104 protein-coding genes and 2 tRNA genes (2 of these 106 only partly in view) are annotated in these 113,456 nt (G+C 73.0%); 45 read left to right on the forward strand and 61 right to left on the reverse strand.

The annotated features are described in order from the left end of the window. From BJY28_RS04855 to BJY28_RS04875, 5 genes are all read left to right on the forward strand, one after another. On the forward strand, nt 1-86 hold the final stretch of the coding sequence (locus tag BJY28_RS04855) for a glutathione S-transferase C-terminal domain-containing protein (protein WP_179462005.1). 952 nt of this gene lie to the left of the window's left edge; only the last 86 of its 1,038 coding nucleotides appear in the window; the start codon falls outside the window, past its left edge; the stop codon is at nt 84-86. A gap of 172 nt (nt 87-258) precedes the next feature. Next, nucleotides 259-459: a hypothetical protein gene (locus BJY28_RS04860; RefSeq protein ID WP_179462006.1), complete on the forward strand. Its 201-nt coding sequence runs from the start codon at nt 259-261 to the stop codon at nt 457-459. Continuing rightward, the gene (locus tag BJY28_RS04865; RefSeq protein ID WP_218875198.1) at nt 443-1,786 is read left to right on the forward strand and encodes an FAD-dependent oxidoreductase; all 1,344 of its coding nucleotides are present in this window, start codon (nt 443-445) and stop codon (nt 1,784-1,786) included. The genes BJY28_RS04860 and BJY28_RS04865 overlap by 17 nt, the downstream gene beginning before the upstream one ends. A 200-nt stretch (nt 1,787-1,986) precedes the next feature. Further along, on the forward strand, nt 1,987-2,796 hold the full coding sequence (locus tag BJY28_RS04870) for an alpha/beta hydrolase (RefSeq protein WP_179462007.1): 810 nt from the start codon (nt 1,987-1,989) through the stop codon (nt 2,794-2,796). Between the two features lie 333 nt (nt 2,797-3,129). Beyond that, on the forward strand, nt 3,130-3,531 hold the full coding sequence (locus BJY28_RS04875) for a Rossmann-fold NAD(P)-binding domain-containing protein (protein WP_179462008.1): 402 nt from the start codon (nt 3,130-3,132) through the stop codon (nt 3,529-3,531). A gap of 180 nt (nt 3,532-3,711) precedes the next feature. Here BJY28_RS04875 and BJY28_RS04880 read toward each other — a convergent pair whose 3' ends face one another. The 9 genes from BJY28_RS04880 to BJY28_RS04920 form a co-directional block, all read right to left on the reverse strand. Continuing rightward, nucleotides 3,712-4,644 (reverse strand): ATP-binding cassette domain-containing protein, encoded by a 933-nt coding sequence (locus tag BJY28_RS04880; RefSeq protein WP_179462009.1) that lies wholly within the window; start codon nt 4,642-4,644, stop codon nt 3,712-3,714. Continuing rightward, nucleotides 4,641-5,735, reverse strand: a complete 1,095-nt coding sequence (locus BJY28_RS04885; RefSeq protein WP_179462010.1) for an ABC transporter permease — start codon at nt 5,733-5,735, stop codon at nt 4,641-4,643. Before BJY28_RS04885 ends, BJY28_RS04880 begins: the two co-directional genes overlap by 4 nt. A 5-nt stretch (nt 5,736-5,740) precedes the next feature. After that, the gene (locus BJY28_RS04890; RefSeq protein ID WP_179462011.1) at nt 5,741-6,712 is read right to left on the reverse strand and encodes a substrate-binding domain-containing protein; all 972 of its coding nucleotides are present in this window, start codon (nt 6,710-6,712) and stop codon (nt 5,741-5,743) included. 132 nt (nt 6,713-6,844) lie between these two features. After that, nucleotides 6,845-7,609, reverse strand: a complete 765-nt coding sequence (locus tag BJY28_RS04895; protein ID WP_179462012.1) for a hypothetical protein — start codon at nt 7,607-7,609, stop codon at nt 6,845-6,847. Continuing rightward, nucleotides 7,606-8,580, reverse strand: a complete 975-nt coding sequence (locus tag BJY28_RS04900; RefSeq protein ID WP_179462013.1) for a vWA domain-containing protein — start codon at nt 8,578-8,580, stop codon at nt 7,606-7,608. Before BJY28_RS04900 ends, BJY28_RS04895 begins: the two co-directional genes overlap by 4 nt. Beyond that, nucleotides 8,577-9,575, reverse strand: a complete 999-nt coding sequence (locus BJY28_RS04905) for a vWA domain-containing protein (protein WP_179462014.1) — start codon at nt 9,573-9,575, stop codon at nt 8,577-8,579. The genes BJY28_RS04900 and BJY28_RS04905 overlap by 4 nt, the downstream gene beginning before the upstream one ends. Before the next feature lie 4 nt (nt 9,576-9,579). After that, nucleotides 9,580-10,047, reverse strand: a complete 468-nt coding sequence (locus BJY28_RS04910; RefSeq protein ID WP_179462015.1) for a hypothetical protein — start codon at nt 10,045-10,047, stop codon at nt 9,580-9,582. After that, nucleotides 10,037-10,918, reverse strand: coding sequence for a DUF58 domain-containing protein (locus BJY28_RS04915; RefSeq protein WP_179462016.1), 882 nt, complete (start codon nt 10,916-10,918; stop codon nt 10,037-10,039). Before BJY28_RS04915 ends, BJY28_RS04910 begins: the two co-directional genes overlap by 11 nt. A gap of 94 nt (nt 10,919-11,012) precedes the next feature. Continuing rightward, complete coding sequence (locus BJY28_RS04920; RefSeq protein WP_343036963.1) at nt 11,013-12,023, reverse strand: AAA family ATPase; 1,011 nt, start codon at nt 12,021-12,023, stop codon at nt 11,013-11,015. A 533-nt stretch (nt 12,024-12,556) separates the two neighbouring features. Between BJY28_RS04920 and BJY28_RS04925 the strand changes: the two genes are divergently transcribed. Next, nucleotides 12,557-13,768 carry an RsbRD N-terminal domain-containing protein gene (locus BJY28_RS04925; protein ID WP_179462017.1) on the forward strand — a complete coding sequence of 404 codons (1,212 nt, stop codon included), beginning with the start codon at nt 12,557-12,559 and terminating at the stop codon, nt 13,766-13,768. Continuing rightward, the gene (locus BJY28_RS04930; protein WP_343036964.1) at nt 13,765-15,150 is read left to right on the forward strand and encodes an MATE family efflux transporter; all 1,386 of its coding nucleotides are present in this window, start codon (nt 13,765-13,767) and stop codon (nt 15,148-15,150) included. Before BJY28_RS04925 ends, BJY28_RS04930 begins: the two co-directional genes overlap by 4 nt. A gap of 64 nt (nt 15,151-15,214) precedes the next feature. On the opposite strand, the gene BJY28_RS16100 is transcribed toward BJY28_RS04930, so the two are convergent. The 3 genes from BJY28_RS16100 to BJY28_RS04940 all read right to left on the reverse strand — a co-directional run bounded on the left by BJY28_RS16100 (nt 15,215) and on the right by BJY28_RS04940 (nt 17,071). After that, the gene (locus tag BJY28_RS16100) at nt 15,215-15,547 is read right to left on the reverse strand and encodes an alpha/beta fold hydrolase (protein WP_246313347.1); all 333 of its coding nucleotides are present in this window, start codon (nt 15,545-15,547) and stop codon (nt 15,215-15,217) included. Further along, nucleotides 15,460-16,092 (reverse strand): alpha/beta fold hydrolase, encoded by a 633-nt coding sequence (locus BJY28_RS16105; RefSeq protein ID WP_343036965.1) that lies wholly within the window; start codon nt 16,090-16,092, stop codon nt 15,460-15,462. The genes BJY28_RS16100 and BJY28_RS16105 overlap by 88 nt, the downstream gene beginning before the upstream one ends. Nucleotides 16,093-16,159: 67 nt before the next feature. Next, nucleotides 16,160-17,071: an alpha/beta fold hydrolase gene (locus BJY28_RS04940; RefSeq protein WP_179462018.1), complete on the reverse strand. Its 912-nt coding sequence runs from the start codon at nt 17,069-17,071 to the stop codon at nt 16,160-16,162. 203 nt (nt 17,072-17,274) lie between these two features. On the opposite strand from BJY28_RS04940, the gene BJY28_RS04945 reads away from it, so the two are divergent. After that, a complete protein-coding gene (locus tag BJY28_RS04945) occupies nt 17,275-18,897 on the forward strand; it encodes an alanine/glycine:cation symporter family protein (RefSeq protein ID WP_179462019.1) in 1,623 nt (540 codons plus the stop codon). Between the two features lie 84 nt (nt 18,898-18,981). Here the strand turns inward: BJY28_RS04945 and BJY28_RS04950 are convergent, their stop codons facing one another. From BJY28_RS04950 to BJY28_RS04995, 10 genes are all read right to left on the reverse strand, one after another. Beyond that, the gene (locus BJY28_RS04950; RefSeq protein ID WP_179462020.1) at nt 18,982-19,617 is read right to left on the reverse strand and encodes a hypothetical protein; all 636 of its coding nucleotides are present in this window, start codon (nt 19,615-19,617) and stop codon (nt 18,982-18,984) included. 90 nt (nt 19,618-19,707) lie between these two features. Beyond that, nucleotides 19,708-21,333, reverse strand: coding sequence for a DUF3352 domain-containing protein (locus BJY28_RS04955; protein WP_179462021.1), 1,626 nt, complete (start codon nt 21,331-21,333; stop codon nt 19,708-19,710). A 149-nt stretch (nt 21,334-21,482) separates the two neighbouring features. Beyond that, nucleotides 21,483-21,929: a 50S ribosomal protein L9 gene (gene rplI, locus BJY28_RS04960; protein WP_179462022.1), complete on the reverse strand. Its 447-nt coding sequence runs from the start codon at nt 21,927-21,929 to the stop codon at nt 21,483-21,485. Nucleotides 21,930-21,965: 36 nt separating this feature from the next. Then, the gene (gene rpsR, locus BJY28_RS04965) at nt 21,966-22,202 is read right to left on the reverse strand and encodes a 30S ribosomal protein S18 (RefSeq protein ID WP_179462023.1); all 237 of its coding nucleotides are present in this window, start codon (nt 22,200-22,202) and stop codon (nt 21,966-21,968) included. Between the two features lie 84 nt (nt 22,203-22,286). Next, nucleotides 22,287-22,901 (reverse strand): single-stranded DNA-binding protein, encoded by a 615-nt coding sequence (locus BJY28_RS04970; RefSeq protein WP_179462024.1) that lies wholly within the window; start codon nt 22,899-22,901, stop codon nt 22,287-22,289. Between the two features lie 91 nt (nt 22,902-22,992). Further along, entirely contained in the window at nt 22,993-23,280 is a 288-nt protein-coding gene (rpsF, locus tag BJY28_RS04975) for a 30S ribosomal protein S6 (RefSeq protein ID WP_179462025.1), read from the reverse strand. 219 nt (nt 23,281-23,499) lie between these two features. Further along, nucleotides 23,500-24,837: a hypothetical protein gene (locus BJY28_RS04980; protein WP_179462026.1), complete on the reverse strand. Its 1,338-nt coding sequence runs from the start codon at nt 24,835-24,837 to the stop codon at nt 23,500-23,502. After that, nucleotides 24,837-27,239 (reverse strand): transglycosylase domain-containing protein, encoded by a 2,403-nt coding sequence (locus BJY28_RS04985; protein ID WP_179462027.1) that lies wholly within the window; start codon nt 27,237-27,239, stop codon nt 24,837-24,839. Before BJY28_RS04985 ends, BJY28_RS04980 begins: the two co-directional genes overlap by 1 nt. 80 nt (nt 27,240-27,319) lie before the next feature. Then, nucleotides 27,320-28,513, reverse strand: a complete 1,194-nt coding sequence (locus BJY28_RS04990; protein WP_179462028.1) for a hypothetical protein — start codon at nt 28,511-28,513, stop codon at nt 27,320-27,322. Then, a complete protein-coding gene (locus BJY28_RS04995; RefSeq protein ID WP_179462029.1) occupies nt 28,510-29,076 on the reverse strand; it encodes a SigE family RNA polymerase sigma factor in 567 nt (188 codons plus the stop codon). Before BJY28_RS04995 ends, BJY28_RS04990 begins: the two co-directional genes overlap by 4 nt. Before the next feature lie 426 nt (nt 29,077-29,502). Here BJY28_RS04995 and BJY28_RS05000 point away from each other — a divergent pair, with 426 nt between their 5' ends. The 3 genes from BJY28_RS05000 (at nt 29,503) to BJY28_RS05010 (ending at nt 31,632) form a co-directional block, all read left to right on the forward strand. Further along, nucleotides 29,503-30,141, forward strand: a complete 639-nt coding sequence (locus tag BJY28_RS05000) for a PadR family transcriptional regulator (RefSeq protein ID WP_343036966.1) — start codon at nt 29,503-29,505, stop codon at nt 30,139-30,141. Then, entirely contained in the window at nt 30,138-31,229 is a 1,092-nt protein-coding gene (locus BJY28_RS05005) for an inositol-3-phosphate synthase (RefSeq protein ID WP_179462030.1), read from the forward strand. Before BJY28_RS05000 ends, BJY28_RS05005 begins: the two co-directional genes overlap by 4 nt. A gap of 187 nt (nt 31,230-31,416) precedes the next feature. After that, nucleotides 31,417-31,632, forward strand: a complete 216-nt coding sequence (locus tag BJY28_RS05010; RefSeq protein WP_179462031.1) for a biotin/lipoyl-binding carrier protein — start codon at nt 31,417-31,419, stop codon at nt 31,630-31,632. Nucleotides 31,633-31,750: 118 nt separating this feature from the next. Here the strand turns inward: BJY28_RS05010 and BJY28_RS05015 are convergent, their stop codons facing one another. The 17 genes from BJY28_RS05015 to BJY28_RS16115 form a co-directional block, all read right to left on the reverse strand. Continuing rightward, nucleotides 31,751-32,023, reverse strand: coding sequence for a WXG100 family type VII secretion target (locus BJY28_RS05015; RefSeq protein ID WP_179462032.1), 273 nt, complete (start codon nt 32,021-32,023; stop codon nt 31,751-31,753). Between the two features lie 53 nt (nt 32,024-32,076). After that, nucleotides 32,077-32,349, reverse strand: coding sequence for a WXG100 family type VII secretion target (locus BJY28_RS05020; protein ID WP_179462033.1), 273 nt, complete (start codon nt 32,347-32,349; stop codon nt 32,077-32,079). A 208-nt stretch (nt 32,350-32,557) separates the two neighbouring features. Next, on the reverse strand, nt 32,558-36,958 hold the full coding sequence (locus BJY28_RS05025) for a type VII secretion EssC family protein (protein WP_179462034.1): 4,401 nt from the start codon (nt 36,956-36,958) through the stop codon (nt 32,558-32,560). Next, nucleotides 36,955-39,363 (reverse strand): transglutaminase-like domain-containing protein, encoded by a 2,409-nt coding sequence (locus BJY28_RS05030; RefSeq protein WP_179462035.1) that lies wholly within the window; start codon nt 39,361-39,363, stop codon nt 36,955-36,957. Before BJY28_RS05030 ends, BJY28_RS05025 begins: the two co-directional genes overlap by 4 nt. Beyond that, complete coding sequence (locus tag BJY28_RS05035) at nt 39,360-40,799, reverse strand: DUF58 domain-containing protein (protein WP_179462036.1); 1,440 nt, start codon at nt 40,797-40,799, stop codon at nt 39,360-39,362. Before BJY28_RS05035 ends, BJY28_RS05030 begins: the two co-directional genes overlap by 4 nt. A gap of 25 nt (nt 40,800-40,824) precedes the next feature. Further along, nucleotides 40,825-41,793, reverse strand: coding sequence for an AAA family ATPase (locus BJY28_RS05040; RefSeq protein ID WP_179462037.1), 969 nt, complete (start codon nt 41,791-41,793; stop codon nt 40,825-40,827). Between the two features lie 97 nt (nt 41,794-41,890). After that, nucleotides 41,891-43,225, reverse strand: a complete 1,335-nt coding sequence (locus tag BJY28_RS05045; protein ID WP_179462038.1) for a hypothetical protein — start codon at nt 43,223-43,225, stop codon at nt 41,891-41,893. 22 nt (nt 43,226-43,247) lie between these two features. Continuing rightward, the gene (locus BJY28_RS05050; protein ID WP_179462039.1) at nt 43,248-43,952 is read right to left on the reverse strand and encodes a hypothetical protein; all 705 of its coding nucleotides are present in this window, start codon (nt 43,950-43,952) and stop codon (nt 43,248-43,250) included. Continuing rightward, nucleotides 43,949-45,739 carry a serine/threonine-protein kinase gene (locus BJY28_RS16110; RefSeq protein WP_343036969.1) on the reverse strand — a complete coding sequence of 597 codons (1,791 nt, stop codon included), beginning with the start codon at nt 45,737-45,739 and terminating at the stop codon, nt 43,949-43,951. Before BJY28_RS16110 ends, BJY28_RS05050 begins: the two co-directional genes overlap by 4 nt. 7 nt (nt 45,740-45,746) lie before the next feature. Next, nucleotides 45,747-47,777, reverse strand: coding sequence for an FHA domain-containing protein (locus tag BJY28_RS05060; RefSeq protein ID WP_179462040.1), 2,031 nt, complete (start codon nt 47,775-47,777; stop codon nt 45,747-45,749). Nucleotides 47,778-47,779: 2 nt separating this feature from the next. After that, the gene (locus tag BJY28_RS05065) at nt 47,780-48,616 is read right to left on the reverse strand and encodes a PP2C family protein-serine/threonine phosphatase (RefSeq protein WP_343036970.1); all 837 of its coding nucleotides are present in this window, start codon (nt 48,614-48,616) and stop codon (nt 47,780-47,782) included. An 11-nt stretch (nt 48,617-48,627) separates the two neighbouring features. Continuing rightward, nucleotides 48,628-49,101, reverse strand: coding sequence for a hypothetical protein (locus BJY28_RS05070; protein ID WP_179462041.1), 474 nt, complete (start codon nt 49,099-49,101; stop codon nt 48,628-48,630). A gap of 145 nt (nt 49,102-49,246) precedes the next feature. Beyond that, nucleotides 49,247-49,717: a hypothetical protein gene (locus BJY28_RS05075; RefSeq protein WP_179462042.1), complete on the reverse strand. Its 471-nt coding sequence runs from the start codon at nt 49,715-49,717 to the stop codon at nt 49,247-49,249. 123 nt (nt 49,718-49,840) lie between these two features. Continuing rightward, complete coding sequence (locus tag BJY28_RS05080) at nt 49,841-51,115, reverse strand: WXG100 family type VII secretion target (RefSeq protein ID WP_179462043.1); 1,275 nt, start codon at nt 51,113-51,115, stop codon at nt 49,841-49,843. Nucleotides 51,116-51,195: 80 nt separating this feature from the next. Next, nucleotides 51,196-51,675, reverse strand: coding sequence for a hypothetical protein (locus BJY28_RS05085; RefSeq protein WP_179462044.1), 480 nt, complete (start codon nt 51,673-51,675; stop codon nt 51,196-51,198). 10 nt (nt 51,676-51,685) lie between these two features. Then, the gene (locus BJY28_RS05090) at nt 51,686-53,152 is read right to left on the reverse strand and encodes a CCA tRNA nucleotidyltransferase (protein WP_343036971.1); all 1,467 of its coding nucleotides are present in this window, start codon (nt 53,150-53,152) and stop codon (nt 51,686-51,688) included. Between the two features lie 65 nt (nt 53,153-53,217). Next, nucleotides 53,218-54,972 carry a serine/threonine-protein kinase gene (locus BJY28_RS16115; RefSeq protein WP_246313348.1) on the reverse strand — a complete coding sequence of 585 codons (1,755 nt, stop codon included), beginning with the start codon at nt 54,970-54,972 and terminating at the stop codon, nt 53,218-53,220. A gap of 98 nt (nt 54,973-55,070) precedes the next feature. On the opposite strand from BJY28_RS16115, the gene BJY28_RS05100 reads away from it, so the two are divergent. The 8 genes from BJY28_RS05100 to trxA all read left to right on the forward strand — a co-directional run bounded on the left by BJY28_RS05100 (nt 55,071) and on the right by trxA (nt 64,583). Continuing rightward, nucleotides 55,071-55,553, forward strand: a complete 483-nt coding sequence (locus BJY28_RS05100; protein WP_179462045.1) for an NUDIX hydrolase — start codon at nt 55,071-55,073, stop codon at nt 55,551-55,553. Then, nucleotides 55,526-57,577: a DUF6049 family protein gene (locus BJY28_RS05105; protein ID WP_179462046.1), complete on the forward strand. Its 2,052-nt coding sequence runs from the start codon at nt 55,526-55,528 to the stop codon at nt 57,575-57,577. The genes BJY28_RS05100 and BJY28_RS05105 overlap by 28 nt, the downstream gene beginning before the upstream one ends. Then, complete coding sequence (gene murJ / locus BJY28_RS05110; RefSeq protein ID WP_179462047.1) at nt 57,574-59,199, forward strand: murein biosynthesis integral membrane protein MurJ; 1,626 nt, start codon at nt 57,574-57,576, stop codon at nt 59,197-59,199. The genes BJY28_RS05105 and murJ overlap by 4 nt, the downstream gene beginning before the upstream one ends. Nucleotides 59,200-59,305: 106 nt before the next feature. After that, a complete protein-coding gene (locus BJY28_RS05115) occupies nt 59,306-61,462 on the forward strand; it encodes a galactose-binding domain-containing protein (protein WP_179462048.1) in 2,157 nt (718 codons plus the stop codon). 11 nt (nt 61,463-61,473) lie between these two features. Continuing rightward, entirely contained in the window at nt 61,474-62,124 is a 651-nt protein-coding gene (sigM, locus tag BJY28_RS05120) for an RNA polymerase sigma factor SigM (protein WP_179462049.1), read from the forward strand. Beyond that, on the forward strand, nt 62,121-63,053 hold the full coding sequence (locus tag BJY28_RS05125) for a hypothetical protein (protein WP_179462050.1): 933 nt from the start codon (nt 62,121-62,123) through the stop codon (nt 63,051-63,053). Before sigM ends, BJY28_RS05125 begins: the two co-directional genes overlap by 4 nt. Before the next feature lie 106 nt (nt 63,054-63,159). After that, the gene (gene trxB / locus BJY28_RS05130; protein WP_179462051.1) at nt 63,160-64,200 is read left to right on the forward strand and encodes a thioredoxin-disulfide reductase; all 1,041 of its coding nucleotides are present in this window, start codon (nt 63,160-63,162) and stop codon (nt 64,198-64,200) included. Nucleotides 64,201-64,259: 59 nt separating this feature from the next. After that, entirely contained in the window at nt 64,260-64,583 is a 324-nt protein-coding gene (gene trxA / locus BJY28_RS05135) for a thioredoxin (protein ID WP_179462052.1), read from the forward strand. Nucleotides 64,584-65,320: 737 nt separating this feature from the next. On the opposite strand, the gene BJY28_RS05140 is transcribed toward trxA, so the two are convergent. The 8 genes from BJY28_RS05140 to rpmH all read right to left on the reverse strand — a co-directional run bounded on the left by BJY28_RS05140 (nt 65,321) and on the right by rpmH (nt 71,365). Then, entirely contained in the window at nt 65,321-66,481 is a 1,161-nt protein-coding gene (locus tag BJY28_RS05140) for a ParB/RepB/Spo0J family partition protein (RefSeq protein ID WP_179462053.1), read from the reverse strand. Continuing rightward, nucleotides 66,478-67,761 (reverse strand): ParA family protein, encoded by a 1,284-nt coding sequence (locus BJY28_RS05145; protein ID WP_281366905.1) that lies wholly within the window; start codon nt 67,759-67,761, stop codon nt 66,478-66,480. Before BJY28_RS05145 ends, BJY28_RS05140 begins: the two co-directional genes overlap by 4 nt. A gap of 354 nt (nt 67,762-68,115) precedes the next feature. Further along, nucleotides 68,116-68,760 carry a 16S rRNA (guanine(527)-N(7))-methyltransferase RsmG gene (rsmG, locus tag BJY28_RS05150; protein ID WP_179462054.1) on the reverse strand — a complete coding sequence of 215 codons (645 nt, stop codon included), beginning with the start codon at nt 68,758-68,760 and terminating at the stop codon, nt 68,116-68,118. Between the two features lie 25 nt (nt 68,761-68,785). Continuing rightward, nucleotides 68,786-69,397 carry a Jag family protein gene (locus BJY28_RS05155; RefSeq protein WP_179462055.1) on the reverse strand — a complete coding sequence of 204 codons (612 nt, stop codon included), beginning with the start codon at nt 69,395-69,397 and terminating at the stop codon, nt 68,786-68,788. A 79-nt stretch (nt 69,398-69,476) separates the two neighbouring features. Further along, nucleotides 69,477-70,493 carry a membrane protein insertase YidC gene (yidC, locus tag BJY28_RS05160; protein ID WP_343036972.1) on the reverse strand — a complete coding sequence of 339 codons (1,017 nt, stop codon included), beginning with the start codon at nt 70,491-70,493 and terminating at the stop codon, nt 69,477-69,479. Beyond that, a complete protein-coding gene (gene yidD / locus BJY28_RS05165) occupies nt 70,490-70,834 on the reverse strand; it encodes a membrane protein insertion efficiency factor YidD (protein ID WP_179462056.1) in 345 nt (114 codons plus the stop codon). Before yidD ends, yidC begins: the two co-directional genes overlap by 4 nt. Then, nucleotides 70,831-71,202 carry a ribonuclease P protein component gene (rnpA, locus tag BJY28_RS05170; protein WP_179462057.1) on the reverse strand — a complete coding sequence of 124 codons (372 nt, stop codon included), beginning with the start codon at nt 71,200-71,202 and terminating at the stop codon, nt 70,831-70,833. The genes yidD and rnpA overlap by 4 nt, the downstream gene beginning before the upstream one ends. Nucleotides 71,203-71,227: 25 nt before the next feature. Beyond that, the gene (gene rpmH / locus BJY28_RS05175) at nt 71,228-71,365 is read right to left on the reverse strand and encodes a 50S ribosomal protein L34 (protein ID WP_179462058.1); all 138 of its coding nucleotides are present in this window, start codon (nt 71,363-71,365) and stop codon (nt 71,228-71,230) included. A 457-nt stretch (nt 71,366-71,822) separates the two neighbouring features. Between rpmH and dnaA the strand changes: the two genes are divergently transcribed. The 7 genes from dnaA to BJY28_RS05210 all read left to right on the forward strand — a co-directional run bounded on the left by dnaA (nt 71,823) and on the right by BJY28_RS05210 (nt 80,263). Further along, nucleotides 71,823-73,334, forward strand: coding sequence for a chromosomal replication initiator protein DnaA (gene dnaA, locus BJY28_RS05180; RefSeq protein WP_179462059.1), 1,512 nt, complete (start codon nt 71,823-71,825; stop codon nt 73,332-73,334). Nucleotides 73,335-74,039: 705 nt separating this feature from the next. Further along, on the forward strand, nt 74,040-75,173 hold the full coding sequence (dnaN, locus tag BJY28_RS05185; protein ID WP_179462060.1) for a DNA polymerase III subunit beta: 1,134 nt from the start codon (nt 74,040-74,042) through the stop codon (nt 75,171-75,173). A 52-nt stretch (nt 75,174-75,225) separates the two neighbouring features. Then, nucleotides 75,226-76,317: a phosphogluconate dehydrogenase (NAD(+)-dependent, decarboxylating) gene (gene gnd, locus BJY28_RS05190; protein ID WP_179462061.1), complete on the forward strand. Its 1,092-nt coding sequence runs from the start codon at nt 75,226-75,228 to the stop codon at nt 76,315-76,317. A gap of 18 nt (nt 76,318-76,335) precedes the next feature. After that, complete coding sequence (gene recF, locus BJY28_RS05195) at nt 76,336-77,532, forward strand: DNA replication/repair protein RecF (protein WP_179462062.1); 1,197 nt, start codon at nt 76,336-76,338, stop codon at nt 77,530-77,532. Continuing rightward, nucleotides 77,529-78,128 (forward strand): DciA family protein, encoded by a 600-nt coding sequence (locus tag BJY28_RS05200; protein WP_343036973.1) that lies wholly within the window; start codon nt 77,529-77,531, stop codon nt 78,126-78,128. The genes recF and BJY28_RS05200 overlap by 4 nt, the downstream gene beginning before the upstream one ends. 96 nt (nt 78,129-78,224) lie before the next feature. After that, the gene (locus tag BJY28_RS05205; protein WP_179462063.1) at nt 78,225-79,385 is read left to right on the forward strand and encodes a hypothetical protein; all 1,161 of its coding nucleotides are present in this window, start codon (nt 78,225-78,227) and stop codon (nt 79,383-79,385) included. Nucleotides 79,386-79,492: 107 nt separating this feature from the next. After that, nucleotides 79,493-80,263, forward strand: coding sequence for a serine hydrolase (locus BJY28_RS05210; protein WP_179462064.1), 771 nt, complete (start codon nt 79,493-79,495; stop codon nt 80,261-80,263). A 78-nt stretch (nt 80,264-80,341) separates the two neighbouring features. Here the strand turns inward: BJY28_RS05210 and BJY28_RS05215 are convergent, their stop codons facing one another. Beyond that, nucleotides 80,342-81,091: a hypothetical protein gene (locus BJY28_RS05215; protein WP_179462065.1), complete on the reverse strand. Its 750-nt coding sequence runs from the start codon at nt 81,089-81,091 to the stop codon at nt 80,342-80,344. 413 nt (nt 81,092-81,504) lie between these two features. Between BJY28_RS05215 and gyrB the strand changes: the two genes are divergently transcribed. The 6 genes from gyrB (at nt 81,505) to BJY28_RS05245 (ending at nt 87,199) form a co-directional block, all read left to right on the forward strand. Beyond that, on the forward strand, nt 81,505-83,550 hold the full coding sequence (gyrB, locus tag BJY28_RS05220) for a DNA topoisomerase (ATP-hydrolyzing) subunit B (RefSeq protein ID WP_179463959.1): 2,046 nt from the start codon (nt 81,505-81,507) through the stop codon (nt 83,548-83,550). 77 nt (nt 83,551-83,627) lie between these two features. Continuing rightward, nucleotides 83,628-86,201 carry a DNA gyrase subunit A gene (gene gyrA / locus BJY28_RS05225; RefSeq protein ID WP_179462066.1) on the forward strand — a complete coding sequence of 858 codons (2,574 nt, stop codon included), beginning with the start codon at nt 83,628-83,630 and terminating at the stop codon, nt 86,199-86,201. Nucleotides 86,202-86,221: 20 nt separating this feature from the next. Beyond that, nucleotides 86,222-86,683 (forward strand): DUF3566 domain-containing protein, encoded by a 462-nt coding sequence (locus BJY28_RS05230; RefSeq protein WP_343036974.1) that lies wholly within the window; start codon nt 86,222-86,224, stop codon nt 86,681-86,683. Between the two features lie 58 nt (nt 86,684-86,741). Then, nucleotides 86,742-86,815: transfer RNA gene (locus tag BJY28_RS05235), tRNA-Ile, on the forward strand. A gap of 24 nt (nt 86,816-86,839) precedes the next feature. Beyond that, on the forward strand, nt 86,840-87,010 hold the full coding sequence (locus BJY28_RS05240; RefSeq protein ID WP_179462067.1) for a hypothetical protein: 171 nt from the start codon (nt 86,840-86,842) through the stop codon (nt 87,008-87,010). A 116-nt stretch (nt 87,011-87,126) separates the two neighbouring features. Then, a tRNA-Ala gene (locus BJY28_RS05245) sits at nt 87,127-87,199 on the forward strand. Nucleotides 87,200-87,389: 190 nt separating this feature from the next. Here BJY28_RS05245 and BJY28_RS05250 read toward each other — a convergent pair. From BJY28_RS05250 to BJY28_RS05260, 3 genes are all read right to left on the reverse strand, one after another. After that, a complete protein-coding gene (locus BJY28_RS05250; RefSeq protein ID WP_179462068.1) occupies nt 87,390-87,785 on the reverse strand; it encodes a PIN domain-containing protein in 396 nt (131 codons plus the stop codon). Nucleotides 87,786-87,787: 2 nt separating this feature from the next. Beyond that, nucleotides 87,788-88,066, reverse strand: a complete 279-nt coding sequence (locus tag BJY28_RS05255) for a type II toxin-antitoxin system Phd/YefM family antitoxin (RefSeq protein WP_179462069.1) — start codon at nt 88,064-88,066, stop codon at nt 87,788-87,790. Between the two features lie 181 nt (nt 88,067-88,247). Then, the gene (locus tag BJY28_RS05260) at nt 88,248-89,261 is read right to left on the reverse strand and encodes a hypothetical protein (protein ID WP_179462070.1); all 1,014 of its coding nucleotides are present in this window, start codon (nt 89,259-89,261) and stop codon (nt 88,248-88,250) included. Between the two features lie 187 nt (nt 89,262-89,448). Here BJY28_RS05260 and BJY28_RS05265 point away from each other — a divergent pair, with 187 nt between their 5' ends. Both BJY28_RS05265 and BJY28_RS05270 read left to right on the forward strand, forming a co-directional pair. Then, on the forward strand, nt 89,449-89,970 hold the full coding sequence (locus tag BJY28_RS05265) for a peptidylprolyl isomerase (protein ID WP_179462071.1): 522 nt from the start codon (nt 89,449-89,451) through the stop codon (nt 89,968-89,970). A gap of 4 nt (nt 89,971-89,974) precedes the next feature. Then, nucleotides 89,975-90,877: a rhomboid family intramembrane serine protease gene (locus tag BJY28_RS05270; RefSeq protein ID WP_179462072.1), complete on the forward strand. Its 903-nt coding sequence runs from the start codon at nt 89,975-89,977 to the stop codon at nt 90,875-90,877. A 248-nt stretch (nt 90,878-91,125) separates the two neighbouring features. Here the strand turns inward: BJY28_RS05270 and BJY28_RS16765 are convergent, their stop codons facing one another. Then, complete coding sequence (locus tag BJY28_RS16765; protein WP_179462073.1) at nt 91,126-91,596, reverse strand: cell division protein CrgA; 471 nt, start codon at nt 91,594-91,596, stop codon at nt 91,126-91,128. A 77-nt stretch (nt 91,597-91,673) separates the two neighbouring features. Between BJY28_RS16765 and BJY28_RS05280 the strand changes: the two genes are divergently transcribed. From BJY28_RS05280 to BJY28_RS05290, 3 genes are read left to right on the forward strand one after another with little or no spacing between them, the layout of a single operon-like run. Next, nucleotides 91,674-92,486 (forward strand): DUF881 domain-containing protein, encoded by an 813-nt coding sequence (locus BJY28_RS05280; protein ID WP_343036975.1) that lies wholly within the window; start codon nt 91,674-91,676, stop codon nt 92,484-92,486. Nucleotides 92,487-92,520: 34 nt separating this feature from the next. Continuing rightward, nucleotides 92,521-93,177 carry an aminodeoxychorismate/anthranilate synthase component II gene (locus tag BJY28_RS05285; protein WP_179462074.1) on the forward strand — a complete coding sequence of 219 codons (657 nt, stop codon included), beginning with the start codon at nt 92,521-92,523 and terminating at the stop codon, nt 93,175-93,177. Nucleotides 93,178-93,182: 5 nt separating this feature from the next. After that, the gene (locus BJY28_RS05290) at nt 93,183-94,262 is read left to right on the forward strand and encodes a YihY/virulence factor BrkB family protein (protein ID WP_343036976.1); all 1,080 of its coding nucleotides are present in this window, start codon (nt 93,183-93,185) and stop codon (nt 94,260-94,262) included. A 48-nt stretch (nt 94,263-94,310) separates the two neighbouring features. Here the strand turns inward: BJY28_RS05290 and pknB are convergent, their stop codons facing one another. The 7 genes from pknB to BJY28_RS05330 all read right to left on the reverse strand — a co-directional run bounded on the left by pknB (nt 94,311) and on the right by BJY28_RS05330 (nt 104,379). Next, nucleotides 94,311-96,203: a Stk1 family PASTA domain-containing Ser/Thr kinase gene (gene pknB / locus BJY28_RS05295; protein WP_343036977.1), complete on the reverse strand. Its 1,893-nt coding sequence runs from the start codon at nt 96,201-96,203 to the stop codon at nt 94,311-94,313. 79 nt (nt 96,204-96,282) lie between these two features. Then, nucleotides 96,283-97,737 carry a peptidoglycan D,D-transpeptidase FtsI family protein gene (locus BJY28_RS05300; RefSeq protein ID WP_179462075.1) on the reverse strand — a complete coding sequence of 485 codons (1,455 nt, stop codon included), beginning with the start codon at nt 97,735-97,737 and terminating at the stop codon, nt 96,283-96,285. After that, the gene (locus BJY28_RS05305; protein ID WP_179463964.1) at nt 97,734-99,107 is read right to left on the reverse strand and encodes an FtsW/RodA/SpoVE family cell cycle protein; all 1,374 of its coding nucleotides are present in this window, start codon (nt 99,105-99,107) and stop codon (nt 97,734-97,736) included. The genes BJY28_RS05300 and BJY28_RS05305 overlap by 4 nt, the downstream gene beginning before the upstream one ends. Beyond that, nucleotides 99,107-100,339, reverse strand: a complete 1,233-nt coding sequence (locus BJY28_RS05310; RefSeq protein ID WP_179462076.1) for a Stp1/IreP family PP2C-type Ser/Thr phosphatase — start codon at nt 100,337-100,339, stop codon at nt 99,107-99,109. Before BJY28_RS05310 ends, BJY28_RS05305 begins: the two co-directional genes overlap by 1 nt. A gap of 7 nt (nt 100,340-100,346) precedes the next feature. Then, a complete protein-coding gene (locus BJY28_RS05315) occupies nt 100,347-100,886 on the reverse strand; it encodes an FHA domain-containing protein FhaB/FipA (RefSeq protein ID WP_179462077.1) in 540 nt (179 codons plus the stop codon). 77 nt (nt 100,887-100,963) lie between these two features. Continuing rightward, complete coding sequence (locus BJY28_RS16120; protein ID WP_343036979.1) at nt 100,964-102,025, reverse strand: FHA domain-containing protein; 1,062 nt, start codon at nt 102,023-102,025, stop codon at nt 100,964-100,966. 245 nt (nt 102,026-102,270) lie between these two features. Continuing rightward, nucleotides 102,271-104,379 carry an MMPL family transporter gene (locus BJY28_RS05330; protein WP_179462078.1) on the reverse strand — a complete coding sequence of 703 codons (2,109 nt, stop codon included), beginning with the start codon at nt 104,377-104,379 and terminating at the stop codon, nt 102,271-102,273. Between the two features lie 42 nt (nt 104,380-104,421). Between BJY28_RS05330 and BJY28_RS05335 the strand changes: the two genes are divergently transcribed. Next, on the forward strand, nt 104,422-104,955 hold the full coding sequence (locus BJY28_RS05335; protein WP_343036980.1) for a MarR family winged helix-turn-helix transcriptional regulator: 534 nt from the start codon (nt 104,422-104,424) through the stop codon (nt 104,953-104,955). A 189-nt stretch (nt 104,956-105,144) separates the two neighbouring features. Here BJY28_RS05335 and BJY28_RS16125 read toward each other — a convergent pair whose 3' ends face one another. After that, nucleotides 105,145-106,689 carry an HNH endonuclease signature motif containing protein gene (locus BJY28_RS16125; protein ID WP_246313349.1) on the reverse strand — a complete coding sequence of 515 codons (1,545 nt, stop codon included), beginning with the start codon at nt 106,687-106,689 and terminating at the stop codon, nt 105,145-105,147. Nucleotides 106,690-106,857: 168 nt separating this feature from the next. On the opposite strand from BJY28_RS16125, the gene BJY28_RS05345 reads away from it, so the two are divergent. Further along, nucleotides 106,858-107,388 carry a DinB family protein gene (locus tag BJY28_RS05345; RefSeq protein ID WP_179462079.1) on the forward strand — a complete coding sequence of 177 codons (531 nt, stop codon included), beginning with the start codon at nt 106,858-106,860 and terminating at the stop codon, nt 107,386-107,388. A 93-nt stretch (nt 107,389-107,481) separates the two neighbouring features. Here BJY28_RS05345 and BJY28_RS05350 read toward each other — a convergent pair whose 3' ends face one another. Next, on the reverse strand, nt 107,482-108,849 hold the full coding sequence (locus BJY28_RS05350; RefSeq protein ID WP_179462080.1) for a DUF6177 family protein: 1,368 nt from the start codon (nt 108,847-108,849) through the stop codon (nt 107,482-107,484). A 157-nt stretch (nt 108,850-109,006) separates the two neighbouring features. Here BJY28_RS05350 and BJY28_RS05355 point away from each other — a divergent pair, with 157 nt between their 5' ends. The 6 genes from BJY28_RS05355 to BJY28_RS05380 all read left to right on the forward strand — a co-directional run. Then, entirely contained in the window at nt 109,007-109,342 is a 336-nt protein-coding gene (locus BJY28_RS05355) for a hypothetical protein (RefSeq protein WP_179463968.1), read from the forward strand. 34 nt (nt 109,343-109,376) lie between these two features. After that, nucleotides 109,377-109,685, forward strand: a complete 309-nt coding sequence (locus tag BJY28_RS05360; protein WP_179462081.1) for a pore-forming ESAT-6 family protein — start codon at nt 109,377-109,379, stop codon at nt 109,683-109,685. Between the two features lie 108 nt (nt 109,686-109,793). Beyond that, complete coding sequence (locus BJY28_RS05365; protein WP_179462082.1) at nt 109,794-110,159, forward strand: DUF6507 family protein; 366 nt, start codon at nt 109,794-109,796, stop codon at nt 110,157-110,159. Continuing rightward, complete coding sequence (locus BJY28_RS05370) at nt 110,159-112,666, forward strand: polymorphic toxin type 15 domain-containing protein (RefSeq protein WP_179462083.1); 2,508 nt, start codon at nt 110,159-110,161, stop codon at nt 112,664-112,666. The genes BJY28_RS05365 and BJY28_RS05370 overlap by 1 nt, the downstream gene beginning before the upstream one ends. Before the next feature lie 136 nt (nt 112,667-112,802). Continuing rightward, nucleotides 112,803-113,162 (forward strand): hypothetical protein, encoded by a 360-nt coding sequence (locus BJY28_RS05375; RefSeq protein WP_179462084.1) that lies wholly within the window; start codon nt 112,803-112,805, stop codon nt 113,160-113,162. Next, a protein-coding gene (locus BJY28_RS05380; protein WP_246313606.1) for a T6SS immunity protein Tdi1 domain-containing protein crosses the window boundary here: on the forward strand, nt 113,162-113,456 show its 5' portion. Its footprint extends 287 nt past the window's final position; 295 of the gene's 582 nt are visible here — the first part of the coding sequence; its start codon is at nt 113,162-113,164; the stop codon falls past the right edge of the window. The genes BJY28_RS05375 and BJY28_RS05380 overlap by 1 nt, the downstream gene beginning before the upstream one ends.

A 113,456-nucleotide genomic window follows, 5' to 3' on the forward strand; every position in this document is an offset into this window, starting at 1 on the left:
GCGACGGTGAGCCGCCACCACCACCCGAGGCGCAGGAGCGGGTCACCAGCCCGTGGGTGCCGGACGGCCGGGAGACACAGCGATGAGCCTGGGACTCTCCCGGTCGATCCGCGGGTCGCGGGTGCTCGCCACCGTGCACCGGACGGCGAGGGTGGCCGATCCGCTCCGGGCAGGTCACCCGAGGCCGCCGTCCTTGCTCGCTCCCCTCGGCCCGAGCATCCGTTGACCCCGCAGCAGCCGAAGCGCTTCAATCTCCTGATGTCCCGCTCCCGCCTCGCCGAGGATGCCGCCCGAGCCGGCACCTCCTCTGCGGCGGTGACCCCGTTGCCGGCGCGAGCAGGGCGCGGCACCCAGGGGCACGAGCTGCTCTGGGGCGGCCTCGTCATGGGCGGCGTCATCAACCTCGCGACCTACCCGGTGCCGGTCGAGAACGGAGCCGTCCGTGTCGAGCACGACTGAGCTGCACCGCGGCCCGCGCGTCGTCGTCGTCGGTGGCGGCGAGTGCGGCGCCCGGGTCGCGCACGAGCTGGCGACCGGCGGGTGGCCAGGGTCGATCGTGCTGCTCGGCGAGGAGGACCGGCCGACGTACGAGCGGCCGCCGCTGTCGAAGGCCATGCTCGTGGACCCTGACCCGCAGCCGGTCGAGCCCTACCGCGACGGGCGGCTGGACCTGCCCGGGCTGACCGTGCGGCCCGGGGTGCAGGTGACCGCGGTGGACACGGCCGCTGGGACCGTGACCCTCGCCGACGGCGAGACCGTCGGCTACGACCGACTGGTGCTGGCCACCGGGGCGCGTCCGCGTCGGCTGGCGGACCTGCCCACCGAGGTGCCGGTGCTGCGCACCCTCGACGACGCCACCGCGCTGCGCGAAGCGCTGGAGGCGGCCCGAGGCACGGGCGGACGGCTGCTCGTCATCGGGGCCGGGCTGATCGGTCTCGAGGTGGCCGCCAGCGCGCGGACCCTGGGGGTCGAGGTCACCGTCGTCGAGGCCGCGGAGCGGGCGCTCTCCCGGGCGGTCCCCGAACCGGTCGCCGAGACGGTGCTGGCCCGCCACCGCGCCGAAGGGGTGGACCTGCGCCTGGCCACGACGGTCAGCTCGCTGGAGCGCTCCGGAGGTCGCTGGCGGGCTGCCCTGTCCGCCGGGACCGAGGTGGCGGCCGACGTCGTGGTGCAGGCGGTCGGCGCCCTCCCGGAGACCACGCTCGCCGAGCAGGCCGGGCTGGAGGTCGACGACGGCATCGTCGTGGACGCGCAGCTGCGCACCAGCGCCCCCGGGGTCTGGGCGGCCGGGGACTGCTGCCGGGCCACGGTGCCGGTGGCCGGGCGAGCGGTGCGGCTGGAGTCGTGGCGGATGGCCCACGACCAGGCGGTCGCCGTGGCGGCGTCGCTGCTGGCCGGTCTGCTCGCGGCCGGCGCCTCGACGGGCACGGACGCCTCGGCGGGCACCGGTGGCTCGCCGGGCGCGGACGGCACGGCGGGAGGCGGTGCGGAGCCGGCCGGTCTGCAGGCGGTGCCGTGGTTCTGGTCCGACCAGTACGACCTGACCCTGCAGGTCTCCGGTCTCGCCGACCTCGCCGAGCGCTGGGTGACCCGGCCCCGCCCGGACGGCACCGAGGTGCTGCTGGGTCTCGCGTCCGACGGTCGGCTGGTGTGCGCCGCAGGAGTCGGCCGGGCCCAGGTCGCCAAGGACGTGCGGATGGCCGAACGACTCATCGCCGCCGGCGCCCACCCGGACCCCGACGCCCTGGCCGACCCCGCCCTCCCCCTTCGCTCCCTCCTGACCTGACCGCCCCACCCACCTCCCCTTTATCGGGTAACCCGATAAAGGCTCCGTCCCTGGAGAAGGCTTCCCCAAGGAACGAGAGGTTCTCCGCACCCCCGACGCACCGCTCGCGAGATCCCCCGTCGCCCAGGTCTCCCCAGGCCGCTCCGCTCGTGCCAGGCTGGTCCGCGACAGCACCCGTCACCGCCGACGAAGGATGGCCCATGCCGACGATCCCGCCCATCGACATCGAGACCCACGGGCACGCCGGGCTGCTGCTCGGGTCGATGTGGGAGCCGCCGACCGCGCCGACCTGGATGGCCGTGCTCGTGCACGGCTACGGCGAGCACATCGGCCGCTACCAGTGGGTGGCCGACCGGCTCACCCACGACGGCGCGGTGGTCTACGGGCACGACCACGTCGGGCACGGGCGCAGCGTCGGCGAGCGGGTGATCGTCGAGGACTTCGAGCTGCTCGTCGACGACCTCGACCTGCTGGTCCGCCGCGCGCACGAGGAGCACCCGGACCTGCCGCTGGTGCTCGTCGGGCACTCGATGGGCGGGCTGATCGCCGCGCGCTACACCCAGCGGCACCCGGACCTGCTCACCGCGACCGTGCTCTCCGGTCCGGTGCTGGGCCGATGGCCGCAGATCACCGACCTGCTGCAGCACGAGGAGATCCCCGACGTGCCGATCTCGCCGAGCTCGCTGAGCCGCGACGAGGACGTCGGCGAGGCCTACGCCCGGGACGAGCTCGTCTGGCACGGACCGCTGCAGCGTCCCACGATCGAGGCCTTCGCCGCCGAGCTGACGACGGTCAACGAGGGCGGACGGCTGACCGTGCCGACGCTGTGGATGCACGGCGAGGACGACCGGCTCGTGCCGATCGACGGCTCTCGCTACGGCTGGGAGCAGATCGCCGCCAGCGACGGACGCGCGATCAGCTATCCCGAGGCCCGGCACGAGATCTTCCACGAGACCAACCGGGACGAGGTGCTCGACGACCTGCTCGCCTTCGTCCACGAGCACGTGTAGACCGGAAGCGTCCGGGACGCCGATCCGGCCGGCCTCTCGGGCGAGCCACACACCCCGTGGACAGTCGGTCCGAGGATCACGCGTTCACGTGATGCGGACCGCTCGGGGGCGAGCACTTGCTGAGCCGGTCAGCAGCGCTCGCTCGAGGAAGGCCGAACGATGCAGGGGTCTGTCAGAACGACCGCCGACGACGGCACCCACCCCGACCTCAGGTCCGTGCCATCGAGCATCCTCGTCGTCGGCGGGACGGGCATGCTCGCGCCTGCCGTGGCGGCCCTGTCTGGCACCGGCCGGACGGTTCTCCTGGCATCACGCCATGCGTCCCGCTCGCGAGTGGCCGACATCCGTGGTGTCGTCCCGGTCGACGCTGACTGGACCGATGCGACCACCTTCGCTCGGGCCGTCGGCGAGACGGCGCGCTCCAGCGAGCCGGTCGGGGCCGCGCTCGTATGGGTCCACCTGCCCCACCGCAACCCTGTCGTCCAGGCCCTCGGAGCGATCCTCCCCCCTGCTGCCTACATCGTGCGCCTGTGGGGCAGCGGCAGCGGACGGCCCCGAGAGGACGCCGCGGCAGCGCCACGCCCGGACGCTCGCGAGATGCGTGACGTCTTCCTCGGGAGCATGCCCGACGGCCACGGGCGACGATGGCTCACACATGACGAGATCTCCCGTGGCAGTCTCCGCGCCCTGACCGAGGACGCGCCGCAGCAGGTGATCGGAGAGCTGCCGTCATGACGCCGACGGTCATCCCCCACCGACCACAGCCCTGAAATGCCTGACCGTCGAAACCGATGCGTCTCGCGTGACCGCCTGGATGGCACAGATCAGCGGGCGCCCGGCCAGCTCACCTGCCGAGGTTCTGGGCCCGCGGAAGAGGCTGTGCCTCCACTCGCCGAAGGAGAAGTAGGCGACCGGTCACGACAGCACCGGTCCTGCCTCGTCCGCGCCCCGACGCAGCTCGTGCTGCAGCGCGGCGAGCTCCTGACCGCCGGCCATCTGCGCGGTCAGCTCCTCGAGGGTGATCTCCTCGCGGGCCGCGTCCAGGGTGACCCGGCCGAGGGTGAGCACGACGAAGTGGCTCCCGACGAGGTAGGCGTGGTGCGGGTTGTGGGTGATGAGCACGACCCCGAGCCCGGCGTCCCGGGCGCGGGCGATGTAGCGCAGCACCACCCCGGACTGGCGCACGCCGAGGGCGGCGGTCGGCTCGTCGAGGATGATCACCGAGGCACCGAAGTAGATCGCCCGGGCGATCGCCACGCACTGCTTCTGCCCCCCGGACAGGCCGCCCACCGGACGGTCCAGGTCGCCCACCTCGATGCCCATCGAGCGCAGCTCCTCCTCCGCGATCCGGCGCATCGCGGCCCGGTCGAGGAAGGGGCCGCGGCGCAGCTCGTGACCCATGAAGAAGTTGCGCCAGACCGACATCAGCGGGGCCAGCGCGAGGTCCTGGTGGACCGTGGCGATCCCGAGCGCCTGCGCCGCCCGCGGCGAGCCGAGCCGCCGCTCCTGGCCGTGCACCTCGAGGGTGCCGGCGCTGTGCTCGTGCAGCCCGGCCATGATCTTGATCAGGGTGGACTTGCCGGCGCCGTTGTCACCGAGCACGCAGGTCACCTCGCCGGCCCGCACCTGCAGGTCCACCCCGCGCAGCGCGTGCACCGAGCCGTAGGACTTGCCGACGTCGCGCAGGTCGACGAGCACCTCGTGCTCCGCGTCGCCGTGCTGCACGTGATCCGCGCGGCCGTGCTCCGCGCCGCCGTGCTCCCCGACGCCCACCTCGTCGGCCGACGCCTCCTCGGCCACCGTGTCTTCCGGCCCGGCTCCCGCCGGGCCACCCGCCGCCGTGCTCATCGCGCCTCCGCCTTCCGCCGCACCCAGAGGTTGACCAGCGTCGCCAGCAGCAGCATCACGCCGAGGAAGGTGTAGAACCAGTCGACGTTCCACCCGGCGTAGCTGATCCCCATCTGGGTCATGCCGAAGACCAGCGCCCCCAGCGCCGCCCCGACCACCGAGCCGTAGCCGCCGGTGAGCAGGCAGCCGCCGACCACCGCGGCGATGATGTAGATGAACTCGTTGCCGACCCCTTCGCCGGACTGCATCACCTGGTACTCGAAGAGCAGGTGCATGCCCAGCACCCAGGCGCAGAAGCCGACGGCCATGAAGAGCCCGATCTTCACCGCGCGGACCGGCACCCCGACCGCCCGGGCTGCCTCGGCGTCACCACCGACCGCGAAGATCCAGTTGCCCACCCGGGTCCGCTGCAGCACCACCGCGCCGAGCACGACGAGCACCAGCCAGTAGACGACCAGCGCCTTGATCGTCACCGGCCCCAGCTCCACGGACCAGGCGAAGACCGCCCGGGCCGCGTCGTAGCCCTCCATGTCGCTGATCGTCGGGGTGGAGACCTCGCCGCCGACCAGCCGCGTCACCGCGAGGTTGGCGCCCTGCAGCACGAAGAAGGTGCTCAGCGTGACGAGGAAGCTGGGCAGTCCGGTGCGCACCAGCAACCACCCGTTGAAGGCACCGACGGCCAGCGAGAAGGCCAGCGCGATGAGCACCCCCACCCAGACCTCGAGGTTGAGGTGCCAGGCGGTCAGCGCCGCGGTGATCCCGGAGGCGGTCGCCGCCACCCCGGTGGAGAGGTCGAACTCGCCGCCGACCATGAGCAGCGAGACCCCCACGGCCATGATCCCGATGGAGGCGGCGGCGTAGAGGATGGTGCCGAGGTTCGCCAGGTCACGGAAGCTCGGGGCGACGACGAGGAAGAGGGCGGCCACGGCCAGCGCACCGACGAGCGCCCCGGCCTCCGGGCGCGAGAAGAGCAGCCCGGCCCGGCCGCGCTCGGTGACCCGGTCGTCGACGTCGCCGGCCCCGGCCGCACCGTCACCGGACGTGGCGCCGGCGGCTCCGACCGGCCGCTCGACCTGCTCGCTGCTGGCCATCCGGCTCACTCCTGACGCAGCGCGGCCACGTCGTCGGCATCGACGAAGGCCGGCCCGGTGTAGGAGGGTTCGCCGCCGCCGAGGGTGGCGCCGCGGTTGACCTCGAGCCACAGCGCGTCCACCGCCTGGTAGCCCTGGACGTAGGGCTGCTGGTCCACGGCCCAGGCGATCTCGCCGTCCTCGATCGCGGTGAGCGCCTCGTCGTTGACGTCGAAGGTGGCCACCTCCGCCTCGCTGCCGGCCTCCTCGACCGCGCTCAGGGCGATCATGGCGAAGGGCGCCCCCAGGGTCACCACGTGGGTGATCTGCTCGTCCTCCTGCAGCCGGGCGGTGATCGTCGAGCGCACGTTGGCGGTGTCGGTCCCGGTGACGTAGACCTTCTCGGAGTCGTCGAAGGTGCTGGCCAGGCCGGCGCACCGGGCCTCGTGGCCGACGTTGCCCTGCTCGTGGATGACGCACAGGGTGCGGCCGGCGTCGTCCTGCGTGAGCCGCTCCCCGGCGGCCTCGCCGGCCAGCTCGTCGTCCTGGCCGAAGAACGAGGCGATGTCCATCTCCTGCCAGTCCTCCATGCCGGCGTTCAGCGCCACCACCGGGATACCGGCCTCGCGGGCCGCCGCCACCGCGGAGCGCATCGCCTCCGGCTTGGCCAGGGTGACCGCGATCCCGTCGACCTCCTTGTCCACGGCCTGCTGCACGAGGTTGGCCTGCTCGGCCCCGTCCGGGTCGGCGGTGTACTCCAGGTCGACGTTGTCCTTGCGCGCGGCCTCCTCGGCCCCGGAGCGCACCTGGTCCCAGAAGGTGTCGCCCGGTCCGGCGTGGGTGACCATGGCGACGGTCATCTCCGGGGTGTCCACGGTGCCGGCGCCCTCGCCCCCTTCGGTCGCCTGCCGCCCTCCGGTGGCCGAGCACGCGGCCAGCCCCACGGCAGCCACCACACTGCCCACGACGAGCGGGACCCGGCGGGTTCGGGACATCATCGGCCTGCCTCTCCGGCGGTCACGCCGGTCGTGACCACCCGGTGCGACCGGCTCGCGGCCGGGCACCGGCCCCATCCTCCCGTGCCGCGGCCCGCATCCGGCGAGGTGGTCGGCCAACACGCCGGTGGCGGGTCACCAGGGCTTCTCGACCGTGTCCTGCCCGCCGTCGCCCTGGCGCTGGCGCCGCTCCTGCTCCGAGGTGCCCTGGCCCTGCTGGTTGCGCTCCTGGAGCTCCTCCTGCTGGGGGTCGGTCTCCTCCTCGCCCTCTCCCTGCTGGTCCTGCTCCTCGTCGCCGTCCTCGCCCTCGTCGCCGTCCTGACCGTCCTGGTCGTCCTCCTCCTCGCCCTGGCCGGTCTGCTCCTGGAGCTTCTCCTGCTCCTCGCGCTGCTGCCGCCCGGCCTCGCCGTCGTTGCCGTCGTCGCTGCCGTCGAGGCACCCCTCGGGGCCCTCCTCGATGAGGGTCAGCGCCTCCTGGGCCAGCCGCTGCTCGGTGTCGGTGTCGCCCTGCTCGGCGGCGACGTCGGCCTGGGCGGAGATGTTGAGCACGAGGTTGGTGCGCACCGTGCAGTCGTCCTGCTCGTTGCCGGTCCGCTCCAGCGCGGTCTCCAGCAGGCTGCGGCCACCGGCCAGGTCGCCGTTCATCGACCGTCCGGTGCCCTCGACGAAGGGGGCGCGCCAGCGCTCCACGAGGTTCATCACCCCGAGGCTCTCGCCGGCGTCGATGACCCCGGCGCCGTCGTCGCCCTGGTGGGCGTCCTGGGCCTGGCCCATCTGCACCGGCAGCAGCAGCAGCCGGACGGCGAGCACGACGAGCACGATCGCCGGGAGCACGCTCCACAGGGTCAGCCGCTGCCGACGCCGCAGCCGCGGCTCCTGCGGGTCCCACAGCCACCTCATGACCTCGCCGCCTTCCGCAGCCGTGCCGAGTCCCGGTTCATCAGCCACACGTCGAGCCCGAGCAGCAGGATCGCCAGCAGCGCGCAGGCCCAGGCGACCGAGGTGTGGTGCTCGACCTCGTCGCCGGCCTCCTCGACGACCTGCCCGGGATCGGCCTCGGCCATCGCCGGCCCGATGTCGCCGCCGTCGCGGTGGACGTAGGGCACCCCCAGCTGGTCGGCGACCTGCCCCAGGGCGTCCTCGTCGATGACGCTGATCCCGACGTCGCCGTTGGCATCCTTGACGTCCTCGCCGGCGGAACCGTCGAGCTCGGTCCGGGCCATCGGCCCGCCCTCGGCGGTGCCGTAGCCGAGCACCGCGCCACCGTCGACGAGGTCGCCGACGTCGAAGGGCGCCGGCTCCTGGTTGGCGGTCTGCTCGCCGTCGCCGAGGTAGAAGACCACCCGCGCCCGGTTGGGGAAGCGCTCCTGCGAGCGCTCCAGCGCGGTGCGCAGGGTGTCCTGCGCGGCGGTGATCGACGAGCCGCCGGAGTACATGCTGATCTCCGGGGAGAGCGTCTCCATCGAGGTCTGCACCGCGGTGGTGTCGGTCGTCAGCGGCATCGTCACCCGGGACTGCTGGTCGAAGGTGATCACCGAGAAGCGGGCACCGGCCATCTCCTCGACGATCTTGTCCACGTCCTCGCGGTAGCCGTCGATGCGCGGCAGGTCGCCCTGGTGGTCCCGGGCGTTGGCCGAGGTGGTGGTGTCGACGACGAACCACACGTTGACGTCGGTGGCCGCGGTCCGGCTGGAGCCGCCGTAGAGCGCCGGGCCGAGCAGACCGAGGCACACCGCCAGGGCGGCGACGCCGCGCAGCGCCCAGCGCAGCCGGCGGGCGGGGTCGACGACCAGCCGCCAGATCACCAGGGCGGCCAGCGCCACCGCGATGAGCACGGTCAGCGGCCAGGGGATCAGCGGGTCGAGGGTCATCGGCGCCACCACCAGAGCAGGGGCAGGTAGACCAGCAGACCCAGCGCGGCCAGGGCCATCGGGACCGCCGGCCGGTCGGTGCGGATGTAGACCGGGTTGCTGTCCGGCAGCCGGGCCGCCTCCAGCCGCTCGATCTCGGCGGTGACGTCGGTGATGGCGTTGGCATCCTGCAGCCCCCACGCCCGGCCGCCGGTCTGCTCGGTCGCCTCGGCCAGCGGCGGGTGGTAGCGGCTGACCGGGTTCGGGTTGAGCGCGTAGACCCGCACGTCGTGCTCCTGGGCGTACTCCACCGCCTGGTCCATCGTGTAGATCCCCGAGCCCTGCACCTCGTTGTCGGTGCCGAGCAGCACCGCCCGCGGCCGCTCGTCGTCGAGCCGGTCGAAGTTGCCCACGCACGAGGCGAGCCCGTCCGGGACCAGCGAGGAGGCGAGGATGCGCTGGTTGTACGTGCCGGAGAAGGGGTCGTACTCGCCGGAGGAGCCGAAGAGCGAGAAGCCGTCGGCGTACCCCTCGAGCTGCTCGGCGACGAGATCGTAGTCGTCGGTCATCGGGAAGGCGGTCACCGCCTGGTTGTTGAAGAGCACCAGGCCGATCCGCTCACCCTGGAAGCCGCGGACGATCTCGGCGAAGCTGTTGAGGATCTCCTCGTCGGTGGAGATCATCGAGCCGGAGACGTCCAGGCAGAGCATGATGTCGCGCTTGTTCTTCTCCGGGTCCAGGGTCTCCCCGGTGGCCGGGCGTCCCGCCGCGACCGCCAGCGGCAGCAGCACCACCGCGAGCACCCCGAGCAGCACGCCGAGCCGCAGGCGCTGGCGACCCAGCGCCTGCCGGTAGGCCGGCAGCCTGGTCAGCCGTCGGGTGTTGGCCACCAGCACCGGGTCCCTGCTGGACAGCCCGGAGCCGACCCGCCACCAGGCGAGCGCGGCGACGGCCAGCACGGCCAGCACCAGCAGCAGCGAGAGCACCCACCAGGTCAGCCCGAATCCGCTCTCCATCGGCTCACCACCCCCCGACCACGTCGCGGGCCGCGGACGCACCGGCGCCGATGCTCGGGCGCTCGCTCTCGTCCACGCCGAACTGACGCGGGTAGTACGACTCGATGACCTCGGCCAGCCGCGCCGGTCCCTTGCGGCGCAGGTCGGCGGCGGTCATCGTGTCCGCCTCCAGCCCGCTGACCTCGGCGACGAAGCCCCGCACGGTCCGGGACAGCTCGTGGTGGCCCCGGCGGGCCGGCATCTCCCCGGCGGCCACCGCCTTCTCGATCTCGTCGATCCGGCCCAGCGCCCGCTGCCGCAGCCGGGTCACGGCCTGCGGCGGCATCGGGGCGTCCAGCCCCTCCTCGGGCCGTCGGGTGAGGAACCAGACGACCACCGCCCAGATGAGCAGGGCGAGCAGCGCGAATCCGCCCAGCACCGGCCAGTAGACGGAGTAGGACTGCGGGGCGAGGTACCACGGCTCAGCGCCCACGACGCCTCCTCTCCAGCATCCGCACCAGGGTGGGCACGACCTCGTCGGTGTGCCCGACCCGGGCGGCGGAGACGTTGGTGCGCCGCAGCATCGCGTCCACGGCACGTCGTCGACCGGCCTCGACCTCGGCGAAGGCGCGGGCCAGGTCGGGGTCGGTCTGCAGCAGGTCCGGCATCGGGGTGCGCGAGGCGACGTCGCGGACCGTGGTCTCCGGCGGCAGGCTGAGCGGGTCGAGGTCGGCGATGTCGATCCACAGCACCTCGTGGCGCAGCCGCAGGGTGCGCAGGGTGTCCTCGACGGTCTCGGGGACCACCCCGTCGTCGGCGACGACGAGCACCACCTTGCGACCGCGCACGGTGCGCCCGACGTGGCGCAGCAGCTCGACGACGTCGCCGGAGGGAGAGCTCTCCTCGGACCGGGCGAGGATCTCCTGCAGCAGCAGCTCCAGGTGCCCCTCGGAGGAGCGCGAGCGGGTGCCGCGGATCTGGCCGGGGGCGCCGCTGACCAGGGAGACGTCGTCGCCGTGCCGCACGGCCAGCCAGCCGAGCACCCCGGCGGCGAGCACCGCGATGTCCCGCTTCGCCTCGCCGCCGGCCGCGGTGGCGGCCAGCTCGCGGCCGGCCGGCACGACGAGCACCAGCGAGAAGTGGCGCTCGGCGACGTAGCGCTTGATGAGCATCGAGCCGTGCCGGGCCGAGGCGCGCCAGTCGATGTCGCGCACGTCGTCGCCGGCGATGTACTCGCGCAGGTCGTCGAAGTCCATCGAACGGCCCTTGTGGATCGAGGCGTAGCCGCCGTCGAGCAGCGCCACCGAGCGTCGGCGGACGTGGATCGAGAGCTTGCCCTTGACCTTCTGCACCAGGGTCGTCATGTCGTGGCCGTCATGTCTGTGCGGTCGCTGCGGTGTCGTCGTGCCGTCGCTGCGGTGTCGTCGTGCCGGCTCGCCGGGGCGGGCGCGGGCACGATCAGGGGGTGCGCACCGAGCGGACGATGGCGTCGATGATCGTCTCGACCCGCACGTCGTCGGCGGTCGCCTCGTAGGTCAGCAGCACCCGGTGCCGCAGCACCCGGTGGGCCAGGTGGCGCACGTCCTCGGGGATGACGTGGTCGCGGGCCTGCAGCAGCGCGGCGGCGCGGGCGGCCTTGGCGAAGGCGATCGAGGCGCGCGGGCTGGCCCCGATGTCCACGTAGCGGGCCAGCTCCGGGGGCATCACCTCGCGCGGCCGGCGGGTGGCCGCCACGATGAAGGTGATGTAGTCCAGCACCGCCTTGTCGAGGTAGACCGAGCCGGCCAGCCGCTGCAGCTCCCGGGCGTCGGCGAGGTCGATCATCGCCTGCTCCGGCCGGTCGAAGACGCCGGCGTCGATCCGCCGGACGACCTCGGACTCCTCACCGGGGCTGGGGTAGTCGAGCAGGTCCTTGAGCATGAAGCGGTCGAGCTGGGCCTCGGGCAGCTGGTAGGTGCCCTCCTGCTCGATCGGGTTCTGGGTGGCCAGCACGAGGAAGGGCTCGGGCACCTTGAAGACCTGGCCGCCGATCGAGGTCTGCCGCTCCTGCATCGCCTCGAGCATCGCCGACTGGGTCTTGGCGCTGGAGCGGTTGATCTCGTCGAGCAGGACGAAGTTGGCGTGCACCGGGCCCAGCTGGGTGACGAAGCGGCCCTGGCTGGCGTCGTAGATCTGGGTGCCGACGATGTCGCTGGGCAGCAGGTCGGGGGTGCACTGGATCCGCTTGAAGGAGCCGCCGATGGAGGTGGCCAGGGCGTGCGCGGCGGTCGTCTTGGCCAGGCCGGGCACCGACTCCAGCAGCACGTGGCCGCCGGTGAGCAGGCCGATCAGGAGGGTCTCGCGCAGCCTCTTCTGGCCGACCACCTTCGCCTCGAAGCCTCGGTCGACCGCGGCCACGAGGTCCCGGGCACGGCGCAGCTGGCCCTCGTCGATGCGGTTGCCGGCGCGGGCCGGTGGAGCACTGGACACGTCGTCCCTCTCGGTCGTGGCGCACCCTGGTGGGTACCTCGGTGCGGATGCGTGGCCACTCTACGAGGCAGGGACCGATCCGGACACGGGGAGCGCTCCCCCTGGGGACCACCGGCCACCGCCCCTCCCGCGCCGCCCCCTCCCCTTGCGCAACTGCCCGGGCAAATCCCGCCCCTGTGCGCAACTGCCCGGGCAAATGTCGACCGGACCCCGCAACTGACCGGGCAAATCCCCATCCCCGTGCGCAACTGCCCGGGCAAATCCCGCCCCTGTGCGCAACTGCCCGGGCAAATGTCGACCGGACCCCGCAACTGACCGGGCAAATCCCCATCCCCGTGCGCAACTGCCCAGGCAAATGTCGGCCGGACCCCGCAACTGCCCGGGCAGTTGCGGGTGAGGGGTAGGGGGAAGGGGGAGAGGGGATGCCCCGGTCTGTACCCGGAGAACAGATCAGCATACCCCGAGGGGCAGCCTGACCTGCGCATCTGCTGCTCATGTTGTGTGCCTGAGCACAAGACCCCGATAATCCGTCCATGCTGCGCACCGCACGCCCCTGGCGGGACCTGCCCCCGGATCTCGCCGAGCTGGTCTCCGGGGCGCTGGCTGCGCCGGTGCCGGACGACATCACCGCGGTGCTCGCGCCGATGGTCGTCGAGCAGCTCGGGCCCGGCTCGACCGCGGTCAACGTCCGCGAGGACGTGCACGCCGGAGTCGCCCAGGCGCTGCGCCGGTTCCCGCGGCTGGTCGGCCGCGACGAGCCCGCGCTCACCCCCCCGGAGCAGGAGCTCTACGCCGACATCGGCGCCAACGAGGCCCGCGAGGGTCGCAGCCTGGAGATGCTGCTGGCGATCTACCGCACCGGCGCCCGGCTGCTGCTGGACGCCATGCTGGCCGCCCTGGACGAGCACGGCCGGCTCGAGCTGCGGACCGTCTCCGGTCTCACCAGCGCGGTCTTCGCCTTCGCCGACGCGGTGGTCGCGGCGAGCGCCGAGGGATACGCCTCCGACTCCGACGCGCGCAGCGCCGAGCGGCAGTGGCGCTGCCGCCGGCTGGCCACCCAGCTGCTCGAGGGGGTGGCCGACACCGAGACCGTCGAGCTGTCCGCGAAGGCCGCCGGCTGGCAGGTCCCCGACCGGGTGCAGGTGGTGCTCGCCCGCGAGATGACGCTGGAGGCCGCGCTGGACCTGCTCGGCTCCAGCGCGCTCGTCGTCGAGCGCGAGTGCGGCACCGTGGCCATCGTCACCGCCCCCTTCGACCCGACGGTGCTGGACGAGGCCGCGCCGAAGGGCGTCGTCCTCGGCACCGAGGTGCCGGTGGCCGAGCTGCCCGCGTCGCTGCACCTGGCCGAGCGCACCGCCACGATCAGCGACCTCGCCGCGGCCGACGGCACGCCGCTGCCGCGGTTGCTGCACGCCGACGAGAGGCTGGGGGCGATCGCGGTCAGCGGCGACCCGACCGCGCTGGCCGCCCTCGCCGAGCGGCGGCTGGCCCCGCTGGCCCAGCTGCGCGACGGTCAGCGCGAGCGGCTGCTGGAGACCCTGCACGCCTGGATCCGGCACTGGGGCCGCCGGGCGGACGTCGCCGCCGAGCTGGACGTGCACCCGCAGACGATCGGTTACCGGATGGGCACGCTGCGCTCCGTGCTCGGCGACGACCTGGAGGATCCGACCGCGCTGCACGAGCTGGCCCTGGTCCTGGGGGCCTGGGCGGACGCGCACCAGCCGCTGCCACCATCGGTGGTGTGAGCCAGCCCCGAGCCAGCGGTCAGTCCCGACCGAGCGAGCCGCCCCGGCCGCCGACCGAGGTGACCGCGGGTCCGCGCGAGGTGCTCTCGCTGGCGGTGCCGGCCTTCCTCGCGCTCGTCGCCGAGCCACTCTTCCTGCTCGTCGACTCCGCGGTGGTCGGCCGGCTCGGGGTCACCCCGCTGGCCGGGCTCGGCGCGGCCAGCGCGGTGCTGACCAGCGTGGCCGGGCTCTTCGTGTTCCTCGCCTACGGCACCACCGCGGCGGTGGCCCGACGGATGGGCGCCGGTCAGGAGCGGGACGCCGCCGAGGACGGCTGGTCCGGGATCTGGCTGGCGCTGCTCATCGGCCTGGCCGCCGCGGCGGTCACCGGCGGCGCGGCCCGTCCGCTGGTGGAGGCCGTCGGCGGCTCGCCGGAGGTGGTCGAGCAGGCGAGCACCTACCTGCGGATCAGCGCCCTCGGGCTGCCCGCGATGCTGCTGGTGCTGGCCGCCACGGGGGTGCTGCGCGGGCACCTGGACACCCGCACCCCGCTGGTCGTCGCCACGGTCGGCTTCACCGGCAACGCCGTGCTCAACGTCGTGCTCGTGCACGGCGTGGGGCTGGGCATCGCCGGCGCCGCCTGGGGGACGGTGATCGCCCAGGTCGGGATGGCCGTGGCGCTCGTCGCCGTGGTCGCCCGGCACGGCCGCCGGGTGGGCGCCTCGGTGGCGCTACGACCCTCCAGGGTGCTGGCCTCGGCCGCCGACGGCGTGCCGCTGCTGGTACGCACCCTGGCGCTGCGGGCGGTGCTGCTGCTCACCGTGGCGACGGCCGCCTCCTTCGGCGACGTGCCGCTGGCCGCCCACCAGGTGACCTCGACGGTCTGGTCGACCCTGGTCTTCGCCCTCGACGCCATCGCCATCGCCGCCCAGGCGCTCACCGGCCGCGCGCTCGGGGCCGGCGACGCCCCCGCGGTGCGGCGGGCCACCACGCTGATGATGCGCTGGGGACTCTGGTCCGGCGTCGCGGTCGGGGTGCTGGTGGCGCTGGTCCACCGGGTGCTGCCGGCCGCCTTCACCCAGGACCCGGACGTCCGGTCGGCGATCGCCGCCGCGCTGCTCGTCGTCGCCGTCAGCCAGCCGCTGGCCGGGGTGGTCTTCGTCGCCGACGGCGTGCTCATCGGCGCCGGCGACGGGCGCTGGCTGGCGGTGGCGAGCACCGTCACCCTGATCGCCTACCTGCCCATGCTGCTGCTGGCCCGCGAGGTCGGCCAGGGACGGACCGCGCCGGAGGCCATGGTCGTCCTGTGGATCGCCTTCAGCGGCTTCATGCTGGTGCGCTGGGGGACGCTGTGGTGGCGGCTGCGCGGGGACGGCTGGCTGGTCACCGGGGCCAGCCGCTGACGCCGCTGACGTCACCGCGAGCCAACCTCACCGCGAGCCGACCTCACCGCGAGCGCGCCCAGGCTCAGCCGGTGACGAGCCGCAGCAGCGCGGTGCGGAACTCCTCCAGCCGCTCGACGTGCGGGGAGTGCCCGCAGCCCTCGAGCTCGACCTCGGTGACCTCGCCGCCGCCGTCGCGGTAGCGGGCCAGCACGTCGCGGATCTGCTGCTTCATCGGCTGCGGCGGGGCCTCCTCCTCACCCGGCCAGCCGGGCACCGCACCGGCCTTGCCGAGCATGCAGAAGTCGAAGAAGGACTGGTCGCTGACGATCACGTCCTCGCTGCCGTGGATCCACAGCACCGGCGGCTTGGGGTCCGCCTCGACGATCCCGGAGGTGTCCACCAGGGTCGGGGCCATCGTGTTGAGCACCCCACCGGTCCCCGGCGCGAAGCCGGGCCAGTGCTCGCTCTCGGTCCCGTCGCCAGCACCGAGCGCGGGCTGTTCGGCGACTCGTCGGTGGTGTCCCCTGCGGCCAGCCGGGCGACGAAGTCCTGGTTCGCCCCGGTGCCGCCGGTGCCGGCGCCGTCGGGGGTGCGCAGCGAGCCGTCGGCGAGGGTGCCGCCGACGCCGAAGGGCGACATCGTCGCCGAGAGGGTCAGCGAGGCGACGAGGTCCGGACGGTCGATGAGCAGCTGCATGATGATCCCGCCGCCCATCGGCCAGCCGACGAGGTGCGCCCGGGTGATGCCGAGGGCGTCGAGCACCGCGGCGACGTCGTCGGAGTCGTCGCGCAGGCCGCGGGTGGCGTCCACGCCGAGGCTCTGCGAGCCGCCGAAGCCGCGCAGGTCGATGGCGTAGGAGCTCACCGGCAGCGACTGCATGAGCGGCTGGAAGAAGATCGAGCTGGAGACGTTGCCGTGCACCAGCACCACCGGCGGGCCCTGGTGGTCGTCCCCCTCCACCTGGAGCACCTGGCGCGGTAGCGGTCGGTGGGCACCTCGGTGGCGGTGACGCCGTCGAGCAGGGTGGTCATGCGGTCTCCTCCTGGCGGGTGATGGTGGCGGCGACCTGACGGGCCCCCGCCTGGGCGAGCACGATCCCGTAGTGATTGACGTCGGGGACCTCGCGGATCTCGACGTGCTCCAGCTCCTCGTCCCAGCGCTGCAGCCAGGCCGGCGGGTACATCCCCGCGCTCTCGTCGAAGAGCCCGCGCGGGGCGGTGAGCAGCGGCACCGGGCCGGGCAGCCCCCGCAGCGCGGCGACGTACTCCTCGGGGCCGGTCAGCTCGTCGGCGTTGAGCCGGGCGGCCTCGGGCCGGGCGGCCGGGGTCATCGCCGGCGGCCCGCCGACGAGGTCGCCGTCGACGTAGGCGCGCGCGTAGTCGTCCCACAGCGCCCCGATCGCCGGGTGCGCCTGCCAGAAGCGGTGGTAGGACTCGCGGTCCGGGAAGGTCGTGGTCAGCCGCTCGAAGACCGGACCGAGCAGCTCGGCCGGGGTGGGGACGCTGCCGTCCTCCCGCGGCGGCGCCGGCGGCAGCGGCAGCCCGCCGTCGACGAGGACGAGCCGCTCCACCTTCTCCGGGTGACGCTCGGCGAAGCGGACGGCGACGAAGGCCCCCATGCTGTGCCCGACGACCACCGCCCGGTCCACCCCGAGCTCCTCCAGCACCCGGGCCAGGTCGTCGGCGTGCTGCACCAGCCCTCCGGGCGGCAGGTCGCGCGACCCCCCGCGGCCGCGCAGGTCGGGGGCGATGACGCAGCGGTCCGGGAGCAGCTCGGCCAGCCGCGCCCAGCACATGAGGTTGGCGGTGATCCCGTGGATCGCCAGCACCGGGATCCCCCCGGCGTCGGGCCGCCAGCGGCCCACGTGGATCGGCCCGTCGTCGAGCCCGATCTCGGTCGTCTCCGGCGGCTGGGGGCCGCTGCCGACGTGCTGATCCATCCCCGCTCCTTCGCGTGAGGGCACGTGCGCTGTGCCGCCGATCACCCTAACCGCATCATGTGCGGCCGGACCGGTCGTTCCGGGGGACGGTGGGCGCATGCACGCTCGCCGGGCCGACGGATCTTCGGCTCAGGTCACAGCCAGGCAACATTACCGCGCGGTCCGTTGCGCCCCAGGTCACAACAGGAGTTCCCTCAGTCCTCATGATCAGCACCCTGGCCACACTCACGCCACCAGCCGCGGAGAGCGGCACCCTGACCGACATCGAGAACGCCATCAACGATGTCTTCGGACCGTTCGCCGACTGGCTCGCCAGCTGGGTCTTCTACGCCATCCCGCTGCCCGGGGGGCTCGAGCTGCCGATCGTCGTGCTGTGGCTCGTCGCCGCCGGCGTCATCATCAGCACCTACTTCGGCTTCATCCAGTTCCGCGGCTTCAAGATCGCCACCGAGGTCGTCCGCGGCAAGTTCTCGCACCCGGACGACCCGGGCGAGATCACCCACTTCCAGGCGCTCTCCTCGGCGCTGTCCGGCACCGTCGGCCTCGGCAACATCGCCGGTGTCGGTGCGGCCATGGCGCTCGGTGGTCCGGGCGCCTGCTTCTGGATGATCGTCTGCGGGCTGCTCGGCATGGCGACGAAGTTCGCCGAGTGCACCCTCGGCGTGAAGTACCGGACCATCCACGAGGACGGCACGGTCTCCGGCGGTCCCTTCAAGTACCTGCCGATCGCCTTCGGCAAGCTGGGCCGGATCCCGGCGCTGATCCTCACCGGCATCTTCGCCATCGCGATCTTCGGCTTCGGCGTCGGCGGCGGCAACATGTTCCAGGCCAACCAGACCTTCGTCCAGGCCAAGGACGTCACCGGCGGTGACGACGGCCCGCTCGGCAGCGACGGTGCGGCGCTGATCTTCGGCATCGTCCTGGCCCTGCTCGTCGGCGCGGTGATCCTCGGTGGCATCAAGTCGATCGCCCGGGTCACCAGCAAGCTGGTCCCGGTCATGGGCATCACCTACGTCATCGCCTGCCTCTTCGTCATCCTCTTCAACGTCGGCCACATCCCGGCGGCGCTCGGTGACATCGTCAGCGGTGCCTTCAGCCCGGAGGCCGGGCTCGGTGGTTTGGTCGGTGTGCTGATCGTCGGCTTCCAGCGCGGTGCCTTCTCCAACGAGGCCGGGCTCGGCTCGGCGCCGATCGCGCACTCCCCGGTGAAGACCCGACGTCCGGTCTCGGAGGGCTTCGTCGCCCTGCTCGAGCCCTTCATCGACACGGTCGTCATCTGCACCATGACCGCGCTGACGATCATCATCGCCGACGCCCCCTCCTACCGGGAGGGCATCGAGACGGTGAAGAGCGGCGGCGACGCCCCCGACGGCGTCACCCTCACCTCGGACGCCTTCGAGACCTTCCTGCCGTGGTTCCCGACCCTGCTGGCGATCGCGGTGCTGCTCTTCGCCTTCTCCACGCTGGTCACCTGGAGCTACTACGGGCAGAAGGCCTGGGAGTTCTTCTTCGGCCGCAGCACCCCGTCGGTGGCGATCTACAAGCTCATCTTCTGCACGTTCACCGTCATCGGCACCGTGCTGACCTTCGCCCAGGTCCTGAGCATGACCGACTCGTTCCTCTTCATCTGCGGCTTCGTGAACCTGCTCGGTATCTACATGCTGCTGCCGGTGATCAAGAAGGAGATGACGGAGTACCTGGCCGACCGCAAGTCGGGCCGGCTCTACGAGCTCGGCGCGGACGACGAGGCCCACCTGGCCCAGATCCGCGAGGAGCAGGGCAACACCGGCGAGCTGCCCCGGATGAAGTCGACCGACAACGACTGATCCTGGCTCGTCACGGACGAGGGCCCGGTCACCCGCGAGGGGTGGCCGGGCCCTCGTCCGACTCGGGGGCGACCGGGTCGCGGATCAGAGCACCGCCGGCCGGGCGCTCTCGACGTAGGAGTGCCAGCCGGAGCCGGCGAGCGCCGCGACGACCCGCTCGCGACCGGCCGGGCCCTCGGCGGTGATGACCGCGAGCTCGCTCGGGCGCAGCGGGACGAGGGTGAGCAGCCGGACCTGTCCGCCGTCGAGGGTCAGGCTGTCCGCGCGCCCCGGCAGCGGCACCCCCAGGAGCACCCCGAGCCGGCCGCCGGAGACCCAGTCCGCGGGGGCGCCGGCGCCGGAGAGCTCCAGCGACAGCACCCCGTGCCGCTCCAGCGCCGCCCCCAGGCCGGCGCCGTCCGGCGCGACGGCCTCGACCGCCTCCTCGAGGACACCCTGCAGCCAGCGCGCCTCCGCGGGCAGCGGCGCCTCGGCCAGCTCGCGACCCTCGACGTAGATCTCCACGCCCAGGCCGGTCGGCCGGTCCTGGCCGGGGTCGCTCAGGCCGTCGGTGGTGACGATGCCGGTGTGCTCGGTGCGCACCTGCAGGTACTCGGCGGACCCGCCCGGCCACAGGGCCGAGGTGTCCTCGCCGACCGGGTCGAGGTGGCTGCCCAGCTCGCCGACGCTGCGCCAGAGGTCGTCGCGGAGGTCACGGCTGCGGTCTGCGTCATGGCTCACGACCCCCATCCTGCCGCAGCGGGGCACGCGAGGGGCCCGACCCTGGTGGGTCGGGCCCCTCGGACCGTGCGCCGGTGGGTGCGGTGCGGCCTAGCGGGTGGTCAGGCGCATCCGGATCTCGGCGCCGTCGTCGGTGCTCGAGACCGTCATCCCGGCCGAGGAGAGCGCCTCGGCGGCGCGCCGGTCCTCCTCGGTCATCTCGTCGCCGTAGGTGGCCACGAGCTGCTCGATGTCGAGGTAGCCGATGATCTGGGCGTCGTCGGCGTCCGGGACGGCGTCCTGGTAGCGCTCGGTGTCGCCGAGGCCGTCACCGTTGGCCACGGTGTCGGCGTACTTCTGGTCGATGCCGACCGCGTGCCGGGAGTCGGCGCCGGAGGCGATGACCAGCGGCGTGGCCGACCGGGCGCTCGCACCGACGAGCTTGTCCAGGGCGCTGCGCTCGCCGTCGGTGCGGACCGCGACGTTCGGCTCGCCGTTCGCGTTCTTCCCGCCGACCGCGAGGACCGTGTCGTTGCCCAGGGCGGCGGAGATGTCGTCCGGCACGCTGAGCCCGGTCTCGGCCTGGAGGTCGCTCAGGCCGTCCTGCCAGGCCTGGTCGCCGACCGTCGGCTTGAGGGTCGACTCGATGTCCGACCAGCGCTCGGTGAGGGCGTCGCCCATCCCGCTGGCGCCGAGCGCGCCGAGGGTGTCCTCGGGCAGCTGGCCCACCGAGGGGCTCTGGTCGCCGAGCTGGGCGCCCTCGGTGCCGGTGACCTTGGCGAAGAGCTCCACCGTGGGACCGTCGAAGCGCAGCGCCATCGCGGTGCGCCCGGTGGCCTCGACCGGCGGGACGCTGCTGGTGCTGGACGACTGCTGGGCGAGCTCGCTGACCTTCCCCTGGTCCATCCAGGCGGTGGCCACGCCGTCCTCGCCGAGGGCGTCCATGTCGTCGGAGAAGGTGTCGCTCTCGGCGAGGCTGTCCGAGGCGCCGGTGACCCGGTCGACGACGGACTGCTCCTCACCGCAGATCATGAAGTCCTCGTCGACCCCGCACGCGCTCTGGCCGCCGGCGGTCAGCGCGTCCACGCTGTCCTCGGCCGCCCCGGTGTCGGTGACGGCGAGCGCGAGGACGACCTCCGGCTCGCCGCCGTCGGTGCTGGGCAGCACGCCCATGCCGATCCGGTCACCGAGCCAGGGCTCGACGTCCTGGGCGTAGTCGACGCCCTGCAGGCCGCCGTCCTCCTGGAGCGCCTCGAAGATCTCCTTCTTCGGGTCGCCGTCGGCATCGACGTCGGCGTCGGGGAACTTGCTGAAGAACCGCAGCGCGTCGACCTTCTGGTCTGCCGAGGGGTCGAGGTCCACCTTGGCGAAGGCGACGGTGTCGCCGGGCAGCGCCTCCTCGGGCTGCGGACCGCCCCCGGAGAGCATCGACCAGGCGAAGGCGCCGCCACCGGCGACCGCCCCCAGCCCGATCACCCCGGCCGCACCGGCCGCGGCGATCTTCAGGCCGCGACGGGAGCGCTGCGGCTGCTGCACCGGGCTCTGCTGCGGGTAGGACCCACCGGCCTGGGCGTAGCCGCCCGGGGCCTGCGGCTGGCCGTAGCCAGACTGGGGCTGGCCGTAGCCGGGCTGCGGCGGCGGCTGCTGGCCGTATCCGGCCTGAGGCTGGCCGTAGCCAGACTGCGGCGATCCGTACCCGGGCGGCGGTCCGGGCTGTCCTGGCGGCGGCTGAGTCATGATGTCTCCCCTGTCTGGTCGAGCTGGCGCGCCCAGCCTAGGCAGCGGACCCGCCCCACCACCATGGGGAGTCCTACCCACACGACCCCGCACGACGGACGGCGACGCCCCAGGTGGGGCGCCGCCGTCCGGTCACGGGGTCGGGCCGGTCAGCCGGCGACGACCTCGAGGGTGAGGGTCGCCTGGACCTCCGGGTGCAGACGGACCTGCGCCCGGGCCGGGCCGACGCTCTTGATCGGCGTGGGGATCTCGATGGTGCGCCGGTCGATCGCCGGGCCACCGCCGGCCGCGACCGCCTCGGCGATCTCCTTGCTGGTGACCGCGCCGAAGAGGCGACCGGAGTCGCCGGCGTGGGCGGTCACGGTGACCTGCTGGGCCTCGAGGTTGCCCTTGATCGACCGGGCCTCCTCGAGGGACTTCACGGCCCGCGCGGCCTTGGAGGCGGCGATCGCGTCGACCTGCTTCTGGCCGCCCTTCGTCCAGGCCGTGGCCAGGCCACGGCGGTAGAGGAAGTTGCGGGCGTAGCCCGGCTTGACGTCGACGACGTCACCGGCCGTGCCGAGGCCGGAGACCTCGTGGGTGAGGATGACCTTCATGTTCTCGCTCCTAGCTCGTCGGTCTCGGGCCCGCGGTCAGCGGTTGCTCGAGGAGTAGGGCAGCAGGGCCATCTCACGGGCGTTCTTCACGGCCGTGGCGATGCGACGCTGCTCCTGGACGCTCACCCCGGTGACCCGGCGGGCGCGGATCTTGCCGCGGTCCGAGATGAACTTCCGCAGCAGGGCCGCGTCCTTGTAGTCGATCTTCTCGACCTTCGCCGCCTTCAGCGGGTTGGCCTTCTTCTTGGGCTTGCGCACTACGGGCTTGGCCATCGTGGTGCTCTCCTTCATCTCTGAGAGCCCGAGGTTGGTCCCCGGGATGGGTGTTTCGGTGGGTCGAGACGCCTCGCGGGCGGATCAGAAGGGGGGCTCGTCGTAGCTGGGCGCGTTGCCCCAGCCACCGCCACCCTGGCCGCCGCCCTGCTGGCCGCCACCCTGGCCGCCGCCGGAGGGCTGTCCGCCGCCCCAGCCGCCGCCCTGGTTGCCGCCACCCTGCTGACCGCCGGTCGACCAGGGGTCGTCGGACTGGCCACCCTGGCCGCCGAAGCCGCCCTGGTTGCCACCGCCCTGCTGGCCGCCGCCGAAGCCGCCGCCACCGCCGCCGCGCTGGGTCTTGTTGACCTTCGCGGTGGCGTAGCGCAGCGACGGGCCGACCTCGTCGACCTGCATCTCCATGACGGAGCGCTTCTGACCGGTCTCCTTGTCCTCCCAGGAACGGGAGACCAGGCGACCCTGGACGACGACACGGGTCCCACGCTGCAGCGACTCCGCCACGTTCTCGGCGGCCTCACGCCACACCGAGCACCGCATGAAGAGGGTCTCGGCGTCCTTCCACTCGTTGCTCTGACGGTCGAAGAACCGCGGCGTGGAGGCCACGGTGAAGTTGGCCACCGCTGCCCCGTTCGGCGTGAAACGCAGCTCGGGGTCGGCGGTGAGGTTGCCGATGATCGTGATGACGGTGTCGCCTGCCATGTGTGGTCCTTGCCTGCTGGTGGGCGTGCGGGGTGCGAGTTCTCGTCTCGGGTGGGCCGCCGTCACCGACGGCCGGAGGTGACGCCTGGTCTCAGGCGTCGACGCGCATGAGCTTGGTGCGCACGACCTGCTCGGAGAGGCCGAGCTGACGGTCCAGCTCCTGGCTCGTCGCCGGCTCGCAGGTCAGGGTGGCGACGGCGTAGATGCCCTCGGCCTTCTTGTTGATCTCGTAGGCGAGACGCCGCCGGCCCCAGTGGTCGACGTTGTCCACGGTGCCGCCGTCCTTGGTGACGACGCCGAGGAACTTCTCGAACGTCGGGGCGATCGTCCGCTCGTCGAGCTCGGGGTCGAAGATGACCATGAGTTCGTACTGACGCATGCTGAGGAACCCGCCTCCTTCGGTCTTCGCGGTCACGGTCTCTCCGTGACAGGAGGGTTGTGCATGTGCCGCTGCGCCGCCGACGGCGACGCAGGACCGCACAAGAGTAGCCGCTGAGGCCCCGGACAGCCAAAGCCTCACGGCCGCCGCGAAGGACGCCTGCCCGCAGACCGCGAACCCTCCGTGGACCCTCGGTCAGCCCCTCCGCCGACCAGGCTGTCAGCCCGCGCCGACGGCGGCCACCGGCTCGGCCGGCCTGTGGACGTCCGGGTCGTCTCCGTCGTCCCTGGGGACGGGCGGGTTGTCCACGGGGGTGTACCAGAGGCTCCACATGACGAAGGCCCAGGCGAAGGCGCGGGCCAGCACGACCACCGCGTACCAGGCCGGTGGCAGGCCCTTGTCGGCGTCGGTGCCGTAGCCGATGTAGAGCCACAGCGCCGAGGCGTGCACCGCCTCGACGGCCACCAGCCCCAGGTGGGTGCGCCAGGAGATCCCGGCGAGGATCGCCAGCGGCAGCAGCCAGAGCACGGCCTGCACCGGCAGGCTCTTGCCGAGCAGAACCATGAGCGGCAGGGCGAAGGCGAGCACCTGCGCCCAGGTGGCCGGCCGCCAGGCGTCCCGGGCCAGCAGCACCGCGCCGAGCACGGCCAGCACGCAGCCGGCCAGCGCGACCACGGTCACCGACCACACCGGCAGCGGGAAGCCCAGCAGCTCGGGGATCTGGACGAGCGCGCCGTAGCCCGCCGGCGCCTCCCACCACCGCCGCAGCGGGCCCAGCACGAGCCCCGGCCGCAGGGCGAGCAGCGCGAGCACGCTCACCGCGACGACGGCCAGGGCCACCAGCACCGTGCGCACCGCGGCCGGGCGCCGATCCAGGCGCGGCGCCGCGGCGAGCAGCGCCACCGGCGCCAGCCAGACCCAGGCGTGCCCGAGCAGGGCCAGCCCGAGCAGCACCCCGGCCGTGGTCGGTCGTCGGGCCTGGAGGGCGAGCATGGCCCCGAGCAGCAGCGAGACGACGAGCAGGTCGGGCGAGAGCAGGGCGGCGACGACGTAGGCCGGGGTCAGCGCCAGCTGGGTGGCCAGGTCGAGGCGACCGGGACGCAGCCGGCCCACGCACCACACCGAGACCGCCGCGGCCGCGGTGATCAGCACGGCCCACAGCGCGACGTACCAGCGGCTGGCGTCCAGCCAGCTCTCCCCCGGCACGACGCCGCCGAGCAGGGCCATCAGCCCGGACAGCAGCGGCATCTGCTCCAGGTCCCCCTGACCGCCGGCCCAGCCGGCCAGGCCGGCGTCCAGCCCGCCGAGCTGGTACTGCGCGGGCAGGTCGGAGAAGCAGCCGCGCCAGAACTGCTCGTCACCGTTCCAGCCGTTGGCGATGCAGTGGCCCTGCCGGGTGACCGCGAGCGACATCGGCAGCGCCACCATGACGACGATGAGCGGCAGCAGCCGACCGGCGGAGCGGTTGCGCGCCGCGGCGTGCCGCCCGAGCGGCCCGCCGATCACCGGCGAGGCCTCCACGGGCAGCAGGTCGCCCGGCACGCGCTCCCGGGGCATCAGTCCGCGGTGCTCATCCGGCTGGCGCTGGAGCCCGACGACGGTGCCCGGGTCGAGGACCCGCCGCCGCTGCTCGTCGGCCGGCTGGTCGACGAGGGCCGCGAGGTCGTCGTGGGTCTCGACGTCGTCGGCCGGGACGTGCTGGTCGAGCTGCTGCGGGTGGATGTCGAGCTGGACGTGGACGAGCTGGAGGAGCTCGACGACGAGCTGGACGAGCTCGACGACGAGCTGGACGAGCTCGACGAGCTGCTGCTCGAGGAGCTCGACGACGAGCTGGAGGTGCTCGTCGAGGTGGGCGCCGGGGCCTGCGTGGTCGTCGGCGCCGGGGCCTGCGTGGTGGTGATCGGCGCCGGGGCCTCGTCGTTGTCCTGAGGCTCCCAGGTGACCCCGCCCAGCGGGGGCATGTCGGCCACGTCACGGCCCTCGAGCGCGTCGATCATGTAGTCCGTCCAGATCTCCGCGGGCACGCTGCCTCCGGTGATCTCGGAGTAGCCGCCCATGTTGACCAGCTGGTTCTCCTCGGTGAGCGAGCCGTCCCCGCGGTACATCCCGACCGAGGTCGCCATCTGGTTCGGGGTGAAGCCGTCGAACCAGGCGGCGTAGTTGTTCGAGGTGGTGCCGGTCTTGCCGCCGACCGGGCGGCCGAGGTTACCCACGGTCGGCGCGGTGCCGCCGGACTCGCCGACGTGGCTCATCGCGTTCATCGCGTCCCGGGCGACGTCCTCGGGGATGACCCGCTCGACCTCCTGCTCGACCTCGTAGTCGAGCTCGTAGGCGCCGGAGCCCTCCACCGAGCGGATGAGGTAGGGCTGGGCGCGGCGCCCCTCGGCGGCGATGGTGGCGTAGGCGTTGGCCATGTCCAGCACCCGCACCGAGTCGGTGCCGAAGACGTTCGAGGGCACCGTGGACATGTCGGTCGGCTCGCCGTTGCTGTAGGCGCGGGCGCCGGCCGCCTCGGCCATCTCGGCGGTGGCCTTCGGGGTGGCCGCGAGGTTGAGCTGGGCGTAGTAGGTGTTGATCGACTTCTGGGTGGCGGTGGTCATGTTCACCGGCCCGTAGGAGGCGTTCCCGAAGTTGACCACGCCGCCGTTGCGCTGGACGTCGGTGGCGCCGGACCCGGTGTAGGCGAAGTCGTTGTCGTACCAGGGGCTGGAGCCGCTGTAGGTCGTCCCCAGCGGGATGCCCCGGTCGAGGGCGGCGAGCATGGTGAAGGGCTTCATCGTCGACCCGGCCTGCATCGCCCCGTCGGTGGCGGTGTTGAAGAAGCCGTACTTCCCCTTCGTGAAGCTCTCGCCGCCGTACATCGTGGTGATCGCCCCGTCGTCGGGCCGCACCGAGACCAGCCCGATGTGCAGGTCGGAGGTGTTCTCCCCGGTCGGCCGGTGCTCCTTGACCGCCGCCGCCGCAGCCTCCTGGTCCTCCTTGTCGATGGTGGTGACGATCTTGAAGCCACCACGGTCGATGTCGGCGTCGCTGAGCTCGAGCCGGTTGCGCAGCTCGTTGCGAACCTCCTCGGTGATGTAGCCGATGTCGGTGTCGTTCTCGGTGATCGGCTCCGGGTCGGTGGTCTCGGGGAGGGTCTGCTCCTGGCGCTCGGCCTGGGTCATCCAGCCCTGCTCGACCATCCCGTCGAGGACGTACTCCCAGCGCTCGGTGACCGCCTCGGTCTGCTCCTCGCCCAGGCCGGGGTCGTACAGGGAGGGACCCCGGATGACGCTGGCCAGCAGCGCGCCCTCGCTCGCGGTGAGCTCGTCGACGTCTTTGTCGAAGTAGGCCCGGGAGGCGGTCTGGATGCCGTCGGCGTTGCGGCCGAAGTAGATGGTGTTGAGGTAGTTCTCGAGGATCTCCTCCTTGGAGAGCTCACGGTCGATCTTGACCGAGATGAGGATCTCCTTGGCCTTGCGGCTGATCGTCTGGTCCTGGGTGAGGAAGTAGTTCTTCACGTACTGCTGGGTGATCGTCGAGCCGCCCTGCTGCTCGCCGCCGCGCACCGCCACCCCGACCGCACGGGCGATGCCGCTGGGCGAGATGCCACGGTTCTCGTAGAAGCTGCGATCCTCCGCGGCGAGGAAGGCCTGCTGCACATGCTCGGGCACCTCGTCGAGCTCGACCGACTCGCGGTTGACCTTGGCGATCCGGTCCATCTCGGTCTTGCCGTCGGAGTAGTAGAGCACCGAGGCCTGGGAGACCGCCCGGTCGTTGGGCTCTGGGATGTCGGTCATCGCGTAGGCGATCCCGATCCCCACGCACAGCAGCACGAAGACACCGGCGATGCCGAGCAGGGTCCGCCGGACCCACATCCGCCAGCCCCTCGGGCGGTTCTTGGCACGCTTCCGCCGCTTCTCGTTGAGCTGGCGGGCGCGCTCGCGGAGCTGGGCGCGCGAGAGGGGGGAGCTGGACATCGAGGTACCTCGTGGTGGGCGTACGCCCCGGCAGCGGCCAGGGACTAGCAGACCCCAGTATGAACGCTGCTAGCGCCTGGTCACGATTCCGGCGTCACGACCGTGTACTGCGGTCCCACCTGCCACTCCCCGCTCTCGCCGACGATGTCGACGACGACCGCGGGGGTGTAGGCAGCGATCGTGTAGCAGCCGGTGGCCAGCACCTCGGCACCCTCGGCGAGCTCGACCTCGGTCGCCACCGGGGCCTGCCCGCCACCGGAGAGGCGGCAGGAGACCTGGTAGGTGCCGGCCGGCAGGTCGACCACGTCGACGAGGATCTCCGCGCAAGCCCCGGTCATCTCGCACAGGGCGGCGCTGGGCTGGGGGTCCAGCACCGGACCGAGGTAGAGCGGTCCCACCGTCGGCTCGCTGGTCGTGGGCTCGCTGGTGGTCGGCTCGCTCGTGGTCGGCTCGCTCGTGGTGGGCTCGCTCGTCGTCGGCTCGCTCGTCGTCGGCTCGCTGGTGGTCGGCTCGCTCGTCGTGGGCTCGCTGGTCGTGGGCTCGGGCTCGATCGGGTCGGTCGTCGGGCTCGAGGTCCCGTTCGGCTCCTGGAGGTCGCCTGTCGCCAGGTCGCCGCTCTTGGTCCAGCTGCTCTCGCTCGGCGCCGGCGGCTGCGGCGTGGGGCTCGTCGTCCGGGGCCGGGAGGCCGAGGTCTCCTGCCGCGTGCTGCTCGAGGTGCTCGAGGGCCCCTGAGCCGGTTCCCCGGCATCGCTCGTGGTGCTGCTGCGCGGCGCGGTGCTGCTCGGGGCGGGCTGGCGCGTCTCGGAGCTCCGCTCCGGGGTCACGGCCGGCGGGTCCACCCCGTCGTCCTCGGGCGCCGGGTCGACGGTGGTCGGCGGCAGCGGCGGGGGCACCGCACCGGGCGAGCTCTCCTGCTCGTCCCGGGTGCTGGACGGGGCGCTGCTGGACGACGAGGTGCTGGTGGCCGAGCTGGTCGAGGTCGACGACGGGCTCGTCGCCGCGCCGGACCCGTCGTCGTCCGGGCCGTTGATCGCCCCGAGGGTGATCGCCACGGCAGCCGCGGCGGCCACCAGCGCCCCGGCGGCCAGCACGATCGTCCGACCGGTCCAGGCGACCGCTCCACCACCGGAGCCCGGGCCGCCCGACGAACCGCCGGACGCGCCGCCCGCCCCGCCGGTGATCGTGGCCACCCACTCGGTGGCCGAGAACTCGACGTCGCCGGCCCGGTCGGCGAAGAGCTCGCGGAGCTGCTGCTCGATGTCGCGCTCGTTCACGGCAGGTCACCCCGCTCCCGGAGCTGGCCGATCGCGCGGCTGGCGGTGGCCCGCACGGTGCTGACCGCGATGCCGAGGGTGTCGGCGATCTCGGCGTCGTCCAGGTCCTCGAAGTAGCGCAGCACGAGGATGGTCCGCATCCGCTCGGACAGGGTCCCCAGCAGCTGCCAGAGCGCGTCGTCGCTGGCCACCCGGGACGAGTGGTCCTGGGTGACCCGGCTCTCGACCGGCATCTCCTGCGGGTCGGTCGGCCGCTCCCCGTGCCACCGGCGCCGACGCGAGGAGGTGTACCGGTTCGTCATCATCGTGCGGACGTAGGCGTACGGGTGGTCGGAGGCGCTGACCCGGTCCCACTTGCGGTGGACGTCGGCGAAGGTCTCCTGGAAGAGGTCCTCGGCGTCCGCGGTCTGGCCGGTGACGAGGTAGGCGTAGCGCATCAGCGACTCGCCCCGCTCGCCGACGAACTCCTCGAAGGTGAGTGCCTCGGCGGCCGCCTGCTCCTGGACCAGGGGCTCCGTCGCCGCTCCGGCGGGCTGCTGCGCGCGCGATCGGGGACGCCACATGGCGGCAGGAAACCCGCCGGGGCGCTCGCCAACCATCGTCGTCACATCTCCTCGACGCCCTGGGGGGCGTCATCCGCTGCGTCCGCACCGGGACGCGCCAGCACGGAACGGCACGAAGGGACTGACGCGACACCCTGTCGCGCTCCGTCCCGCGATTGTGCCTAGCGACCCCCTCGACGACAAGGCACTCACAGGGTAGTCCTCCGCACCGTCACCCCACCGTTGCCGTCACGGCTGCAAGACGCCTGGGAGCAGGCCCGATGAGCGTGTCCCGATCTATCGGCCCGATACATCTGCGCTACGGTAGGTGGGGTCGGACCACGGCCTTCGAGGGCCGACAGGCCAGGCAGACCGAACCAGGCAACCGACCAGGCAGACGAACCGGCAGATCAGCCGGGCAGACGAGAACCAGGGAACGAGGGACGCGTGCGTCGACGGCAGATGCTCGAGTTCGCCGTGCTCGGGCTGCTCCACGAGGCGCCGATGCACGGCTACGAGCTGCGCCGCCGGCTCAACGGCAGCCTCGGCGCCTTCCGCGCGCTGAGCTTCGGCACCCTCTACCCGGCGCTGCGGCGCCTGCTCGACCAGGGCTGGATCGTCGAGGACACCGCCCGGCCCGGGCCCGCCGGTCGCCGGCCGCGGATCACCTACGCGCTCACCGACGCCGGCCGGTCCCGCTTCGCCGAGGTCGCCCAGGACAGCGACCCCAGCTCCTGGGAGGACGAGGGCTTCGACGTCCGGGTCGCCTTCTTCGCCCGGACCGAGCAGACCGTCCGGCTGCGGATCCTGCAGGGACGCCGGGCGCGGCTCGAGGAGCGCCTGGCGGCGATGCGCGAGCACGGGCGACGCGGCGACGAGCGGGCCGACACCTGGACCGCCGCGCTGCAGCGGCACGGCGAGGAGACCATCGAGCGCGAGATGCGCTGGCTCGACGAGCTCGTCGCCGCCGAGCAGCGCGCCCCCGCGCCCCGCCCCGGCAGCCTGGCCGACCCCAACCACCCCGCCTTCAACCCCGGGCCGGTCACCGGTCGGCCCACCACCCCATCCAAGGAGAACCCCTCATGAGCCCGATCCGCGTCGCCGTCGTCGGCGTCGGCAACTGCGCCAGCTCGCTCGTCCAGGGCGTCGAGTACTACAAGGACGCCGACCCGGCGACCACGGTCCCGGGCCTGATGCACGTGGTCTTCGGGGACTACCACGTCCGGGACGTGGAGTTCGTGGCCGCCTTCGACGTCGACGACAAGAAGGTGGGCAAGGACCTCGCCGAGTCGATCAACGCCAGCGAGAACAACACGATCCGGATCGCCGAGGTGCCCACCACCGGGGTGACGGTGCAGCGCGGGCACACCCTCGACGGGCTCGGCAAGTACTACCGCCAGACCATCGACGAGTCCGCCGCCGAGCCGGTCGACGTCGTCCAGGCGCTGCGCGAGGCCGAGGTCGACGTGCTCGTCTCCTACCTCCCGGTGGGCTCGGAGGAGGCGGACAAGTTCTACGCGCAGTGCGCCATCGACGCCGGCGTCGCCTTCGTCAACGCCCTGCCGGTCTTCATCGCCTCCGACCCGGAGTGGTCGGCGAGGTTCGAGGCGGCCGGGGTGCCGATCATCGGTGACGACATCAAGAGCCAGGTCGGCGCGACCATCACCCACCGGGTCATGGCCAAGCTCTTCGAGGACCGGGGCGTGGCGCTGGACCGCACCTACCAGCTCAACGTCGGCGGCAACATGGACTTCAAGAACATGCTCGAGCGCGAGCGGCTGGAGTCGAAGAAGGTCAGCAAGACCCAGGCGGTGACCTCCAACCTCGAGGGCGAGCTCGCCGGCACGGTGGACGACCGCAACGTGCACATCGGTCCGTCTGACTACGTGGCCTGGCTGGATGACCGGAAGTGGGCCTACGTCCGGCTGGAGGGGCGCGCCTTCGGCGACGTGCCGCTGAACCTGGAGTACAAGCTCGAGGTCTGGGACTCCCCGAACAGCGCCGGCATCATCATCGACGCCATCCGGGCCGCCAAGATCGCCAAGGACCGCGGCGTCGGCGGCGCCCTGCTCTCGGCGAGCTCCTACCTCATGAAGTCCCCGCCGGAGCAGCGCGAGGACACCGCCGGCCGGGCGCGCCTGGAGGCCTTCATCGCTGGTACCGAGGAGCGCTGACCGGAGCGGAGGAGGGTGGTCGGCGACGAAGGAGCCGCCCGCCCGGGGGAGCGCAGGGAAGCCTCCTCCATCCGGCACCGAGGAGCGCTGAGACGCCTCCTCCATCCGGCACCGAGGAGCGCTGAGACGCCTCCTCCATCCGGCACCGAGGAGCACTGACCGCAGCCCCCGGGATAGATTGTGTGCCATGGGTCACATGGTCGAGTCCGAGCTCGTCGCCAACGTCATCGCCGTGCAGGTCGAGGCGGGGGCGAAGATCAGCGCCGGCGACGAGCTGGTGCTGCTGGAGTCGATGAAGATGGAGATCCCGGTCGTCGCCGAGAGCGACGGCACGGTCCGCGAGGTCAAGGTCACCGTCGGCGACGTCGTCCAGGACGGCGAGATCCTGCTGGTCATCGACTGAGCACCCGGCGGGCGTTCGCCGGGGCCGAGCCCCCACCCCGCACGATCCCTCCACGCACGACGAAGGGCGGGCCCGGGATGATCCCGGACCCGCCCTTCGCGGTGTCGCTGCGGTGCCCTCAGGCGCCGGAGGCGTTGTCCTGCTGGTCGGCCTGCTGGACGGCCGTCTTGGCGTAGGCGGTCAGCGCGTCCTGCGCCTGCGCCAGGGCCTTGGCAGCCTCCTGCCAGGACTCACCGAAGGCCTCCGAGTCCGGGCCCAGCCAGTTCTCGGCCAGGGTGCCCTGCTGGGTGGTGCCGTTGGCCTGCACCTCGCCGATCCGGCCGGCCTGCGTCGTCAGCTGGCCGGCGACCTCGCGGACGCGACCGGTGTCCATTCCCTCGTTCAGTGCCATGATCTCTCTCCTCTAGGTCTCGTGGTTCGTGATGCGGTGCGCGGTGACCGAGCTCAGGCGCTCGAGGTCTCGCGCTGCTGGTTGATGTCGCTCTGCAGCTGGCCCACGAGCTCCTGGATGAGACCCTTGATCTTCTCCAGTGCCGGGCGGTGGGTGCCCTCCCACTCCGAGACGAACTTGTCCGAGTCCGCGCCGTTCCAGGCCTCGTTGGCGGCCTGCACCTGGGTGTTGGTGTCGCTGACGATGGTGCTGATCTCCTCGATGAGGTTCTCCCACTTCGGGAGCTCGCCGTTCACGACGTCGAGGTTCATTCCGAGCCAAGCCATGATGTCCTCCTGCTCTGGTACTGCTGACGTTGTCCTGCGTTCCTGCGAGCGATTCCTCCGCCCGACTGATGACAACACTATGGAATCGCGCCACCGAGGGGAATGGGGAGAACTCCCCATCGCCCTCCCCATCCACGGGGAGCACCAGATCCGTTGTCGCACAAGGAATCTGGATCGTGATCGAGGAGTGGACGACAGCCCTCTCCCCTCAGGCACGGACCTCCTCGGGGAGGGCGACCTGGACGATCTCGGCCTTGCCGCGGCGCACCAGCACCCCGCGCCCCTCGGGCATCTGCACCCGGGCCAGCGGCGGGAAGGTGGTCTTGAAGATCATCGACGCCTCGGAGCCGTCGGGGGCCAGGGCGATGCCGCTACGGCTGCTCTTGAGCAGCCCCTGCAGGCCCATGCTCGTGGTCAGCGCCTGCGGGTCGGCCTCGCCGATCACCACGTGGTCGTTGTCCACCAGCGGCTTGACCGCGTCCTGCAGCGGCGTCTGGTGCGGCGCCACGGCGAGGTCGTCGACCTTCTCCAGGACGAGCACGATCATCCCGGAGGTCTCGTCCTCGGCCTTGGCCTTCAGCTCCACGCACAGCTCCTTGATCGCCTCCTCGCGGGTGGCGGTGGCCTCGAACTCCGGCATGTCCAGCAGCTCGGAGCTGCGCCGCAGGGTGATGAGGTAGCAGTGCGCGTCCGACTTCCAGCGCTTGATCGCCCGCACCATGCCGGCGACCGCGGTGGTCCGCCCGCTGCCCGGCGGGCCGGTGACGACGAAGCCGCCCTTCGGGTCGAGGGCCACCGGCGCCAGCTCGTCGGAGTTCATCGCGACCACCGGCAGGCCACCCACCTCGGCCGGCAGGCTCTGCGCCGGCACCTTCTCCGGCAGCGCGGCGATCTCGGCCGCCGGGCTCGCCCCGGAGCGCCCCATCGCCTCGGCGAAGCCGTGCAGCATCCGGGACTGCTCGGAGGCGTCCTGGGTGCCGCCGAGCACGGCCACCTGCACCTCGCGCTTCTTGAAGATGCCGCGCCCGGGCGGCGAGTCGCCGCTGAGCACGTCGGTGGGCACCCCGAGGAAGGCGTAGTCGTCCTCGGTGGCCATCCGCAGCACGAAACGGGACTGCACCGAGCTGCCCATGGCCACCGGCAGGCCGTTGCGGGCGTCCACCGAGAGCACGAAGTGCACCCCGACCGGACGGCCGTCGCCGAGCAGCGCGGTGAAGGCGTCCAGCCAGCGCATCAGCGCACCGGTCGACTCGTAGGCGCTGCGGAAGGCGGTCAGCCCGTCGACGAGCACGAAGATCCGCGGCTCGTCCCGGTTGCCGGAGAGCTTGCGGTAGGCGGTGATCGTCGTGGCGTTGGCCCGGGAGTAGCGCACCGCCCGCTCGTCGATGATCTCCCGCAGCCTGGTCAGCAGCCGCTTGACCCGCTCCTCGTCCTGCCCGGAGATGATGCTGCCGACGTGCGGCAGCTCCTCGAGCATGCTCAGGCCGCGGTTGCCGAAGTCGAGGCCGTAGACGTGGCAGGGCCCGCCGCGGACGGTGAAGCCGGCCGCGGTGGCGATGGTGCGCAGGAAGGCGCTCTTGCCGGAGCCGGAGGCCCCGTAGACGGCCAGGTTGCCCTCGGCGTCCGGGCGGAAGGAGATCGTCGGCTGGGCCTGCAGGTCCGGGTTGTCGGCCACCCCGAGGACCAGCTCGTCGTCGCGCCGGTCGGTGGGCAGCGCGGCCAGGTCGTAGACGTCCTCGAGCTCGGGCAGCCACGGCTTGCGCGGGATCGGGATGTCCGCGGTCTCGCGGGCCCGCTCGACGCTCTCGACGACCCGCTGGATGTCCGTCGGGCCGAGGTCCTCGTCGTCGTCCACCGAGGGAGCCGCGGGCAGCTCCCAGCGCACCGGGGCGCCGAAGGAGAGGGTCTCGACGAGCATGTCCGGCGGGGGCGGGGTGTCGCTGGTCCAGCCGCCGGCGTAGCCGGTCTGGAAGGGCACCAGCCGACCCGGCCCCGACTTCGCCATCGCCCGTCCCGGCAGCCCGGGGTCGAAGTAGGCCGCCTCGGCGGTGCCGAGGACGTCGGTGGAGTCGTCGGTGTCGGCCATCCGCAGCGCCATCCGCAGGTTGGTGTTGGCCCGCAGGTTGTCCTTGATGACGCCGGCCGGTCGCTGGGTGGCCAGGATGAGGTGGATGCCGAGGGATCGTCCGCGCTGGGCGATGTTGACCACGCCGTCGACGAAGTCGGGCACCTCCTGGACCAGGGCGGCGAACTCGTCGACGATGATGATCAGGCTCGGCGGGGCCTCGACCTCGCCGCGGCGCTCCAGCTCGACGAGGTCCTTGGCCTTGAAGCGGGCCAGCAGGTGCTCGCGGTAGTGCAGCTCGGCCGAGAGCGAGGCCAGCGCCCGGCGGACCAGGTGCTGGCTGAGGTCGGTGACCATGCCGACGGTGTGCGGCAGGTTGACGCAGTCCCGGAAGGCCGACCCACCCTTGTAGTCGACGAGCAGGAAGGTCACCCGCTGCGGGCTGTGCGCGGTGGCCATGCCGAGGATCCACGCCTGCAGCAGCTCCGACTTGCCGGCGCCGGTGGTGCCGCCGACGAGGGCGTGCGGGCCGTCGCTGCGCAGGTCGACGCTGTAGGTGCCCAGCGCCGACTGGCCCAGCACCGCGCGCAGGGTGCCCGGCTTACGGTTCGGGGTGCCCGGGGCGTGCGGCCCGGTGAGGATCGAGCGGTTCTCGTTCCAGCGCTCGATGACGGCCATCTGCGAGCTGGCGATCTCCGGACCGGTCAGGGCGAGGAAGGACACCGCCCGGGGGATGTCCGAGTCGTCCTCGTTGAGCGCGCCGGAGTCGACGATCGGGGAGAGCCGGCGGGCCACCTCGACCGCGTGCTCCAGGGGGAGCAGGTCGGCCTGGACCTCGGCCGCCACCTGGGCCGGGCCGACCCAGCCCACCTTGCAGGTGCCGTCCTCGGCGACCTCGACGAAGGTGCGGCAGGCGGCCGGCAGCTGCTCGACCACCGGGGCGACCCAGATGACCACGACCCGCTGCTTCCAGCCGTGCTCGGCCAGCTGCACCAGGCGGGCCCGGTCCACCGGTGCGTCGTTCTCGATGAGCACGACGATGGCCGGGCCGGTCGGGGCGTCCCGCTCGCTGCCCTTGGCGAGGAGGTCCTCCAGCTGCTCCATGATCGCCGAGCAGCCCGGGCCGGAGCTCGCGGTGTGCTGCACGTCCAGCGGGCTCTGCGGGGAGGAGGTGTGCGGCGCCCACTTCAGCCAGTCCCAGTCGCGGGCCGAGCTCGTCGACGCCAGCGCGCAGACCATCACCTCGGCCGGGGAGTGCGCCGAGATCGTCTGCACCACCAGGGAGCGGGCCAGGCCGAGCGCGGCCTCGCGCTGACCGGCCACCCCGACGGCGCCGTCCAGCAGCGGCAGCCCGGTGACCGGGACGTCGGCGACGACCCCGAGGCCCTGCATGAGCTTGGAGACCTCCAGCCAGGCCTCGGCCCGGCTGCGGCCCATCTTCGGCAGCTTGATCTCGCTGCGGCTGGGCCGCACCCCGAGCCCCAGCCGGTACTCCAGGAAGCCCGGCTCGCCGGGGCGACGGGTCCACATCAGCGGGTGGTGCCGGGCGACCGCCTGGGACAGCTCGGCGACCGCCGGGTGCTCCTGCCGGCGCACGTCGTGCTCCCGGTCCAGCTCCACCTCGATGTCCTCGACGAGGTAGGCGACGTCCTCGCGGAAGTCCTCCATCGCCTCCTCGAAGTCGAGCCGGACGCGGCGCTTGGACTCCCACGCATTGGCCAGCATCATCATCGGCATCATGAGCATGAACATGATGGTGAAGCGGCTGCGGGTGATGGCGAAGAGCGTCGCGCCCATGAAGACCGGCACGAGCATCATCGCCAGCGGGATCCGCTGCGGCTTGCCCCGCTCGGGCAGGTCCGGCACCTCGAAGGTGAGCCCCTGGTAGATCGGCGCGATCCGCGGCGACCGGGAGAAGGAGACGTCCCCGGAGGGCCCGGCGGTGACCCCGGCCGCCTTCGTCTGGGTGCTGATCTCGAAGGTGGAGTCGCCGACGGTGAAGGTGTCACCCTCCCGCAGGATCGCCCGGTCGACCCGCTCCTCGCCGACCACCACCCCGTTGGAGGAGCCGAGGTCGGTGACCTCGACGACGTCGGCGACGAGCAGCTTGGCGTGCCGCCGCGACACCGAGGCGTCGTTCACCCCGACCTCGCAGCTGCGGCCCCGGCCGACGTGCGCGGTGCCGCGCTGCAGCGGGAACTCCCGGCCGGTGTCCGGGCCGGCGATGACGGTCGCGGTGGCCACCGGGGCCCCGCTGTCCTGGTAGCCGGACGAGCGCCGGGTCAGCCCAAGGTGCACCCCGGAGCGCAGCCCGGACTCCTGGACGGTGGTGTGCGGGTCGACCGCCCGGTTGCCCTCGTCGACGAGGGTGAGGGTGTGCTCGCCGAGGTCGTCGCGCTCGAGGTAGCCGCCGTTCTTCTGCCGCTCGGGGTCCGAGCGCACCAGGTGCTCGGCGAGGTCGCCCACGGTGGTGCGGCCGTCGACGGTGGCGACGAGGTCGGACTCCTTGTCGTTCGACCCGCGCAGGGTGAACATCAGCTTCATCGGGTGGCCTTCCGCGGTGCCGGGTCGGGGGACGAGGTGCGGGTGGGGTCGTCCAGGCCGACGTCCACCCGGCGGGAGAGCAGGGGTCGTGGGTCGACGGTAGCCCGCAGCCGGGTGCGCACGGGGGCTGCTCGCCTCATCCGGCGACGGACCGCGCGCAGCTCCCGCTGCCAGGCCGTCACCCGCTCCGCGGCGACCTCGCCCTCGGCGAAGACCAGGGCGTCGGCGGCGATCGCGGCCGGGACCGCGTCGACCTGCGGCCCGAGGGCGAGCGCCTGCTCGACCCGGGTGCCGCCGGCGGGCATGGTCCGGCCCAGGCCGCGGGCCTCCTCGACGAGGTCCGCCCAGGCGCGCCCGACCCGGCGGTCCCCGCTGCCGCGCCGCCAGCGCAGCGCGCGGCGCAGCGCCGCGGCGGCCGGGACGAGCACGACCAGCAGCAGCGGCACCAGCACGAGGAGCCCGAGCAGCTGGGCCCACAGCGGCCAGCTCGTGGGGTCGCCCCAGTCGACCGCCGGCTCGGGAGCCGGGGGCGGGGGTGGCGGCGGCTGCGGCGGCGCCTGGGTGTCCGGGGCCTGCCAGGCCCGCGTGCCCGCGGCGGGCGGGGCCTGCTCGGCGGCGGGCACGAAGTTCTGGCTGACGATCGGGTACCAGTCGCCGGCCTGGGTGCGCACCTCCACCCAGGCGTGCACGTTGCGGCCGCGGATGATCCCGTCCTCGGTCTGCACCGCGCCGAGCACGACCCGGGTGGGGATGCCGAGCTGGTTGCCGATGAGCGCCAGCGAGGCGGCGTACTGCTCGTCGTTGCCGACCAGCGGGGTGCTGTTGAGGAAGTCGTCGAGCCGGCCGCGGCCGTGACCGGCCGGGTAGCGGGACCCGCTGCGGTAGCGCTGCACCCGCTGGGCGTCGGTGAGGGTGCCGTCGGCGCTCACCGCGGTGGTGCCGTCGGAGTAGCGCCCCTCCTCCTTCATCCCGCGGGCGACGGCGACGAACCGGCTCCACGGGGTAGCGGAGGCGTCCGGCGCCCAGTGGTTGATCCGGCCGTTGACGAAGTCGAGGTCGGCGCCCATGGGCAGCGCCCCGGAGGCCACCTGCAGATCGTCCGGGATGATCCCGGAGGCGGTCGCCGGCAGCGCGGTGCGCAGCCGGTAGCTGTCGCCCGGGTCGAGCCGCGGGGGGTGCAGCATGCTGTTCGTCGAGAGGTTGAGCCAGACCTGCTCGCGCATCTCCTCGGACTCGACCTCGATGCCCTGGATCTCGCCGCTGGTGAGCATGAGCCGACCGGTGTAGCCGTCCTCCGGGACGGTGACGCTCATCCGGGAGGGCTCGCCGGCGGTCTCGGCGACACCGACCCGCCGACCGATCTGCTGGAAGGAGCGGCCGGCGTCCTCCTGGGTGCCGCCGCGCCCGAGGACCCCCCACTCGCGTCCGTCCCAGGTGTCCAGGGTGGCCAGCCGCATCGGGGTGGTCGCCGGCACCCCGTCCACCTGGAAGAGCTGCTGGTCGTACCAGCCGGTGGGGCTGCCCTGCGTGTACTCCCGGTAGCCGCTCAGCGGCGACGGGAAGACGGTCCGGTCGTACCCCGGGACGACCTCGGTGCGCAGCACCCGCCGGTCGTCCGGGCCGTCCACGCCCGGCAGCGCCGGCGCCACCAGGGCGGCCACCCCGGCGGCGAGCGCGAGGATCAGGGCGCCGCCGAGGAGCCGGGTGAGGGCGGGCCGTCCGCCGCCGACCCGGTCCACCCCGCGCTGCGCCCGCTCGACGCACCACAGCAGCAGCAGCGCGCCGAGCAGCAGGCCCTGCACCCAGCGGCCGGCGGTCTCCTCGGTGCCCAGGGTGATGGTCACCGCGAGCAGGGCCAGCGGTGCCAGCACGAGCCGCAGGTGCGAGCGGGTGACCCGGGCGGTGGCGTAGGTCAGGGTGGTGCCGACGAGCGCGACGAGAAGGGCGATGGCCACGTACTGCCCCCGGGCGTCCACCGGCGGGACGAGGGTGAGCATCCCCTTCCAGCCCTGCACCGGGGCCAGGGCCAGGTCCTTGAAGGTCTGGCCGGTGGGCACGACGTACCAGCGGATGTCGTCGCGGACCGCGACGAGCGCTCCGACGAGCAGGTAGAGCACCGCGCCGAAGGCGGTGGTGGCCACCAGCGGCCAGCGGTAGGTCGCCTGCACGTGACCGACGACCAGGCCGAGGACCGCCCCGACCGCCGCGGCCCGGATCCACTCCCAGCCGAAGAGCGCGGTGCGCAGCCCCACCAGGGCGCAGGTCACCACGGCCAGGGTGAAGAGGGCGTCGACGAGGTGCTCGCGCCCGGGACGCATCCGGCCCAGGGTGGCCCGCACCTTCTCCCGCCCGGTGAGCTGGGGCTTGACCATCCCCTCCTTCGGGGCGCCGACCACCCCGCTCATGCCGGCGCCAGCCCGGAGCGCACCCGGGAGAGGTCCTCGAGCGCGGTGATGGTGACGACGACCAGGCCGCGCAGCCGGCGCAGCCCGACGGCGGCGCCGGGGTCGACCACGACGACCACGGTGTGCACCTCGGTCTCGAACTCGCCGAGGCACTGCTGCAGCTCGAGGAAGGCGCGGCCGGGCCCGCTGACCAGCACGGCCACCGAGGAGTCCGGGGCCAGCGCGACCGCCTGGCGGGCGCTGCGCACCAGGTCGACCCGGCCGGTGCTGGCCGTGGTGAGGGCGTCCAGGACCAGCGGGACGGTGGTCCGCGAGGCGCTGCGGTCGCGGCAGACGACCGTCGCCTCCTGCTCGTCGACGATCGACTGGACCATCAGCGAGGCGGCCACCGAGATCGCCGTCTCCACGTCGTCCTCGCCGCCGGCCGGGTACATCGCCGGGTCGGTGTCGACGACCACGCTGAGGTGGCTGCGGCGGGTCTCCTGGAACTGCCGCACGAGCAGCCGGCCGTGCTTGGCCGAGGAGCGCCAGTGCACGTAGCGCCGGTCGTCACCGGGCTCGTAGTCGCGCAGCGCGTGGAAGGTGATGTCGGCCATCGACGTCTTCGGGGTGGCCTGGCCCTCGAGGTCGACGAGCAGCCCGTGCGCCCCGGACTCCAGCGCGACCCGGCGCGGGTGGACGTGCACGCTGGTGGTGCCGCCGAAGGTCTTGACCCGGCGGGTGATGCCGAGCGGGTCGCCGTGCTCGGTGCGCGGCGGTCCGACCGGGACCACCCCGCGCCGGCCGGTGTCCACCTCGAAGGTGTGGCTGTGCCGGGCACGGCGCCGCAGCAGCGGCACGACGAAGACGCTCTCCTGACCGCCGACCGGCAGCCGCACCAGCGATGGCAGCATGGTCCGGCGCGAGGCGTTGGTGATCACCACCCGGCCGCGGCAGCGCTCCCCGATGTCGACCCGGGCCGGCACCACCGACAGCTCGACGTCGGCCCGGTGACGACCGACCGCGGCGGCCACGCAGAGGACGACGACCATCACCGCGAGCACCGCGACCAGGGCCAGCTCGACCCAGCCGAGCAGCACGGCGAGCAGGCCGCACGCCAGGCCGAGCGCGAGCGTGGACCAGCCGAGCCGGGTGATCCAGTCCAGGTGCCCGCCGAGCCAGGTGCGCCGCACCCGGGCGTCCGCGGCGACCGCGCCGCGGGCCACTGCCCGACCGGCCTGCTGGGTCCCGCGGTAGGCGGTGACCGGGGCGCCGGGCAGGGTGACGGTGCGGCGGTTGCCGCGGGCCCGCTGCTGGACGGCGCTGGCCATCTCCTGCAGCCGCTCGTCGCCGGTCGGCACCGGGTCCTGGCGGACCGGCTCGACCGGTTCTTGCGCCGGGACACGACCGCGACCCCGGGGCGGCTCCGGGGTCGGGGGGCGTCGGCTGCTGCTCATCGTGGGGCTCGTCGGCGTCGAGGGCTCAGGCGACCCGCTCGGTCGGCGGGGCGACCTCGGCCAGCACCTGGCTGATGACGTCGACCACCTCGACCCCGGCGAACTCGGCCTCGGCGGTCAGCAGCAGCCGGTGGCTCATGATCGCCTCGGCGAGGGCCTTGACGTCGTCGGGGACGACGTGGGTGCGGCCCTGGCTGACCGCCCAGGTCTTGGCGCACCGGACGAAGGCGAGGCAGCCGCGCACGGACAGGCCCAGCCGGACGTTGACGTGCCGCCGGGTCTCCTCGGCGATCCGGGAGACGTAGGCGAGGATCGCCGAGTCGATGTGCACCTGGTCGGCCAGGGCGGCCATGTCGCTGACCACCTGCGCGGTGACCACCGGCCGAAGCCCCTTCGAGCGGTCTCGGCGGGCGGCGTCGGCGAGCACCGCCACGGTCGCCTCGTGGTCGGGGTAGCCGAGGGTGGTGCGCATGAGGAAGCGGTCCAGCTGCGCCTCGGGCAGCCGGTAGGTGCCGGCCTGCTCGATCGGGTTCTGGGTGGCCACGACCATGAAGGGTCGGCCCACCTCGTGGGTGGTGCCGTCGACGGTGACCCGGCCCTCCTCCATGACCTCCAGCAGCGCCGACTGGGTCTTCGGCGAGGCCCGGTTGATCTCGTCGGCCAGGACGATGGTGGCGAAGACCGGGCCGCGGTGGAACTCGAAGCTCCGCTTCGCCTGCTCGTAGATCGTCACCCCGGTGACGTCGCTGGGCAGCAGGTCGGGGGTGAACTGGATGCGGCTGTGGCTGCCCTGCACGGTGGCCGCGAGCGCCCGGGCGAGCTGGGTCTTGCCGGTGCCCGGGTAGTCCTCGAGCAGCAGGTGCCCCTCGGAGAGCAGGCAGGTCAGGGCGAGGCGGACCACCTGCTGCTTGCCCAGCACGGCCTGGTCGATGTTGCCGACCATCTGGCCGAAGGCCTGGGCGAACCAGCCGGCCTGCTCCTGCGAGACGCTCATCGCTCTGCTGCTCCTGTGCTCGTCGTGCTCGTACGGTCGGTTCTCGTGCTGCTGCGGTCGGGTCGCGGCGGCGGGGCCGGCGGCCGCGGGTGCCGGGTCATCCGCTCGGGGTGCGGCGGGTGGCCGGCACCGGCCAGGTGTCGATCCGCAGCTCGTCGGTGGGCAGCGCGAGGTCGTAGACCCGGCCGGTCTCCAGGTCGTTGAGGACCAGCTGACCCTGGTTGTACCGCACCGCGACCCCGGCGCGGCGTCCGGTGTCGCCGGCCGGGCTGATCTGGCTCACCCCGGTGCTGCCGGGCTCGCATGCCCGGGCGTGCAGGATGCTCGAGGCCCGGCCCCAGGCGGCGGTGACGCAGTCGCCGAGGACCACCGGTCGGGAGATCTTGATCTGCCGGGTGAAGCGGTCCTGGGCGTCCAGCCCGCTGACGATCTCCGGGGGCTGCTCGCCGCCGACGGACTCCGCCAGGTCGACGAAGGCGGTGCCGGCGACGGTCTGCACGGCGACCCGGTCCGCCTCCGGTCCCGGCTGCTGCAGGGCGGCGACCACGAGGCCGGTGCCCTCCTGCCCGACCTGACCGCCGTCGGGCAGGGTCTCGGGCTCGGTGGGCGCACCCTCGTGGAAGATCTCGCCGCTCGCGCCGTCCATGACCACCCAGTCCTCGCCGACGGCGGTGATGTCCGCGGCGATGCCGTCGATCTCGACGTCGGTGCGCTCCGGGGCGCCGAAGCCGTCGCCCTCGACCGGGATGTCGACGACCTCGCCGGTCTCCGCCGAGACCGCCTTGACGTTGCCGGTGACGTCCACGGCGACCGCCGCGCTGCCGCCGATGTCGGCGACGGTCGGGGCGCCCGGGCCGAGGCCGGAGAGGTCGGCCCGCCCGCTGGGGTCGAGCCGGACCGCCCACACCTGGCCGTCGGTGCTGTCGACCATGGCGATGGTGCCGCCGCGCAGGTCGACGATGTCCGGCTGGAAGTACAGCTGCCCGGTCTGCGGGGCCCGCTCGGGCAGGGTCGGCCCCGGCTCGAGCGCCTCGCCGGTGCGGGTGTCGAAGCCGACGAGCTCGCCCTGGCTGGTCACCCCGACCGCGTGCCGCCCGTCCTGGAGGACGTCCGGGGTGCGCACGTGGCCCGGGGACCGCTCGCCCGGCACCGCCCGGTAGTCCTGCTCGGGGATGTCGCCGGCCCCGTCGAGGACGACGTCGAAGGCGTGCGCCCCGCTGCTGACCCGGGCCCAGTGACCGGTGCGCCCGCCGGAGACCCACACCCCGCCGTCGGTCATCGCGACGTCGTGCACCGGTTCGCCGTCGGCGCGGACCGCGAAGATCGCCAGCACCGCCACCAGCAGCGCGACCACCGTCCCGGAGACCACCCGGACCCAGCGCCGGCGCGACGGCCGGTCCGCCACCTCCCCGGTGGCCTCGGTGCTGCTCATCCCCTGCCCCTGCTCCGCGCGCTCAGTCGCGCGCCGCGTCGAGCAGCGCGAGGTCCTCGGGGGTGACCATCCGGGTGGACAGGGCGTGCTCGACGAGCCGGGACTTGCGGTTGCTGGCGAGCTTGCCGGGGCCGCCGTGCAGGCCGCGGATGCCGCCGTCGGCCAGCTTGCTGCAGACGTTGTCGAGCTTGCGGTTGAACTTGGTGACCTTCCAGCCCAGGCGCTCGGCGGCCACCGCGGAGCTGGGGATCTGCCCCTGCCCGGCACCTTCGCGGCGGAGGAAGTCCTCGCACAGGGCGACCACGAGGAGCTTCTGGTCGGGGGTGAGCGCGACCCGGCCGACGGTGGTCTCGCCGGAGTGGTCGGGCGCGACCGTCTCGGTGTCCACGGCCGTGAAGGTGGGGTTCTCCAGGACGATGTCGAGGTCGTAGGTGGTCGGGCCGGCGGTGAACCACACGGTGAGCCGCTCGAAGGCCAGCGGGATCCGGGCACCGGGGTTGAGCCAGGCCTGGAAGAGCCCCTTCTTGTCGGCGACGGTGGCGGTCAGGGTGGTGCCGACGTTGGTCAGCCACCACCAGCCCCCTTCGTTGCTCACCTGGAGGAAGTGCCGGTGCAGGAAGGGGTTGTCGTCGATCTCGACGTCGCCCTCCCGGCCGATGAGCAGCGGGTTCTCCGGGTCGACCGGGTGCAGCTCGCCGCAGAAGTCGACGGTGACCGAGGCGCTCATCCGGTCACCGCCGTCTCGCAGCGCGGCGCCGACCAGGCGGTGCGCTGGTCGCCGCGCTCGACCCGGGCGACGTAGCAGCGCCGGGCGCCCGGGCTGACCACCTCGTAGGTCTCGGTCTCGCCGGCCGCCAGCGGCCAGTCCGTCCCGCCGCCCTCGAGGGACTGCTCGTCCTCGCCGGCCCGCAGCCGGACGACGTCGTCCTCCTGCAGGGACTCGTAGCTGACCGTGATGCTCATCCTCGGGTCGCCTCCTTCGCTGGTGGGCTGCACCTCGACCTCCGGCCGTCCGCCGAGACCGGCCTGGCCGGGATCCCCGCTGGTGCTGGTGGTCACCGTCTCGCCGTCGTCCCGCCCGGTCCACCACACGGCCGCGACGATCAGCGCGACCACGAGCAGGACACCGACGACGGTGAGGACGAAGGGGAGCAGGCCGACCTGGATCCCCTTCGGCCGGGGCTCCTGGGGGTCCTTGCCGCTCGGACGCTCTCCCCCGGGTCCGGGGGGTGCGGCGCCGTCGGTCCCGGTGGACCCGGTGCTGGTGCCGCTGCGGGTGGTGGTGGCCGTGCCCTGGGCGAAGGAGCCCGGCAGGTCGGCGACCCCGTCGGCGATCCGGGTCGGTGGCGCCTGGGCGATCGAGCGGCCGCCGCTGAGCTGGCCGGCGATGACCGGCTGGCTCAGCGGTGGCGGGGGCGGGGTGGCCGAGCTGCCCATGGCGGTCCCGGCGCGCGCTGCGGGCTGGGACCCGGCCACCGGTGGTGGCGTCGGGGTCGGGGGCGGCGGAGCCGCGGACCCGCCGGCGGGAGGGCCGGCGACCGGCGGGGCACCGGTGGGCGCGCCGGCAGCGGGCGCAGGGCTGGTCCGCAGCCGGGTCCGCTCCTGGGAGGAGACCGGCGGACCCCCGACGTCGCCGGAGTGCCCCTGCTCGTCGAGCACGACGATCGCGGTGCGGGCGAAGCGGGCCTCCTGCTCGATCTGCTGCAGGCTGCGAGCGAGCTCGAGCGCGGTCGCCGGGCGGGCCAGCGGGTTCTTGGCCATCGCCTGCGCGAGCAGCCGCTCCATCCCCGCGGGGACGTCGGCCCGGCCGGTGCTGGGCGGCGGGTTGGAGCGGATCCGCGGCATCAGCGCGTAGGTGGTGTTGTCCCCGCCGGGCACCTCGAAGGGGGAGCGCCCGACGAGCAGCTGCCAGAGGGTGGCCGCGAGCGAGTACACGTCGGCGCGGGCGTCACCGTTGCTCTGGCCGAAGAGCACCTCCGGCGGGGCCCAGGGCACCGAGACCCCGACGTCGTCGTCGAGGTCCTCGAGGACACCGCCACGGCCGGCGATGCCGAAGTCGGTCAGCCCCGGGGTGCCGTACTGGCTGACCAGCACGTTGGCCGGCTTGATGTCGCGGTGGATCACCCCGGCCCGGTGCGCGGTCTCCACCGCGCTGGCCAGGTGGATGCCGGTGCGCAGCACCTCTTCGACGGAGAACCGCTCGGCCCGGGCCCGCTGCGCCAGGTTCGGCGGCGGGTAGTACTTCATGACCAGGTAGGGGCGGCCGTCGTCGCTGGTGCCGGAGCGGAAGACCTGGACGATGTAGGGGTGGTCGGCCAGCTGGGCCATGGTGTTGGCCTCGTCGATGAACTGCCGCTTGATCCCCGGGGTCAGGCCGTCCGCCTTGAGCACCTTGACCGCCACCTTCATCCGCGGCATCTGCTGCTCGTAGAGGAAGACGTCGGCGTAGCCTCCGGAGCCGAGCGGCTGGACGTGGTCCAGGCCGTCGAGGTCGGGCGGGATGGCGGTGCTCACCGGGGCATCATCCCGTGACCTCCAGCACCATGGAGACCTGGTCGGCCAGGGTGATCGTCGTGCCGGGCTCGATCGTCTGCTGGTCGCCCGGGCGGACCCGCACCGGGCTGGAGCCGGGCAGCGCCACGGTGGTGCCGTTGGTCGAGCCGAGGTCGCGGACCAGCACGTGCCAGCCGTCGAGGATGATCTCGGCGTGGTTCCGGGAGATCTCGTTGTCCGGGCTGGCCACCCGCACCAGGTGCGGCGGCAGGCCGGTGATCTCGTCGGCGGCCTTGGGGGCTCGGCCCAGCAGCACCCCGCGGTCGAGCTCGACGACGTCGCCGGTGGACAGGCGCAGCAGGCCCAGGGCCGGCCGGGGCGTCTGCTCCGGCTCCTGCTCGGGCAGCTCCTGCTGGCAGACCCGGCAGCGGGTGGCGTGCGGCGCGCTGAGGTGCCCGGACGGGCAGCGGACGGCGAGCACCACGGGGGCCTCGGCCGGCGCAGATGGCTGGTCGGGTGCCGCACCGGGCTGGTCCGGCGTCGCACCCGGCTGGTCGGGGGCCGGAGCCGGATCCCCGAAGGTGGGCAGACCCGTCCCGCGGCCGTGGCCCGGGTGAGGCCCGGGGGCGGGATGTCCTCCAGCCTCGCCGGCTGCCGGTGCGGGCTGCCCAGGCTCGTCCTGGCCGCCCGGGGCCGCGGGCTCCGGTGCCGGCGCGCCCTGGCCCCATGGCACGGCGGCGATGAGACCGTCCGCCGGCGCACCGGGCTCCGCCGGGCGCTCGGCCGGGGGGCTGGCCGGGGCGCCGACTCGGGCGCCGACGAGGTGACCGTCGGCGTCAAAGGCCGGGGAGGTGCCGGACTGGCTCGACGGCACGGGCTCGGCGGACACCGCGTCGCCCGGCACGGGGGCGGCGGGCGCCGGGGCGGACATCCCGGCGTCGGACGGGGCCGGCTCGTGCGGGGCCGGCTGCTCGGGCTCGCCGCCAGCACTGGGCATCGGCGGCAGCCCGGCCGGCTCAGCGGCGGGCTCGCTCGGCGACCCGCTGGGCGCCGCCGGCTCCTCGGCGAGCGCGTCCTCCTCCGAGGGCGGGGCGAGCGTCGCGTTCGAGCTGGGCTCGGGCGCCTGGAAGCCGCCGGCCGAGGCCACCGGTCCGGAGTCGATCTCCGGCTCCTCGGGCTGCAGCGAGCTGCGGTGGTGGCTGGTGTTGCCGAAGAGGAAGTCGAAGCTGGGCAGCTCGTCGTCCTCCTCGTCGGCCTGGTCCGGGGTGCCCGGGTCGGCGGCGGTCTCGTCCGGACCGGAGCCGGTCGTGGCAGCCGGGTCGGCAGGGCCAGGGTCGGCGCTGGGCGCCGCCACCTCGGGGGAGGCGACCTCGGGGGATGCGGTGCCGTCCGGGGTCGGGGCGTCGGGGGCGGGCTCAGGCGCCGGGGCCACGCTCGAGCCGCGGCGCTCCCCCTCGTCCGGCACGACCGTCAGGGCCGGCCGGGCCCCGCCGAAGACCGAGGGCATCGCCCAGCCCGAGGCGGCCGGGGCCGGCTCGGACGGCGTGGGCTCGGACGGCGTGGGCTCGGACGGCGTGGGCTCGGCGGACTCCATGTCGGACGGCGCAGCGTCGGACATGGGCGCGTCGGTGGGTACAGGGTCGCCGGACTCCGTGTCGGCGGGCTCGTCCCCGGTCGGGGTCTCCCCTTCCGCCTCGCCCGGCTCGTCCCGGTCAGCCAGCCGCACCGACGCCTCGGCGGGCAGGTCCTCGTCGCTCCACGGTGCCCGCGCCGGGGCGAGCACCTCGCGCTCGACGCCGTCGGCGCCGGTCACCACGGCCATCGCCCGGCCGCGGACGAGCACCCGGGCACCGGCCCGGTCGACGAGGGCGAAGTCGGGTGCGCGGCGGACCCCGGCGGAGGTCAGCTCGTCGACGACCACGTCGGCCGGGTCCTCACCGGGCTGCGCGGCGAGCGCACCCTGCACCCGCTCGCGCAGGGCGTCGTCGCCGCGGACCAGCAGCAGCAGGTCGCCGGCCGCGACCTCGACCCATCCCGGGCCCGGCTCGCTCGTCTGCATGCTCACTTCTCCTCGACGTCTCGTGGGGCGGTGCGCTCGTCAGCCTCGCGCGGGCTGGTGACCGTGTCCTCGGGCGGCTCGCCCTCGAGGTTGACCACGACGACGGTGACGTTGTCCCGGCCCCCGGCGACGACGGCCTCGCGCACCAGCTGCTCGGCGGCCTGCTGCGCGTCGGGGTGCTCCTGCAGCAGCTCGCGCAGGTCGCGGTCGTCGAGCTCGTTGGTCAGCCCGTCGGAGCAGATGACGAAACGCTCCCCGGGGTAGGGCGGGATCACCCACACGTCGGGCTGGTGCTGCGCGTCGGTGCCCAGCGAGCGGGTGACGACGTTGCGCAGCGGGTGGGTGCGGGCCTCGTCCGGGGTGATCACCCCGGCCGAGATCATCTCCTGCACCTCGGAGTGGTCGACGGTGACCTGGCTCAGCGTGCCGTCCAGCCAGCGGTAGACCCGGGAGTCGCCGACGTTGAAGACCGCCCAGTGGTCGGTGCCGCCGACGCTGACCAGGGCCACCCCGGTGACGGTGGTGCCCATGCCCCGGCGCTCCGGCTGCTCGTGGACCGCGCCGAGGATCCGCCGGTTGGCGGCGTCCAGCTGCTGCTCGAGGTCCTCGACGCTCAGCGGGGCGCGACCGGCGATCTCGCGCAGGGTGTCAACGGCGATGCCGCTGGCCACCTCCCCGGCGGCGTGCCCGCCCATGCCGTCGGCGACGGCGAAGACCACCCCTTCGGCGATCGCCGCGTCCTCGTTGTGCTCACGGACCCGGCCGACGTCGGTGGCCGCGCCCACCTTCAGGCGGGGCGCGGGCGTCCGGGCGTCGGGCAGCGCGGGATCGTCCGTCACGGCGTGGCTGCTCACGTGCTCACGCGGACGGTCTGCAGGATCTGCTGCACCTCGGCGTAGCCGGCCTCGGCCCCGGCGCCGCCGACCGAGCCGGTGGCCTGGACCAGGTCGACGACCCGGCCGCGCCGCGAGCCGGCGAAGAGGTGGATCTGGACGATGGTGCCGATCTCCGGGTCGTTCCAGGAGACGTTGACGCCGACGAAGGGGACCTCGCCGAGCTCGATCTCGAAGGGGTCGTCCAGCGAGCCCTCCGGCTGCCGGTCGACGAAGTCCTTGAGCTCGGCGACGGCCGAGCGCATGGTGAAGTCCGAGGTCCGCTGGAAGCCGCGGACGACGACGTTCGGCGCGAAGCTGTCGTCGCTCTCGATCTTCCGGCAGGCCAGCAGGGTGCCGCCGACCCGCACCGGTCCCCAGGTGTCCGGGGCGTCGAGCGTCACGCTCGGCGGCCCCGGGAAGGTGTCGCTGGGGTAGCTGAGCTCAGGCATGTCTCGGTGTCCTCCCTCGTGTCCGCGCCCATCATGGCTGATCGGGGCCTCGCGGCGCAGCCGCCCGCCCGTCCGGGTACCGCCGGCTACCACGCAGGAAGTGCTGTGATCGCAGCACTTACTGCGTGGTAGCGCGGTGGATGGGTCAGGTGCGCACCCGGATGGAGTCGATGACCGCGTCGACGAGCGGGAAGTCTGCCTCGCGCCGGTCACCGCTCCACGAGCCGGTGACCTGGATGACGTCCATGACGTCGTTCTGCGCGGCGGCGGTGAACCAGTGCGCCTGGCCGACCTCACCGACCGGCTGCTCGGTGTAGGTCAGCTCGGCGCCGACCCACTGCCGCCCGTCGATGGTCTGGTCGCGCAGCGCGCCCAGGCTGCCGTCGGTGTGCGAGGCGGCGTACTGGCCGAGCTCGGCCTCGACCTGCTCCGGGCCGAAGGGGGCCAGCCGCTGGTAGAAGCGGACGACGACGTTGGCCCGGAAGTGGCCGTCGGCGGTGTCCCGCACGGCGATGAGGGTGTCCGGGGCCCAGACCTGCTCCCACCCCTCCGGGATCTGCAGGGCCAGCCGGGGCGGGCCGGGGACGACGGGACTGGGGTAGCTGACGGTGCTCATGCTGCTCTCCTGCGGTGCTCGTGCCGGTGGTGGTGGGGGCCGGGTGATGGTGGATGGACACCGGACCCCGGGTGGTGGGCGGGCGTGGGACGCTCAGCCGAATCAGCGCGCGGTCTTGGCTGCTCAGTCCCAGAAGGTGAGGTCGTCGGCGATCTCCTTCGGGCTGAAGGAGAGGTCGACGTTCACCTCGGCGCCGACACCGAGGGTGAGACCGATGTCGCCGCTGAAGCCGACCTTGTCCATGCTGATCTCGCCCTCGACGTTGGCCTCAGCACCGATGCCGTAGGACACCGAGCCGCCCACCCCGACGGTGCCGTAGTCGCCGACGTCCTGGCTGACCGCGCCCTCGACCTTGCCGCCGGCGAAGACCTCGCCACCGGCGGCCACCTGGGCCCCGTCCGGGCCGATGCTGGCGCTGCCCTCGACGGAGGCCTGGGCGCCGACGTAGCCCTCGACGTTGGCCGAGGTGCCGTAGTCGTTGCCCCAGTGGGCCTCGCCCTTGCCGACGTAGGCGCCGGCCTGGGCGCCGCCCTCGGCGTAGGCCCCCTGGTCGAGGCTGACCCCCGCGGAGCCCTCGGCGCTGGCGTCGGCCGAGAGCACCGAGCCGGAGGCGCCGGTCTGCTCATCACCGACCGAGCCCTTGGCGACCGCTGCATCGGCCTCCACCTTGTCGCCCACCTCGACGAAGGGCTCGGTGCGCACGGCGTCGTTGACGTCGGAGATCGTGTCGCCGACCTTGCTGTCGAAGTCCTTCTCGTGCGAGAACTCCTTGCCCCACTCCTTGCGGCCCCCGCCCTCGCCGTACCGCTCACCACCCTCGGAGTGCTCCGAGTAGCCGGTCGGGTCGGCGGCGTTGGTCCACTTGCCGTCCTTGTCCTCGACCCAGGTCTTGCCGGTGAGCGGGTCGTAGTGGTGCTTGTTCCCGTCCTCGTCGGTGTTGGTACGCACACCCGGCGCGTCCTGGCCACGGCCGGTGATGGAGTACTCACCTTCGAACTCATACTCGTCGGTCTCCTTCGAGACCTCCAAGGGCGTCTGCCGCCCGCGACCGCCCGGCCCACCCGGCGCGCCGGGCCCGGGCGGGGCGGTCGGCACCCCGCTGCCCTGGCTGTGCCCGCCGCCGGTGGCGTCGCTGGCCTGGTCCTGCTGGTCGGCCTGCCGACCGAGGTCCTCGGCGGCGGTCATCAGCCGCTCGGCGGCCTGCGCCAGCCGGGTGACGGCGTCGTCCTCCCAGCTGTCGAGCAGGGTGGTGGCGTCCTCGCCCTCCCAGGAGCCACGCAGCACGCGAGCGCTGGCGGTCCCCTTGCCCTGCACGTCGCTGATCCGTCGGCTCCCGGTCCGCAGCTGCCCGGCGATCTCGCGCACCCTGGCGCTGTCCATCCCCTGCTGCACGGTCATGTCGGCTCCCGTCTCGTGGCGTTCGGGACCACGCTAGGGCCGCGGCGGCGATCCGCCCATGGGGAGAACTCCCCGCCGGCTCACCAGGTGACGCGCACCGACTCCAGCGCCTGGCCGACCACGGCCTGGTCCTGCTCCAGCTCGGCAGCCCCGAAGGAGCCGACCACCTGCAGCAGGTCGACGACCTCGCCACGCTGCCGCAGCAGGAAGAGGTGGATCTGCGCGACGGTGCCTGCCTCGGGCTCGACGAAGGCGACGTCGGTGCCCACCCACTCCTGGCCGTCGATGGTCTTGGTGCGCAGCGGGCGCACCTCGCCCTCGTCCTTGCCGGCCACGAAGGCCTGCAGGTCGGCGTAGGCACGGTCCCCGTCGTAGGGGGCCGGCACCACCCGGTGGGTCACGGCGACGTTCGGCAGGAACCGGCCGGAGCCGTCGTCCGCCTTCCGGACCGCGATCAGGGTCTCCGGCGCCCACACCTGCTGCCAGTCCTCCGGCAGGTCCATGGTCAGGCGCGGCGGCCGGGGCACGATCTCGCTGGGGTACTCCACCGTGGTGCTCACGGCCCCGACCCTAGGCGCTGGACCGCCCCGCCCACCACCGGCGCAGCCGCTCCGCGGCGACCTCCGGGCCGAGCACCCCTTCGTCCAGGCGCAGCTCGAGCAGGAAGCGGTAGGCCTCGCCGAGCTCCGGGCCGGGCGGGATGCCGAGGATCTCGCCGATGTGGTTGCCGTCGAGCTCGGGCCGGACCCGGTCCAGCTCCTCCTGCTCGGCCAGCCGGTCGATCCGCTCCTCGAGGTCGTCGTAGGCCCGGCGCAGCCGGTCGGCCTTGCGCCGGTTCCGGGTGGTGCAGTCGGCCCGGGTGAGCCGGTGCAGCCGCTGCAGCAGGTCGCCGGCGTCGGTGACGTAGCGGCGCACCGCCGAGTCGGTCCACTGCCCGTCGCCGTACCCGTGGAAGCGCAGGTGCAGCTCGACCAGCCGGGCCACCGCCTTCGTCGTGTCCTTGTCGAAGCGCAGCGCCCGCATCCGCTTCGCGGTGAGCTTGGCCCCGACGACGTCGTGATGGTGGAAGGAGACCCCGCCGCCGTCCTCGAAGCGGCGGGTGGCCGGCTTGCCGATGTCGTGCAGCAGGGCCGCCAGGCGCAGCACGAGGTCCGGTCCGGGCACCGGGCCGTCGGCGCCCGACTCGAGGTCGATGGCCTGCTGCAGCACGGTGAGGGAGTGCTCGTAGACGTCCTTGTGCCGGTGGTGCTCGTCGATCTCCAGGCGCAGCGCGGGCAGCTCGGGCAGCACCTGATCGGCCAGCCCGGTGTCCACGAGCAGCCGCAGCCCGGCGACCGGGTCCGGCGCGAGCAGCAGCTTGACCAGCTCGTCGCGGACCCGCTCGGCGGAGACGATCTCCAGGCTGGGCGCGGCGGCGGTCATCGCGGTGACGACGTCGGGCGCCGGGGTCAGCCCGAGCTGGGCGACGAAGCGGGCGGCCCGCAGCATCCGCAGCGGGTCGTCGGCGAAGGAGACCTCGGGCGTCGAGGGGGTGCGCAACCGGCCCGCGGCCAGGTCGAGCATCCCGCCGTGCGGGTCGACCAGCTCCAGGTGCGGCAGGCGCAGCGCCATCGCGTTGACCGTGAAGTCGCGCCGGACGAGGTCGCCGGCGAGGTCGTCGCCGAAGGCGACCACCGGCTTGCGGGTGGTCCGGTCGTACTCGTCGGCGCGGTAGGTGGTCACCTCGACGACGGTCTCGCCGCGCCGGGCGCCGATGGTGCCGAAGTCGCGGCCCATGTCCCAGGTGGCGCTGCCCCAGCGCTCCAGCAGCGGCTCGATCTGCTCCGGGCGGGCGCTGGTCGTCAGGTCCAGATCGAGGCTGTCCCGGCCGAGGAAGGCGTCCCGCACGGGTCCCCCGACGAGGGCCAGCTCGTGACCGTCGGCGGCGAACCGCTCGCCGAGGTCGCGCAGCAGCGGCAGCACCGGCTCGAGGCGGGCGAGCGCGTCGGCGACCACCTGGGCGGTGGCCTCCGGAGGGAGCTCGGCGTCACTGGTCACGGGTCACCGGGTGCGAAGGGGGCGGGCAGGCACGGGCCACCAGCGTAGGTCAGGGCGGGGACGGCTCAGGACGTGCGCTCGCGGATCGCCCGGAACTCGTTGCTGCCCCCGGAGTCCTCCACCCACCGTCCGTCGGCACAGGTGTAGTCCGCGGAGTAGCTGCTCAGCGACATCGAGTCCGGTTCGCCGCCCCGGGTGATGTCTACGTCGTCCCGTTCGACGCTCCAGCGGACCCGCCCGTCGTCGGTGCTGATCCGGTACTCGGCGACCCCGTCGAGGACCAGGTCCGCTCCCTCGGTCTCCACCTGGTCGTACTCGACCCGGACCGTGCCGTCGTCGGACACCGTCGTCGTCGGGTTCATACCGGTGATCACCGCACCGGTGTAGTCCACCTGCCGGTTGCTCACCGCCTCCCAGGTGCCGACGAGGCAGGGGTCGACCTCTCCGCCTGCGGTGCTGCCGTCGCTGCTCGAGCCGCTGCCGGAGTCGGAGCTCGGGTCCGTGCTGCTGGGATCGGTGCTGCTCGGGTCGGTGCTCTGACCCCGGCCACCGTCGGTGGTCAGCTCGTCGTCCGGGTCGTCGGTGAGGACCATCGCCGCCGCGACGCCCCCGCCGAGCAGCAGCGCAGCGGCCGCCACCGCCGCGACGACGACCCCGGCAGAGCGGCGTCGCGCGGGCGGATCGGTCGGACCCGTCGTGGCCGAGCCCGACCCCGGGCCGGGCGGCTCCGGCGGAGGAGGTCCGTGCGGCGCCCGCGGCGCCGGTGGGCCGGGGTCCGCCGGCATGGCACCCGACCCGCCGGAGGCCTCGCTCGGGGCGAGACGGGCCGCGGGCGGAGGAACGGCCGACGAGCCGGACGAGGACCCGCCCGCAGACCCGGCCGAGGCATCGGACCGGGACGAGGTCCGGGGCGCCGACGCGCGCGTGGTGACCGGTGACGAGGCGCGGTCCCGCCACCCTTCGTCGTCGTCGACCACGAGCTCGGTGCGCGGCAGCCGCAGCTCCTGCTCCACCCGCTGCAGGTCCAGCCCGAGGGCCAGGGCGCTGCCGGGACGACGGGCCGGGTTCTTGGCCATGCCCGCCTGCAGGAGGCGCTCCAACGACTCCGGCACGTCCTCCCGGTCGGTGCGCCGCGGCCGGTCGCCGAGGGTGCGCCGGACGAGCGCGTCCCCCGAGTTGTCCCCGTCCACCTGCTCGAAGGGGGTTCGGCCGCTGAGCAGGAAGGCGATGGTCGCGCTCAGCGAGTACACGTCCGCGGCGACCGACCCGTTGCTGCTGCCGCGCAGCACCTCTGGCGGGCTCCAGGCCACCGACACGCCGACGTCGTCGTGGTCGTCCACCTCGGCCGCCCGGCCGGCGATCCCGAAGTCGGCCAGCGCCGGCGCCCCGTAGGAGGAGACGAGCACGTTGGCCGGCTTGATGTCGCGGTGCAGCACCCCGGCCCGGTGCGCGGTCTCCACCGCCGAGGCCAGCTGCACCCCGGTGCGCAGCGCCTCGCTCACCGGCAGGGCACGCTGCCGGGCACGCACCGAGAGGTTCGGCCGGGGGTAGTAGCTCATCACCAGGTAGGGGCGGCCGTCGTCGGCGACGTCGGCGCGCAGCACCGTGACGATGTAGGGGTGCTCGGCCAGCTCGGCCATGGTGTTCGCCTCGGCGACCAGCTGCTCGCGCAGGTCGGTGGCCGCCGAGTGCAGCACCTTGACCGCCACCAGCATCCGCGGCAGCTCCTGGCGGTAGAGATGGACGTCGGCGAAGCCCCCGGACCCCAGGCGCTGGACGTAGGCCAGCCCCGGGATCTGCGGAGGCTCGGTCGGCGACATCGTCGCCGAGCCTAGTCGCCGCGGGGCGCCCGCCCCCAGCTCCCGCCTGCCCCAGCGGTCCCAGATGCCGCTCCGGCCCGGCTGGCTATGGTGAGGGCATGACCTCGCCCGCCCCCGCCTCCAGGTCGCCGCGGCGCCTGCCCGCGGTGGAGGAGCGCAGCGCCGGCGGCGTCGTCGTCGACGTGCACGAGGGCGAGGCCCGGATCGCCGTCATCGCCCGGCGCAACCGGGCCGGACGGCTGGAGTGGTGCCTGCCCAAGGGGCACATCGAGGGCGAGGAGACCCTCGTGGAGACGGCCGCCCGCGAGGTCGCCGAGGAGACCGGGATCGAGGCCCGGGTGCTCATCGAGCTGGGCACCATCGACTACTGGTTCGCCACCCCGGACCGGCGGATCCACAAGTTCGTGCACCACTACCTGCTCGAGGCGATCGGCGGCTACCTGACCATCGACAACGACCCGGACCACGAGGCGGTCGACGTGGCCTGGCTCTCGCTGCGCGAGGCGCACCGCCACCTCACCTTCCCCAACGAACGACGGATCGCGAGGGAGGCGTGGCAGCGGCTCGCCGGCGAGGGCTGATCCGCGGGGCGGGCGCCCTGCTCGCCCTGTTGCTGACCACCCTGCTGCTGCCCCCGGCCGCGCTCGCCCGACCCGGCGGGGCCGGCGACGTGGCCGACCTGCGCGTGGTGCTCACCGACATCACCCCGGTCGTCACCAGCGACGACGGCACCGCCCGGATCACCGCCGAGGTCAGCAACACCGGCACCACCACGGTCGACGATGCGAGCATCAGCGTCGTCACCGGGCCGAGCGGGGTCTCGGCCACCGACTGGAGCGAGTCCGACGACCCGGTGCAGGGCAGCGCCCTGGACACCGCCGAGCCCGCCGCCCTGGGCCCGGGCGAGCAGACCACGGTACGCCTCGAGGTCGACGCCGCCGACCTGCTGCCCGGTCGCTCCTGGGGAGCGGCGCCGGTGAGCGTGCAGGTGGACCAGGCGCCCCGTGCGGTGCGCACCTTCCTCGGCGTCCACCGGGCCAAGGAGTACGAGCCGCTGCGCATGCTGTGGGGGGTCCCGGTGACCCTGCCGCACGACCGGCGGGTGGTCGGCGCCCCCGGAGCGGACCGCGAGGCAGGCTGGGAGAACGCGGTCGGCGAGGGCTCCCGGGTGGCCGAGCTGACCGATGAGAGCCCCGAGGACGGCGAGGTGTGGTTCCTCGACCCGACCGTGCTCGGCAGCGTGCCCGAGGGTCCGGCGCAGCCGGACTCCTTCGCCGGGGAGCGGGAGATCCGCGACGCCCGGGCTGAGGTCGTCCGGGAGAACCTGGACCCGGACGCGACCGTCGTGCTGCCGGACGCGGACGCCGACATCGCCGCGGCGGCCGCCTCCGAGGAGTCGGCCGCGCTGGTCGACCCGCAGGTGACCTCCGGGCAGGAGCTCGCCGACGAGCTCGGCGCCACCGGCGACCTGGCCTGGCCGGCGGACGGGATCGTCTCCCAGGACCGGGTCGCCGCCTACACGGACATGTACGGCCGGCAGCCGACCGTGGTGGTCCCCAGCACCTCCCTCCCTCAGGACGGCAGCCGCTCCAGCCCACGTCGCTCGGGGTCCGGGGCGCCGCTGCTCGTCGCCGACGCCACCCTCTCGGACACCGTGGGTGGGCTGACCGGCACGCAGGACGCGGTGCTGGCCCGCCAGCGGGTCGTCGCCGAGACCGCGGAGATCCTCGCCCAGATGCCCGGCACCGGACGCAGCGTGCTGGTGCTGCCGGGCCGGGACAGCGAGCCCGACCCGCAGGCCTACGCGCAGGTGCGCGACGGCGCCACCGACATCCCCTGGCTGGAGAGCGCCACCCTCGAGGAGGTGCGCGCCGAGACCGCGGACGCGCCGGTGGTCGACCTGCCCGACACCGTCGCGGAGGCCGCCGACCTGCTGGCCGACGCCGACCCGCCGGCCGACCCCATCCTCAACGACTCCCGGGCCACCCGGCTCACCCGCGACCGGGAGGCGCTGCGCACCTACGCCTCGGTGCGCTCCGACGGCGCGGTGTGGGCCGAGGTGATGGGCTCCGCCTTCGGCCAGCTCGCCTCCGCCCGGTGGCGCGGCCACCTCTGGTCGTGGGGCCAGGCCGAAGGGGAGCTGCGGGAGGAGGCGACGCTGACCACGAACGACCTCACCGTCTCCTCCGGCGACGTGAACTTCTTCGCCGACTCCGGACGGCTGCAGATCACCGTGGAGAACCACACCGACGTCGAGCTGCGCAACCTCCAGGTCACCCTCGAGCCGGGGCGCCCGGCGCTGCGGATCGAGCAGCAGCCCGAGCCGGTGACCGTCGGCCCCGGCTCCCGGCAGACCGTCACCGTCGAGGCGAGCGCCCTGGCCGCCGGCAACGTGCCGATCGAGATCCAGGTGGCCTCGCCCGACGGCGAGGTGCTCACCGCACCGGCCCAGCTCGACGCGCGGGTGCGGCCCACCGGTGACTGGATCTACTGGGTGCTCGGCGGCGCGGCCACGCTGCTCGTCGTCGCCGGGGTGTGGCGTACCGTGCGCAGGCGCGGCGACCGACCGGTGGCCACCAGCGGCCCGGAGGGACAGCACGGATGAGCGAGTCACGCACCCTGGCCCGCTCCGGCGCCGTGATGGCCGCCGGCACCCTGGCCTCCCGGGTGCTCGGGCTGGCCCGCAACGGCCTCACCGGGATGGTCGTCGGGGTCACGCTCATCGCCGCGGACGCCTGGAACGCGGCCAACACGCTGCCGAACATCTTCCACCTGCTGCTGGCCGGCGGAGTGCTCAACGCCGTCATCGTCCCGCAGATCACCAAGGCGATGCGGCACGAGGACGGCGGGGTCGAGTACGTCAACCGGCTGCTGACCCTGGCGATGACCATCATGGGCGTCACCACCCTGGTGCTCACCCTGGCCGCGCCGCTGCTCGTCGACCTCGTCGTCGCCAGCAGCTGGGACGCCGAGTCCCGGACCCTGGCCACCGCCTTCGCCGTGATCTGCCTCCCGCAGGTCTTCTTCTACGGCCTCTACACGCTGCTGGGGCAGGTGCTCACCGCCAACGAGCGGTTCGCCGCCTTCATGTGGGCCCCGGCCCTGGCCAACGTCGTCGCCATCGCCGGGCTCGGCTGGTTCCTCGTCACCGACGCCCCGCTGCAGGCCGGCGTCGAGCAGTGGACGCCGACGATGATCGGGGTGCTCGCCGGCTCGGCCACCATCTCCATCGCGGTGCAGGCCTTCGCCCTGGTCCCGCCGTTGCGCGCGATCGGCTTCCGCTACCGCCCGGTGTGGGGCATCCGCGGCAGCGGCCTGGGCGCCGCCTCGCGGATGGCATTGTGGGCCTTCTCCGCGGTGGCGATCAGCCAGCTGGCCTACTTCCTCACCACCCGGGTGCTCACCGGAGCCTCCTACGAGGCCCAGCAGGCCGGCGACCAGGCGGCCGGGATCTTCGCCTACAGCAACGCCTTCCTGCTCTTCATGCTGCCGCACAGCCTGATCACGGTGAGCCTGGTGACCGCGCTCTTCACCCGGCTCTCGAACGCGGTGCACGACCGGGACGTGCCCCGGGTGACCGCCGACCTGCGGCGCGGCCTGCGCCTGCCCGCGGTGGTCCTCGTCCCCGGGACCACCGCGATGATCGTGCTCGCGCCGCACCTGCTGCAGGTGATCCTGCCCGGCAACGACCGCAGCTCGACCGACGCCGTGGTCGGGGTGCTCGTGGCGATGGCCGTCGGCCTGCTGCCCTACAGCTGGTTCTACCTCGTGCAGCGCGCCTACTACGCGCACGAGGACGGGCGCACCCCCTTCTACCTGCAGCTGGTGGTCACCGTCATCGCGGTGAGCTTCACCCTCTTCGCCGCCACCCGGGCGCCGGCCGACTCGGCCACCTGGGTGGGGGTCGGGCAGACGCTGAGCAACCTCGTCGCCGCGGTGCTCGGCTTCACCCTGCTGCGCCGCTCGCTCGGGCCGCTGGGGCTGTCCTCGGTGGTGCAGCAGTACGTGCGGCTCGGGGTGGCCACGCTGATCGCCACCGTCCTCGCCTGGGGCCTGGTCCGGCTGCTGGACGCGGTGCTGCCCCCGGGCTGGTGGTCGGCGGTGGTGATCTGCACCCTGGGCGGCGGGCTGCTGCTCGCGGTGACCCTGGCCCTGGCCGCGCGGATGCGGGTCAGCGAGGTCACCGAGCTGCTCGCCCCGGTGCTGCGCCGCCTCGGACGCGCCTGAGCCGGACGCGCCCGTCCCACGTACCGGACCGGGTCGCCCGGTGGACCTAGGATGGCGCGGCAAGCACCCCGCGACGAAAGGGTCATCCGTGCCTGGTGCGTCCTCCGTGAGCCCCGGGAGCGAGCTCGGCCGCTACACCCTCGGGCAGCGTCTCGAGACCCGCCCCGGCGGCGAGCGCTGGTCCGCCCACGACACGATCCTCGACCGCGACGTCAGCCTGCTGGTCATGCCGGCCGGCGACGTCTCCACCGAGGCGGCGGTCGACGCCGCCCGCCGCGCCGCCGGGATCGAGGCGCCGCAGCTGGTCCGCATCCTCGACGTCGGCCAGGAGGGGGACCTCGCCTTCGTCGCCGAGGACCGTCTCGGCGACGCCCGCACCCTGACCGAGCTCGTCGGCGAGCACGGGCTGCCGGCCGAGGAGGTCCGCCGGATCGTCGGCGAGGTCGCCACCGGGGTCGAGGCGGCCCGGACCCGCGGGCTGCACCACCTGGCCCTCGGCCCCGGCTCGGTGCTGCTCACCGAGGACGGCCGGGTCAAGGTGCGCGGCATGGCCACCGCCGCGGCGCTCGACGGCGTCGAGACCGAGGGCGAGGAGGCCAGCCGGGAGGACGCCACGGCGATCGTCGCGCTGGCCTACGCCGGGCTCACCGGGACCTGGCCGCTGCCCGGCCAGGACAGCGGTCTGCCTCCCGCCGAGCGCAGCGGCAGCGGGCTGCGTCCCCCGTCGGCCGTGGCCGTCGGCGTGCCCGGCGACCTCGACACCATCTGCCGGGAGACCCTCGCCGAGGGCTCCGGCCCGGACTCCCCCGGCGACCTGGCCGCACAGATCGCGCCGTGGTCCCGGATCCCGCTCAGCGGCGACGCCGTGGCCACCACCGGCGACCAGGTCGCCAGCACCCCGCTGGGTGACCAGGGCGACGCGGAGGCCACCGCGGCCCTGCCCACGAGCACCCCCGACGAGGACGAGCCCACCCGGGTGGTGGACACCGACGCCACCCGACCGATCGCCGCCGGCGCCGCGGCCTGGATCGGCCGCCGGGCCAACCGCCTCAAGGAGCGCCGCGCCGGGGTGACCCCGCGCACCGAGCCGGGCACGGACGAGGCGGCCCGCACGGACGAGGCCAGCAGCACCGACGACGGTGCCGCCGCCAGCACCGGGAGCACGTCCGGGACGGGCCCGGCTCGTGGCGCCGGGAGCACCACGGGCGCTGCTGCGGGAGCCGCTGCTGCAGGAGCCGGGGCCGCGGGCGCCGGTGCCGCCGCGGCCACCGCCGGCTCCGGCCGGGCACGGCCCGGGGAGCGTGACGAGGACACCACCGTCCTGGAGCCGCTGGACCGCGACGACCAGGACCGGGGCGCCGACCAGGCCGGGGCCGACGACGAGGGCCGCTCGGAGCACCGCGGGGCGAAGGTGGCCGCCGCGGGCGCCGGGGCCGTCGGCGCCGCCGCCAGCGGGGCCGGTGCCGTGGGCAGCCGGCTCGGCCACGCCGCCCGCTCGGCCGGCGAGCGCTCCCGGGACGCCGTCGCCGACCGGCGGGCCCGCCGGGCCGCGCTGCGCGAGGACGAGGAGACCACCGAGTCGCTGCAGGCCAGCCCCAGCCGGGCCGAGCTGGACCCGCCGCTGCCGCTGCTGCCCGGCGGCAGCGGGGACCCGCCCTCGCGGGCCCAGTCGAACACCGTCTTCACCCTCATGGTCGCGCTCGTCGTCGCCGCGCTCGTCGTCGGCCTCGTCGGGGTCTCCCGGATCGGCGAGAACACCGACCTCGAGGCGATCCTCGGCAGCGACCAGACCGCTGTGGCCACGACCACCGAGGAGGGTGGCGGCGGCTCCGACGCCGAGGCCTACGGGGTGATCAACGCCGCCGGCTTCGACCCGCAGGGTGACCAGCAGGAGCACGAGGCCGAGGCGCCGCGGGTCTACGACGGCGACGACGGCACGACCTGGACCACCGAGGGCTACGAGGCGGAGAACTTCGGCGGCACCAAGGAGGGCGTCGGGGTCACCATCGACCTGGGCCAGCCGGTGAGCATCAGCGAGGTGACGATCACCCTGCCGCAGGCGAACGAGGCGACGGTCTACGCCGGGGACGCCCCGACCAACGAGGGCACCGTCATCGGCCAGTCCAACGGCCAGACCGGTGCGGTCGACCTGCGGGTGGCCGAGCCGGTGGAGGCGCAGTACGTCACCGTGTGGTTCACCTCCACCGTGCCCTCGGACGACGGCTACCACCGGGCCTACCTCTCCGAGATCGCGGTGCGCTGACCAGCCTCGGCATGAGCGACCGACCGCTGGAGCGGCTCGACGACCGCGAGCTGCTGGAGCGGCACGTCGCCGGCGACCCGGAGGCCTTCGGCGAGCTCTTCCGCCGGCACCGCGACCGGATGTGGGCGGTGGCGGTCCGGGTGTGCGGCGACCCGGAGCTGGCCGCCGACGCCGTCCAGGACGGCTTCGTCGCCGCCTTCCGCCGGGCCGGCTCCTACCGCGGGGACGCGGCGGTGACCACCTGGCTGCACCGGGTCGTCGTCAACGCCTGCCTCGACCTGCTGCGCCGGGCGCGACCGACCGTCGAGCTCACCGACCAGCAGCTGGAGCGCACGCCGGCCGGCGGCGACCCGCAGGCGGCCGTGGACGCGCGCCTGGTCGTCCACGAGGCCCTGGCCGGGCTGCCCGAGCCGCAGCGGCTGGCCCTGGTGCTCGTCGATCTGCACGGGCTGCCGGTGGCCGAGGCCGCCGCCGTGCTCGAGGTGGCCGAGGGGACGGTGAAGTCGCGCTGCGCCCGCGGGCGCCGGGAGCTGGCGGCCCGGCTCGGACCGAGCCTGGGCCGGCCCGCCGCGGGAACCTCGACGACCCCGCCCGCGTCTGACCATGGAGAGGGCCCGCACCCGGACCCTGGCACCGACGACGTGACGAAGGGGTGGGGATGAGCGAGCACCGGCCCGGCACGGGCGACGAGCCGGACCCCACCGGGGTGCGCGAGCTGCTGTCCGGGCTGCCGGACCCCGGGCCGATGCCCGACGACGTCGCGGCGCGGATCAGCGCCCGGCTGCGGGCGGAGCAGGAGCAGAGCAGCGCGCCCGGAGAGTCGGCAGGAGCCGGCGGGTCGACGGAGCGCGAGGCCGCAGGTGTCCACGCGCCGAGCACCCACCCCGGAGGCGGCGGCTCCCAGGACGACGGCTCGACCCAGGACCGCGACGGGGCGGCACTCGTCGTGCCGCTCACCGGCGGCCAGGGCACGAGCGGGTCGGGCCCCGCCCGCCGCACGAGGTCCTCGGCGCCGCGGTGGATCGGCGGTCTGGCTGCGGCCGCCGCCCTGGTCCTCGGGGGCGGGCTGGCGATCCAGCAGCTCGGCGACGGCGGGGATGCCGCGGTGAGCGGGGACGCGGCCGAGGCGCCCTCGGCCCAGGCGGCCCCGTCGACCGCGACGACGAGCGCGGCCGAGCCCGAGGCCCCGGAGGGCGCAGCCGATGAGGGGCTGTCCACGGCCACCGGGTCCTCGGCCACCGGGTCCTCGACCACCAAGGGCTCCTCCACCAGCGCGGTACCGCAGAGCACCGACCGCTACTACGTGATGAGCCACGACTTCACGACCGCGGAGCTGGAGGATGTCGCCGCCGGCCGCCGGGGAGACCTCAACCCCGATCCCACGATCTCGCCGATCGGCCCGGGCAGCATCGACTGCGCAGGGCCGATCACCGCCGCGACCGAGGGCACCGGGTGGGATCCGGGCACCTGGGTGCAGGCCAGCCTCGACGGCGAGCCGGCGCTGGTCGTGGCCGGCGGCGCGGACGAGCCCGAGGTCCGGGTGTACGACCCGGTCACGTGCGCCGAGCGGCAGCGCATCGGACCAGGCTAGGGCCGCTCCTGCGCGCGGGAATGCCTCCGTCCTACGATGACGTTGACGCCAAGGACGCCCCAGATCATGGGGTCCGACGACCATCTCGACCCGAGGACTGCTGCTCGTGACCGCCGACGCCCCCGCCACCGACGTCCGCGACGTCGTCATCATCGGCTCCGGCCCCGCCGGCTACACCGCCGCCGTCTACGCGGCCCGGGCCAACCTGCGCCCGCTGCTCATCGAGGGTTCGGTGACCGCCGGTGGCGCGCTGATGAACACCACCGACGTGGAGAACTTCCCCGGCTTCACCGACGGCATCATGGGACCGGACCTCATGCTGGCCATGCGGGCCCAGGCCGAGCGCTTCGGCGCCGAGATCATCACCGACGACGTCACCGCGGTCTCGCTCGACGGGCCGGTGAAGACCGTCACCGACAGCGAGGGCACCACCTATCTGACGCACGCGGTCATCCTGGCCATGGGCTCGGCCTACCGTGAGCTCGGGCTGCCCGACGAGAAGCGGCTCTCCGGTCACGGGGTCAGCTGGTGCGCGACCTGCGACGGCTTCTTCTTCCGCGACCAGGACATCGTCGTCGTCGGCGGCGGCGACTCGGCCGTCGAGGAGGCGACCTTCCTGACGAAGTTCGCCCGGACCGTGACCATCGTGCACCGCCGCGACGAGCTGCGGGCCAGCAAGATCATGGCCGAGCGGGCGCTGAGCAACGAGAAGATCCGTTTCGCGTGGAACAGCGAGGTGGCGCAGATCCACGGCGACGACAAGCTGAGCGGTCTCACCCTTCGCGACACGGTCACCGGCGAGACCCGGCAGATCGAGGCCACCGGCCTCTTCGTCGCCATCGGCCACGACCCGCGCAACGAGCTACTCACCGGCACCGACGACCTCACCCGGGTCCGTCTCGACGACGAGGGCTACGTGCTCGTCGAGGGGCGCTCCACCCGGACCAACCTCGACGGCGTCTTCGCCTGCGGCGACCTCGTCGACCACACCTACCGCCAGGCCATCACCGCCGCCGGGTCCGGGTGCTCCGCCGCCCTGGACGCCGAGCGCTGGCTGGCCGCCCGCGACGAGGCCGGCGCCCCGGCCGCGGACCAGGCGCTCATCGGCCAGCCCGACCCGGTCGCCGGCACCGTCGGCGCCCGCTGACCCGGCTCCGGCCGACCCACCGAACCCACGAGAACCACCGAACAGCGAGAGGAACCCTCATGGCCACCACGCAGACCAGCGACGCCACCTTCGACAAGGACGTCCTGCAGAACGACAAGCCCGTGCTCGTCGACTTCTGGGCGCCCTGGTGCGGCCCGTGCCGCGCCGTCGCCCCGGTGCTCGAGGAGCTCTCCGGCCAGTACGAGGGCAAGCTCGACATCGTCAAGCTCAACACGGACGAGAACCCGCAGATCACCGCGCGGTACGGCATCACCTCGATCCCGGCGATGTACGTCTACCAGAACGGCGAGGTCGTCAAGACCCTCACCGGCGCCATGCCGAAGCCCAAGCTGGTCAAGGAGATCGAGCCCTTCATCGGCTGACCGACCGGCAGCACGACCGACGGCCCGTCCCCACCCGGGGGCGGGCCGTCGCCGTGCTCCAACCGTTTGGTGTGCTCGCCCTGATCCGCAACTGCCCGGGCAATTCACGCACCACCCGCAACTGCCCGGGCAATTCACACCCAAGGCTCGCAACTGCCCGGGCAATTCACGCACCACCCGCAACTGCCCGGGCAATTCACACCCAAGGCTCGCAACTGCCCGGGCAATTCACACCCAGGTCCGCAACTGCCCGGGCAATTCACACCCAGGTCCGCAACTACCCGGGCAATTCACACCCAGGTCCGCAGCTGCCCGGGCGAACTTCACGCACCACCCGCAACTGCCCGGGCAATTCACACCCAGGTCCGCAACTACCCGGGCAATTCACACCCAGGTCCGCAGCTGCCCGGGCAATTCACACCCAGGTCCGCAACTGCCCGGGCAATTCACACCCAGGTCCGCAACTACCCGGGCAATTCACACCCAGGTCCGCAGCTGCCCGGGCGAACTTCACGCACCACCCGCAACTGCCCGGGCAATTCACACCCAGGTCCGCAACTACCCGGGCAATTCACACCCAGGTCCGTAACTGCCCGGGCAATTCACACTCCACCCGCAACTGCCGGAAGGGGGTCCGGCGGAGGGCGCGGAATGGCGCGTAATCCCTTGTGCGGCAAGCGATCCGGCGCTGTGAGAGCCGTTCGGTCGCCAGCCCGGCGGCGGCGACTCCGAGACGGTCAGAGCTCGGTGGTGTCCACGCCCATCTGGTCGAGGATCCGGTCGAGGTCCTCGCGTGAGGCGAACTCGATCGTCATCCGCCCCTTGCGCTTGCCGAGGGTCACCCGCGCCCGGGTGTCGAAACGGTCGCTGAGCCGCGCCGCGAGGTCGTCCAGCCGCGGGTCGGGCTCGCCCGCGGTGCGCCCGGCCCGCGCCGGACGCTCCGGGTCGACCCCGAGAGCGACGATCTCCTCGACGCTGCGCACCGACAGACCCTCGGCCACGATCCGCTGGGCCAGCCGCTCCATCGCCGCGGCGTCGTCGAGGGTGAGCAGGGCGCGGGCGTGCCCCGCGCTGAGCACCCCGGCCGCCACCCGACGGGCGACCATCGGCGGCAGCCGCAGCAGCCGCAGGGTGTTGGAGATCTGCGGGCGGCTGCGGCCGATCCGTCCCGCCAGCTCCTCCTGCGTGCAGCCGAAGTCGTCCAGCAGCTGCTGGTAGGCCGCGGCCTCCTCGAGCGGGTTGAGCTCGCTGCGGTGCAGGTTCTCCAGCAGGGCATCCCGCAGCAGCGTGTCGTCCTCGGTCTCCTTGATGATCGCCGGGATCGTCTCGCGGTCCGCCTGGACGCTGGCCCGCCAGCGCCGCTCACCCATGACGAGCTCGAAGCGGGGAGCACCGCCCTCGTCGGGCACCTGCCGCACGACGATCGGCTGGAGCACCCCGATCTCCTGGATCGAGTGCACCAGCTCGGCCATGTCGTCCTCGTCGAAGACGGTGCGTGGCTGCCGTGGGTTCGGCCGGATCGAGCCGACCGGGACCTCGCGGTAGACCGCGCCAGGCACCGGCGCCAGCCCGGCCGCGGCGACGTCGACGGCGCCCGCACCCTCGGTCTCGGACCCGCCGTCGGGTGCAGATCCCGGCTCGCTCGTCCGATCCTGGGTGGCATCCCGCGGCTCCGAGCCGCCACCGTCGCTGTCAGCTCCCCTGCCAGAGGGAGCGGTCTGCTGGATCCCGCTCTCCGGGGACGCCTCGGCCGGCTCTGCCCCCACGACCGTGTCCGTCCCCGGCCAGAAGACGTCGGTGGGACGCGCGCTGCCGCGTCCGGCGCCTCCCGCAGCCTGCCCCGCCTCGGGGATGAGGGCGCCGAGCCCGCGTCCCAGTCCTCGTCGCTTCTCGCTCATGCGTCGCCCTTCTGCTGCGCGCCACGGTCGGCGATCTCCGCCGCGGCCTGGAGGTAGCACAGAGCGCCGGTGCTCTGCGGGTCGTAGGTGATGACCGTCTGGCCGTGGCTCGGGGCCTCGGAGACCCGGACCGATCGCGGCACCGTCGTCTCCAGCACCTGCTCGGGGAAGTGCGCCCGCACCTCGTCGGCGACCTGCGCGGACAGCCGGGTGCGCCCGTCGTACATGGTGAGCAGGATCGTCGAGACGTGCAGGTCGGCGTTGAGGTGGGCCTGGATGAGGTCGATGTTCTTCAGGAGCTGGGACAGGCCCTCTAGCGCGTAGTACTCGCACTGGATCGGGATGAGCACCTCGCTGGCGGCGACGAAGGCGTTCACCGTGAGCAGACCCAGGCTCGGTGGGCAGTCGATGATGATGTAGTCGATCTGCGGCTCGCCGGCATCGGCACGGGACTGGACCAGCGCATCCACCGCCCGGCGCAGCCGGTTCTCCCGGGCCACCAGCGAGACGAGCTCGATCTCGGCGCCGGCCAGATCGATCGTCGCCGGTACGCACCACAGGTTGTCCACGTCCGGGCAGGGCTGCAGCACCTCGGCCATCGGGGTGCCCTCGACGAGGACGTCGTAGACGCTGGGCACCTCGGCGTGATGATCGATCCCCAGGGCGGTGCTCGCGTTGCCCTGGGGATCGGTGTCGACGAGCAGCACCGAGAGCCCGCGCGAGGCGAGACCCGCAGCGAGGTTGACCGCCGTGGTGGTCTTGCCGACGCCGCCCTTCTGGTTGCTCACCGTCATGACCCGGGTCTGCGGCGGGGCGGGGAAGCGCGCATCCTGCAGCGCCTTGCGCATCGTGGTGTCTGCCCGGACCGCCGCCATCACCGGCGAGTCGCGCAGCGCCTCGTCGGACGGCGAATCGGATGGGGACGACTCAGTCCCCGGCGAGTCGTTCCCGGGCGCGTCGTGGGGCTCTGCTGAGTCGGGGTCCTCGGTCGCTGCCGGGCCGTCGGGCACGGCGTCGGAGGACTCGACCTCTGCCGTGCCGTCGGCGGCGTTCCCCACCACGCTCTCCTCGGCGGGGTCCTCCGCGGCCGGTGCAGCCATCGGCGGCTCGGGCGAGGTGCCGGTCTCGGCATGAGGCGACGGCACCCCCATCCAGCCGATCGGCGCTCCGGCCCGGGTGCCGAGGGTCGGCCATCCCATCCCGGGGACGACCTCTCGTGATCCCGCGGCGACGGTGCTCAGGGTCGGTACCGGCGGGGCGTCTACGGTCGAGGAGGACATCAGCGATATCCAACACCGCGAGGGCCGCTGATGCCAATCGACGTCCCAGCTCTGTGGACCACGGTGTGATTCAGCGTCGTCACTGTGGACAACTCGGTCGATATCGGGAGTTGTCCACCGGTTGTCCACATGTTCGGTGGACAAGCCGCGGTGGTCGGGGCGGCAAGGCGGGCTCGACGGCCCTGAGTGACCGTGTTCCACGTGAAACGCGCCGGTCGACCGCGCGACCGTCCGCGGACGTGCGTTCACCGTCCACCGGCACGCCCGGCGAAGGTCGCACCGCGTTCCACGTGAAACGGCGCGGGGAGGGCGTCGCGACCGACCGTCCTGCCAGGGCTCAGCCCCTGCGACGGCTCAGCGCTTCGAGCGGGTGACCTGGATGGTCCGGGTCGGTTCACGCAGCACGTCCTCGCCGTGCTCGACCACCCGAGGATCGATGCCGCCGAGCCGTCGCAGCACCGTCCGGGCCTGCTCGATCTCCTCCGGAGCGCTGCGACCCTTCATCGCCACGAGGCGGCCACCAGGCTCGACGAGCGGAAGGCACCACCGTGCCAGCTTGTCCAGCCGAGCCACCGCCCGCGCCGTCACCGCCGGGGCAGCGAGCGTCCCGGTCATCTCCTCGGCACGACCACGATGGACCGTGACGTTGTCCAGCCCGAGATCCTCGACGGTCGAGCTCAACCAGTCGGTGCGCCGCTGCATCGGCTCGACGAGGTGCAGCTCGAGGTCGGGCCGTCCGATCGCCAGCACCAGTCCGGGCAGCCCGGCACCGGAGCCGACGTCGATGACCCGCTCGCCATCGGCGAAGGCGTCCGCGATGACCGCGCAGTTGAGGATGTGCCGGTCCCAGAGGCGAGGCACCTCGCGCGGGCCGATGAGGCCGTGGCTCACCCCCGTGTCGGCGAGGATGTCGGCGAAGGCGGCGGCCAGCGAAAGGCGCTCACCGAACAGTCGGTGAGCGCCTTCCGGGGCCTGCGGGGCGGTCTCGTGCTCGGTCATGCCGGCACGGTTCCACGTGAAACGGTCACGCCGACTCCGCCTCCGTCGTGCTGTCCGAGGCCTCCGCACCGGGCTCGGCGGCGTCCGACTCGTGCGTGTCCGTCCCGGTCTCCGCCTGCCCGGTGCGCTGCGACCCCTCGGCCGCCGGCAGCACGACGACGAAGCGTCGCGGCTCGCTGCCCGAGGACTCCGAGCGGAGACCGGCGGCGAGCACCTCGTCGTGGACGACCTTGCGCTCGAAGGCGGACATCGGCTCCAGGGAGGTCTCCTCACCGGACTCCTGCACCTCCTGGATCGCCCGCTGGGCAGCCTCGGCGAGCTCGGACCGGCGACCCGCCCGATGTCCCGCGACGTCCAGCATGAGCCGGCTGCGCTCACCCGTCGCGGACTGCACCGCCAGCCGGGTCAGCTCCTGCAGGGCCTCGAGGACCCGGCCGTCCTGCCCGACGAGCCGGCGAGGGACGCGCCCTTCGTCGGAGTCGACGACGGCCACCGCGGCCCGGTCGCCATCGATGTCGAGGTCGATGTCGCCGTCCAGGTCGGCGATGTCGAGCAGCGTCTCCAGGAAGTCTGCGGCCACCTCGCCCTCGCGCTCGAGCTGGCTGCGGCGCCCGGAGGTCTCGTCCGTGCTGGTCATGTGTCTCCTCGGTGTCGGGATGACGGGCCGGGCGCGCGGCGCCGGACCCAGGTCAGGTCTGGGGAGCGGGCTGCTGCGGCTACTGGCTGCCGCCGGAGCCGCCCGGCTTCTTCGGCGGCGGACCCGCCTTCTTCGCCCGCTTCTTGCTCTTCGGCTGCGTCCGTTGGCCGGAGACGGCGACGCCCTTCGCCCGCAGCTCCTCGGCCATCTCCTCGTCGTGCGCCCGCTCGCGGGTCTCCTCCGGGGTGTCCACCGGCTTGCCGGCGGCGCGGCGCCGCTGCTGCATGGCCTTCTCCGCGGCCGAGCCCGGGGCCGGCATCCGCCGGATGACGTAGAACTGCTGCAGCATCGTCCAGAGGTTCGTGGTGAACCAGTAGATGAGCACACCGATCGGGAAGTTCACGCCGGTCACGGCGAAGATGATCGGGAAGAGGTAGAGCATGATCTTCTGCTGCTGCGCGATCGGCCCCTCCAGCGCGGCAGCCGGCATGTTCTTGCGCATCAGCTGGTGCTGGGTGATGAAGGTCGTCGCCGACATGAGCACGATGAGCACGACCGTGACGATCTGCACGTTGAGGTCGTCGGCGCCCCAGAAGATGTCGGACAGCCGGGCGCCGAAGATCGTCGAGCTCTCGGCCTGGGCCGCGAGCTCGCGGGAGAGCGGGCCGATCGGCTCGTTCACCCCGTCAGCCATCTCGTCCAGACCGTTGAGCACCCGGAAGAGGCCGAAGAAGAAGGGCATCTGCACGAGGATCGGCAGGCACGAGGAGAACGGGTTGGTCCCCGTGTCCTTGTAGAGGGCCATCGTCTCCTCGGTCATCTTCTGCCGAGACTCCGGGTCCGTCTTGCCCTTGTACTTCTTCTGGATCTTCTGCATCTCCGGCTGGATGAGCTGCATCTTGCGGGAGGCGTGGATCTGCTTGACGAAGAGCGGGATGAGCGCGGCCCGCATGACGATCACCAGACCCACGATGGACAGGGTCCAGGTCCAGCCGCTGGCCTCGGGCATGCCGACGGCGGTGAGCGCGCCGTGCCAGAGATACATGATCCAGGCGACGATCCACTCGAAGGGGTACATCAGGTCACTGAGGCTCACGGGAGCGATGTCCTTTCCTGGGCGCGCTCGGCGCCGTGGTCGTGCCCGTCATCGGTCGCCAGCCGTGGTCGCGCCAGCTCCGGCGACCCGCGGTCGGCCCAGGTGTCGGGCACGTGGTCGATCCCCCCGGCGGACCAGGGGTGGCACCGGGCGATCCGGTGAAGCATGAGATAGGTCCCGCTAAGGGGACCGAACCGCCGGAGCGCGGTGAGGCCGTACTCCGAGCAGCTGGGGAAGTAGCGGCAGGACGGCGGGAGAAGGGGGGAGATCAGCAGCTGGTAGGCACGGACCAGCGCGACCAGCGGCAGCGCGGCGACCCGGCGGAGCGACGCGCGGCTCACGAAACACCCCTACCGGTATACAGGTCGCCCAGTCCCCGGGCGATGGCCTCGCCCAGCTCCGCCGACGTCGCGGTGGCGGCCGCGGGGGTGGCCCGCAGGACGACGTCGGTTCCGGCAGGGAGGCGCTCCAGCAGCGGGGCCACCTGGTGGCGCAGCCGGCGGGCGACCCGGTTCCGGACCACCGACCCGCCGACCGCCCGGGACACGACGAGACCGACCCGGGGCGGGGCATCCCCCGCCGGGTCGGTCCGTCCGGTCACGCGGGCGTGGACGACGAGCAGGCGCGAGCCCCGACGTCGAGCGTCGGAGCCGCGGACCGTGGCTGAGAAGTCCGCGCGCTCGGTGAGCCGGTGCCGCGCCGGCAGCACCCCGAGCCTCCCGAGGGTGTCCGCGTCAGGCCGAGAGCTTGGCGCGGCCCTTGGCGCGACGGTTGGCGAGGATCGAGCGGCCGGCCCGGGTGCGCATGCGCAGACGGAAGCCGTGGGTCTTCGCGCGGCGTCGGTTGTTGGGCTGGAAGGTGCGCTTGCTCATGCGAGATCTCCGATGGGTCGGCGAGCCGCCCGGCTCGCGTGGTCGTCCGCCCTCTTCGGCCGCGATCGGAGGCCCACGTCCCGGGTGCCGGGTTCATGGGCATGCGAAAGCGGCCGACAGGCCAGGTTTTACGGTACGGGAGCCCTCCGGACAGGGTCAAACCCACGAGGCGTTCGGCACCTCGGCGCGAGCGAACCGGGCATCGTTGCAGCGGACGTCGCGGGCCACGGCGCGACACGCCGACCGGGCACAGGTTTTCTCGCCGTCGGTTGCCCGTGGCGGCGCGCGACGTGTTAGCGTCCTGCGTCACCCCCAGATACTCCACAGGTGTGGACAACCCTGTGGACGTTCACCGTCATCGACCCTCGGGTTCGTGGTGAGATCAGGGTGCGGCGCGGTCCACGAGCCTGGGCTGCGGGACGAGCGTGACCGGTCGAGAGCAGCGAGGTGTGTGCAGGTGGCGGACGCCGACGTGGACTTCGGTCAGGTGTGGCGCACCACCCTCGACTCCCTCGATGCCGACGGGGTCCCAGTCACCCGGCGTGCCTTCCTCACGATGGCCCGGCTGGTCGGGCTGCTGGACGACACCGCGCTGATCGCCGTCCCGGACGACTTCTCCAAGCAGTACGTCGAGCAGCGGCTGCGGATGCACGTGACCCAGGCGCTCTCCGAGCAGCTCGGTCGCGACATCCGCCTCGCGGTGACCGTGGACCCCTCGCTGGCCGAGGACGAGGCAGGCCCGCCGACCGACGCCCCCGTCACCGACGAGGCCGACCGGGACCGGCACGCGCCAGCCGCGCCAGCGACCGTCCTGCCCGCCCCGGAGAACCCGGACGAGGCCGACGACGACATCGTCGACGACAACCACGACCGGCTGCGGGTGGCCACCACCCCGAACCGGCCGGTGCGCGGCCGGCCCGAGCCGGAGCAGGTGGAGCTGACCCGGCTGAACCCGAAGTACATCTTCGACACCTTCGTCATCGGCTCGAGCAACCGCTTCGCCAACGCGGCCGCGGTCGCCGTCGCCGAGGCCCCGGCCAAGGCGTACAACCCGCTCTTCATCTACGGCGAGTCCGGGCTGGGCAAGACCCACCTGCTGCACGCGATCGGCCACTACGCGCGCAACCTCTACCCGCACGTCAAGGTGCGCTACGTGAACTCCGAGGAATTCACCAACGACTTCATCAACAGCATCCGCGACGACAAGGCGGCCAACTTCCAGCGCCGCTACCGCGACGTCGACGTGCTGCTCATCGACGACATCCAGTTCCTCCAGGGCAAGATGCAGACCCAGGAGGAGTTCTTCCACACCTTCAACACGCTGCACAACGCCAACAAGCAGGTCGTCATCACCTCCGACGTCCCGCCGAAGCTGCTCTCCGGCTTCGAGGAGCGGATGCGCAGCCGCTTCGAGTGGGGTCTGCTCACCGACGTGCAGCCGCCGGACCTGGAGACCCGGATCGCGATCCTGCGGAAGAAGGCGATCCAGGAGAACCTGTCCGTGCCGGACGACGTGCTGGAGTTCATCGCCAGCAAGATCAGCACGAACATCCGCGAGCTCGAGGGCGCCCTGATCCGGGTGACCGCCTTCGCCAGCCTCAACCGGCAGCCGGTGGACATGGCCCTGGCGCAGATCGTGCTCAAGGACCTCATCCCGCACGAGCAGTCCTCGGAGATCTCCAGCGCGACGATCATGGCCCAGACCGCGGAGTACTTCGGGCTGACCATCGAGGACCTGCAGGGCGCCTCGCGCACCCGGGTGCTGGTGACGGCCCGGCAGATCGCGATGTACCTCTGCCGCGAGCTCACCGACGCCTCGCTGCCCAAGATCGGTCAGCAGTTCGGCGGCCGCGACCACACCACGGTGATGCACGCCGACCGCAAGATCCGTGAGCTGATGGGCGAGCGCCGGGCGATCTACAACCAGGTCACCGAGCTCACCAACCGGATCAAGCAGCAGTCCGTCTGAGCCCGGTCGGCATCCCCCGGCCACCCCTGCGCAACCACCCCTGCCCAGCCGCCGCCTGTCCGACCGCCGCCTGGGCCCCCCGCCCGCTCCACACCCTTCGTCCACAGCTGTGGGCAGCCGCGCGCACGACCTCCTGCCTGGCAGCCACGGGAACGACATCGGTGTCATCCGTACCCGTCCACACGATCCACACCCTGTGGACAACTCTGTGGGTGGACGACACGCGGACCACCCGCCCCGCGACGCCGCACCAGCCCGCTCGCGACCCCCCTCCCTCCCACGTCCTGCGGACAACCCTGCGCGGGACGCTGTGGATCCCGTGGCGCCGGCTGGGGACGCCTGTGCACGACGGTCGGCGACCCACAACCACCCCCCGCTCGTGCACAACGCCCTCCACGCCTCACCCACAGGCATCTCCCCCGAGAAACCGGGCCGGATCCGGGTTGTCCACCGAACCCACAGCCCCGATGACCACGATGAGTCCTGACATCGATGACTCTGCTGCCCCACGCATGCCGAGCTCCCGGCTGTGGATCACACGTCCTGCCGACCACCACCGTCGCTGACGACCGGTGACCCGTCGTGATGACCAGGAGCCGCGGCGCGGGCTAGGGTGAACGCCCACGCACCACGCGTGGGAGGAGTTCCTGTCATCCACCGAGCAGCCTCGCGCGTCGCACGGGCGCGCCGAAGGGTAGGTCTGTCGTGAAGTTCCGCGTCGAGCGAGATGTGCTGGCCGAGGCCGTCACCTGGGTGGCCCGTGGTCTGCCCGCCCGGCCGCCGGTCCCGGTGCTGGCCGGGGTCCTGCTCGAGGCCGCCGACGACGGCACCCTGACGCTCTCCGCCTTCGACTACGAGGTCTCGGCCCGGATCTCCGTCCCGGCCGAGGTCTCGCAGAGCGGCACCGTGCTCGTGCTGGGACGACTGCTGGCCGACATCTCCCGGAACCTGCCGAACCAGCCGGTCGAGGTCACCGCCGAGGGCAGCAAGGTGCAGGTCACCTGCGGCAGCTCGCGCTTCGCCCTGCTGCAGATGCCGGCGCAGGAGTACCCGACCCTGCCCAGCTCGCCGGAGGGCAGCGGCAGCATCGACGGCTCGCTCTTCACCCAGGCGGTGCAGCAGGTGCAGGTCGCCGCGGACCGCGGCGACACCCTGCCGATCCTCACCGGCGTCCGGGTCGAGGTCGAGGGCGAGACGATCACCCTGCTGGCCACCGACCGCTACCGGCTGGCGATGCGTGAGCTGGCGTGGAGCCCGAACGCCGCCGACGCCAGCCATGTCGCGCTCATCCCGGCGCGCACCCTCTCCGACACCGCCAAGGCGCTCGGCGCGGCCGGCTCCATCGACGTCGCCTTCGGCGGTGCCGCCGGCGGTGACGGGCTGGTCGGCTTCGAGGCCGGTCAGCGACGCACCACCACCCGGCTGCTCGACGGCGAGTACCCCAAGGTCGCCAAGATCTTCCCGACGAGCAGCGAGACCGAGGCGGTCATCGACACCCACGCGCTCACCGAGGCGGTCAAGCGGGTGGCGCTCGTCGCCGAGCGCAACACCCCTGTGCGGCTGCGCTTCGGCGATGGTCAGGTGGCCATCGAGGCCGGCACCGGGGACGACGCCCAGGCCTCCGAGGCGGTCGAGGCGACCGTGCAGGGCCCGGAGCTCGAGATCGCCTTCAACCCCGGCTACCTGCTCGACGGGCTCGGGGCGCTGGGCACCACCTTCGCCCGGATGTCCTTCACCGCCCCGCTGAAGCCGGCGATGATCACCGGTCAGGAGTCGGCGGACGCCGAGGTCGACACCACCTACCGCTACGTCCTGCAGCCGGTCCGCCTGGCCGGCTGAGCCGGACGGCCGTACCACCACCGCGCGAGACCAACCGACGAAGGGGACTGCCATGCAGCTGGGTCTGATCGGACTGGGCAAGATGGGCGGGAACATGCGCGAGCGCATCCGCCGGGCCGGGCACGAGGTGATCGGCTACGACCGTGACCCGGAGGTCAGCGACGTCGCCTCGGTGCAGGAGATGATCGACGGCCTGCAGGCGCCGCGCACGGTGTGGGTCATGGTGCCGGCCGGGGAGATCACCCGGTCGGTGATCGCCGACCTCGCCGACCGGCTCGACGAGGGCGACCTCGTCATCGACGGCGGCAACAGCCGCTTCACCGACGACTTCGAGCACGCGGAGGTGCTCGGCGAGCAGGGCGTCGGCTACCTCGACTGCGGCGTCTCCGGCGGCATCTGGGGCCTGGAGAACGGCTACGGCCTCATGGTCGGTGGCGACACCCCGCTGGTCGAGCGGGCGATGCCGGTCTTCGACGCGCTGCGTCCGGAGGGGCCGCGCGACGAGGGCTTCGTCCACGCCGGGGCGGTCGGTGCCGGTCACTACACCAAGATGGTGCACAACGGCATCGAGTACGGCCTCATGCACGCCTACGCCGAGGGCTACGAGCTGCTGGCGAAGAAGGACATCGTCACCGACGTGCCCGGGGCCTTCAAGGCGTGGAGCCGCGGCACCGTGGTCCGCTCGTGGCTGCTCGACCTCATGGTCGCCGCCCTCGAGGCCGACCCCACCCTCGAGGACGTCTCGGACTACACCGCCGACTCCGGGGAGGGCCGCTGGACCGTCGAGGAGGCCATCGAGCTGGCCGTGCCGATGCCGGTCATCTCCGCCTCGCTCTTCGCCCGCTTCGCCTCCCGACAGCAGTCCAGCCCGGCGATGCAGGCCGTCGCCGCGCTGCGCGGCCAGTTCGGCGGGCACCAGGTCATGACCGTCGCCGAGGGTCAGGAGCTGCGGGCCGAGGCGACGAAGGGGGTGACGTCGCCGACCGCGTCGCGCGAGCAGGAGGCCAAGAAGATCACCGGGTCCACGGACGCCTCGTCGGTGCAGGCAGAGGGCGCCCGAGCGGCGAGCGCCGGCCCGTCGTCGGGGTCCGGCAGCACGGGCGAGTCCTCCGGTCCCACGTCGGGGACCGGCTCCACCGGCTGAGCGGGGCACCCCTTCGCGATGCACGTCCGTCACCTCACGGTCGGCGACTTCCGCAGCTACGTCTCGGCCGACCTGCCGCTCGCGCCGGGGGTGAGCACCCTGGTCGGGCTCAACGGGCAGGGCAAGACCAACCTCGCCGAGGCGATCGGCTACGTCGCCTCGCTGTCCAGCCACCGGGTGGCGACCGACGCGCCGCTCGTCCGCTTCGGCGCGCAGCGGGCCGTCGTGCGGGCGGCGGTCGTGCGCGACGGCCGGGAGAGCCTCGTCGAGCTGGAGATCACGCCGGGTCGGGCCAACCGGGCCCGGCTCAACCGGGCGCCGCTGACCCGTCCGCGCGACGTCCTCGGCACCCTGCGGACGGTGCTCTTCGCACCGGAGGACCTGGCGCTGGTCAAGGGTGAGCCCGGCGAGCGGCGGCGCTTCCTCGACGAGCTGCTGGTGCAGCGCCAGCCGCGCTGGGCGGGGGTGCGCAGCGACTACGAGAAGATCCTCAAGCAGCGCGGCGCGCTGCTGCGCTCGGCCCAGCCGGTCCTCTCCCGCCGCGGTCGCGGTCGGGGCCGCACCCCGGAGGGGGTCGACCCCGCCGAGGCGCGGGCCGACGCGCTGCGCACCCTGGACATCTGGGACGAGCACCTGGCCACCGTCGGCAGCCGGCTGCTCTACGCCCGGCTGCGGCTGCTGCGCGACCTCGTCCCGCACCTGGTCGCGGCCTACCAGGAGGTCAGCGCCAACCAGGCCGCGGTCACCGCGGTCTACCGCTCGTCGCTGCACGAGCAGGCGGCCGCGGCGGTCGCCGACGGTGAGGTGCCCGAGCCGGAGCGGCTGCACGAGCTGATCCTGGAGAGCCTGGCCCAGGTCCGCGAGCAGGAGATCGAGCGCGGGGTCACCCTCGTCGGGCCGCACCGCGACGACGTCGTGCTGGGCCTGGGCGAGATGCCGGCGAAGGGGTACGCCAGCCACGGTGAGTCCTGGTCCTTCGCCCTGGGGCTGCGGCTGGCGGCCTACCAGCTGCTGCGGCACGACCTCGGCGACGACCCGGTGCTCGTCCTCGACGACGTCTTCGCCGAGCTGGACTCGGGGCGCCGCGAGCGCCTGGCCGGGCTGATCGCCGACTGCGAGCAGGTGCTGGTCACGGCGGCGGTCAGCGAGGACGTCCCGGAGGCGCTCGCCGGCGCCCGCTTCGACGTGACCCTCGGCGAGGTGAGACCGGGGTGAGCCAGCAGCCGCCGGACGGCGAGGAGGTGTCCTCGGATCCCGCCACCGCTGGTGCCTCGACCGGCGGTGGCCTGGCCGGTGACGAGGCCCCGGACTCGTCGGTGGCCGACGCCGCGGCGGACGCGCTGCGCCGCGCAAGGGCCGGTGCCCGGGCGAAGGGGTTGCGCCCCGGGACCCGGCCGCGTCCTCGACGGCGGCCGCGGGCCGACGCCGACCCCACCGTCTCGACGGGCCGGGACCGTGATCCGGCGCTGCTCGGGGACCAGGTGGAGCGGATCGTCGGCGATCGTGGCTGGGGCACCGACGTCGCCGTGGGTCAGGTGATGGGGCGGTGGGCCGAGATCGTCGGCCGCGAGATCGCCGAGCACGCGACCCCGGTGACCTTCGAGGGTGGGGTGCTTACGGTGCGGGCCGACTCGACCGCCTGGGCCACCCAGATCCGGTGGCTCAGCGCCTCGCTGCTGCAGAGGATCGACGAGGCGATCGGCGCCGGGCAGGTGAGCGAGATCCGGGTGCACGGGCCGAGCGCGCCGTCCTGGAGCAAGGGGCCGCGGCGCACCACCGGCGGTCGCGGTCCGCGGGACACCTACGGCTGAGCCGCTGGCCCAGGACGGGCACGGCCGGCTGTGGCATCGTGGGGCGGCGGCCGGCCCGTGGGCCGGCCCCGCACGCAAGCCCACGAAGGACGACGTATGAGCACGCGCGACGAGCACGGCGAGGAGCCCGGCGAGGGCACCGACGCCTTCGACGCCCTCTTCGGGGCGGCCGACACCGACGAGGTGGCCCCGTTGAGTGCCTCGGAGGACGCGAGCCGGCGGTCCACCTCGGCGTCGGACGAGTCCGGTAGCGCCGAGGATGCCGGTCCGGACCAGCCTGGCCCGGACGAGCCTGGCGCGGACCCGGGTTCGGCAGACCCGGGTTCGGCAGACCCGGGTCCGGCAGACCCGGCCGAGGTGCCCACCCGGGCCGTCCCCACCCAGCCCCAGTCCGGCGAGCCGGCCGACGACCGTGGGGCCGACTTCGACAGCGTGCCCTCCGGCTGGTGGAGCGAGCCGTCGGAGCCGCACGGTCGTGCTGCGCCGGGATACGGCGGCACCACCGCCGGGGGTGCGGCCGGACCGGACCAGGCGGCTGCCGGACCCGGCGGCGGGTACCCGGCGGCCGGTCACGGGGGCGGCTACCCGGGGTACGACGCTGCAGCGGCGGGAGGTGGCTACGCGGTGGGCTCGTACGCCTACGGCGCGCCGCACGGCGGCCACCCGGGCGGTCCCCACGGTGGTCCTCAGGGCAGCCAGTACGGCGGTCCGGGTCATCCGGGCGCGGGTGGTCAGTCCGCTCACCCGGGCTACGCGGGTCCGCCGCCACGCCGTCGCGGGCTCTCCCCGCTCGCCCTGATCGCGCTGCTCGTCGTCGGGGTGCTCGTCGGCGCCCTGGTGATGCTCGGGATCATCCGCTACAGCGGCGACGACCCCGCCCCGACGGCGGGCGAGACGGTGACCACCACCGAGACGGGCGAGCCGCCGACCAGTTCGGAGCAGCCGAGCGAGGAGACCACCTCCAGCAGCTCGTCCAGCTCCACGAGCACCCCCACCCGCAGCGGGGAGCTGCCCTCGGGCGCGACCGCCTGCGCCAGCGCGGTCGAGGGCACCGCGGTGGCCCGGGGCAACGACGTGACCAGCTGCGCCTTCGCCACCGAGGTGCGTGAGGCCTACCTGGACCAGCAGCCGGACGGCGGCGACGTCGAGGTGCGGGTGGTCAGCCCGGTGACCGACGAGAGCTACACGATGAGGTGCACGGGACGTACGGTGACGGTGTGCACCGGAGGGAACAACGCCGTCGTCTACCTCTACTGACGTCACGGCGCTGGCTGGTCCCGATCGCGGCGCTGTCGCTGGCGGCGTGCTCCGGCGGCGAGGCGGCTGACGACGACGGGACGAGCGGCCCGTCGGGGGCCCAGTCGGTGAGCTCGACCCCGAGCCCGACGACGGGGCTGCCCACCGCCCTGCAGCGGGACCTGGAGCAGGTGGCCGGCAGGTATGCGGATGAGCAGGTGGCCGTCGCGGTGCTGCCGGTCGGGGCCGACGCCGACCGCGAGGTCGAGGTGGTCGCCGACGCCGACCCGGAGCGCCTCTTCGGCTGGTCCACGACGAAGGTGCCGGTCGCGCTGGCCGCCGACCGGGCGGCCGACGAGACGAGCGCGCCCACCATCACCGCGGACACCGAGCTGGCGCTGACGATCTCCGACAACGACGCCGCCTACCGGCTGTGGGCGACCCTCGGCGGTGGCCAGGTCTCGGCCGACGCCGTCGAGGACATTCTGCGTGAGGCCGGAGACTCCCGGACCCAGGTGCCGCCCAACGGCACGACCGAGGGGTACACCCCCTTCGGCCAGACCCGGTGGGGGATCGCCGACCAGGCCCGGTTCGCTGCCGGCCTGCCGTGCCTGGACGGGGCGAAGGCGGTCACCGGACCGATGGGTGAGATCCAGGAGAGCCAGCGGTGGGGGTTCGGTGCCGTCGACGGCGCGATCTTCAAGGGCGGCTGGGGTCCCACCGACGCCGGCTACGTCGTCCGGCAGATGGCGGTGATCCCGGACGCGGACGGTGGCCGGACGGCGGTGACCATGCAGACGGTCACCCCGACCTTCGAGGAGGGGACCGCGGTGCTCGACGAGATCGCCGCGGTGATCGCCGAGCACCAGCAGCAGCTGCCGGGCGGACGCTGCGGCTGAGCGCAGCCCGCGATCACGACGAAGGGGGCGCCCCACCAGGACCGGCGGGGCGCCCCCTTCGAGCAGGTCGGGTGCGGCTCAGGCCGCGGAGAGGGACTCCGCGACGGTGCCGACGACCGAGTCGGCGGTCTCCGCGTCGCCCGCGGAGACGGTGATGATCGCGGCGCCGCTGTCCGTGGGGACGACGAGCATCCGGCCCTGCACCTCGACGCCACCCATCGGCAGCACGTAGGTGGTGTCGGTGCCGGTCCCGATCGGGGTCTCCAGGTCCTCGGTGCCCTCGACCGTGCCGCTGCTGGAGAGCTGGCTCTCGATCTGCGCGTCGGTGGGCACCTGCGGCGAGGCGATGACGTTGATGTTCGGGGTGAAGCCGTCCTCGGTCTCGCCGAGCACCACGAGGTCGGTCTGCTGGGTGATCTGCTGCAGGAACTGCTCGACGCTCACGCCCTGCGCCTCAGCGGCCGCCTCGAGCTCCGGCGGGGCCTGGTCCGGGTTCGCGGCGATCTCCTCGGCGTCGATCTGCTGCCAGCCGTCCGGCACGTCGAAGCTGACCCCGGCCTGCGCGGAGGTGACGTCGCCGGCGCCCGAGGCCGAGCCGCTCTCCTCGGAGCTGCTGGAGGAGGCGGTGTCGCTGGAGGACGCGGTGTCCTCGGACGAGCTCGACTCCGACCCGCTGGACTCCGACCCGCTGGACTCGGCGCTGGACTCGCTGCTGGCGCTCGAGCTGCTCTCGCCCTCGCCCTCGGAGTCCGAGCCGCAGGCGGCCAGCGGGATGATGGCGGCCGCGGCGAGCGCGGCGAAGGTCCGGGTGCGACGTGTGCGGGTCATACCGGGACTCTAGTCGGCCGACCTGCCGCGATGGGCGGCCGGGACTCCCCTCCTCGGCCGCCGGACCGGCGTGCGACCTCCCGGTCCGACGTCCCTCTGACATCGTGTGCGCACCCGGCCGGTCACCCTGGTCCGCCGCGTCCCACGAGGCCCGCTTACGGCCCGTGGCCCCCCCGGGGACGTGCAGGGAGTCGGGCGGGGCGGTGCGAAGCGCTCAGATCCCCCGCCACGGGCCCGGTAGGTGCATGGATCGTCGGTCGTGACGGGTAGGATCGACGGGTTGTCACGCGCACGCGCGGCACCGTCCCCCGCCCGAACCGAGGAGAACCGTGGCCGACGAGTCCGACGAGACCTTCACCGCCGCCGAGGCCGAGCAGGCCCGGGCCGCCGAGGAGGCCGCCGCGGCCCGCGCGCTGGCCGCGCAGGGCGCGGAGGCCGGCGCCTACGACGCCAGCGCGATCACCGTCCTCGAGGGCCTGGAGGCGGTGCGCAAGCGCCCCGGGATGTACATCGGCTCCACCGGCGAGCGCGGGCTGCACCACCTCGTCTGGGAGATCGTCGACAACGCCGTGGACGAGGCGCTGGCCGGCTACGCCGACACCATCGACGTCACCCTCATGGCCGACGGTGCGGTCCGGGTCAAGGACAACGGCCGTGGCATCCCCACCGACATCCACGAGGCCGAAGGGGTCAGCGCAGTCGAGCTCGTGCTCACCCAGCTGCACGCCGGCGGCAAGTTCGGCGGGGGCGGCTACAAGGTCTCCGGCGGCCTGCACGGCGTCGGCTCCTCGGTGGTCAACGCCCTGTCCACCCGGCTGGACGTGTGCGTCCGGCAGAAGGGGCACGCCCACCGGATGTCCTTCGAGGGCGGGGCGGCCACCGGCCCCCTTCGCCAGGAGGAGGAGTCCGACGCCACCGGCACGACGATCACCTTCTGGGCCGACCCGGACATCTTCGAGAGCGTCGACTACGACTTCGAGACCATCCGCGCCCGCTTCCAGCAGTACGCCTTCCTCAACAAGGGGCTGCGGCTGAACCTCGTCGACGAGCGGGTCGCCCGTGACGCCGACGACGGCGACGAGGGCCTGGACGAGGCCGACGACGTCGTCGAGGTGGAGGCCGACGAGGAGGACGCCGACCCGACGCCGAAGCCGGCCCGCACCGTCAGCTACCGCTACGACGACGGCCTGGTCGACTACGTCAAGCACCTCGTCGGGTCGAAGAAGGCGGACCCGGTGACCGCCGAGATCATCGACATCTCCTCCGAGGACACCGAGCGCGAGCTCTCCCTCGAGATCGCCCTGCAGTGGACCACCGCCTTCAGCGAGTCGGTGCACACCTACGCCAACACCATCAACACCCACGAGGGCGGCACCCACGAGGAGGGCTTCCGCGCGGCCCTGACCAAGCTGGTCAACGACTTCGCCCGGCGGCAGAACATGCTCAAGGACAAGGACGACAACCTCACCGGGGACGACATCCGCGAGGGCCTGACCGCGGTCATCTCGGTGAAGGTGGGCGAGCCCCAGTTCGAGGGGCAGACCAAGACCAAGCTCGGCAACTCCGAGGTCAAGGGCTTCGTGCAGCGGGCGATGACCGACGAGTTCGGCCACTACCTGGCCACCCACCCGAACGAGGGCAAAGACATCGTGCGCAAGGCGATCCAGGCCGCGGCCGCCCGGATGGCTGCCCGCAAGGCCCGCGACGCCACCCGCCGCAAGGGCCTGCTGGAGTCCGGCGGGCTGCCCGGCAAGCTCTCCGACTGCCAGAGCAAGGACCCGACGGTCTCCGAGGTCTTCATCGTCGAGGGCGACTCCGCCGGCGGCTCGGCCAAGGCCGGCCGCAACCCGGAGAACCAGGCGATCCTGCCGATCCGCGGCAAGATCCTCAACGTCGAGAAGGCCCGCATCGACAAGGTGCTGGCCAACACCGAGGTCCAGGCGCTGATCTCCGCCTTCGGCACCGGCATCGGCGAGGACTTCGACATCACCAAGGCGCGCTACCACAAGATCGTGCTCATGGCCGACGCCGACGTCGACGGCATGCACATCCGCACGCTGCTGCTGACGCTGCTCTTCCGCTTCATGAAGCCGATGATCGAGGCGGGCTACGTCTACCTCGCCCAGCCGCCGCTCTACCGGATCAAGTGGAGCAACCACGACCACGAGTTCGCCTTCTCCGACCGGGAGCGCGACGCCCTCGTCGCCGACGGCCAGTCCAAGGGCTACCGGCTGCCGAAGGAGAACGGCATCCAGCGCTACAAGGGCCTCGGCGAGATGAACTACCAGGAGCTGTGGGAGACCACGATGGACCCGGACACCCGGGTGCTGCTCCAGGTGACCCTCGACGACGCCGCCGCGGCGGACGAGATCTTCTCCGTGCTCATGGGCGAGGACGTCGAGAGCCGCCGCGGCTTCATCCAGCGCAACGCCCGCGACGTGCGCTTCCTCGACATCTGACGCCCCTCCCGACCCGACCGCCCTCCCCGGCCGACGGTCCCGCACGGGCCCGCGCCGACCTCGACGAAGGCAGCTGAATGACCGACACCCCGCAGACTCCGCAGACCGACCGGGTCGACCCGGTCGACCTCAACATGGAGATGCAGCGCAGCTACATCGAGTACGCGATGAGCGTCATCGTCAGCCGCGCGCTGCCCGACGTCCGGGACGGGCTCAAGCCGGTGCACCGCCGGATCGTCTACGCCATGTACGACGGCGGCTACCGACCGGACCGCGGCTACAACAAGTGCTCCCGCGTGGTCGGCGACGTCATGGGCCAGTACCACCCGCACGGCGACACCGCGATCTACGACGCGATGGTCCGCCTGGTCCAGCCCTGGTCGATGCGCTACCCGCTCATCGACGGCCAGGGCAACTTCGGCTCGGCCGGCAACGACGGCGCCGCCGCCCCGCGGTACACCGAGTGCAAGATGGCCCCGCTGGCGATGGAGCTGGTCCGGGACATCGACCAGGAGACCGTCGACTTCGTCCCCAACTACGACGGCAAGACGCTGCAGCCGGACGTGCTGCCGGCCCGCTTCCCCAACCTGCTGGTCAACGGCTCGGCCGGCATCGCCGTCGGCATGGCTACCCAGATCCCGCCGCACAACCTGCGCGAGGTGGCCGACGCGGCGCAGTGGGTGCTGCAGCACCCGGACTCCACCCGCGAGGAGCAGCTCGAGGCGGTCATGGCCCGGATCAAGGGGCCGGACTTCCCCACCGGGGCGCTGGTCATGGGGACCCGCAGCATCGACGAGGCCTACCGCACCGGCCGCGGCTCGATCATCATGCGCGCGGTCGTCGAGGTCGAGGAGATCCAGGGTCGCACCTGCCTGGTCGTCTCCGAGCTGCCCTACCAGGTCAACCCGGACGCGCTGGCGCAGAAGATCGCCGAGCTGACCAAGGAGGGGCGCCTCGGCGGCATCGCCGACATCCGCGACGAGACCTCCGGGCGCACCGGCCAGCGGCTGGTCATCGTGCTGCGCCGGGACGCGGTCGCCAAGGTGGTGCTCAACAACCTCTACAAGCACACCCAGCTGCAGACCACCTTCGGCGCCAACATGCTCGCCCTCGTCGACGGCGTGCCGCGCACCCTGCCGGTCTCGGCCTTCATCCGGCACTGGGTGGACCACCAGATCGACGTCATCGTGCGGCGCACCGAGTACCGGCTGCGCAAGGACGAGGCCGCCATCCACATCCTGCGCGGCTACCTCAAGGCCCTCGACATGCTCGACGAGGTGATCGCGCTGATCCGTCGCAGCCCCACCGCCGAGGAGGCCCGCGCCGGGCTGGTCGAGCTGCTCGACATCGACGAGCTGCAGGCCCGGGCGATCCTCGACCTGCAGCTGCGCCGGCTGGCCGCGCTGGAGCGGCAGAAGATCATCGACGAGCACGACGAGATCGAGGCGCGGATCCTCGACTACCGGGACATCCTCGCCAAGCCCGAGCGGCAGCGGCAGATCGTCTCCGACGAGCTCGCCGAGATCGTCGACCGCTACGGCGACGACCGGCGCACCCAGATCATGCCCTTCGACGGCGACGTGGCGATGGAGGACCTCATCCCGCAGGAGGACGTTGTCGTGACGATCACCCGCGGCGGCTACGCCAAGCGCACCAAGGTCGAGGAGTACTCGCTCACCGGTCGCGGCGCGAAGGGGACCCGCGGGGCGCGGCTGCGCAGCGAGGACGTCATCAAGGACTTCACGACGACCTCCACCCACCACTGGCTGCTCTTCTTCACCAACCTCGGCCGGGTCTACCGGGTCAAGGCCTACGAGCTGCCCGAGGGCGCCCGTGACGGGCGCGGGCAGCACGTGGCCAACCTGCTGGCGCTGCAGCCGGACGAGGAGATCGCCACGGTGCTGGCCGTGGAGAACTACGAGGTCTCCCCCTACCTGGTGCTGGCGACGAAGAACGGGCTGGTCAAGAAGTCCCGGCTGCCGGACTACGACTCCCCCCGCTCCGGCGGGCTCATCGCGGTCAACCTGCGCGACGGCGACGAGCTGGTCAACGCCCAGCTGGCCTCGGCCGAGGACGACCTGCTGCTGGTCTCCCGCAAGGGCCAGTCGGTGCGCTTCCACGCCACCGACGAGATGCTGCGGCCGATGGGTCGGGCGACCAGCGGGGTCACCGGGATGAAGTTCCGCGACGCCGACTCGCTGCTGTCGATGAGCGTCATCGAGGACGGCACCGACCCGGACGTCTTCGTCGTCTTCGAGAACGGCATCGCCAAGCGCACCCGGTCCAGCGAGTGGACGGCCAAGGGCCGCGGCACGCTGGGGGTCACCGTGGCCAAGACGGGCAAGGGCGACGAGCTCGTCGGGGCCCTGACCGTGGGCGGCGACGACGAGGTCATGGTGGTCATGGCCAAGGGCAACGTGGTGCGCTCGCGGGTGGACAGCGTCGGCCTGACCGGGCGCAACACCCAGGGGGTCCGCTTCGCCACGCCGCGCTCCGGGGACGCCATCGTCACGGTGGCGCGCAACGTCGACCGTGGCCTTGCGTCGCCGGAGGACGATGAAGGGGTAGCGTCGTCCCCTGACGAGGGCGTGCCGGCGGACCAGCCGGCCGTGACGGACGAGCAGGGGACGGTCCCCGGAGGTGAGCAGTGAGCTCGACAGGAGAATCGACGGTGGCGCGCGGCGCGGCCCCGGCGACGTCGACCTCCGGGCAGGCCCGCACGGGCGGGGCCCCGCAGCGACCGGGCGGCGGCACGCCGCGGCGGCGTCCGCGGCGGGTCAAGCTCATGGTGGCGCGGGTGGACCCCTTCTCCGCGCTGAAGGTGGGCTTCCTGCTGTCGGTGGCCATCGGCATCGCCATGGTCGTCATGACCGCGGTGCTCTGGGGGCTGATGTCCGCGATGGGGGTCTTCGACTCGATCAACGACCTGGCCAGCCAGATCATCGGTGAGGGCTCGGGCGAGCCCTTCGACATCATGGACTTCGTCGGCTTCGGGCGGGTGCTCTCGCTGTCGGTCGTCGTGGCCGTCGTCGACGTCGTGCTGATGACCGCGATCGTCACGCTCGGCGCCTTCCTCTACAACATCGTGGCCAGCCTCGTCGGCGGGCTGAACCTCACCCTGACCGACGACTGACCGGTTTGGTCGCCGCTGCGGCGCTGGGGTAACCTCGGGCGTCGCGTGAGCGACGCACGGGCCTATAGCTCAGACGGTTAGAGCGCTTCCCTGATAAGGAAGAGGTCAGAGGTTCAAGTCCTCTTAGGCCCACCCGCACTCCCTCAGGAGACCGTGATGAAGAAGCTCCTCCTGCTCGTGGCCGCCGCCCTCGGCGCAGCCTGGGCGAAGAAGAAGGTCGAGCAGCAGCGCTCCGAGAAGGACCTCTACGCAGCCGCCAGCGCCGCCGGGTCCACGACGAGCCCGGCCAGCGGTCCGTGGGCCGCGGCCAGCGACAGCCCGACCTGAGACCGGTCCCCCGGCGCGCCCGCTGCGGAGCTCGATGCTCTCGTCGGCTGGCACGGACGGCGAGCCGGGCGGTCGGGCCGGACAACCGAATCGACGGGCGCGAGCCCGCAGCCCTCGGGGGCGTGGCGCAATTGGTAGCGCATCTGCTTTGCAAGCAGAGGGTTGTCGGTTCGAGTCCGATCGCCTCCACCGAGCACGACGAAGGGCGGGACCGCCACGGTCCCGCCCTTCGCGCGTCTGCGGGTCGTGCCATCGGTGGACGGGCGCTCAACGCCACCCGAGCGAGCGCAGATCGTCGCCTCGCCAGTTGCGGTGCCGACGATCTGCGCTCACTGACGAGGTGGTTGGGCCCGGTCCGGCGCGCGGTCGGCTCTGGGGGTCAGGTGCGGACCGGGTCGGTGACCGCCAGGCCCAGGTGGCCGGCGACCTCGAGCATCTGCTGGTCGTGGCTGGCGACGACCACGGGTTCGCCGACGAGCAGCGCGGTGGCCAGGTGCAGCGCGTCCAGGGTGCGTACGTGCCGCTCGATCGACTCGGCGACGGTGTGGGTCTCTGGCGTGATGTCCAGCAGCCCCACTCGATCCAGCAGCGCGCCGCCATCGGCGGCCGGGAGCCCCTCGCGCCGCAGCACGCGGATCACCTCGGTGCGCAGCAGCCGGGAGGAGACGACCGTGCCCGGGACGACGTCCAGCCACGTCTGCAGTGCGGCCCGGCCCGGGACGTCGAGGATCGTGCGGAGCGCCACCGAGGTGTCGAGGTAGACGATCTCGGCCACGCTCAGCGGTTCCCGCGGGTCTCGTCGAGGAGGGCGTCGACCTGCGCGTCGGTGCGCGGTGGCCCAGCGCTCCGGCTGGGCCACGCCGTCGGGCGCGCCGCGGGCGGGGTGTAGCGCCCTTCGCGCTCCAGCTGGCTCAGCGTGGTGTCGGCCGGTCGGACGGTGCTCACCCGCCAGCGCGGCACCCCGCGCTCGGTGATGACGACGTCGGCGTCGTCCGACACCGCGGCGAGCACGTCGGCTGTGCGTTGGTTGAGCTCACGCTTGGTCACCTGTGCCATGCACCAAATGTACTACGTGTGTCAGACACGCGAGACAGCCACGACCCTCACGCTGACGTATGGCGACACGCGGGTGATCTGCGGTGCCTGGCGGCGTGTCTCCATACGTCAGCGTGGGCACAGACGACGGGGGCCGGTCCGCAGCTCGCGGACCGGCCCCCGTCGTCAGGTGGTGCTGGGCTCAGGCCTTGTCGCCCTCGCTGGTGTCGCCACCGAGGTGGTCCGGGGTGAGGTCGTTGCCCTCGGGGGACTCGGTGGTCGAGGGGACCGCGCCGTCGTCGGCCCAGTCGCGGGCCGAGCTCCAGGCGTCGCCCTCGCCGGACTCGCTGGCGGCGCGGGCGTCCGCGTCGTCGGTGACCGGGGCGGCCGGGGTGGCCAGCGGGTCCTCGTCGATCGCCTCGGGGGCGGCCAGCGGGTCGCTCGCCGGGGCAGCCGCACCCGCGGCACCGGCAGCACCGGCGCCAGCAGCAGCGCCGAGCGAGGAGTCGCGACCGCTCTCCGGGGCCTTGTAGGGGTCGCCCGCCGGGACCGCCCACGGGTCCTTCTTCGGGGCGGCCTTCTGCTTGGCGACGTAGGCGGCGATGCCGGCCACGACGAGCACGAGCAGCAGGAAGCGCTTGCGACCCTTCTTCTTGGTCTTCGCCTGGGCCTGCGCCTCGCCCTTGAGCGCCTTGATCGCGCCCTGGGTGTCGCGGCCGTCCTTGAGCGCGGCCAGCGCCTCGGGCCCACGGGTGCTCGCCTCGTCGGCCAGCGCCCGCCCGGCGACGGCGCCGCTGGCGGCCAGGCCGGCCGCGGTCTCGGCGACCTTCGGAAGCACCTCGTCGACGACGGTGCTCTTGAGGTCGGCCGCGTCCTGGCCCGCCTTCGCCCGCGCCTTGTCAGCCTTCTTGCTGGCCTTGCGACCGGCGGCCTTGCGGTCCTTCTTGGCCTGCTTGGCCGCCTTCTTGCGGTTCTTCTTGAGGTCCTTGCCGGCCTTCTCGACCCGCTTCTGGGCGTCGTCGCGGGCCTCCTCGGCCTGGCTGCGCAGCTCGGCGGCCTTGGCCTCGGCGTCCTTGCGGGCGCTGGCCGCCCGGGCGCTCGCCGCGTCCGAGAGCTCCTGCGCCTTCTCGCCGCCGGCGACGGCCTGCCCGGCCACCTTGTCGATGAGCTCGTGGGCCTTCTCGGTCACGGACTCGGTGGCCTCGTGAGCCTTCACGCGCCCACCCTCGACGTTGTCGGTTCGGAACACCATTCCTCCTGCAGTTCGGTTACCTCCCCCATCCTGCCGTGTATACCGCGGCAGAGGTAACCGAAGGGGGGATCCGGTGCCATCTCACAGGTCGGGACCGGCCGCGTCCCGGTCTCACAGCGGGCGCTCAGTCCGGCGTGATTACGATGCTCGTATGAAGGCGATCCTGCACACCAACCACGGCGACATCACCCTCACCCTCTTCGGCAACCAGGCCCCGAAGACCGTCGACAACTTCGTCGGTCTGGCCACCGGGAAGGCCGACTACCGCGACGACGCGGGCCGCACCAGCCCGACCCCCTTCTACGACGGGCTGACCTTCCACCGGATCATCCTGAACTTCATGATCCAGGGCGGCTGCCCGGTGGGTCAGGGCGTCGGCGGTCCCGGCTACACCTTCGACGACGAGATCCACCCCGAGCTGCGCTTCGACAAGCCCTACCTGCTGGCCATGGCCAACGCCGGCAAGCGGATGGGCAAGGGCACCAACGGCTCGCAGTTCTTCATCACCACGACCACCCCGGACTGGCTCAACGGCAAGCACACGATCTTCGGCGAGGTCGCCGACCAGGCCGGTCGCGACGTCGTCGACGCCATCTCCGCGGTGCCCACCGGTGCCATGGACAAGCCCACCGAGCCGGTCGTCATCGAGTCCGTCGAGATCCTCGAGGACTGATCGCGTGACCCAGCCCCCCGGGGGCTATCCGCCCGGTCCGCCGCCCCCCGGCCCGCAGGGTCAGGGGGCGGCGGCCGAGGTGCCGACCTGCCCGCGGCACCCGGACCGGGTCTCCTACGTGCGCTGCCAGCGCTGCGGGCGGCCGGCCTGCCCGGAGTGCCAGCGACCGGCGGCGGTCGGGGTGCAGTGCGTCGACTGCGTCGCGGCGGACCGCAGGGCGGCCCGCCCCACGGTGACCGCCCTCGGTGGCCGGGCCTCGCGGCGCGAGCAGCCGATCGTGACGATCAGCATCATCGTCATCTGCGTGCTGGTGTGGATCGGTGAGCTGCTCAGCGACCGGGTCTTCTCCGAGGTGGCGCTGGCGCCAGCGGTGGCCGAGCAGGAGCCGTGGCGGCTGCTGACCTCGGCCTTCGCGCACTCGCCGTCGGCGCCCTTCCACATCATGTTCAACATGCTGGCCCTGTGGTTCATCGGTCAGCGGCTGGAGGCGACGCTGGGCCGGGGGCGCTTCCTCGGTCTGTACCTGGCGTCGGCGATCGCCGGCAGCGTGACCTGGCTGGTGCTGCAGCCGGTGAACTCATGGAGCCCGGTGGTCGGCGCCTCCGGGGCGGTCTTCGGTCTCTTCGGCGCGCTCTTCGTCGTCGAGCGGCACCTAGGCCGGGACGTCTCGGGGATCTTCGGGATCCTCGCGATCAACGCGGTCATCGGCTTCCTCGTGCCGAACATCGCCTGGGAGGCCCACCTCGGCGGTCTGGTCGCCGGCGCGGCGGTCGCGGCGGCCCTGGTCCAGGCGGCGCAGCGCCGCAGCGCGCTCATCGCCTGGGGCGCCATCGTCGCGGTGATCGCGCTGAGCCTGGTGGCGATGGTGGTCAAGTACGCCGTCGGCACCCCCGTCCTCTACGGCTGACCCGACCCTCTCTGCCCTCCCTCCCGCAGCTGCCCGGGCAGTTGCGGGGGTGGTGGGTGATTTGCCCGGGCAGTTGCGGGGGTGGGGCGTGATTTGCCCGGGCAGTTGCGAGTTACACGGGTGTCATTCGTCCCCAGATGTGAACAACCCTGTGGATAACTGCCTGTCATCTACAGGGTTGTTCACATGCGCGGGCTTGTGCACAGGCACTGGGCCGTTCACGGCTGCCCGGGCGGGAGGGTGGCGGGCTACTTCCACCTCGTCGTCATGGCGAAGCCGGCGAGGATGAGGGCGAAGCCGGCGCCGAGGTTCCACATCCCCCACGCCTGCACCGGGTACTGCTGCTCGGTGATGTAGAAGGTCACCACCCAGATCAGGCCGATCACCATGAGCCCGAGCATCACCGGGACGAACCAGCTGGGGTTGCCGATCTTCTGCGGCTTGACCTTCTGCTGGCTGCGCGACCGACGGCCGCCCTCGGCCTCGGCCCGCTGGCGGGGGTCGCCGGAGCGCTTCTTCGCCGCCCGGCTCTTCGTCGAGCCCTTGCCCTTGGAGCCCTTGTCCTTGGTGTCCTCGTCCTTGGTGCCCTTGGCCTTGGTGCCCTTGGCGTCGTCGACCGTCTCCTCGGCGCCCCCGTCCGCGGCGCTCGTCTCCTCGGCGTCGCTGACCGCGCCGGTCTCCTCGGCGTCGTTCGTGCTGTCGTCGGCGGACGTGGCCACAGGTGCTCCTCATCTCGGGCGTGATCGTGGCCTAGCGTAGAGGGGCACCGCACCGGCCAGAGCGAAGGGGGATCAGCGTGCCGCCGCAGGACGAGCATCAGGACGAGCCGCAGGACCAGCGCCCCGCGCCGCACCGGCGTGGCCGCGCCTGGCTCACCCGTCGCCCCACCCGGTGGTCGGCGCTGGTCCCGGTGATCGCGCTCGCCGCCGGGCTGCTCTTCGCCACGACGAGCACCACCGCCGACGGGCACGACCTGCGCTCCGGCGCGACCGGCGTGCCCGACCTCATCCGCGAGCGCACCCACGACAACGCCGTCGCCGGCGAGCAGGCCGAGCGGCTGCGCGGGGACATCGAGGAACTCACCGCGGAGCAGGCCCCGGGCAGCGAGCAGGTCGAGACCCTCGAGCAGCAGGCCGAGGCCGCCGCCCCGGGCGCCGGGATGGCCCCGGTCGAGGGCGAGGCCATCACCGTCACCCTCGACGACGCCCCGCTGGACGCCGACGAGATCCCCGAGGGCTTCACCGTCGACGACGTCGTCGTGCACCAGCAGGACGTCCAGGGCGTGGTCAACGCGCTCTGGCGCGGCGACGCCGAGGCGATGCAGATCATGGACCAGCGGGTGATCAGCACCAGCGCCGTGCGCTGCGTCGGCAACACCCTCATCCTCCAGGGCCGGGTCTACTCACCCCCCTTCACGATCACCGCGATCGGCGACCCGGACCAGCTGCGCCAGGCCCTCGACGATGACCCCGCGGTCACCGTCTACCAGGAGTACGTCGACGCCCTCGGCCTCGGCTACGAGGTCGTCGAGGAGGGCAGCACGACGCTGCCGGCCTTCGACGGCAGCACCAGCCTGCAGCACGCCCGCCCCCTGGGCACCGACGACTGAGCGGCCGCCGCGGCGCGCGCGTCATACTGTCCCGGTGAGCCGCATCCTCGTCGTCGACAACTACGACAGCTTCGTCTTCACCATCGTCGGCTACCTGCAGCAGCTCGGCGCGCAGACCGAGGTGGTGCGCAACGACGCGGTCAGCCCCGCCGACGGCGCCGACTTCGACGGCGTGCTCATCTCGCCCGGACCGGGCACCCCGGAGGAGGCCGGCGTCTCCCTGGCGATGATCGAGGCCTGCGCCGAGCGGTCCCAGCCGATGCTCGGGGTGTGCCTGGGCCACCAGGCCCTCGGGGTGGTGCTCGGCGCCACCGTCGGCCGCGCCCCCGAGCTGCTGCACGGCAAGACCTCCCGGGTGCTGCACGACGGCGACGGCGTGCTGGCCGGGCTGGCCTCGCCCTTCACCGCCACCCGCTACCACTCGCTGACCGTCGACCCGGCGACCGTGCCGGACACGTTCGTGCCCACCGGGCACACCGAGAGCGGCATCATCATGGCCGCCCGGCACCGCGAGCTGCCGCTGCACGGGGTGCAGTTCCACCCGGAGTCGGTGCTCACCGAGGGCGGGCACCGGATCCTGGCGAACTGGCTGGCCCTGGCCGGCGACCCCGCAGCCGTGGCGCGCAGCGCCGGGATGACCCCGCTGGTCCGCGACGCCGACGGCGTCTCCCGGGCGCTGGCCGCCGGCTGAGCCCGGTGGCCGCGCAGCGCAGCCCCGACGGCGAAGGGGGCGAGCAGCCCGAGTTCGACGGACCGGGTCCGGGGACGGTCGGACCGGTGGACGCCTTCCAGCGGCGGCACTCGGTGATCGGCTTCCCGATCGCGGTGATCTACAAGTTCATCGACGACTTCGGCGGGTACCTCTGCGCGCTGATGACCTACTACGGCTTCCTCAGCCTCTTCCCGGTGCTGCTGCTGCTGAGCACCGCGCTGAGCATCATCCTCGACGGCTACCCCAGCTGGCAGGAGGCGATCCTCGATTCGGCCCTGTCGGACTTCCCGATCGTCGGCGACGAGCTCCGCGAGACCGGCAGCATCGGCGGCGGCGGGCCGCTGTCGATCATCCTGTCCGGGCTGGCGGCCCTCTACGGCGGCCTCGGCATCGGGCAGGCCGTGCAGTACGCGATGAACACCGCGTGGATGGTCCCGCGCAACTCCCGGCCCAACCCCTTCGCCAGCCGCGCCCGGGGTCTGCTGCTGCTGCTCGTCGCCGGGCTCACCGTCACCGTGACGACCGCGGTGACCACCTACCTGCAGCAGCTCTTCGAGGGCGACCTGGTCTGGGTGGCGACGACGGTCGCGTCGGTGGCGATCAGCACCTTCGTCATCGGCACGGTCTTCGTCATCGCCACCTCCCGCCCGCTGGACCCGACCGACGTGCTGCCGGGGGCGCTGCTCGCGGCGATCGGCTGGCAGATCATGCAGAACGTCGGGACCACCTACGTCGGCACCGTCGTCGCGCGGGCCAGCAACCTCAACAGCGTCTTCGCGATCGTCCTCGGCCTGCTCGTCTTCATCTACACGATCGCGGTCATCGGGATGATCTGCATCGAGATCAACGTCGTGCGCAAGGAGCGGCTGTGGCCGCGGGCGCTGCTGACCCCCTTCACCGACTCGGTGGTGCTCACCGAGGCCGACCAGCGGGCCTACTCACGGCACGCCATGGCGCAGCGGCTCAAGGGCTTCCAGCAGATCGACGTCTTCTTCCACGACATGCGCGGCGACGACGACGGGCTCACCGAGGACGACAGCGCGCACCGGCCGCCCACCGGCTGAGCCGGCCGAGAGGCGACACCGGCGAAGGGGGGACCCTCCGGCGTCCGGTCAGTCCGAGGCGTCCGGCGGGGTCTCCGGCGAGCTCGGCTGGGTCGCCGAGGTCGACGTCGGCTCCGGCGTGGTGGTCGACGACGGCTCCCCGTCGCTCGAGGTCAGCGACGAGCTGGAGTCGGTCGGCGTCGGGGTCTCGGTCTCCGTCTCGGTCTCGGTGGAGGTGACCGCCGGCGCCGTGGCCACCTCGAAGGTCACCGTGCTGCCCTGGTCGACGGTGCCCGCCCCCGGCGACTGGTCGAGGATGGTCCCGGCCTCCTCGTCGGACTCGGTGGTCTCCTCCTCGATGTCCAGGCCGAGCGCGTAGACCTCCTGGCGGACGTCGCTGATCGACTGCCCGCGGAAGTCGGGCAGCTCCACCTGGCCGGTGGAGACGACGATGTCCACGCTGGTGCCCTGGTCGACGGTCTCGCCGGCCCCGGGGCTGGAGCTGATCACCTCGTCCTCGGGCACGTCCTGGGAGTTCTCGGTGGTGGACTCGCCGAGCTCCAGCCCGGCGTCCTCCAGGGCCCCGCGGGCGTCGTCCTCGCTCATCCCGGCGAGGTCGGGCACCTGGGTCTGGCCGATGCCCGTGGAGACGGTGAGGGTCACGGTGCTGCCGACGTCGACCCGTTCGCCCTGGCCGGGGTCCTGGGCCAGCACGGTGCCGGACTCCTCGTCCTCGCTCTCCTCGGTCTCGATCTCGGGCTCGAGGCCGGCGTCCTCGAGGGTCTGCTCGGCCTCCTCCTGGGTCATCCCGACGAGGTTCTCCAGGCGCACCTGGTCCACCGGGTCGGGCTGGGACTGCTGCCAGGCGAAGAAGGCCAGCCCGGCCAGCGCCAGCAGCAGCACCCCGGCGATGATCCAGCCGACCACCCCGCGGCGGCGGCGCTCCTCGGGGATCTCCCCGGTGGAGCCCTGGGCGACCGGGGTGACCGCGGTGGGGTGCTCGGTGCCCATCGCCCCTGCCGCCGCGGCACCGGCGGCGGCCGCCGGCAGCAGCTCGGTGTGCCCGGCGCGCTGCAGGCTGGCCATCGCCGCCGGGCTGACCGGCAGGCCCCGGCGGAAGGCGTCGAGGTCCTCCTCCATGTCCAGGGCGTCCGGGTAGCGCTCGTCGCGGTCCTTGGTCAGCGCGTGCAGCACCACCGCGTCCAGGCCGGCCGGCACGTCCGGGTTGAGGTCGGAGGGCAGCGGCGGGGCCGCGTTGACGTGCTGGTAGGTCAGCGAGATCGGGTCCCCGACGAAGGGGGTCCGCCCGGTGAGCAGCTCGAAGAGCAGGCACCCGGTGGAGTAGATGTCGCTGCGGTTGTCGACGGTCTCGCCGCGCGCCTGCTCCGGGGAGATGTACTGGGCGGTGCCGATGACCGCCTGGGTCTGGGTCATCGTCGCCTGCGCGTCGGCGACCGCGCGGGCGATGCCGAAGTCCATGACCTTGACCGCGCCGTCGTCGGCGACCATGACGTTGCCGGGCTTGATGTCGCGGTGGACGATGCCCATCTGGTGGCTGTAGGCCAGCGCGTCCAGCACGGCGCCGGTGATCCGGGCCGCCTCGCCGGGCTCGAGGGTGCCCTCCTCGTTGAGCACCTCGCGCAGGGTCCGCCCGTCGACGTACTCCATGACGATGTAGGGGATGTCCAGGACGGCGCCGCCGGCCTCGGTGATCTGGTCCTCGCCGGAGTCGTAGACGGCCACCACGGAGCGGTGGTTCAGCCCGGCGACGGACTGCGCCTCGCGACGGAAGCGGTGCATGAAGGTGGCGTCCCGGGCGTGGTCGCTGCGCAGGATCTTGATCGCCACCGGACGTCCCAGGCGGGCGTCGTGGCCGAGGTGCACCTCGGCCATGCCGCCGCGCCCGATGAGCTCGCCGACCTCGTAGCGGCCGCCGAGCAGCCGCGGTGGGGTATCGCTCACGTCTCCAGCTCCGTCCCGGGTCCCCGCCGGACCCGTCGTGCGATCTGCCGCCTCACGTCTGCGACGTCTGCGCTCGTGCTCACTGCAGCACCGCCTCCATCACAGCCTTGCTGATCGGCCCGGCCGAGGAGCCCCCGGAGGCCTCGCTGCCGGCGGTGCCGCCGGACTCGACGACGACGGCCACGGCCACCTGCGGGTTGTCCGCGGGGGCGAAGGCGGTGTACCAGGCGTGCGGCGCGGCCCCTTCGGCGTGCTGCGCGGTGCCGGTCTTCGCGGCCACGCTCACCCCGTCCACGGCGCCGGCGGTGCCGGTGCCGTCGGTGGTCACCAGCTGCATCATGTCGGTGAGCTCGCTCGCGGTGTCCGAGCTGATCGCCCGGCGCAGCGCGTCCGGCTCGGGCTCGTCGATGACCGAGGTGTCGGCGGCCATGACCTGCTCGATCATGTTCGGGCGCATCACCACGCCGTCGTTGGCGACCGCGGCGGTGACCATGGCCATCTGCATCGGGGTGGTGCGCACGTCGTACTGCCCGATCGCGCTCTGCGCCTCCTGGGGCGGGTTGAGCCCGGTGGGGAAGGTCGACGGCGCGACGGTCATCGGCACCGACAGCTCCTCGCCGAAGCCGAAGGCCTCGGCCTGCTCGGCGACCGCGTCGCCGCCGAGCTCCATGCCCAGCCAGCCGAAGGCGGTGTTGCACGAGTCCTGCATGGCCACGGCGAGGGTCACCTGGTCGTTCGCCCCGCAGGCGGCGCCGCTGGCGTTCGGCAGGTCGCTCGTGGTCTGCGGCAGGTCCAGGGTGGCCGGGCCGGGGATCGAGGATCCGGCCGAGTAGTCGCCGGACTCCAGGGCGGCGGCCGCGGTGACGATCTTGAAGGTCGAGCCCGGCGGGTAGAGGTTGCCGCCGATCGCCCGGTTGACCATGGGCTGGGTCTCATCCTCGGTGTAGCGCTCCCAGGCGGCCCGCTCGGTGGGCACGTCGTGGCTGGCCAGCGGGCTGGGGTCGAAGTTGGGGTGGCTGACCATGGCGAGGATGTCGCCGGTGCTCGGGTCGAGCGCGACGACCGCGCCGCGCTGCTCCCCGAGGGCCTGCTCGGCGGCCTGCTGGGCGTCCGGGTCGATGGTCAGCTCGAGGCTGGCGCCGCGCGGCTCGCGGCCGGCGATGGTGTCGGTGAGCCGGTCGTAGAAGAGCTGGTCGTCGCGGCCCGACAGCAGCCCGTCGGAGGCGGACTCCAGGCCGGCGCCGGAGCCGTAGGTGAAGGAGAAGTACCCGGTGACGTGGCTGTAGAGCTCGGGGTCGGAGTAGACGCGCTGCCACTCCAGGTCGTCCTCGACCTCGGTGGAGCGGGCGATCGGCTGCCCGCCGAGGAGGATCTGGCCGCGCTCGCGGGCGTAGCTGTCCAGCTGGGTGCGGCGGTTGTCCGAGGCCTCCCGGATGCCCTGGGCACCGAGCACCTGGATCCACGTGCTGGCCACGAGCAGCAGCACGAACATCACGGCGACGACCATCGACAGTCGTCGGATCGGCTGGTTCATCGCACCGTCCTCACCATCTCGGTCGGGGCCTCCATCTGAGCCGGGTCGGTCTCCGGCTCGGGCCGGCGGGCGTGGTCGCTCATCCGCAGCAGCAGCGCGACCAGGGTCCAGTTGGTCAGCAGCGACGACCCGCCGTAGGCGAGGAAGGGCAGGGTCAGACCGGTCAGCGGGATGACCCGGGTGACGCCGCCGATGACGACGAAGACCTGCAGCGCGATGACGAAGGAGAGCCCGGCGGCGAGCAGCTTGCCGAAGCCGTCGCGCAGCCCGATGGCGCTGCGCAGGCCGCGCTCGACGAGGATCGCGTAGAGCAGGATGATCGCCATCGTGCCGACCAGGCCGAGCTCCTCGCCGATCGAGGCGAAGATGAAGTCGGACTCCGGCAGCGGGGTCAGCCAGGGTCGGCCGCGGCCCAGCCCGGCGCCGGAGACACCGCCGGAGGCCAGGCCCATGATCCCCTGCACCAGCTGGCCGCACTCCTCCCGGCCCTGGGTGGAGAAGGGGTCGGTCCAGCAGAGCACGCGGGTGCGCACGTGGCTGGCGGTGGTGTAGACGATCGCGGCGCCGAAGGCGGCCATGCTCAGCCCGAGGACGATCCAGGAGATCCGCTCGGTGGCGATGTAGAGCATCGCCACGAAGAGCCCGAAGACCATGAGCGTGGTGCCGAAGTCGTTCTCGAAGGCGAGCACGAGCATGCTGGCCACCCAGGCGATGGCCAGCGGCCCGAGGTCGCGGCCGCGGGGGAAGGTGATCCCGAGGAAGCGGCGCCCGGTCAGGGCCAGCACGTCCCGGGTCTGCACGAGGTAGCCGGCGAAGAAGATGGCCAGCAGGATCTTGGCGATCTCGGCGGGCTGGAAGGTGAAGGAGCCGAGCCGGATCCAGATGCGGGCGCCGTTGACCTCGTAGCCGATGAAGATCGGCAGCGCGATGAGCACGAGCGCGGCCGCGCCGGCGGTGTAGGTGTAGCGGCGCAGCACCCGGTGGTCGCGCAGCGCGATGAGCACGGCCAGCGCGATGGCCACGCCGATCGCCGTCCACAGCAGCTGGCGCACCGCCTGGCCCTCGGTGAAGCTGCGCCCGGCGGCGATGTCCAGCCGGTAGATCACCACGACGCCGATGCCGTTGAGCAGCACGACGATGGGCAGGATGATCGGGTCGGCGTAGGAGGCCCGCCAGCGCAGCACGAGGTGGAACGCCAGGGCGATCCCGGCGAGGATGCCGGCGTGGCCGAGCAGGTCCGGGGGGATCTCCTCGGTCTCGGCGACCGAGACGTTGACGTAGGCGAGGATGACCACGCCGATGGCCAGCGCCGTCAGCAGCAGCTCGACGTTGCGCCCGCGGCGCGGGGCGATGGTGGCGACCGCGCGCATCATCCGCCGCACTCCTCGCCGGCCTCGCGCAGCCCGACGCACTGCTGGGCCGAGACCCGCAGGCTGGTGACCCGCTCCTCGGCGTCCTCGCGGGAGTCGTAGGAGATGGTCTGGCGCACGCTCTCCTGGTGGAAGCGGGGCAGGTCGCTGACCTGGATGTCGGTCTGGTCGACCGGCTCGGAGAGGGTCAGCGGACCGAGGTCGTTGGCGATGCCCTGGTAGACGGTGACCCGTCCGTCCTGCTCGCCGATGTAGTACTGCTGCTGGGTCCAGGCGTAGCCGGCGTAGGCGATGCCGCCGAGCAGCAGCAGCACCACGGCCAGCGCGCCCAGGCGCTTCAACCAGCGTCCGCCGCGGCTGCCCTCGCCCTCCTCGGCGAGCTCGACACCGTCGTCCTCGTTGCGGGTCAGCGCCGCCGCCCGCGCCGCCGGGGAGTCGGCCACCGGCCGCTTGCGCCGGTGCCGCAGCTCGGCGGCGCCGACGATCTGCGGCTGCGTGGAGCCGTTGGTGCCGTCGACCACGTCGCCGACGACGACGGTGACGTTGTCCGGGGCGCCGGCCTTGAGCGCCAGCGCGACGAGCTCGTCGGCGGTCTCGGCGGGGGAGCGGCCGTCGCTGACGATCTCGGCGATGGTGTCCGCGGCGACGAAGCCGGAGAGCCCGTCGCTGCACAGCAGGTAGCGGTCGCCGACCTGGGCCTCGCGGGCGCCGATGTCCGGCTCGTCGCCGTCGGTGCCGGTGAGCACCCGGGTGACGACGCTGCGCTGCGGGTGGGTGGAGGCCTCCTCCTCGGTGATCCGCCCTTCGTCGATGAGGGTCTGGACGAAGGAGTGGTCCCGGGTGATCTGGGTGACCCGGCCGCCGCGGGCGAGGTAGGCCCGGGAGTCGCCGATGTGCGCCAGGAAGAGCTTGTTCCGGCTGCGCATCAGCGCGGTGACGGTGGTGCCCATCCCTTCCAGCTCGGGGGTGGCGTCGATGAGGCCGGCGATCTCGGAGTTCGCCCGGGACAGGGCCTCGCCGAGGCGCCGGGGCGCCTCGCCCGCGGAGACGGCGTCGCTGTCGAGGTCGACGACCTCGCTGATCACCGTCGAGCTGGCGATGTCGCCGCCGGCGTGCCCGCCCATCCCGTCGGCGACGACGAGCAGCCGGGGCCCGGCGTAGCCCGAGTCCTGGTTGTCCTTGCGGACCATGCCGACGTCCGAGCGCGCGGCGTAGCTGAAGGTGATGGGCATGCGCCGGTCAGTTCCTCAGCTCGATGTGCGTCTTGCCGATCCGGATGGTGGTGCCGGTCTCGACCGGCACCGGGTCGCCGACCCGGAACTGGCCGATGAAGGTGCCGTTGGTGCTGCCGAGGTCCTCGACGTACCAGCCGTCCTCGCCGCGGATGATCCGGGCGTGCCGGCCGGAGGCGTAGTCGTCCTCGAGCACCAGGCTGCACTCGGGGTTGCGGCCGATGAGCACCCCGGAGTCGCGCAGCGGCAGCGTGGTGCCGGCCATCGCCCCGGTGGTGAGCACGAGGTGGGTGGGGGTGCGCGGGTTGCGCCGGGCCGGCGGGGTCGGTGCCGGGGTGCTGGGCTCCTCGGTGCGCCGCGGGCGCAGCTGGGGCAGGCTGGGGCGTCGGCCGCGGCGGCGGCCGCCGTTGTCGGTGCGTCGGCCCTGCCGGTCGAGGACCCGGGTGCCGTAGAGGTCGCCGCGCAGCACGCCGGCGACGGAGAGCACGAAGAACCACAGCAGCGCGAGCAGGCCGAGCCGCAGGATCGTGACGGTGAGCTCGCTCATCTCTGCGGTGCTCCTTCCGGGGGCTCGGGCCGCGGGTGCGGCGAGGTCAGGGTAGCGGCGGGGTGCGCCGGCGTCGGTCAGCGCCGGGCGCGGAAGAGCACCTCGGTGCGACCGACGGTGATGACGTCGCCGTCGGCCAGCCGGGTGGCGTCGGTGCCCTCGCCGTTGACGTAGGTGCCGTTGGTGCTGCCGAGGTCGCGCAGGTGGCTCATCAGGCGGGGGCCGTCGTGGGTGACCCGCACCTCGCAGTGCCGCCGCGAGATGCCGGGGTCGTCGAGGACGATGTCGGCGGTGTCGTCACGGCCGAGGACGGTCATCGCCCCGAGCAGCGGGTAGCGCTCGCCGTCGACCTCCAGCCACGGCCGGTCGTCGACGGACACCCGGGTCGCCGGGGGCACCGGCGGCGCGACCGGCTCGTGCGGTCGGGTCGGTGGCTCGTCGACCGGGGCGGCCTGCGGGTCCTGCTGCAGCTCCCAGCTGCCGGTCGTGTACTCGTCGTAGTCGTCGGCGCCGCCGGCCCCGGCGTAGGCGGCGTCGTCGTAGGCCTGCTCGTACCCACCGTCGTCGGAGGTGGGGTCGTAGCCGCGGTCGTGGCTGTCGCCGTAGTCGTCACCGGGGACGTGCCGCGAGCCCACCGCGTCCCGGCTGCTGCCGCTCTGCGCGCCGTGCCCGCCGCCGCGTCCGCTGCCCCCTGTCGCGCTGCCGCCGGTCCCGCGGCTGCTCATCCCGCCGGCGGCGGGGCGCCCTTCGCTGTCGTCGGCCAGCCGCTGGCGGGCGGTGGCCGGGCGGACCCGGAAGACGCCGGTCTCCAGCGCGTCGTCCTCGTGGAAGATCACCTGCAGCGGGCCGCCGGGCTGGTAGCGCTGCGACTCGGCGTGCTCCTCGGCCGCGGAGACGAGCTCGTTCTCGAGCTCCTGGTCGAACTCGGTCAGCCGGGCGTAGTCGGTCTCCGACAGCTCGACGGTGAAGAGGTTGGGCACGATGGTGCGGCCGCGGCCGAGCATGGTGGCCCGGTCGTCCATGGCCCGGCGCACCGCCGAGGCCAGCTCCAGCGGCTGGACCTCGGAGCGGAAGGCGCGGGCGAAGACGCCGTTGACGGTGCGCTCGAGCTTGCGCTCCATGCGCTCGAAGAGGCTCACACGCTCTCCCTTCGTCAGGTCCGGTCGTCTCGTGCGTCGGGCGTGGCGGCACCCTGCGATGTCGGTGTCGCCGTCTCTACCCTAACGGCGCGACCTGTGCCGACCGGCGTGACGGGTGAGGTCGGTGTGCACGAGCCTGCGCGTGCGCTCCAGTTGGTGCCGACATTCCTAGGACTGCCGCCCCCGCCCCCCTGCGCGCGCGGTCCTGGCGGACTCTCGCGGTCTTGGGTAGCCGACCCGTGGCCCTACGCGGCGTGCCGCGGCTGCCGGGAGTCGCGCGGCCACCAGAAGCGGTCGCCGAGCAGCAGCGCCAGCGCCGGGACGAGCACGGTGCGCACCAGCAGGGTGTCCAGCAGCACGCCGATGCAGATGATCGTGCCGATCTGGGCGAGCACGACCAGCGGCAGCACCCCGAGCACCGCGAAGACCGCGGCCAGCAGGATCCCGGCGCTGGTGATGACGCCGCCGGTGGCCGCCAGTGCGCGGAGCATCCCCTCACGGGTGCCGTGCGCGGGCCACTCCTCCCGCGCGCGGGTGACGAGGAAGATGTTGTAGTCCACCCCGAGCGCCACGAGGAAGAGGAAGGCGAAGAGCGGCGCGTTGCCGCCGAGCGCGGTGAAGCCGAAGACCCCGGTGAAGACCCACCAGGACAGCCCGAGGCTGGCGAGGAAGGTGGCCACGACGGTCGCGACGAGCAGCACCGGCGCCACCAGGGAGCGCAGCAGACCGACGAGCGCGATCAGCACGAGGCCGAGCGCCAGCGGCATGATCGTCAGCTGGTCGTCGGTGTAGGCCGCCTCGGCGTCGATCGCCTCGGCGGTGCTGCCGCCGACATAGCTGTCGGTGCCGTCGAGCGCGGCGCGCAGGTCACGCACGGTCTGCTCGGCGGCGTCGGTGTCCGGGGCGTCGGCGAGGGTGACCGACAGGCCGGCGAGGTCGCCGTCCTCGGTGCTGCCGGAGGGGCGGACCAAGGCCACGCCGTCGGTGCCCTCGACCCGCTGCTGGACCTCGGCGACGTCGTCACGGGTGAGCACGCTGGTCGGGTTGGTGGAGCCGGCCGGGAAGGACTCGCCGAGGCGCTCGCCGGTGGTGATGGACTCCGGGGTGTCGAGGAACTGCTCGGCGTCCGGCAGCCCGAGCCGCACCTGGCTGATCCCGGCGGCGCCGACGGCGAGCACGAGCAGCGCCCCGGCGACGAAGGCTGCCGGACGGGCGGCCACCCGGTCCCCGATCCGGCGCCACAGGCTGCGCCCGTCGGAGAGGGTCTCCTGGCCCTCGCGCGGCACCTGCGGCCAGAAGACCCACCGCCCGAGGTAGGAGAGCACCGCCGGCAGCACCACCAGGGCGTAGAGGACGGCGACGACGATGCCGACGGCGCAGGCGAGCCCGAGGCCCCGGGTGGTGGGGAAGGCGGACAGCAGCAGGGTGAGCACCCCGACGACGACCGTGGTGGCGCTGGCGAGCACGGCGTGCGCGGTGCGGGTCAGCGAGGTGGCCAGGGCCTCGCGCCGGTCGGCGGTGCGGCGCAGCTCGTCGCGGTAGCGGGAGATGAGCAGCAGGGCGTAGTTGGTGCCGGCGCCGAAGACGAGCACCGAGAGGATGCCGGTGGTCGACTCGTCCCACGCGGTGCCGGTGGCCTTGAGCACGGTCGTCGCCGCGATCGAGGCGACCCGGTCGCCGGTGCCGATGACCAGCAGCGGGAAGATCCACAGCACCGGGGAGCGATAAGTGACGACGAGCAGGGTGGCGACCACGGTGGCGGTGGCACCGAGCAGGCGGAAGTCGGCCCCCTCGAAGACCGCGGCGAGGTCGGCCTGGATGGCGCTGGGCCCGGTGACCCCGACGTCCACACCGTCCGGGGTGTCGTCGGCGAGGCGCTCGCGGAGGTCGGTGACCGCGGCCGAGGTGTCGGTGGCGGTGGTGGCCTCGACCGGGGTGACGACGACCGCGGCGGTGCCGTCGTCGCTGACGGTGATCGGTGGCGGACCGCCGCGCTGCCCGTCCTGGCCGGCCGACCCGTCCTGACCCGCCTGGGCGTCGGGAGCGCTCTGCCCTGACTGGCTGCCGGTGAGGTCCGTGGCCAGGGCGGTCAGCTCGTCGAGCTGGCCGTCGGTGAGGCTTCCCGAGGCCGCGGTGAAGAGGATGACCGCGGTGGAGTCGTCCTGCTGCGGGAGCTGCTCGGCCAGCGCGGTCGCGGTGGTGCTCTCGGCGCCGTCGGGCAGCGAGTCGGTGACCGACGGGTCGCGCTCGGCCGGGCCGGCGGCGAAGGCGAGCCCGGAGAGGATGAGCGCCAGCAGGATCACCGCCCAGGCGGACCGCTTGCTCGTGATGAGTGCGGTGAGGCGCTGCGACATGCTGGCTAGACTCCTCGGAAAGCTCAGTAGATTGCTAAGCAGGTGAGATACCTCGTGAGCGAAGGTAGCGCAGCGTCCGGGGTCGGCGCCAACGGCGCAGCGGGGCGTGGTCTCGAGGGTCAGGACCCTGGGCACGGTGCCGTGGGTGCGCCGGCGGGGGAGCGCACGACGTCGCAGGCGCTGCGTGCCCTGACGGTGGTGTCGGCGGCCGTGCCGGGTGCCGTCGCCCGGCGCACGGGGTTGTCGCACAACGAGCTGGCGGTGCTCGAGCTGCTCGCCGAGGGGCCGCACGGGCCGAGCGAGCTGGCGCGGTCGTTGGACGTGACGACAGCGGCGGCGTCGGGAATCGTCGACCGGCTGGTGGCGCGGGGTCATGCCGAGCGGAGCGCGCACCCGCAGGACCGGCGCCGCACGGTGGTGGCGGTCTCGGCGTCGGGGCGGGAGACGTTGGTGGCCGAGCTGATGCCGATGTTCGAGGCGCTGCGCCAGCTGGAGGAGGAGCTGAGCGTCGATGAGCGGGAGGTCGTGCGCGGCTACCTGGAACGGGCCACGGAGGCGATGCGCCGCGCGCTCTGACGCGGGCGCGTGGTGCGGAGCAGGCATCACAGGCACCGAGCCCGGCTCGCCGTAGCCTCCAGCTCACCGATGGCCTTCGGATGCGCGATGCGGGCGCGCGAGGTGCTGGTCGTCCGAGCCAGATGCCTGTCGTGGTGGGGGACATGCTTCTGCGCCCGCCGGTGGTGGGCGGGCTGCGGGGCGGGGTGGTCAGGTGTGCCAGGTGACGCCGGTAGCGGTGATGGTCGCGCTCAGGTCGCGGGCATGGACGTGGGTGTGGTGGCGCGAGCAGAGCAGGGCGGCGTTGGCCAGGTCGCTGCGCCCGCCGCGGCTCCACCAGGTCACGTGGTGCGCCTCGCACCAGGTCGCCGGGATGGTGCACCCCGGGTAGCTGCACCCGCCGTCGCGGTGGACCAGGGCCCTGCGCTGCCCGGCGGTGAAGAGCCGCACCGACCGGCCCATGTCGAGCAGCTCCCCCCGCGAGCCCAGGACGGCCGGGACGATCCCGGCGTCACAGGCCAGGCGGCGCGCGGTCTCGGGCGAGAGGACCTCCCCGGTCCCGGTCACCGCCCCACCCTGCGGGCTGTCCCCGGTCAGGGTCGCCAGCGGGATCGTCACCATCACCTGCGCCTTGCTCGTGGTCGGCTGCGCACCCACGGGGCTGGCGACGGCCCGACCGACCAGGTCGAGGAGGGCGTCCGCGCGGCGCCACGCCGCCGACCGCGGATCCGGGGCACCGTCCTCCGCCGGGACCGGCCCGGACAGCGCCGCCAGCGCGCTGTCCAGGACCGCGGCCCCCTCGGCGTCCAACGTCACCCGGTAGGTCACCAGGCCTGACCCGCTCGCGGGGCTGCGGTGCAGCCGACGCGCCGCGCGGCACCGCTGATCCTCCGCCTCCAGATCCCGCGCCGGACGCAGCAACCGCCGCGTGCGCGCCAGCACGATCCCCAGCTGCCGCTCGGTCAACCCCGCCCGCCGCACCATGCGCCGCTCGCTGTCGACCGGCCCCTGGCACCGTCCGTCCTCGCCTTCGTGCCTCTCCTCGCCGTGCGTCTCGTCCCCCGGCTCCGGGACGCTGCCGGACGTGCTGTCATCACCCGGCTCGTCCGGGTCGAGGCCTCCGCCAGGGCCGTCACCGCTGCCGGGGGCAGCCGCCCAAGCCGGGTCGCACGGTCCCGCCGGGACTGTGCGATCCCGCGCCGCCGCCAGCACGTGCCCCAGATCCTCGGCCAGCAGCCCCGGGTCCGCGACCGGCGCCACCTCGTCCACGAACCGCACCAACCGCGCCGCCGACGCCAACGACAGCTCCCCCACCGAGAACGCCCCCAGCACATCCCCCACCCCCGCCGGGTCTCCCACACCCGCCGGCCCGCCACCACCGCTGCCGTCCTCGCCAGCCAGTCGGGTCATGTCCTGCGGCACCAGGCTCCCCGACAGCCCCGCCCGCGCCACCGCCAGCACCTGCCCCACATGCCGCACCTCCGGATCCGGGGCGGACCGCCCTTCGTGCCGGCACACCCAGTCGTGCTCGCTCCACCCCGCCTCCCTCGGCAGCCCCCGCACCACCCCTTCACGCGCCAACGCCACCTCGGCCACCGCCAGCCGCTGCCGCAACCGTCCGATCTCCGCCAGCGCGTCCCCCACCGCCGCGTCACCCAGCCGCCACGCCGCCTCGTTCGAGGCGCACACCTCGTCCACGAGCACCCCGACCGAACCGGGGAGCTCCCCGTCCGGACGCATCGCCGACATCGACATGAATCGATCATATGTTCGGCCACCGATAGCCCAGCTGGCCTCGCTGGCGCTGTGGTCCGGCAGCCGCCGACCCCGCCCCCTGTGGACACGCGGCTCCCGGCCTGGACACAGCGGTCGGCCCCAGAGAAGTCCGTGGCCGCTCTCGCCACGGTGTGCCAGGGTGCCGCCATGACGTGGCGGGCACCGGAGGTCGAGGACACGCGTCCCGACCTCGACATGACACTGGACGAACGGGCGACCCTCCTCGACTGGCTCGAGCTCTACCGGGCGACGGTGCCGCTCAAGGTCGCCGGGCTGACCGGCGAGGAGCTGTGCCGGGCGGCGGTTCCCGGGTCGAGCCTCAGCCTGCTCGGCGTGGTCCGCCACCTCGCCGAGGTCGAGCGCTACTGGTGCACCGACATCCTGCTGGGGCAGGAGACGCCGGACCTCTACTCGACCCGGGATGCGCCGGAGGCATGCTTCGACGCGGCGACGGCCGAGGGCGCCGAAGGGGATCTGCGCACCTTCGACGTCGAGGTCGAGCGCTCCCGTCGGCACGTCGCGGCGGTGCCCGACCTCGGCACCAGCGGCCAGGGGCTGCGGCACGGCGAGCCCGTCTCGCTGCGCTGGATCCTCAGCCACCTGATCGAGGAGTACGCGCGGCACCTCGGGCACATGGACATGCTCCGCGGTGCGATCGACGGGCGCACCGGCTACTGAGGGTCAGACGGCTCGGTTCTCGGGCCGCGCGGCACACCTCACCGCGGCAACCTCACCCCTTCGCCTAGGGCAGTCGACTCACCGCAGCACGCCTCACCGCGCCACCTCCTCCGGGCGGTCCACCTGCGTGTCGTGCGTGACGACGAGATCGACGCTCGCGCCCCACGCCCGCGCCTGCTCCCCCAGACCCGCCGCGTCCACCGTCTCGAAGGGCAGCACCCAGCCCTGCTCCGCCTCGACGAGCCGCCCGCCGCTGCGGCTGTCCAGCTCGGCGGTCGGCACCCCGGGGAAGCGGTCGCGCCGCGCCACGAGCACCCCGAGCCGGGAGGTGCGCATCGCGGCCTCGTCGACGAGCTGGTCGGCTGCGCCGGTGCGGCGGACGACGAAGCCGAGCTGGGTGCCGGCCGCGAGCAGGCGACGCCCCAGCCCTTTCTGCGCCGCGTCGGTGGTCAGCTCGGTCGGGACCGTGGCGGTCAGGTGCACCCGCTCGGTGACACCCCCGGGCTGGGGCTGGATCTTCAGCGAGCCGTCGCACCCGTCGCCCGAGATGGCGAGGTCGACCCCTTCGGGCGAGAGGTGCCGGCCCATCTCGGTGATGAGGTCGCGCTCCCACGGGGTGTCTGCCGGCTCCAGTCTCCCGGCCCCGGCGAGCGGTGGCAGACCAAGGATCTCGACGACCCGGTCGGCGAGCTGCCCGATGGCCGGCGAGGGGTAGGGGTGCAGGGTCTCGACGTCCACCACCAGCTGGGTCGTCTCCCCGTCCGGCGCCGGGACCGCCTCGCCGGCACCCACCGCGAAGCGCTCCCCGTCCCACGTCACCGGCTGCCCGGTGACGGCGTCCCGGGCGGCGGCGCCGTCGTCGACCACCCAGCGCACCGCGCCGCTGGCGACGAAGCGCTCCAGCACGGGGGTGAGCCGGGTGCTCGGCGGGGTGAGCAGCACCAGCCGCGGCTGGTCGCCGCCGATGCGCCGCACGGCGTGCAGCAGCCACGGGCTGAGCCAGAGCACGGGCCGGCGCTGCACGAGCACCGCCTCCTCGCTCCCGACCGCGTCGAAGGGGAGACCGTGGTCAGGGGGCGGTCCCCCTTCGCCGGTCTCGTCCGGCGGGTTGCCCAGGTCGTGCACCTGCCCGGCCGCCTGCTCGGCGACCCTCGCCGCCACCAGACGGGCCAGCTGCAGGCCGGCGGTGGTGAGGGTGGAGATCTCGGTCCACCGCGTCTCGGCGGCGCTGGTCGTCCGCATCCCGAGACGGCGGGCGGCGCCGACGGGGTCGTGGACGGGCCGGGGCGGACCGACCCACAGCACCGGTCGGTCGTGGGCGTCGGCGACGACGACGAGACCGTGCCCGTCGTCCCCGCCGATCCGCAGCCCGGCGCCCGGCCCGGCGGCCTCGTCGACGGCGATGGCGAGGCTGGTCGGATCGATGTCACGGGCGGTGGTGACGACCAGGTCGTAGCTCATGCCGAGTCATCGTGGCACGACGATCGCGCGCCGGTTGCCTTCGACCGCAACCACTTCCGAGGCCGTTCCGGTTGCGAGCACCCAGGTCCTGGGTTTGCATGGTGACGCACGGGTAGCCGGAGGGGCCGGCACCCACGAGCAGGGGAAAGTGAGTGGCATGAAGTTCGACATGGGCAGCACCACGCTGGGCACCCTCTCCAAGGGGACGCAGGGCTCGCACGACGACCTCGGGTCGTTGGTCAAGGAGCTGGTCCGGGCGGTGGAGCCGCTGGAGGGCAAGTTCAACGGTCGGGGCCGGGTCGCCTTCGACAGCTTCAAGCAGCGCACCGACGAGGTCGCCGCCGAGCTCAACAGCTCGCTAGCCAAGATCCTCGAGGGCCAGGGCGAGATGGACCTCGCCTTCCACACCGGTGACGAGGAGGCCGGGCAGAACGCCTCGCAGTCCGAGGGCAAGTCCAGCTTCGACCGGGCCCGTTTCAGCGGCCAGGCCTGACGGCAGATCGACGAGCAGAGGGGAAGCAGCAGACATGCCATCGATGGATCGGATCAGCTACGACACCGGCGTCTCGGGCGAGGTGCAGGGCGACATCGGCAGGATCGTGGGTCGGCTGGAGTCGCTGATGTCCACGCGGGACTCGCAGGTGGCCACCGCCATGGCCGACTTCCAGGCGGACGGGGTCTCCGAGGAGTACCGCCACGTCGAGGACCGCTGGAGCAAGGCCTCCGGCGAGGTGCGCTCGATCATCGCGCTGGTCAAGGACACGCTCTCGTTGAACGACGAGACGGCCACGACCACCCAGTCGCGGGCGAGCAACGCCGTCAAGAACATCGGCTGACGCGGCGGCCACCACGCCAGGCCGGCGCTGCCGGTGTGGCGTGGATGGCCGTTATCGGTGCGCGCGCGGGCGCACCGGGGTTGTCGGGGACAGACGTCAGGAGCAGCAGTGGGGACGAAGTGGGACATCGACGGCCCGGCGGTGGGCCGGGTCATCGAGAGGGCAGCGGGCAAGGCGGACGGCTACGAGGGTGATGTCACCAAGGTCGGTGAGGGCTTCGCCGAGCTGCAGGGCGTGCTGACGAACTCGCAGCTGGTCGCGAAGCGGGTGGACGACTTCGCGAGCGAGGTGGTGTACGACGACCTCGGCACGATCCAGGGGCACACCGCGTCCGCGATCATGGGCACGACCGAGGCGGTGGGTCACTACCTCGACGGCCACGAGCAGATGGCGCAGACCGCCCAGGGCAACGCCACCAAGGCCAGCTATCCCACACCGCCGGGGGTCGGCAGCGACGGCTCCGGGACCAGCTGATGGGCGGCCACGGACAGAGCCCGATCGAGGTCAAGCTCGACGACCCCGCAGCGATCCGGGACAGGGCCCGGGCGCTGACCTCGGCCCTGGGAGACGTGGAGGTCACTGCGGGCGAGGTCCGCTCCACCTGGCGCGGCATCGCGGGGCACTACGAGGCGCCGGAGTCCGGCCAGGTGCTGCGGGCGATGGCCAAGCCCGACGACGTGGCCGGTGAGCTCCGCTCGAAGGGGGACCGGGCCAGGCGGGCTCTCGACGGCTACGCCGACGCGCTGGAGGAGCTGAGGTCTCGCCGGGATGACCTGATCGCCGAGGCGGCGAGCATCCGGCAGGGACGGGCCGACATCGAGTCGGGCAAGGTGAAGGAGCCGGAGTACGTCTCGCTGAAGTATCAGCACGGCAACGGCGAGCGGCAGGAGTCGCCCAAGGCAGAGCTGCGCGGGCGTGAGGACGCCCTGGCGGAGGATATCGCTGAGCTGCAGTCTGACAAGGACCGGGCGGAGATCGTCTGCGCCAACGCGATCGGCGCGATCTGGGGTGCGATGCCGTACAAGCTGTCCGGTGAGACCTCGGTCAGCTACGACCTGCAGTACGGCGCGACCGCCGACGCCTACGAGCAGCTCGCCTACAGCCACGAGTCTCCCTGGGGTCGCCCGGCCTACTGGAGCGATGATGGGATCTGGCTGTGGCGTGGCGTGCAGGGGGCCGCGTCGAGCGTGACGAGCACCGTCGGCATGGTCGGTGATCTGAGCGGCTTACGCGGTCAGGGCCGGGCTGACGCGATGTACTCGGGCCTGTGGCGAACGGGCACGGATCTGTGGACCGTGGGGAGCCCGTTGGGGATGGCCGTGCACGACCCGACCGAGAGGGCGGAGTCGGCTGCGCGTGTCGCAGAGATGGGTAAAGGACTGGTCTCGCTGGACACCTTCGGCGCCGAGACGGCGCACACCATCGGGTCGTTCGGACCTGACGTTGCTGTGGCAGTCGTTACCGGCGGCACCGGCCTGGCCGCCCGCGGGGCCGTGCGGACGATGGCTGCCTCTCGGTACGACCAGCTCGCCAAGGCGGCCAAGGTCGACCTCTCAGGGATCGGCGCTGCGGCGAGGAAGTGGGCCGCCTCGCCCGCTGGTCGGGCCATGAGCGACTTCTCAGACCTGGGGACCTGGGCTCGAGATCAGCTGGGCGGGGCGAAGGAGGCTGCCTCGCGGGTGGGTCAGCGCTGGCAGCCGGCGGCCGCCCCCGCGGGGGGTCCGTCGCCGTCGTCGGTGGCTCCCTCGCGAGGTCTGGACTCGCCGGGTGTGACGCAGCAGAGCGTGGACACCTCTCGGGGCAGTAGCGCGTCGCCCTTGACGTCCCCGGGCGGCAGCCCGTCGCACGTTCCGGGTGGCGGGTCGTCGCCCTCGGGTACCGGGTCACCGTCGGGTGGTGCGCCGGAGGGGCGCTGGTCCCCGGGTGCGGGCTCGGACGGGCCGGATGCTCCGGGGCCGGTGGCGCGTGACGGTGCGGATGCCGGTGATGTCCGGACCGGTGGTGATGGTCGGCCTGGTGAGGGTCCGGCCGGTCGGGACGTGGACGGGCCCGAGGGTGCGCGCGACGGCGCTGACAGCGGGGATGCCGGTCGTCCTCGTGATGGGAGCCCAGCGTCGTCACCTGATGGGTCGTCGCCGGACGGGTCTCGGGAGGGGCCCGGTCGTGATGGTGGCCCCTCGTCGGACGCCGACCGGTCGCCGGCCCCCGAGCGGTCGCCGGACCGCGCCGGACGTGACGAGGGCGGGTCGTCCCCGGACGCTGGCGGCTCGGTGTCACGGGTGGGTGATGAGGGGTACCCGTTCAGCGCAGACGACGCGGCGCGCATGACGGACAGCCCGCAGGCGCGGGTCGATCTCGGTGACGGCTCGAACGGGGCTCGGTTGGTGGACGAGCCGAAGATCTATGGTCAGCCGAACCATCCGGATCCGGTGCCGCCGGCGCCACCAGAGGTGCTGCAGGATCCGTGGGTGCAGGAGGCGTTGAACGGGCAGCCGCCGAAGCTGGTGCTGGACGAGGATGGGGTGCTGCGGACGGCGGACAAGCAAGTGGTGACCTTCCGTTACACCAATCCGAAGCACGAGCTGCTCGAAATGCTGCGGCAGACCCGGTTGCAGGAGGACGGGCTGAACCGGATGAGCGCTAAAGACCTGCTGGAGAACTTGAGGAGTTACGACGCGAACAAGAGCCAGGCTCGTAGCGCGCGCGACGACTACCACAAGACGGCGCGGCCGGTCGACGAGCCGTGGTTCGGGAAGGGCCAGGCCCTGCACAGTCCGGACATGATCGCTGGCGGCGCCGCGCGGTCCTTCGACGGATACGGGCACGGAGGAGTGAACCACTCCCTCGGCGCCCAATGGAGAGGCGAAGCGAGACCACTCCGTACCACGCTAGCGCAGGAGATGCAGGATATTCCTGAGCCGTTGTGGCAGTGGGTGGCGCCCAAGATTGAGGTGCGCACCATGGACATGTTGGGAGGTTGATCGTATGAGTGGGGCAAAGGTGGGCTCCGAGGTTGGTGCCTTTCTCGACTGGTGCACGGCGTTGGATGCGCCAACCTGCCAATGGGTCGTGAGGTGGCGGAGGTTGATGACGCGAGACCCCGTCTACCAGTCGGCTATGGACGAAACGGGCGCCTTGGGAGTGCCGGCTTCGTTCAACAGCGCTCTAGCGAAGGGAGTCGTTCCGGTTGCGCGCCAGGCGCAACTCCACCTCGACAATGTCGTGGACACAACACTATTCGAGACGTCTACCGAATTCGCGGCGATCGCGATTCAGCAGCGGGGTCGGTTGAGTGTGGGGTCGTATCTGGTGCTGACGGAGCCGTTTCGGGTGGCGGGTTTCGACTTCGAGGATGGGTGGGGTGTGGGTCCGGATGCGGAGGGTGTGGTGACGACTGCTCCTGAAGGCGACAGCGGTTCCGTTGGTGGCGACAGTTCTGGTCGTGGTTCTGGTGATGGTTCGGAGGGTGTGTCGTGATGTTGGGTGATGGTGTGGTGGCGTCGTTTGGTGAGGTGCCGTTCGAGTCGCGGGTGGTGTGGGGGCAGTGGGCTCCTGAGGGTGCGGTTCAGCTGTGGGAGAGCTCGGGGGTGTGTGCGTTCTCGGGTGGGTTCGTGCGGCTGGTGGATCCGGGTCGGGCGGCGCAGATGCTGGAGGGGGTGTACGGGCTGCCGGAGAACTCGGTGGTGCTGTTCGCGACCGGGTTGGGGGATCTGGTGGTGAGCGCGCAGGGGATGTTCTTCGTGGTGTTCTTCCGCTGGGGTGTGGTGGCGC

It is taken from the genome of Janibacter alkaliphilus (assembly GCF_013408565.1).
GTDB lineage: Bacteria > Actinomycetota > Actinomycetes > Actinomycetales > Dermatophilaceae > Janibacter > Janibacter alkaliphilus.

Excerpts from the sequence above, each read along its gene's own strand:
- BJY28_RS04860 (WP_179462006.1), top strand. The coding sequence starts at position 259 with ATGTCCCGCTCCCGCCTCGCCGAGGATGCCGCCCGAGCCGGCACCTCC.
- BJY28_RS04870 (WP_179462007.1), top strand. The coding sequence starts at position 1,987 with ATGCCGACGATCCCGCCCATCGACATCGAGACCCACGGGCACGCCGGG.
- BJY28_RS04880 (WP_179462009.1), bottom strand. The coding sequence starts at position 4,644 with ATGAGCACGGCGGCGGGTGGCCCGGCGGGAGCCGGGCCGGAAGACACG.
- BJY28_RS04885 (WP_179462010.1), bottom strand. The coding sequence starts at position 5,735 with ATGGCCAGCAGCGAGCAGGTCGAGCGGCCGGTCGGAGCCGCCGGCGCC.
- BJY28_RS04890 (WP_179462011.1), bottom strand. The coding sequence starts at position 6,712 with ATGATGTCCCGAACCCGCCGGGTCCCGCTCGTCGTGGGCAGTGTGGTG.
- BJY28_RS04895 (WP_179462012.1), bottom strand. The coding sequence starts at position 7,609 with ATGAGGTGGCTGTGGGACCCGCAGGAGCCGCGGCTGCGGCGTCGGCAG.
- BJY28_RS04900 (WP_179462013.1), bottom strand. The coding sequence starts at position 8,580 with ATGACCCTCGACCCGCTGATCCCCTGGCCGCTGACCGTGCTCATCGCG.
- BJY28_RS04905 (WP_179462014.1), bottom strand. The coding sequence starts at position 9,575 with ATGGAGAGCGGATTCGGGCTGACCTGGTGGGTGCTCTCGCTGCTGCTG.
- BJY28_RS04915 (WP_179462016.1), bottom strand. The coding sequence starts at position 10,918 with ATGACGACCCTGGTGCAGAAGGTCAAGGGCAAGCTCTCGATCCACGTC.
- BJY28_RS04925 (WP_179462017.1), top strand. The coding sequence starts at position 12,557 with ATGCTGCGCACCGCACGCCCCTGGCGGGACCTGCCCCCGGATCTCGCC.
- BJY28_RS16100 (WP_246313347.1), bottom strand. The coding sequence starts at position 15,547 with ATGGCCCCGACCCTGGTGGACACCTCCGGGATCGTCGAGGCGGACCCC.
- BJY28_RS04940 (WP_179462018.1), bottom strand. The coding sequence starts at position 17,071 with ATGGATCAGCACGTCGGCAGCGGCCCCCAGCCGCCGGAGACGACCGAG.
- BJY28_RS04945 (WP_179462019.1), top strand. The coding sequence starts at position 17,275 with ATGATCAGCACCCTGGCCACACTCACGCCACCAGCCGCGGAGAGCGGC.
- BJY28_RS04955 (WP_179462021.1), bottom strand. The coding sequence starts at position 21,333 with ATGACTCAGCCGCCGCCAGGACAGCCCGGACCGCCGCCCGGGTACGGA.
- rplI (WP_179462022.1), bottom strand. The coding sequence starts at position 21,929 with ATGAAGGTCATCCTCACCCACGAGGTCTCCGGCCTCGGCACGGCCGGT.
- rpsR (WP_179462023.1), bottom strand. The coding sequence starts at position 22,202 with ATGGCCAAGCCCGTAGTGCGCAAGCCCAAGAAGAAGGCCAACCCGCTG.
- BJY28_RS04970 (WP_179462024.1), bottom strand. The coding sequence starts at position 22,901 with ATGGCAGGCGACACCGTCATCACGATCATCGGCAACCTCACCGCCGAC.
- rpsF (WP_179462025.1), bottom strand. The coding sequence starts at position 23,280 with ATGCGTCAGTACGAACTCATGGTCATCTTCGACCCCGAGCTCGACGAG.
- BJY28_RS04980 (WP_179462026.1), bottom strand. The coding sequence starts at position 24,837 with ATGCCCCGGGAGCGCGTGCCGGGCGACCTGCTGCCCGTGGAGGCCTCG.
- BJY28_RS04985 (WP_179462027.1), bottom strand. The coding sequence starts at position 27,239 with ATGTCCAGCTCCCCCCTCTCGCGCGCCCAGCTCCGCGAGCGCGCCCGC.
- BJY28_RS04995 (WP_179462029.1), bottom strand. The coding sequence starts at position 29,076 with ATGTGGCGTCCCCGATCGCGCGCGCAGCAGCCCGCCGGAGCGGCGACG.
- BJY28_RS05005 (WP_179462030.1), top strand. The coding sequence starts at position 30,138 with ATGAGCCCGATCCGCGTCGCCGTCGTCGGCGTCGGCAACTGCGCCAGC.
- BJY28_RS05010 (WP_179462031.1), top strand. The coding sequence starts at position 31,417 with ATGGGTCACATGGTCGAGTCCGAGCTCGTCGCCAACGTCATCGCCGTG.
- BJY28_RS05015 (WP_179462032.1), bottom strand. The coding sequence starts at position 32,023 with ATGGCACTGAACGAGGGAATGGACACCGGTCGCGTCCGCGAGGTCGCC.
- BJY28_RS05020 (WP_179462033.1), bottom strand. The coding sequence starts at position 32,349 with ATGGCTTGGCTCGGAATGAACCTCGACGTCGTGAACGGCGAGCTCCCG.
- BJY28_RS05025 (WP_179462034.1), bottom strand. The coding sequence starts at position 36,958 with ATGAAGCTGATGTTCACCCTGCGCGGGTCGAACGACAAGGAGTCCGAC.
- BJY28_RS05030 (WP_179462035.1), bottom strand. The coding sequence starts at position 39,363 with ATGAGCGGGGTGGTCGGCGCCCCGAAGGAGGGGATGGTCAAGCCCCAG.
- BJY28_RS05035 (WP_179462036.1), bottom strand. The coding sequence starts at position 40,799 with ATGAGCAGCAGCCGACGCCCCCCGACCCCGGAGCCGCCCCGGGGTCGC.
- BJY28_RS05040 (WP_179462037.1), bottom strand. The coding sequence starts at position 41,793 with ATGAGCGTCTCGCAGGAGCAGGCCGGCTGGTTCGCCCAGGCCTTCGGC.
- BJY28_RS05045 (WP_179462038.1), bottom strand. The coding sequence starts at position 43,225 with ATGAGCAGCACCGAGGCCACCGGGGAGGTGGCGGACCGGCCGTCGCGC.
- BJY28_RS05050 (WP_179462039.1), bottom strand. The coding sequence starts at position 43,952 with ATGAGCGCCTCGGTCACCGTCGACTTCTGCGGCGAGCTGCACCCGGTC.
- BJY28_RS05060 (WP_179462040.1), bottom strand. The coding sequence starts at position 47,777 with ATGCAGACGAGCGAGCCGGGCCCGGGATGGGTCGAGGTCGCGGCCGGC.
- BJY28_RS05070 (WP_179462041.1), bottom strand. The coding sequence starts at position 49,101 with ATGCCTGAGCTCAGCTACCCCAGCGACACCTTCCCGGGGCCGCCGAGC.
- BJY28_RS05075 (WP_179462042.1), bottom strand. The coding sequence starts at position 49,717 with ATGAGCACCGTCAGCTACCCCAGTCCCGTCGTCCCCGGCCCGCCCCGG.
- BJY28_RS05080 (WP_179462043.1), bottom strand. The coding sequence starts at position 51,115 with ATGACCGTGCAGCAGGGGATGGACAGCGCCAGGGTGCGCGAGATCGCC.
- BJY28_RS16115 (WP_246313348.1), bottom strand. The coding sequence starts at position 54,972 with ATGTCGCCGACCGAGCCTCCGCAGATCCCGGGGCTGGCCTACGTCCAG.
- BJY28_RS05100 (WP_179462045.1), top strand. The coding sequence starts at position 55,071 with ATGACCTCGCCCGCCCCCGCCTCCAGGTCGCCGCGGCGCCTGCCCGCG.
- murJ (WP_179462047.1), top strand. The coding sequence starts at position 57,574 with ATGAGCGAGTCACGCACCCTGGCCCGCTCCGGCGCCGTGATGGCCGCC.
- sigM (WP_179462049.1), top strand. The coding sequence starts at position 61,474 with ATGAGCGACCGACCGCTGGAGCGGCTCGACGACCGCGAGCTGCTGGAG.
- BJY28_RS05125 (WP_179462050.1), top strand. The coding sequence starts at position 62,121 with ATGAGCGAGCACCGGCCCGGCACGGGCGACGAGCCGGACCCCACCGGG.
- trxA (WP_179462052.1), top strand. The coding sequence starts at position 64,260 with ATGGCCACCACGCAGACCAGCGACGCCACCTTCGACAAGGACGTCCTG.
- BJY28_RS05140 (WP_179462053.1), bottom strand. The coding sequence starts at position 66,481 with ATGAGCGAGAAGCGACGAGGACTGGGACGCGGGCTCGGCGCCCTCATC.
- BJY28_RS05145 (WP_281366905.1), bottom strand. The coding sequence starts at position 67,761 with ATGTCCTCCTCGACCGTAGACGCCCCGCCGGTACCGACCCTGAGCACC.
- rsmG (WP_179462054.1), bottom strand. The coding sequence starts at position 68,760 with ATGACCGAGCACGAGACCGCCCCGCAGGCCCCGGAAGGCGCTCACCGA.
- BJY28_RS05155 (WP_179462055.1), bottom strand. The coding sequence starts at position 69,397 with ATGACCAGCACGGACGAGACCTCCGGGCGCCGCAGCCAGCTCGAGCGC.
- rpmH (WP_179462058.1), bottom strand. The coding sequence starts at position 71,365 with ATGAGCAAGCGCACCTTCCAGCCCAACAACCGACGCCGCGCGAAGACC.
- gnd (WP_179462061.1), top strand. The coding sequence starts at position 75,226 with ATGCAGCTGGGTCTGATCGGACTGGGCAAGATGGGCGGGAACATGCGC.
- recF (WP_179462062.1), top strand. The coding sequence starts at position 76,336 with ATGCACGTCCGTCACCTCACGGTCGGCGACTTCCGCAGCTACGTCTCG.
- BJY28_RS05205 (WP_179462063.1), top strand. The coding sequence starts at position 78,225 with ATGAGCACGCGCGACGAGCACGGCGAGGAGCCCGGCGAGGGCACCGAC.
- BJY28_RS05215 (WP_179462065.1), bottom strand. The coding sequence starts at position 81,091 with ATGACCCGCACACGTCGCACCCGGACCTTCGCCGCGCTCGCCGCGGCC.
- gyrA (WP_179462066.1), top strand. The coding sequence starts at position 83,628 with ATGACCGACACCCCGCAGACTCCGCAGACCGACCGGGTCGACCCGGTC.
- BJY28_RS05240 (WP_179462067.1), top strand. The coding sequence starts at position 86,840 with ATGAAGAAGCTCCTCCTGCTCGTGGCCGCCGCCCTCGGCGCAGCCTGG.
- BJY28_RS05255 (WP_179462069.1), bottom strand. The coding sequence starts at position 88,066 with ATGGCACAGGTGACCAAGCGTGAGCTCAACCAACGCACAGCCGACGTG.
- BJY28_RS05265 (WP_179462071.1), top strand. The coding sequence starts at position 89,449 with ATGAAGGCGATCCTGCACACCAACCACGGCGACATCACCCTCACCCTC.
- BJY28_RS05300 (WP_179462075.1), bottom strand. The coding sequence starts at position 97,737 with ATGAACCAGCCGATCCGACGACTGTCGATGGTCGTCGCCGTGATGTTC.
- BJY28_RS05305 (WP_179463964.1), bottom strand. The coding sequence starts at position 99,107 with ATGCGCGCGGTCGCCACCATCGCCCCGCGCCGCGGGCGCAACGTCGAG.
- BJY28_RS05310 (WP_179462076.1), bottom strand. The coding sequence starts at position 100,339 with ATGCCCATCACCTTCAGCTACGCCGCGCGCTCGGACGTCGGCATGGTC.
- BJY28_RS05315 (WP_179462077.1), bottom strand. The coding sequence starts at position 100,886 with ATGAGCGAGCTCACCGTCACGATCCTGCGGCTCGGCCTGCTCGCGCTG.
- BJY28_RS05330 (WP_179462078.1), bottom strand. The coding sequence starts at position 104,379 with ATGTCGCAGCGCCTCACCGCACTCATCACGAGCAAGCGGTCCGCCTGG.
- BJY28_RS16125 (WP_246313349.1), bottom strand. The coding sequence starts at position 106,689 with ATGTCGATGTCGGCGATGCGTCCGGACGGGGAGCTCCCCGGTTCGGTC.
- BJY28_RS05345 (WP_179462079.1), top strand. The coding sequence starts at position 106,858 with ATGACGTGGCGGGCACCGGAGGTCGAGGACACGCGTCCCGACCTCGAC.
- BJY28_RS05350 (WP_179462080.1), bottom strand. The coding sequence starts at position 108,849 with ATGAGCTACGACCTGGTCGTCACCACCGCCCGTGACATCGATCCGACC.
- BJY28_RS05355 (WP_179463968.1), top strand. The coding sequence starts at position 109,007 with ATGAAGTTCGACATGGGCAGCACCACGCTGGGCACCCTCTCCAAGGGG.
- BJY28_RS05360 (WP_179462081.1), top strand. The coding sequence starts at position 109,377 with ATGCCATCGATGGATCGGATCAGCTACGACACCGGCGTCTCGGGCGAG.
- BJY28_RS05370 (WP_179462083.1), top strand. The coding sequence starts at position 110,159 with ATGGGCGGCCACGGACAGAGCCCGATCGAGGTCAAGCTCGACGACCCC.
- BJY28_RS05375 (WP_179462084.1), top strand. The coding sequence starts at position 112,803 with ATGGACGAAACGGGCGCCTTGGGAGTGCCGGCTTCGTTCAACAGCGCT.